Annotated in this window: 114 protein-coding genes and 2 tRNA genes; 36 read left to right on the top strand and 80 right to left on the bottom strand. The window is 35.0% G+C overall.

Going from position 1 to position 115,343, the window contains the following annotated elements; translation table 11 throughout:
• Window positions 1–28: 28 nt before the first annotated feature.
• Window positions 29–1,969, bottom strand: a complete 1,941-nt coding sequence (gene gyrB, locus BC962_RS13170) for a DNA topoisomerase (ATP-hydrolyzing) subunit B (protein ID WP_121346492.1) — start codon at window positions 1,967–1,969, stop codon at window positions 29–31.
• 143 nt (window positions 1,970–2,112) lie between these two features.
• Entirely contained in the window at window positions 2,113–3,723 is a 1,611-nt protein-coding gene (asnB, locus tag BC962_RS13165) for an asparagine synthase B (protein WP_121346491.1), read from the bottom strand.
• A 250-nt stretch (window positions 3,724–3,973) separates the two neighbouring features.
• Here asnB and BC962_RS13160 point away from each other — a divergent pair, with 250 nt between their 5' ends.
• Window positions 3,974–4,537, top strand: a complete 564-nt coding sequence (locus BC962_RS13160; RefSeq protein WP_121346490.1) for a DUF2911 domain-containing protein — start codon at window positions 3,974–3,976, stop codon at window positions 4,535–4,537.
• A gap of 62 nt (window positions 4,538–4,599) precedes the next feature.
• Here the strand turns inward: BC962_RS13160 and BC962_RS13155 are convergent, their stop codons facing one another.
• The 3 genes from BC962_RS13155 to BC962_RS13145 all read right to left on the bottom strand — a co-directional run bounded on the left by BC962_RS13155 (window position 4,600) and on the right by BC962_RS13145 (window position 9,975).
• A complete protein-coding gene (locus BC962_RS13155) occupies window positions 4,600–5,232 on the bottom strand; it encodes a 7-carboxy-7-deazaguanine synthase QueE (protein ID WP_121346489.1) in 633 nt (210 codons plus the stop codon).
• A 160-nt stretch (window positions 5,233–5,392) separates the two neighbouring features.
• On the bottom strand, window positions 5,393–6,781 hold the full coding sequence (locus BC962_RS13150; RefSeq protein WP_121346488.1) for a SusD/RagB family nutrient-binding outer membrane lipoprotein: 1,389 nt from the start codon (window positions 6,779–6,781) through the stop codon (window positions 5,393–5,395).
• A gap of 11 nt (window positions 6,782–6,792) precedes the next feature.
• Window positions 6,793–9,975, bottom strand: a complete 3,183-nt coding sequence (locus BC962_RS13145; protein ID WP_121346487.1) for a SusC/RagA family TonB-linked outer membrane protein — start codon at window positions 9,973–9,975, stop codon at window positions 6,793–6,795.
• 146 nt (window positions 9,976–10,121) lie between these two features.
• Between BC962_RS13145 and dacB the strand changes: the two genes are divergently transcribed.
• From dacB to BC962_RS13095, 10 genes are all read left to right on the top strand, one after another.
• The gene (gene dacB, locus BC962_RS13140; RefSeq protein WP_245984202.1) at window positions 10,122–11,450 is read left to right on the top strand and encodes a D-alanyl-D-alanine carboxypeptidase/D-alanyl-D-alanine endopeptidase; all 1,329 of its coding nucleotides are present in this window, start codon (window positions 10,122–10,124) and stop codon (window positions 11,448–11,450) included.
• A gap of 80 nt (window positions 11,451–11,530) precedes the next feature.
• On the top strand, window positions 11,531–12,592 hold the full coding sequence (locus tag BC962_RS13135; RefSeq protein WP_121346485.1) for a S66 peptidase family protein: 1,062 nt from the start codon (window positions 11,531–11,533) through the stop codon (window positions 12,590–12,592).
• Between the two features lie 61 nt (window positions 12,593–12,653).
• The gene (locus BC962_RS13130) at window positions 12,654–14,180 is read left to right on the top strand and encodes a helicase HerA-like domain-containing protein (protein WP_121346484.1); all 1,527 of its coding nucleotides are present in this window, start codon (window positions 12,654–12,656) and stop codon (window positions 14,178–14,180) included.
• A gap of 15 nt (window positions 14,181–14,195) precedes the next feature.
• Window positions 14,196–14,744 carry a helix-turn-helix domain-containing protein gene (locus BC962_RS13125; RefSeq protein WP_121346483.1) on the top strand — a complete coding sequence of 183 codons (549 nt, stop codon included), beginning with the start codon at window positions 14,196–14,198 and terminating at the stop codon, window positions 14,742–14,744.
• A gap of 145 nt (window positions 14,745–14,889) precedes the next feature.
• A complete protein-coding gene (locus BC962_RS13120) occupies window positions 14,890–15,099 on the top strand; it encodes a hypothetical protein (protein WP_121346482.1) in 210 nt (69 codons plus the stop codon).
• Between the two features lie 89 nt (window positions 15,100–15,188).
• The gene (gene rluF, locus BC962_RS13115; RefSeq protein WP_121346481.1) at window positions 15,189–16,040 is read left to right on the top strand and encodes a 23S rRNA pseudouridine(2604) synthase RluF; all 852 of its coding nucleotides are present in this window, start codon (window positions 15,189–15,191) and stop codon (window positions 16,038–16,040) included.
• Between the two features lie 62 nt (window positions 16,041–16,102).
• Window positions 16,103–16,348, top strand: a complete 246-nt coding sequence (locus BC962_RS13110) for a DUF7218 family protein (protein WP_121346480.1) — start codon at window positions 16,103–16,105, stop codon at window positions 16,346–16,348.
• A gap of 3 nt (window positions 16,349–16,351) precedes the next feature.
• Complete coding sequence (locus BC962_RS13105) at window positions 16,352–16,777, top strand: VOC family protein (protein WP_121346479.1); 426 nt, start codon at window positions 16,352–16,354, stop codon at window positions 16,775–16,777.
• Between the two features lie 9 nt (window positions 16,778–16,786).
• Window positions 16,787–17,806: an AI-2E family transporter gene (locus BC962_RS13100; RefSeq protein WP_121346478.1), complete on the top strand. Its 1,020-nt coding sequence runs from the start codon at window positions 16,787–16,789 to the stop codon at window positions 17,804–17,806.
• 8 nt (window positions 17,807–17,814) lie between these two features.
• Window positions 17,815–18,222: a YkvA family protein gene (locus tag BC962_RS13095; RefSeq protein WP_121346477.1), complete on the top strand. Its 408-nt coding sequence runs from the start codon at window positions 17,815–17,817 to the stop codon at window positions 18,220–18,222.
• A gap of 65 nt (window positions 18,223–18,287) precedes the next feature.
• Here the strand turns inward: BC962_RS13095 and BC962_RS13090 are convergent, their stop codons facing one another.
• The 3 genes from BC962_RS13090 to argS all read right to left on the bottom strand — a co-directional run bounded on the left by BC962_RS13090 (window position 18,288) and on the right by argS (window position 22,524).
• On the bottom strand, window positions 18,288–19,172 hold the full coding sequence (locus BC962_RS13090; protein WP_121346476.1) for a bifunctional 5,10-methylenetetrahydrofolate dehydrogenase/5,10-methenyltetrahydrofolate cyclohydrolase: 885 nt from the start codon (window positions 19,170–19,172) through the stop codon (window positions 18,288–18,290).
• Window positions 19,173–19,229: 57 nt separating this feature from the next.
• Window positions 19,230–20,558, bottom strand: a complete 1,329-nt coding sequence (gene ffh / locus BC962_RS13085) for a signal recognition particle protein (RefSeq protein WP_121346475.1) — start codon at window positions 20,556–20,558, stop codon at window positions 19,230–19,232.
• A gap of 184 nt (window positions 20,559–20,742) precedes the next feature.
• Window positions 20,743–22,524: an arginine--tRNA ligase gene (gene argS / locus BC962_RS13080; protein WP_121346474.1), complete on the bottom strand. Its 1,782-nt coding sequence runs from the start codon at window positions 22,522–22,524 to the stop codon at window positions 20,743–20,745.
• A 115-nt stretch (window positions 22,525–22,639) separates the two neighbouring features.
• On the opposite strand from argS, the gene BC962_RS13075 reads away from it, so the two are divergent.
• Together BC962_RS13075 and BC962_RS13070 are read left to right on the top strand one after the other, a co-directional pair.
• The gene (locus tag BC962_RS13075) at window positions 22,640–23,068 is read left to right on the top strand and encodes a hypothetical protein (RefSeq protein WP_121346649.1); all 429 of its coding nucleotides are present in this window, start codon (window positions 22,640–22,642) and stop codon (window positions 23,066–23,068) included.
• Between the two features lie 105 nt (window positions 23,069–23,173).
• On the top strand, window positions 23,174–23,803 hold the full coding sequence (locus BC962_RS13070) for a MarC family NAAT transporter (RefSeq protein ID WP_121346473.1): 630 nt from the start codon (window positions 23,174–23,176) through the stop codon (window positions 23,801–23,803).
• Between the two features lie 4 nt (window positions 23,804–23,807).
• Here BC962_RS13070 and BC962_RS13065 read toward each other — a convergent pair whose 3' ends face one another.
• Window positions 23,808–24,011 carry a hypothetical protein gene (locus tag BC962_RS13065; RefSeq protein WP_121346472.1) on the bottom strand — a complete coding sequence of 68 codons (204 nt, stop codon included), beginning with the start codon at window positions 24,009–24,011 and terminating at the stop codon, window positions 23,808–23,810.
• A 71-nt stretch (window positions 24,012–24,082) separates the two neighbouring features.
• Here BC962_RS13065 and BC962_RS13060 point away from each other — a divergent pair, with 71 nt between their 5' ends.
• Together BC962_RS13060 and BC962_RS13055 are read left to right on the top strand one after the other, a co-directional pair.
• A complete protein-coding gene (locus BC962_RS13060) occupies window positions 24,083–25,507 on the top strand; it encodes an SDR family oxidoreductase (protein ID WP_121346471.1) in 1,425 nt (474 codons plus the stop codon).
• Window positions 25,508–25,527: 20 nt separating this feature from the next.
• Window positions 25,528–27,018 carry a BCCT family transporter gene (locus BC962_RS13055; protein WP_121346470.1) on the top strand — a complete coding sequence of 497 codons (1,491 nt, stop codon included), beginning with the start codon at window positions 25,528–25,530 and terminating at the stop codon, window positions 27,016–27,018.
• Window positions 27,019–27,077: 59 nt separating this feature from the next.
• Here the strand turns inward: BC962_RS13055 and ctlX are convergent, their stop codons facing one another.
• From ctlX to rpsL, 38 genes are all read right to left on the bottom strand, one after another.
• Window positions 27,078–28,010, bottom strand: a complete 933-nt coding sequence (ctlX, locus tag BC962_RS13050; protein WP_121346469.1) for a citrulline utilization hydrolase CtlX — start codon at window positions 28,008–28,010, stop codon at window positions 27,078–27,080.
• Window positions 28,011–28,017: 7 nt separating this feature from the next.
• Window positions 28,018–28,932 (bottom strand): dimethylarginine dimethylaminohydrolase family protein, encoded by a 915-nt coding sequence (locus BC962_RS13045; RefSeq protein WP_121346468.1) that lies wholly within the window; start codon window positions 28,930–28,932, stop codon window positions 28,018–28,020.
• Between the two features lie 76 nt (window positions 28,933–29,008).
• On the bottom strand, window positions 29,009–30,292 hold the full coding sequence (locus tag BC962_RS13040) for a citrate synthase (protein WP_121346467.1): 1,284 nt from the start codon (window positions 30,290–30,292) through the stop codon (window positions 29,009–29,011).
• 188 nt (window positions 30,293–30,480) lie between these two features.
• Window positions 30,481–31,767, bottom strand: coding sequence for a phosphopyruvate hydratase (eno, locus tag BC962_RS13035; protein ID WP_121346466.1), 1,287 nt, complete (start codon window positions 31,765–31,767; stop codon window positions 30,481–30,483).
• A 139-nt stretch (window positions 31,768–31,906) separates the two neighbouring features.
• Window positions 31,907–33,130: a porin family protein gene (locus tag BC962_RS13030; RefSeq protein WP_121346465.1), complete on the bottom strand. Its 1,224-nt coding sequence runs from the start codon at window positions 33,128–33,130 to the stop codon at window positions 31,907–31,909.
• 115 nt (window positions 33,131–33,245) lie between these two features.
• Window positions 33,246–34,358 (bottom strand): glutamine-hydrolyzing carbamoyl-phosphate synthase small subunit, encoded by a 1,113-nt coding sequence (carA, locus tag BC962_RS13025; RefSeq protein ID WP_121346464.1) that lies wholly within the window; start codon window positions 34,356–34,358, stop codon window positions 33,246–33,248.
• Between the two features lie 157 nt (window positions 34,359–34,515).
• Window positions 34,516–35,019 (bottom strand): 50S ribosomal protein L17, encoded by a 504-nt coding sequence (gene rplQ / locus BC962_RS13020; RefSeq protein WP_121346463.1) that lies wholly within the window; start codon window positions 35,017–35,019, stop codon window positions 34,516–34,518.
• Window positions 35,020–35,061: 42 nt separating this feature from the next.
• A complete protein-coding gene (locus BC962_RS13015) occupies window positions 35,062–36,054 on the bottom strand; it encodes a DNA-directed RNA polymerase subunit alpha (RefSeq protein ID WP_121346462.1) in 993 nt (330 codons plus the stop codon).
• A 20-nt stretch (window positions 36,055–36,074) separates the two neighbouring features.
• Window positions 36,075–36,680, bottom strand: coding sequence for a 30S ribosomal protein S4 (gene rpsD, locus BC962_RS13010; RefSeq protein WP_121346461.1), 606 nt, complete (start codon window positions 36,678–36,680; stop codon window positions 36,075–36,077).
• A 91-nt stretch (window positions 36,681–36,771) separates the two neighbouring features.
• Window positions 36,772–37,164: a 30S ribosomal protein S11 gene (rpsK, locus tag BC962_RS13005; protein WP_034924409.1), complete on the bottom strand. Its 393-nt coding sequence runs from the start codon at window positions 37,162–37,164 to the stop codon at window positions 36,772–36,774.
• An 8-nt stretch (window positions 37,165–37,172) separates the two neighbouring features.
• The gene (gene rpsM, locus BC962_RS13000; protein WP_121346460.1) at window positions 37,173–37,547 is read right to left on the bottom strand and encodes a 30S ribosomal protein S13; all 375 of its coding nucleotides are present in this window, start codon (window positions 37,545–37,547) and stop codon (window positions 37,173–37,175) included.
• Between the two features lie 3 nt (window positions 37,548–37,550).
• The gene (gene ykgO / locus BC962_RS12995) at window positions 37,551–37,667 is read right to left on the bottom strand and encodes a type B 50S ribosomal protein L36 (RefSeq protein ID WP_009779203.1); all 117 of its coding nucleotides are present in this window, start codon (window positions 37,665–37,667) and stop codon (window positions 37,551–37,553) included.
• 5 nt (window positions 37,668–37,672) lie between these two features.
• Window positions 37,673–37,888, bottom strand: coding sequence for a translation initiation factor IF-1 (gene infA / locus BC962_RS12990; RefSeq protein WP_006988529.1), 216 nt, complete (start codon window positions 37,886–37,888; stop codon window positions 37,673–37,675).
• 2 nt (window positions 37,889–37,890) lie between these two features.
• Window positions 37,891–39,228, bottom strand: a complete 1,338-nt coding sequence (gene secY / locus BC962_RS12985; protein ID WP_121346459.1) for a preprotein translocase subunit SecY — start codon at window positions 39,226–39,228, stop codon at window positions 37,891–37,893.
• Between the two features lie 11 nt (window positions 39,229–39,239).
• A complete protein-coding gene (rplO, locus tag BC962_RS12980; protein WP_121346458.1) occupies window positions 39,240–39,692 on the bottom strand; it encodes a 50S ribosomal protein L15 in 453 nt (150 codons plus the stop codon).
• Between the two features lie 9 nt (window positions 39,693–39,701).
• Entirely contained in the window at window positions 39,702–39,884 is a 183-nt protein-coding gene (rpmD, locus tag BC962_RS12975; protein ID WP_026839624.1) for a 50S ribosomal protein L30, read from the bottom strand.
• 12 nt (window positions 39,885–39,896) lie between these two features.
• Window positions 39,897–40,421: a 30S ribosomal protein S5 gene (gene rpsE, locus BC962_RS12970; RefSeq protein WP_026839625.1), complete on the bottom strand. Its 525-nt coding sequence runs from the start codon at window positions 40,419–40,421 to the stop codon at window positions 39,897–39,899.
• 6 nt (window positions 40,422–40,427) lie between these two features.
• The gene (rplR, locus tag BC962_RS12965; protein WP_121346457.1) at window positions 40,428–40,784 is read right to left on the bottom strand and encodes a 50S ribosomal protein L18; all 357 of its coding nucleotides are present in this window, start codon (window positions 40,782–40,784) and stop codon (window positions 40,428–40,430) included.
• Between the two features lie 12 nt (window positions 40,785–40,796).
• Complete coding sequence (rplF, locus tag BC962_RS12960; protein WP_121346456.1) at window positions 40,797–41,339, bottom strand: 50S ribosomal protein L6; 543 nt, start codon at window positions 41,337–41,339, stop codon at window positions 40,797–40,799.
• Window positions 41,340–41,357: 18 nt separating this feature from the next.
• Entirely contained in the window at window positions 41,358–41,756 is a 399-nt protein-coding gene (gene rpsH / locus BC962_RS12955) for a 30S ribosomal protein S8 (RefSeq protein WP_026839628.1), read from the bottom strand.
• Between the two features lie 71 nt (window positions 41,757–41,827).
• On the bottom strand, window positions 41,828–42,097 hold the full coding sequence (gene rpsN, locus BC962_RS12950) for a 30S ribosomal protein S14 (RefSeq protein ID WP_121346455.1): 270 nt from the start codon (window positions 42,095–42,097) through the stop codon (window positions 41,828–41,830).
• Window positions 42,098–42,100: 3 nt separating this feature from the next.
• Window positions 42,101–42,652: a 50S ribosomal protein L5 gene (gene rplE, locus BC962_RS12945; RefSeq protein WP_121346454.1), complete on the bottom strand. Its 552-nt coding sequence runs from the start codon at window positions 42,650–42,652 to the stop codon at window positions 42,101–42,103.
• A gap of 2 nt (window positions 42,653–42,654) precedes the next feature.
• Window positions 42,655–42,966, bottom strand: coding sequence for a 50S ribosomal protein L24 (gene rplX, locus BC962_RS12940; protein WP_121346453.1), 312 nt, complete (start codon window positions 42,964–42,966; stop codon window positions 42,655–42,657).
• A 12-nt stretch (window positions 42,967–42,978) separates the two neighbouring features.
• The gene (gene rplN / locus BC962_RS12935) at window positions 42,979–43,347 is read right to left on the bottom strand and encodes a 50S ribosomal protein L14 (RefSeq protein WP_010230087.1); all 369 of its coding nucleotides are present in this window, start codon (window positions 43,345–43,347) and stop codon (window positions 42,979–42,981) included.
• 1 nt (window position 43,348) lies between these two features.
• Window positions 43,349–43,606 carry a 30S ribosomal protein S17 gene (rpsQ, locus tag BC962_RS12930; RefSeq protein ID WP_010230090.1) on the bottom strand — a complete coding sequence of 86 codons (258 nt, stop codon included), beginning with the start codon at window positions 43,604–43,606 and terminating at the stop codon, window positions 43,349–43,351.
• A gap of 18 nt (window positions 43,607–43,624) precedes the next feature.
• Window positions 43,625–43,819, bottom strand: coding sequence for a 50S ribosomal protein L29 (rpmC, locus tag BC962_RS12925; RefSeq protein WP_026839632.1), 195 nt, complete (start codon window positions 43,817–43,819; stop codon window positions 43,625–43,627).
• A gap of 12 nt (window positions 43,820–43,831) precedes the next feature.
• Window positions 43,832–44,251, bottom strand: coding sequence for a 50S ribosomal protein L16 (gene rplP / locus BC962_RS12920; RefSeq protein ID WP_026839633.1), 420 nt, complete (start codon window positions 44,249–44,251; stop codon window positions 43,832–43,834).
• Between the two features lie 18 nt (window positions 44,252–44,269).
• Entirely contained in the window at window positions 44,270–44,995 is a 726-nt protein-coding gene (rpsC, locus tag BC962_RS12915; protein WP_034924434.1) for a 30S ribosomal protein S3, read from the bottom strand.
• 4 nt (window positions 44,996–44,999) lie between these two features.
• A complete protein-coding gene (gene rplV / locus BC962_RS12910; RefSeq protein ID WP_026839635.1) occupies window positions 45,000–45,407 on the bottom strand; it encodes a 50S ribosomal protein L22 in 408 nt (135 codons plus the stop codon).
• An 8-nt stretch (window positions 45,408–45,415) separates the two neighbouring features.
• The gene (gene rpsS / locus BC962_RS12905; protein WP_026839636.1) at window positions 45,416–45,694 is read right to left on the bottom strand and encodes a 30S ribosomal protein S19; all 279 of its coding nucleotides are present in this window, start codon (window positions 45,692–45,694) and stop codon (window positions 45,416–45,418) included.
• 6 nt (window positions 45,695–45,700) lie between these two features.
• Complete coding sequence (gene rplB, locus BC962_RS12900) at window positions 45,701–46,528, bottom strand: 50S ribosomal protein L2 (RefSeq protein ID WP_121346452.1); 828 nt, start codon at window positions 46,526–46,528, stop codon at window positions 45,701–45,703.
• A gap of 9 nt (window positions 46,529–46,537) precedes the next feature.
• Window positions 46,538–46,828 (bottom strand): 50S ribosomal protein L23, encoded by a 291-nt coding sequence (gene rplW, locus BC962_RS12895; RefSeq protein ID WP_121346451.1) that lies wholly within the window; start codon window positions 46,826–46,828, stop codon window positions 46,538–46,540.
• A gap of 5 nt (window positions 46,829–46,833) precedes the next feature.
• Window positions 46,834–47,463 carry a 50S ribosomal protein L4 gene (rplD, locus tag BC962_RS12890; protein ID WP_121346450.1) on the bottom strand — a complete coding sequence of 210 codons (630 nt, stop codon included), beginning with the start codon at window positions 47,461–47,463 and terminating at the stop codon, window positions 46,834–46,836.
• Window positions 47,463–48,074: a 50S ribosomal protein L3 gene (gene rplC / locus BC962_RS12885; protein ID WP_121346449.1), complete on the bottom strand. Its 612-nt coding sequence runs from the start codon at window positions 48,072–48,074 to the stop codon at window positions 47,463–47,465. Before rplC ends, rplD begins: the two co-directional genes overlap by 1 nt.
• Window positions 48,075–48,235: 161 nt before the next feature.
• Window positions 48,236–48,541: a 30S ribosomal protein S10 gene (gene rpsJ / locus BC962_RS12880; RefSeq protein WP_010230113.1), complete on the bottom strand. Its 306-nt coding sequence runs from the start codon at window positions 48,539–48,541 to the stop codon at window positions 48,236–48,238.
• A 10-nt stretch (window positions 48,542–48,551) separates the two neighbouring features.
• Complete coding sequence (gene fusA, locus BC962_RS12875; protein ID WP_121346448.1) at window positions 48,552–50,660, bottom strand: elongation factor G; 2,109 nt, start codon at window positions 50,658–50,660, stop codon at window positions 48,552–48,554.
• A 4-nt stretch (window positions 50,661–50,664) separates the two neighbouring features.
• Window positions 50,665–51,141, bottom strand: coding sequence for a 30S ribosomal protein S7 (gene rpsG, locus BC962_RS12870; protein WP_010230118.1), 477 nt, complete (start codon window positions 51,139–51,141; stop codon window positions 50,665–50,667).
• Between the two features lie 23 nt (window positions 51,142–51,164).
• Window positions 51,165–51,539: a 30S ribosomal protein S12 gene (rpsL, locus tag BC962_RS12865; protein ID WP_010230128.1), complete on the bottom strand. Its 375-nt coding sequence runs from the start codon at window positions 51,537–51,539 to the stop codon at window positions 51,165–51,167.
• A 561-nt stretch (window positions 51,540–52,100) separates the two neighbouring features.
• Here rpsL and BC962_RS12860 point away from each other — a divergent pair.
• From BC962_RS12860 to rlmB, 3 genes are all read left to right on the top strand, one after another.
• The gene (locus BC962_RS12860; protein WP_121346447.1) at window positions 52,101–55,319 is read left to right on the top strand and encodes a SusC/RagA family TonB-linked outer membrane protein; all 3,219 of its coding nucleotides are present in this window, start codon (window positions 52,101–52,103) and stop codon (window positions 55,317–55,319) included.
• Between the two features lie 11 nt (window positions 55,320–55,330).
• On the top strand, window positions 55,331–56,785 hold the full coding sequence (locus tag BC962_RS12855) for a SusD/RagB family nutrient-binding outer membrane lipoprotein (protein ID WP_121346446.1): 1,455 nt from the start codon (window positions 55,331–55,333) through the stop codon (window positions 56,783–56,785).
• Between the two features lie 91 nt (window positions 56,786–56,876).
• Window positions 56,877–57,614, top strand: a complete 738-nt coding sequence (gene rlmB, locus BC962_RS12850) for a 23S rRNA (guanosine(2251)-2'-O)-methyltransferase RlmB (protein WP_121346445.1) — start codon at window positions 56,877–56,879, stop codon at window positions 57,612–57,614.
• A 2-nt stretch (window positions 57,615–57,616) separates the two neighbouring features.
• Here rlmB and BC962_RS12845 read toward each other — a convergent pair whose 3' ends face one another.
• Entirely contained in the window at window positions 57,617–58,348 is a 732-nt protein-coding gene (locus BC962_RS12845) for a rhomboid family intramembrane serine protease (protein WP_121346648.1), read from the bottom strand.
• A 151-nt stretch (window positions 58,349–58,499) separates the two neighbouring features.
• Between BC962_RS12845 and BC962_RS12840 the strand changes: the two genes are divergently transcribed.
• Complete coding sequence (locus BC962_RS12840; RefSeq protein ID WP_121346444.1) at window positions 58,500–59,774, top strand: replication-associated recombination protein A; 1,275 nt, start codon at window positions 58,500–58,502, stop codon at window positions 59,772–59,774.
• Here BC962_RS12840 and BC962_RS12835 read toward each other — a convergent pair.
• From BC962_RS12835 to BC962_RS12800, 8 genes are all read right to left on the bottom strand, one after another.
• Complete coding sequence (locus BC962_RS12835) at window positions 59,771–60,598, bottom strand: hypothetical protein (RefSeq protein ID WP_121346443.1); 828 nt, start codon at window positions 60,596–60,598, stop codon at window positions 59,771–59,773. The genes BC962_RS12840 and BC962_RS12835 overlap by 4 nt on opposite strands.
• Window positions 60,595–62,004, bottom strand: coding sequence for a DUF5723 family protein (locus tag BC962_RS12830; RefSeq protein WP_245984200.1), 1,410 nt, complete (start codon window positions 62,002–62,004; stop codon window positions 60,595–60,597). The genes BC962_RS12835 and BC962_RS12830 overlap by 4 nt, the downstream gene beginning before the upstream one ends.
• A gap of 3 nt (window positions 62,005–62,007) precedes the next feature.
• A complete protein-coding gene (locus BC962_RS12825) occupies window positions 62,008–62,559 on the bottom strand; it encodes a hypothetical protein (RefSeq protein ID WP_121346442.1) in 552 nt (183 codons plus the stop codon).
• 46 nt (window positions 62,560–62,605) lie between these two features.
• Complete coding sequence (locus BC962_RS12820) at window positions 62,606–63,295, bottom strand: YjjG family noncanonical pyrimidine nucleotidase (RefSeq protein WP_121346441.1); 690 nt, start codon at window positions 63,293–63,295, stop codon at window positions 62,606–62,608.
• Window positions 63,282–64,571 (bottom strand): polysaccharide deacetylase family protein, encoded by a 1,290-nt coding sequence (locus BC962_RS12815; RefSeq protein ID WP_121346440.1) that lies wholly within the window; start codon window positions 64,569–64,571, stop codon window positions 63,282–63,284. Before BC962_RS12815 ends, BC962_RS12820 begins: the two co-directional genes overlap by 14 nt.
• A gap of 12 nt (window positions 64,572–64,583) precedes the next feature.
• Window positions 64,584–65,282, bottom strand: a complete 699-nt coding sequence (gene radC / locus BC962_RS12810) for a RadC family protein (RefSeq protein WP_121346439.1) — start codon at window positions 65,280–65,282, stop codon at window positions 64,584–64,586.
• A 62-nt stretch (window positions 65,283–65,344) separates the two neighbouring features.
• Entirely contained in the window at window positions 65,345–66,700 is a 1,356-nt protein-coding gene (locus tag BC962_RS12805; protein WP_121346438.1) for a UDP-N-acetylmuramate--L-alanine ligase, read from the bottom strand.
• A gap of 61 nt (window positions 66,701–66,761) precedes the next feature.
• Window positions 66,762–67,643: a tetratricopeptide repeat protein gene (locus tag BC962_RS12800; RefSeq protein ID WP_121346437.1), complete on the bottom strand. Its 882-nt coding sequence runs from the start codon at window positions 67,641–67,643 to the stop codon at window positions 66,762–66,764.
• Window positions 67,644–67,853: 210 nt separating this feature from the next.
• Here BC962_RS12800 and BC962_RS12795 point away from each other — a divergent pair, with 210 nt between their 5' ends.
• The 3 genes from BC962_RS12795 to BC962_RS12785 are packed head-to-tail and all read left to right on the top strand — an operon-like array spanning window position 67,854 to window position 75,498.
• Window positions 67,854–72,899, top strand: a complete 5,046-nt coding sequence (locus tag BC962_RS12795) for a gliding motility-associated C-terminal domain-containing protein (protein ID WP_121346436.1) — start codon at window positions 67,854–67,856, stop codon at window positions 72,897–72,899.
• Between the two features lie 24 nt (window positions 72,900–72,923).
• Window positions 72,924–73,865, top strand: coding sequence for a PorP/SprF family type IX secretion system membrane protein (locus BC962_RS12790; protein WP_121346435.1), 942 nt, complete (start codon window positions 72,924–72,926; stop codon window positions 73,863–73,865).
• A gap of 13 nt (window positions 73,866–73,878) precedes the next feature.
• The gene (locus BC962_RS12785; protein WP_245984197.1) at window positions 73,879–75,498 is read left to right on the top strand and encodes an OmpA family protein; all 1,620 of its coding nucleotides are present in this window, start codon (window positions 73,879–73,881) and stop codon (window positions 75,496–75,498) included.
• 87 nt (window positions 75,499–75,585) lie between these two features.
• On the opposite strand, the gene BC962_RS12780 is transcribed toward BC962_RS12785, so the two are convergent.
• Genes BC962_RS12780 through BC962_RS12770 form a run of 3 tightly spaced genes read right to left on the bottom strand, consistent with a single transcriptional unit; the run spans window position 75,586 to window position 78,344 of the window.
• Window positions 75,586–76,110, bottom strand: coding sequence for a DUF4136 domain-containing protein (locus BC962_RS12780; RefSeq protein ID WP_121346433.1), 525 nt, complete (start codon window positions 76,108–76,110; stop codon window positions 75,586–75,588).
• Window positions 76,111–76,169: 59 nt separating this feature from the next.
• Window positions 76,170–77,177 carry a GTPase ObgE gene (gene obgE / locus BC962_RS12775; RefSeq protein ID WP_121346432.1) on the bottom strand — a complete coding sequence of 336 codons (1,008 nt, stop codon included), beginning with the start codon at window positions 77,175–77,177 and terminating at the stop codon, window positions 76,170–76,172.
• Window positions 77,178–77,237: 60 nt separating this feature from the next.
• Window positions 77,238–78,344, bottom strand: a complete 1,107-nt coding sequence (locus BC962_RS12770; RefSeq protein WP_121346431.1) for an adenylate kinase — start codon at window positions 78,342–78,344, stop codon at window positions 77,238–77,240.
• A gap of 133 nt (window positions 78,345–78,477) precedes the next feature.
• On the opposite strand from BC962_RS12770, the gene purK reads away from it, so the two are divergent.
• The 5 genes from purK to BC962_RS12745 all read left to right on the top strand — a co-directional run bounded on the left by purK (window position 78,478) and on the right by BC962_RS12745 (window position 83,324).
• A complete protein-coding gene (gene purK / locus BC962_RS12765; RefSeq protein WP_121346430.1) occupies window positions 78,478–79,638 on the top strand; it encodes a 5-(carboxyamino)imidazole ribonucleotide synthase in 1,161 nt (386 codons plus the stop codon).
• Window positions 79,639–79,674: 36 nt separating this feature from the next.
• Window positions 79,675–80,157 carry a 5-(carboxyamino)imidazole ribonucleotide mutase gene (purE, locus tag BC962_RS12760; RefSeq protein WP_121346429.1) on the top strand — a complete coding sequence of 161 codons (483 nt, stop codon included), beginning with the start codon at window positions 79,675–79,677 and terminating at the stop codon, window positions 80,155–80,157.
• Between the two features lie 231 nt (window positions 80,158–80,388).
• Entirely contained in the window at window positions 80,389–82,422 is a 2,034-nt protein-coding gene (locus BC962_RS12755) for a M3 family metallopeptidase (protein WP_121346428.1), read from the top strand.
• Between the two features lie 91 nt (window positions 82,423–82,513).
• On the top strand, window positions 82,514–83,065 hold the full coding sequence (locus BC962_RS12750) for a sigma-70 family RNA polymerase sigma factor (RefSeq protein ID WP_121346427.1): 552 nt from the start codon (window positions 82,514–82,516) through the stop codon (window positions 83,063–83,065).
• A 1-nt stretch (window position 83,066) separates the two neighbouring features.
• Entirely contained in the window at window positions 83,067–83,324 is a 258-nt protein-coding gene (locus BC962_RS12745; RefSeq protein WP_121346426.1) for a hypothetical protein, read from the top strand.
• Here BC962_RS12745 and BC962_RS12740 read toward each other — a convergent pair.
• On the bottom strand, window positions 83,311–84,129 hold the full coding sequence (locus tag BC962_RS12740; RefSeq protein WP_245984194.1) for a UbiA prenyltransferase family protein: 819 nt from the start codon (window positions 84,127–84,129) through the stop codon (window positions 83,311–83,313). The two genes, BC962_RS12745 and BC962_RS12740, sit on opposite strands and share 14 nt — an antisense overlap.
• Before the next feature lie 127 nt (window positions 84,130–84,256).
• Here BC962_RS12740 and gcvP point away from each other — a divergent pair, with 127 nt between their 5' ends.
• The 4 genes from gcvP (at window position 84,257) to BC962_RS12720 (ending at window position 89,787) form a co-directional block, all read left to right on the top strand.
• The gene (gene gcvP / locus BC962_RS12735; protein ID WP_121346424.1) at window positions 84,257–87,106 is read left to right on the top strand and encodes an aminomethyl-transferring glycine dehydrogenase; all 2,850 of its coding nucleotides are present in this window, start codon (window positions 84,257–84,259) and stop codon (window positions 87,104–87,106) included.
• Window positions 87,107–87,299: 193 nt separating this feature from the next.
• Window positions 87,300–88,358, top strand: coding sequence for a 3-oxoacyl-ACP synthase III family protein (locus BC962_RS12730; protein WP_121346423.1), 1,059 nt, complete (start codon window positions 87,300–87,302; stop codon window positions 88,356–88,358).
• Window position 88,359: 1 nt separating this feature from the next.
• Window positions 88,360–88,878: a methyltransferase domain-containing protein gene (locus BC962_RS12725; protein WP_121346422.1), complete on the top strand. Its 519-nt coding sequence runs from the start codon at window positions 88,360–88,362 to the stop codon at window positions 88,876–88,878.
• A 60-nt stretch (window positions 88,879–88,938) separates the two neighbouring features.
• Window positions 88,939–89,787, top strand: a complete 849-nt coding sequence (locus tag BC962_RS12720) for a glycosyltransferase (RefSeq protein WP_121346421.1) — start codon at window positions 88,939–88,941, stop codon at window positions 89,785–89,787.
• A 2-nt stretch (window positions 89,788–89,789) separates the two neighbouring features.
• Here BC962_RS12720 and pafA read toward each other — a convergent pair whose 3' ends face one another.
• On the bottom strand, window positions 89,790–91,442 hold the full coding sequence (gene pafA, locus BC962_RS12715) for an alkaline phosphatase PafA (protein ID WP_121346420.1): 1,653 nt from the start codon (window positions 91,440–91,442) through the stop codon (window positions 89,790–89,792).
• 121 nt (window positions 91,443–91,563) lie between these two features.
• Between pafA and BC962_RS12710 the strand changes: the two genes are divergently transcribed.
• A complete protein-coding gene (locus tag BC962_RS12710) occupies window positions 91,564–92,301 on the top strand; it encodes an MlaE family ABC transporter permease (protein ID WP_121346419.1) in 738 nt (245 codons plus the stop codon).
• A complete protein-coding gene (locus tag BC962_RS12705; protein WP_121346418.1) occupies window positions 92,301–93,068 on the top strand; it encodes an ABC transporter ATP-binding protein in 768 nt (255 codons plus the stop codon). Before BC962_RS12710 ends, BC962_RS12705 begins: the two co-directional genes overlap by 1 nt.
• On the opposite strand, the gene BC962_RS12700 is transcribed toward BC962_RS12705, so the two are convergent.
• From BC962_RS12700 to porV, 9 genes are all read right to left on the bottom strand, one after another.
• Entirely contained in the window at window positions 93,061–94,500 is a 1,440-nt protein-coding gene (locus tag BC962_RS12700) for a DUF389 domain-containing protein (RefSeq protein WP_121346417.1), read from the bottom strand. The genes BC962_RS12705 and BC962_RS12700 overlap by 8 nt on opposite strands.
• Before the next feature lie 2 nt (window positions 94,501–94,502).
• Window positions 94,503–95,591, bottom strand: coding sequence for a mannose-1-phosphate guanylyltransferase (locus tag BC962_RS12695; RefSeq protein ID WP_121346416.1), 1,089 nt, complete (start codon window positions 95,589–95,591; stop codon window positions 94,503–94,505).
• Window positions 95,592–95,608: 17 nt separating this feature from the next.
• Window positions 95,609–96,208 (bottom strand): SprT-like domain-containing protein, encoded by a 600-nt coding sequence (locus BC962_RS12690; RefSeq protein WP_121346415.1) that lies wholly within the window; start codon window positions 96,206–96,208, stop codon window positions 95,609–95,611.
• 10 nt (window positions 96,209–96,218) lie between these two features.
• Complete coding sequence (locus BC962_RS12685) at window positions 96,219–96,899, bottom strand: SDR family NAD(P)-dependent oxidoreductase (protein ID WP_121346414.1); 681 nt, start codon at window positions 96,897–96,899, stop codon at window positions 96,219–96,221.
• Window positions 96,896–97,897 (bottom strand): M20/M25/M40 family metallo-hydrolase, encoded by a 1,002-nt coding sequence (locus BC962_RS12680; protein WP_183075510.1) that lies wholly within the window; start codon window positions 97,895–97,897, stop codon window positions 96,896–96,898. The genes BC962_RS12685 and BC962_RS12680 overlap by 4 nt, the downstream gene beginning before the upstream one ends.
• Window positions 97,898–97,967: 70 nt before the next feature.
• The gene (locus BC962_RS12675) at window positions 97,968–99,635 is read right to left on the bottom strand and encodes a pyruvate dehydrogenase complex dihydrolipoamide acetyltransferase (RefSeq protein ID WP_121346412.1); all 1,668 of its coding nucleotides are present in this window, start codon (window positions 99,633–99,635) and stop codon (window positions 97,968–97,970) included.
• A gap of 3 nt (window positions 99,636–99,638) precedes the next feature.
• Window positions 99,639–100,640 carry a pyruvate dehydrogenase (acetyl-transferring) E1 component subunit alpha gene (gene pdhA / locus BC962_RS12670; RefSeq protein ID WP_121346411.1) on the bottom strand — a complete coding sequence of 334 codons (1,002 nt, stop codon included), beginning with the start codon at window positions 100,638–100,640 and terminating at the stop codon, window positions 99,639–99,641.
• Between the two features lie 106 nt (window positions 100,641–100,746).
• Window positions 100,747–101,229: a cytidine deaminase gene (cdd, locus tag BC962_RS12665; RefSeq protein ID WP_121346410.1), complete on the bottom strand. Its 483-nt coding sequence runs from the start codon at window positions 101,227–101,229 to the stop codon at window positions 100,747–100,749.
• A gap of 87 nt (window positions 101,230–101,316) precedes the next feature.
• Window positions 101,317–102,474 carry a type IX secretion system outer membrane channel protein PorV gene (porV, locus tag BC962_RS12660; protein ID WP_121346409.1) on the bottom strand — a complete coding sequence of 386 codons (1,158 nt, stop codon included), beginning with the start codon at window positions 102,472–102,474 and terminating at the stop codon, window positions 101,317–101,319.
• A gap of 353 nt (window positions 102,475–102,827) precedes the next feature.
• On the opposite strand from porV, the gene gldJ reads away from it, so the two are divergent.
• Both gldJ and BC962_RS12650 read left to right on the top strand, forming a co-directional pair.
• Window positions 102,828–104,495: a gliding motility lipoprotein GldJ gene (gene gldJ, locus BC962_RS12655; RefSeq protein WP_121346408.1), complete on the top strand. Its 1,668-nt coding sequence runs from the start codon at window positions 102,828–102,830 to the stop codon at window positions 104,493–104,495.
• A 137-nt stretch (window positions 104,496–104,632) separates the two neighbouring features.
• The gene (locus BC962_RS12650) at window positions 104,633–105,928 is read left to right on the top strand and encodes a UDP-N-acetylmuramoyl-tripeptide--D-alanyl-D-alanine ligase (RefSeq protein WP_121346407.1); all 1,296 of its coding nucleotides are present in this window, start codon (window positions 104,633–104,635) and stop codon (window positions 105,926–105,928) included.
• An 82-nt stretch (window positions 105,929–106,010) separates the two neighbouring features.
• Here the strand turns inward: BC962_RS12650 and BC962_RS12645 are convergent, their stop codons facing one another.
• From BC962_RS12645 to BC962_RS12600, 10 genes are all read right to left on the bottom strand, one after another.
• On the bottom strand, window positions 106,011–106,388 hold the full coding sequence (locus BC962_RS12645; RefSeq protein ID WP_121346406.1) for a DoxX family protein: 378 nt from the start codon (window positions 106,386–106,388) through the stop codon (window positions 106,011–106,013).
• Between the two features lie 132 nt (window positions 106,389–106,520).
• A tRNA-Val gene (locus tag BC962_RS12640) sits at window positions 106,521–106,595 on the bottom strand.
• 72 nt (window positions 106,596–106,667) lie between these two features.
• Window positions 106,668–106,742, bottom strand: a tRNA-Val gene (locus tag BC962_RS12635).
• Window positions 106,743–106,910: 168 nt separating this feature from the next.
• Window positions 106,911–107,729 carry a hypothetical protein gene (locus tag BC962_RS12630; RefSeq protein WP_121346405.1) on the bottom strand — a complete coding sequence of 273 codons (819 nt, stop codon included), beginning with the start codon at window positions 107,727–107,729 and terminating at the stop codon, window positions 106,911–106,913.
• A 228-nt stretch (window positions 107,730–107,957) separates the two neighbouring features.
• On the bottom strand, window positions 107,958–109,151 hold the full coding sequence (locus BC962_RS12625; RefSeq protein ID WP_121346646.1) for a bifunctional folylpolyglutamate synthase/dihydrofolate synthase: 1,194 nt from the start codon (window positions 109,149–109,151) through the stop codon (window positions 107,958–107,960).
• Between the two features lie 29 nt (window positions 109,152–109,180).
• Window positions 109,181–109,999, bottom strand: a complete 819-nt coding sequence (locus BC962_RS12620) for an energy transducer TonB (RefSeq protein WP_121346404.1) — start codon at window positions 109,997–109,999, stop codon at window positions 109,181–109,183.
• 13 nt (window positions 110,000–110,012) lie between these two features.
• The gene (locus BC962_RS12615; protein ID WP_121346403.1) at window positions 110,013–110,414 is read right to left on the bottom strand and encodes an ExbD/TolR family protein; all 402 of its coding nucleotides are present in this window, start codon (window positions 110,412–110,414) and stop codon (window positions 110,013–110,015) included.
• A gap of 1 nt (window position 110,415) precedes the next feature.
• Complete coding sequence (locus BC962_RS12610; protein ID WP_121346402.1) at window positions 110,416–111,117, bottom strand: MotA/TolQ/ExbB proton channel family protein; 702 nt, start codon at window positions 111,115–111,117, stop codon at window positions 110,416–110,418.
• A gap of 59 nt (window positions 111,118–111,176) precedes the next feature.
• Entirely contained in the window at window positions 111,177–112,403 is a 1,227-nt protein-coding gene (locus BC962_RS12605; RefSeq protein ID WP_121346401.1) for a Glu/Leu/Phe/Val dehydrogenase dimerization domain-containing protein, read from the bottom strand.
• 62 nt (window positions 112,404–112,465) lie between these two features.
• Complete coding sequence (locus BC962_RS12600; protein ID WP_121346400.1) at window positions 112,466–113,530, bottom strand: anhydro-N-acetylmuramic acid kinase; 1,065 nt, start codon at window positions 113,528–113,530, stop codon at window positions 112,466–112,468.
• 93 nt (window positions 113,531–113,623) lie between these two features.
• Here BC962_RS12600 and BC962_RS12595 point away from each other — a divergent pair, with 93 nt between their 5' ends.
• Window positions 113,624–114,766 carry an acyl-CoA dehydrogenase gene (locus BC962_RS12595; RefSeq protein WP_121346399.1) on the top strand — a complete coding sequence of 381 codons (1,143 nt, stop codon included), beginning with the start codon at window positions 113,624–113,626 and terminating at the stop codon, window positions 114,764–114,766.
• Window positions 114,767–115,343: the final 577 nt, after the last annotated feature.

Here is a 115,343-nt window from a genome sequence, read left to right as displayed (position 1 = left end):
CCACTATAATAAGTGGGCTTTAATAAATTTATATATCTACATTCGCATAGACGGCATTTTTTTCTATAAACTCTCGACGCGGCGGCACCTCATCTCCCATTAACATAGAGAAGATCCTATCTGCCTCACTACTGTTATCTATATTCACTTGACGAAGCGTTCTAAACTCAGGATTCATTGTAGTGTCCCATAATTGTTCTGCATTCATCTCTCCTAAACCTTTATATCGCTGTATCTGTACACTACCGTTATAGCTTTCAGCAATCGCATCTCGCTCCTTATCATTCCAAGCATATTGCTTTTTCTGACCCTTTTTTACTAAATATAGCGGTGGAGTTGCAATATAAATATGTCCATTTTCTATAAGTTCCTTCATATATCTGAAGAAAAAAGTAAGAATTAAGGTTTCAATATGACTACCATCTACATCGGCATCACACATGATCACTATTTTATGGTATCTAAGTTTTGCGAGATTTAAGGCCTTACTATCTTCTTCTGTACCAATAGTAACTCCTAAAGCAGTATAAATATTTTTTATTTCCTCATTATCAAAGACTCGATGTCTCATCGCTTTTTCCACATTAAGGATCTTCCCTCGAAGTGGTAAAATAGCTTGAAAAGCTCGATCTCTACCTTGTTTTGCAGTTCCACCTGCAGAATCTCCCTCTACTAGGTATACTTCGCATTTAGTAGGGTCTTGCTCAGAACAATCAGATAATTTTCCAGGCAATCCACCTATACTCATCACCGTTTTACGCTGCACCATCTCACGCGCTTTTTTAGCCGCATGACGCGCTTGGGCTGCCAAGATCACTTTCTCAACAATAGTTTTAGCATCACTAGGATTTTCTTCCAAGTAATTCTCCAACATTTCTGAAACCGCTTGAGAAACTGCAGAAGTAACCTCCCTGTTCCCTAATTTAGTTTTAGTTTGTCCTTCAAATTGTGGTTCTCCAACTTTTACAGAAATAATAGCAGTTAGACCCTCACGGAAATCATCTCCAGCGATTTCAAACTTTAACTTATCCAACATCCCAGAAGCATCTGCATACTTTTTAAGAGTTGTAGTTAAACCTCTTCTAAAACCAGCTAAGTGAGTTCCTCCTTCATGAGTATTAATGTTATTTACATAAGAATGTAAATTCTCATTAAATGAAGTATTATATATCATTGCAACCTCAACAGGAATATCATTCTTTTCTCCTTCCATAGAGATTACATGAGAAATAATAGGGTCTCTGTTTTGATCTAGAAATTTTATAAATTCCTTTAAACCTTCTTCAGAAAAGAAAGTTTCCGAAACAAAAGTTCCATCTTCATTTAACTGACGCTCGTCTGTTAAAACAATTTTAAGACCTTTATTCAAGAACGAAAGCTCGCGCATTCTACTTGCAAGTGTATCGTAATTATACTCTACAGTTTGCTGAAATATAGTTGGATCTGGAGTAAAAGTAACTACCGTTCCTCTAAGTTCAGTTTCACCGATAGATTTTACAGGATACATAGGTTTTCCACGCTCATATTCTTGACGCCAAACAACCCCTTCTCTGTAAACTGTAGCACTTAAATGAGTAGATAATGCATTCACACAACTAACTCCAACCCCGTGTAATCCACCAGAAACCTTATAAGAATCTTTATCAAATTTTCCTCCGGCTCCAATTTTAGTCATTACTACCTCTAAGGCAGAAACTCCTTCTTTTTTATGTAAATCTATTGGAATACCACGTCCATTATCCTCGGTAGTGATAGACCCTTCTTTTGTAATAGTTACTTTAATTGTATCACAATGGCCAGCCATTGCTTCATCTATAGAGTTATCCACAACTTCATACACCAGGTGATGCAATCCTCTTATACCGGTATCCCCAATATACATGGACGGACGCATACGCACATGCTCCATGCCTTCTAAAGCCTGAATACTATCTGCCGAATAACTGTTTTTCTTAACTTCTTCGCTCATTTATGATTCTGTTAAAATTTGTTTTTTATGCAACAGACAAATATAACAAAACCCTTGCTCCTATTAGCTTGAAGCGCACCTCAATACCTTTAAGTTATTAACAATTTATGTGAAAAACTCCCTATTTAAGCGTGAAATAAACATTAGCTTTTTGCAACCTCCACAAAACTAGTCTGTGCAATGTGCGTAGTACTTGCTCTTCCACTTGGATCTTTATCATCCTGCCATTTCGGAATCCATTTTTTTACTGATTTCGCAGCAGATTCCTGAGAAAAATATTCATGAAAGATCTCTCTATAATAATAAGCCTCTTTAGTTGTAGGCGTGTTCACTGGATATTTGGACGCTGCCATTTCCATTTCCAAGTCGCTTACTTGAGATTTTGTGAAAGCGATCAAGCTATCTATCCAGCTATACCCAACCCCATCACTAAACTGCTCTTTTTGTCTCCATAATACTTCATCTGGAAGAAAGGCTTGCTCTGGAGTATCAAAAGCTTTTCTTAGAATATACTTCTCCACTCCGCCATGAGTTTTTGGCATTTTATGTACTGGTGCAATTTCCATAGCAGTTTGCAGAAACGACTTGTCTAAAAATGGAACCCTGGCTTCTAATCCATGAGCCATTGTAGACTTATCTGCTCTTAAACAATCTGCTGTAGACAATCTTTTAACTCTGCTAATTGTTTCTTTCTGAAACTCTTCTGCTGAAGGTGCATTTTTAAAATATAAATATCCTCCAAAAATTTCGTCTGCCCCTTCTCCTGAAAGCACTACTTTAATACCTTTTTCTGTAATTGCTTTTGAAAGGAAATACATAGGAGTACTAGCACGTATAGAAGTTACATCGTAAGTCTCTAAATGCCAGATCAACTTTTTAATGATCCCTATTCCTTCTTCAACAGTAAAATGAATTTCATGATGATCTGTTCCAAGAAATTCGGCTACTTTTCGAGCAGCGATCAAATCTGGCGCATCTTCATTTAAACCTATAGAGAAAGAATGTAATTTTTTGCCCTTTTCTTTAAGTAACCTTGCAGCTATAGAAGAAGTTAAAGAAGAATCTAAGCCTCCGCTTAACAATACTCCTAATGGAACATCAGACATTAAACGTTTTTTAGTTGCTGCAATTAATGAATCTCTTAATCTTTTCAAGTCAGCTTCTTCTTGACATTCTTCTAAGGAATACCATTCTGGTTTGTAATATTGTACAAATCCTGTAGTTGGAGTATAGTAATATCCTGGAGGAAAAGCTTGAAATTCTACACATTGATCTGCCAATACTTTCATTTCACTTGCAAACCAAAGTGCGCCTTCAGCATCTTTACCGTAATAAAGTGGCTTTACTCCTATTGGGTCTCTTGCGGCAATAAAGTCTTTTCCATCTACTACAACGAAAGCGAAATCCCCGTCTAATTTGTTCAGAAAACCATATCCATATTTTTCATATAAATGCACGATCACTTCTGAGTCTCCTGTACTACGAAACGTATGATCTTTTAGTTCATTTTCCTTAAGTGCTTTGTAGTTATATATTTCGCCGTTATGTATCATCCATGCTGAAGAAGTTCCCTGTATTGGTTGCTTTCCAGTTGTTACATCCATGATAGATAATCTTTCATGACATAATATTGCACCAGACTCAGTAACATGTACGTCACTTTCATCTGGTCCACGATGACTCATTCTTTTAGAAAGCTTAGAAACTAATTCTTGATCTTCCTTCTTTCCTATTACAGCTAATATACCACACATAATTTTAAGTTTTAATTCTAAACAAATTTGAGGTATTAGTTTCCAATTAAAAACCTATAACACATAATTGCTTACATATAAAAATCAAAAATAAATAATAAGTATTTTTTTGAAACCAAATATTCTGTAATACATGTCAATATCTATCAAATTATAACAATGGGCTTTTAAAAAAATATAAGACTTCATTAACACCCCTAAGCTCATTGATATAGTACCTTTATTACTTATTAAATTAATATTAAAAACTATGAAAAGAATTTTCTTATTAGCGGCGATAGCAATCTTTACACTTCAAAGCAATCCTGTAAATGCTCAAGAAAAAACCAAAGAGGCTTTAAATTTTGCTAAAGTAGATGCAAGCCCTATGGATTTGGTAATTTATAAAAATCAAGACGAAGAAGTTATAGCGAGAGTTATCTATAGTAGACCTCAAAAAAGAGATAGAACGATTTTTGGGACTTTAGTTCCTTTTAACGAAGTATGGAGAACTGGAGCAAACGAAGCTACAGAGCTTACTTTATATAAAGATATGAAAGTAGCTGATGTAGTTGTAAAAGCTGGTACTTACACTATTTACACGATACCAAGTGAAAAAGAATGGACTGTAATATTAAACAATAGAACAAATACTTGGGGAGCTTATGAATATAGTGACCAAGAAGACATAGTTAGAATTAAAGTTCCTGTGCGTAATGCCCCTGCAACAATTGAATCTTTTTCTATAGCATTTGTAACTAAAACAGATGGAGCCGATCTTTTAATGGGATGGGATGACAAATATGTTGAAGTTCCTTTTAAAGCGGTTCAATAAGAATTTAGATAACATACTAAAACTAAAAAGGTTTCAATTTTAAAAAATTGAAACCTTTTTTATTAAGGAATGTTTAAATATTTATGCGTTTGCAATGAAACTTTCCATTTAGGATTTTTCATTACATAATCTACAATCATCGGCACTACTTTATCTCTTTTACTCCATTCTGGCTGAAGATAAAGAATGCAGTTTTCATTTACACGCGCAGCTTGCTCTTCAGCAAAAATAAGGTCATGAGCATTATACACGATCACCTTTAATTCATTAGCTACTGCACAAATTTCTTCGGTAGGTAATTTCATCTTTTTCGGAGATAAACATATCCAATCCCAAACCCCAGTTAACTTATATGCCCCAGAGGTTTCTATATGAACCTTGCAACCCTGAGTTTTTAAAGTCTCTGTAAGAATTGTCATATCCCAGGTTAAAGGCTCTCCTCCGGTGATCACAATAGTATCACTATAGGAAACTGCGTTTTCCACAATTTTCCCAATATGAGTTGGAGGATGCATCGTAGCATCCCAACTTTCCTTAACGTCACACCAATGACAGCCAACATCGCACCCACCTATTCTAATGAAATAAGCAGCAGTACCTTTATAAAATCCTTCTCCCTGTATGGTATAAAATTCCTCCATTAACGGAAGCATAATTCCCTTATCCACCAACACTTTTGTATCTTCTGTAATCATAGCCTGCAAAGATAAGCAATCTTGTACTTTTAATACTTCGTTTCTAAACGGATTATCTAAGGAGATATAAATATTTGATATGGAGGCAAGAAAGTAAATTTACGGTATAAAAAAAGCCGGTTAATACCGGCCCTTTTTTTATAATAGTGCACAGTATGGATTACAAATCCCACCATACTTTTCCGTAAATACTTTCTTGACCATTAAATTGCCTTTGCACTGCTGCTTCATAATTTACTTGATTATTAAAAGCTTCATTATCTGGATACGAAAGTCTATTAGGAACATCTGCCCCATTTGGCGAAACCAAATCATTAGGATAACCTGTTCTTCTCCATTCTGACCAAGCTTCATATCCAAACATATATAAATGTACCCAACGCTGATTTCCTATTTGCTCCATCGCTCTGTTTTCATCAAAAGCAATTTCTGGATTATTAAGAAATTCCTGAACCCCATCCGAACTTCCTGTCCATTGAACAATAGACTGCTCTATAGCCATATTATATAGCGGTTCTACATCTTCGGAGATCCAATTTCGTTCTGCAGCCTCTGCCATTGCAAATAAAACCTGTGCATAGGTAATTAAATATACTGGAGCATCTTGAGCAATAATATCCGATCCTAAAAGGGAGAATTCTTCAGTTCCAATATTTTCTTCTTCCCCAAATTTCAACCCAACATATTCCCCATTAGCTCTTGCAGGATCTGCATAAACGGGTAATCTAGGATCATTTACAGGCTTCATTTCTTCCACAAGCGTTTCAGTAATTGCCCACCATTCACGGTTTTGATCCACTACTTGCCCATACCAATAGTTCTGACTATTAGCATCGGCTAAATGTCTGAACACCAAATTATCACTATTAGAAGTAAATACTCCTGCCGCCAATGCATCATTAAATTCCTGCATAGCTACAGAGGAATCAACTTCAGATAATCTCAATGCCATAAGAAGTCTAATGGTATTCCCTAATTTTTTCCACTTACTCATGTCGCCACCATAGATAATATCATCAGAAATACTTCCAGCAACCATCATAGCATTTGCATCTTTCAACTCCTGGAAAAGATCATTATAAATAAATTCCTGAGTATCGTAGGCAGGTGTAAAATTCTCTGCTCCTTTTAAAGCTTCAGAATAAGGTACATCCCCCCATCTATCGGTGATGTTCCAATAAAAATATGCTCTTAAGATTTTTGCTACTGCAATTTGATTTGGAACTGGTCCTTGAGAGGCACTTAATCCATCTGAATCTATAACCGCCTGAAGATTTGCTAAAGGCCCTTGATATAAGCCATAAAAACTAGTGCTTTCTTCAGGATATAAGGATGCGCCAACATATTGAGTTTCTGCTAGGTATTGGGCCATAAATTCTCCTTTTGGAGAAGAAGCTAAACCTGGCAGGTATAAGGATGCATTAGCAATAAGCTGGGTCCCCGAAGCCTGACTTGGTAAATTGGGATTGGTATTTATATCGTCATCAAAATTGCTGCAACCTCCTATTATAAAGCTAAACAACAATACTATTATATAAGTCTGTTTCATAATTGTACTATTTAAAATGTGATATTTAGATTCAAACCATAAGATCTTACAGAAACTAATTGTCCAGATTCATACCAACTTATAGATTGGCTTCCTGTAGAAATAGCCGAAGGATCTATTCCCTCTGGAGCTTCTTGCCAAATCATGGCAGGGTTTCTCGCTATTAATGCAACCGCTACACTTTTGAAAGGAAGTTTCTGCATTATTTTTTCTCCAAATGTATAACCCAAACGAACTTCACTCAATTTTATATAGGAAGCGTCATAGAGCCATTCTTCGTAAATCCTTCTACCCAGAACATTTCGGTAATAAGATCTAGCATCGACATAAGCCGTTACGTCTTCTCCTGTTTCAGCAGAAACACCAGTAACTTTTACTCCTCCTCCATCTTCTAAAGGATCTCTTACATTCATACCATTATCGTTAGTTGCTACCGTTAAAGGATCTTGCCCAGTTCTAACAGCTAACATTTTAGATCTACTAAAAAACTGTCCTCCTCCTTGAAAATCTATCATGGCGGCAATATTGAAATTCCCTATACTGAAAGTGTTTTGTAAACCTCCATTAAAATCTGGAAGAACACTTCCGAAGTTATGGGTAGCATCTGTATACAGTGGCATATTATCTGAACCTAAAAGGATCTTTCCGGTAGCTTCATCTCTTTGATAGGCTTGTCCTACTAAACTTCCGAAGGCTTCACCCACATAAGAATTCAAATAACTATTAACACTGGAATAGGTTGTAGATCCATATGTATACACATCTATCCCTGGAGCAAGCTCTACAACTTCACTTTTATTTCTATTGATATTAAAATTTACATCCCATTTAAAATTATCCATTACTATAGGCTTAGCGGTAACAGCAATCTCATAACCTTTATTCTGAATAAGTCCCGCATTGATCGTACTAGAACTATAACCACTAGCTCCAGATACATCTAAACTTATAATTTGGTTTTTGTTCTTCTGAACATAATACGTGAAATCTATACCTAATCTGCTTTTGAAGAATCTTAAATCGATACCAGCTTCGTAAGAATGTGCAAATGATGGTTTGATGTTAGGATTATTAAGGTTATCTGGTACGAATAAAGTATTTGTACCATTATATACAGTTCCTACCCCAAATGGTAAGCTGGTTTGATATGCATCTAAATCTGATCCTGCCTGAGCATAACTAGCTCTTAATTTTCCGAAGGATAAAGTATCCCAATCTACCAACTCACTAAACACCATACTTCCTGAAATTGAAGGATACCAATAAGAGTTATTATCTTCTGGCAGAGCTGAAGAAACATCATTTCGTATTGATGCATCCACAAAATAAGTGTCTTTATAACCTAAGGAAAGCATTCCAAACATACTTCTAATTTGCTTTCTTAGTAAATAATTAGAAACATTTGGCCTATCTATAGAGGCATCTATATTATAAAATCCTGGCGATGAAAGTCCACCCACAGTTCCTTGATAAAGGGAAGAATATCTTCTATTAAAAATGTTTCCACCAAGCGTTCCATTTATAGAAAGGTCATCCCATTTCTTATTATAAAGTGCAAGGAATTCATAATTCATTTCTTTATTCTCGTATTTACCAATTGTAAAATCTGGAGTTCTTTTTCCTCCAAAAGCGGTTCTTGTCTCGATATTCTGAGTATAGATATCACCTCTAACGGCTGCGCTTAATTCTAATTCTGGCAATACTTTATAGGAGAGTCCTACATTCCCAAAAAATCGGTCTCTGCTATCTTTATTAGTATTCTCATAAGCATCAAAATAAGGGTTATCCCAATAAAGTGGACTTAAATTGTCTATCTCACCTGTATTAGAATCTGGTCTTCTTAAGTTCCAATGTAAATAGGTTCCATCTTCATATTCATAATCCTTCAATCTATTCATATCAATATTTCTTTGGAACCATTGGGTAAAATACCCTGTTCCATATTCCGATCCTTGCTTAGGTCGCTGCGCATCATTCCTTGCATAATTAATATTAGTAGAAACTGTAAGTTTTTTAGACAGATCTAAACTGGCATTCAAACCAAGATTGTTTCTATCTAAATAAGTATTTGGTTCTACACCTTCAATTCTTGTATCATTAAAACTAAGTCTATAAGTAGTATTCTCGTTCCCTCCAGAAACTGTAATCCCTTTATTAAAGTTATATCCAGTTTCATAATAATCTTTTATATTATCCGGGTGCGCTACAAAAGGAGTTAATTGTTGATATTCATCATCTTGAGGATAAAAACTAAAAACTTGTCTTACCGGCGTACCATCCATTTTTGGACCCCAACTTTCATCAACGCTTAGATCTACATAAGGGTCTCCATTTGCCAAAGTTCTAAACTGCTGGCTAGAACCTCCCCCATACATATTTTGAACAGGCATAAAATTTCCAGCTCTTTCAACAGTAAAAGATGAATTAACTTGAACCTGTACATCCTTTACTCCCTTTGAACCTTTTTTAGTTGTGATCATAATCACTCCATATTGCCCTCTAATCCCATATAAGGCAGATGCTGCTGGACCTTTAAGTACGTTTACAGATTCAATATCTGTAGGATTTATATCTTGTCCTAAATTCCCATAATCAGATTCATCACTACCTGCAAAATTAGCATTAGAGATTGGAGTACCATCTACCACGATAAGTGGTTGATCTCCCCCACCAATAGAATTCACACCTCTTATTTTTATTTTCTGAGTACCACCCATACTAGCCCCAGAAGCACCAGTAACCTGAACCCCTGCAACTCTACCAGATAACGAGCCTATTACATTTTGCTCGTTAGTAAGATTAAGATCTTCCCCCGCTACTTCTTGAGTAGCATAACCTAGGGATTTTTTATCCCTGGATATTCCAAGAGCTGTAATAACAACCTCATCTAAACCTTCTAGATTGGCAACCATTCCAATGTTAATGGTGGTTTGTGATCCAACCTTCATTTCTTTTGTTTCAAAACCTAATGAAGAAAATACCAAAATTTGATTTTCATCTACATTAATGGAATAAAATCCATCCATATCGGTAACGGTTCCCTGATTCGTCCCCTTTACAATCACGTTAACTCCCGGAAGAGTCATCCCGTCATTAATTTCGGTAACCTTACCCGTGACAGTCTTTTCCTGAGCAAACAAATTAGTAAACTGAAAAATGACCATAAAAGCCAAAAGTGTAATTTTGTTTTTCATATTTTACCGTGTTAAAATTATGTGAATTATAAATGAAGATAATTAATTACCTCAGACTATCATAATATTATTTGTAATAATCATCCAGTTAATTAATTTTTTTTATAATTATCATAACTTACGTCTCTCTTTTAAAAAACTAAATTTTGAAAAACTCAGGATCAATTTTAAATGGATTTATTAAGCCGCTTATATTAGTTGCTTTTATTTCCACTCTTGCGGCTTGCTCTTCTACAAAAAAATTCAACAAAAATCTAGGACGTGACTTCAGCAATTCTGCTGTTTTCAATCAGAGCTTTTCAGGTTTTGCCTTAATGGATCCTGTGAATAATGAAATGCTTAATGAGTATAATTCTCAAAAATACTTTACACCTGCCTCTAATGTAAAATTGCTAACATTTTACGCAGGCTTAAAAGTTTTAGGAGATTCATTACCGGCTCTTAGCTACGTTATTCAAAATGATTCCTTAATATTTAAAGGAACCGGAGATCCATCTTTTTTATATGCAGATGCGTATAGATCTAAAGTTTATGAATTTTTAAAAAACCGTGAAGAAAATCTATACTACCAACGTCCCGTATTTAACGAGGAATCTTTTGGTCCAGGATGGTCTTGGGATGATTATAATTATTATTACTCTGTAGAGCGAGCAGCATTTCCGATTTATGGGAATTATGTAGAATTTAATTCGGAAATAGGACAGGACAAACCATCTACTAATATCCAACAATTTGAGGATAGTCTAATAGCAAGTAAAAATGATCTTGACATAGAAAGAGATTTAGATAAGAATATATTTAGATATAACAATTCTAAACTTAAAGAAGGATCTTCTCGAATAGTTCCATTTAAATATTCTGAAGAACTATTTACCAAATTACTTGCTGATACTCTAAACAAGCCAGTTAAGCTTATTGATGAAAAATGGAAAATCACCACCTCATCTAAAATATTTTACAGCCTTCCCGCAGATAGCCTTTATAAGACAATGCTAAGAAACAGCGATAATTTTATTGCAGAGCAACTTTTAATAATGGTAGGAAATAATGTGTCTGATAGTTTGAGCACTAAAAATGCTATAAAATTTATGAAATCTAAGTATTTAAATGATCTTCCAGATGAGCTAATTTGGGTGGATGGTTCCGGACTTTCGCGTTATAATTTGGTAACTCCTAGAAGCATGGTGGTTCTATTAAAGAAAATTATGGAAGAAATTCCGCAGGAAAAACTTTTTGACTTCCTCCCCACAGGTGGACAAAATGGAACTTTAAAAAATTGGTATAAAGCTGAGGAGCCTTACATTTTTGCAAAAACAGGAACTCTAAGCAACAACCATAATTTAAGCGGTTATATTAAGACAAAGAGCGGAAGAATATTACTCTTTAGCTTTATGAACAACAACTATACGGTTAGCTCATCTATTATTAAGACAGAAATGCAACGAATTTTACGGAACATCTATCTAAATTATTAAGATTTTAGACCGGAGCAGACAAATAAAAATTAATTCATTTAAATTAGAGGCAATAATAAACTCTACAAATCTACACAGAAATGCAAAGAAGAAATTTTTTACGGAATATAGGAACGGGAAGTATCGCCTTATCATTATCAACTTTTATCACTCCTTTTCAATCTTCTTTTGCTACTGAATTAAAAGATAACTCATTTTTACTTCCTAAACATCTTGCTGAAGGAGACACCATCGGGATAATAAGTCCAGCATCTAATAAATTTGAGTCGGAACCCTATGAAATAGCAGTTGAAACTTTTCAAGCGATGGGTTTAAAAGTAAAACTAGGGAAACACATTAATTCTCATTACGGTCATTTAGCTGGAACAGATGAGGAACGAGCTGAAGATTTAAATAACATGTTTAAAGATCCCGAGGTGGATGCCATAATCGCATTAAGAGGAGGATCTGGTGCTGCAAGAATCTTAGACTTGATTGATTATGATGTTATAAAGAAGAACCCAAAAATATTTATCGGGTACAGCGATATCACTGCTCTGCATATGGCTATCTATTCTAAAACCGGATTAGTAACCTTTCATGGGCCAATGGGAATTTCTACTTGGAACAATTTCAGCTATAACATTTTTAAAGAAATCCTATTTAATAAAAACACCTTTACTTTTGAAAACACTGTCCAAATTGGAGATAATTTAGTGCAAGTTAAAAACCGAATTAGAACAATTACCCCAGGAAAAGCCGAAGGAATTTTACTCGGGGGAAATCTATCTGTGCTCACCGGAATTATGGGGTCGGATTATTTACCAAACTGGGAAAACACGATCTTATATCTAGAAGAAGTTGGAGAAAAGATCTATGCTATAGACAGAATGATGTCTCAACTTAAATTAGCCGGAGTTTTAGATAAGATCTCAGGATTTGTATTTGGAAAATGTACAGATTGTGATCCTGGAGGTAGTGGATATGGTTCTTTAACTTTAGAGGAAGTGATAGACCATTATATTAAACCTTTGGAAATTCCAGCATATTCTGGAGCAATGTTTGGTCATGTAGATGATAATTCTACGATCCCAAATGGAATAAATGCATCCATAGATGCAGATAAAGGAACTATTAGTATGTTATCACCTGCCGTTTTATAATAAATAAATACTCGCAATTTATTTAAACAGTTAGTGTTTAAATTCAAAATAATTTATAAGAATGAAAGATCCCAACAAATTTATAGAGCACATTCAGCAAGGTTATGCTCCAAAAGGAGAATTTATATATATGGGTGCTGCCATGTTGGACGGTAAAACTATTCCAGAAGCGCAAATTAAGATCCCTCTAAAAACCATGAATCGGCATGGATTAATTGCCGGAGCAACAGGTACTGGGAAAACAAAAACATTACAAATTATTGCAGAAAATCTTTCAGAAAAAGGAATTCCTGTTTTAATGATGGATATTAAGGGAGATCTTAGTGGTATTGCGATGCCATCCCCAGGACATGAAAAAATCGATTCACGGCACCAACTATTAAATTTTGAATTCACACCTCAAGCTTCACCTGTAGAAATATTAAGCCTTTCTGAACAACCTGGAGTAAGATTAAAGGCAACCGTTAGTGAATTTGGCCCAATTCTCTTATCTAGAATCTTAGATCTCACAGATACTCAAACTGGGATTTTAGCAATCGTTTTTAAATATTGTGACGACAATCATTTACCGCTACTAGATTTAAAGGATCTTAAAAAGATCATCCATTATGCAACAGATGATGGCAAGGAGGAATTTGAAAAAGATTATGGTAGAATGTCTAAATCTTCTACTGGCTCTATTCTAAGAAAGATCGTTGCTTTAGAACAACAGGATGCCGATCTGTTTTTTGGAGAACCTTCTTTTGAGGTTGAAGATCTAATGAGAACTAATATAGATGGTCGTGGAATGATCAATATTATTCGTTTAGATGACATTCAGGATAAACCGAAATTATTCTCAACCTTTATGTTGAGTTTACTGGCAGAAATTTATTCGACATTACCAGAAAAAGGGGATAGCGACAGGCCAGAATTGATCCTTTTTATAGATGAAGCACATTTAATTTTCAAAGAAGCTTCGGATGCTTTACTGGACCAAATAGAAAGTATTATAAAATTGATCCGATCTAAAGGAGTTGGCATCTATTTTGTAACCCAAAACCCAACAGATGTACCAAAAGAAATATTAAGTCAGTTAGGTTTAAAAATTCAACATTCCCTGCGCGCATTTACAGCGAACGATAGAAAAGCGATCAAATTAACTGCAGAAAATTATCCAATATCTGAATATTACGATACCAAGGAAGTATTAACCTCGTTAGGTATTGGAGAAGCATTAATTTCTTCATTAGACGAAAAAGGGAGACCTTCTCCTTTAGCCGCTACAATGATGAGAGCTCCAATGAGTAGGATGGATGTTTTAACCTCAGAAGAATTAAAGAATTTAATTGGCTCTTCTAAGTTGGTCTCTAAGTATAACAAAGAGATAGATAGGGAAAGTGCCTATGAATTATTGAATAAAAAGATCGCTAGCGCAGATCAAGAAGAAGCAAAAGAGAAGGCAAAAGAAGAACGAGAAAAAATTTCTCGAACTAGTTCAAGAACCTCAAAAAGTTCTAATAAAACTCAAAGCGCGGTAATTAAAGTTTTAACCAGCGCAACTTTTATTAGAGGAGTTATGAGTATTTTGAACAAGGCATTCAAATAGAAGTCAAAAAAAGATATGAGAAGATTAAGTTTATTAGCATGTATTACCATTAGTTTAATTTCATGCGGTCGGGACTCCGATCCATTTCTAATAGATACTACACGCGTAGGTTCACTTACCAAAGAAATAAAAATCAATCAATTAGATTCTGTTTTCAGTGAAGACTCCATCGTAAGAAAAAACTCTGGAAGTCAATTTTTTAATTCTACCAGTGAAATAGAAATATTCGACAAAGACGGCAAAGCATTGCTAATATTAGAACCAATTCAGCAATTTGATTCTACCAGTACAGTGGGTTACATCCAGATCATGGACCCGAGGTTTCAAACCGCAAAAGGACTTAACAACGCAAGCACTTTTGGGGATGTTGTTAAAAACTACCAGATCTCAAGAATTGAGAATACCTTGAATTCTGCTGTAGTTTTTATAGACGAATTAAATTTATATCTCACGATAGACAAAAAAGATCTTCCATCTAGCCTTCGATATGACACAGATTCCAGAATTTCTGCATCGCAAATTCCAGACGATGCTAAAATAAAATATTTAATGGTGAGTTGGTAAAATGGTAAATTAATAATTAAGATTAACCACCTTATTTTAAAGATAAATTTGTGACATTTTATGCTTAATATCTTTAGGATATGTTAATAATTCATCGTTTTTCAATTCTTTAATTACCTTTACTTCTTAACCAATATTTAATATTATGATCAAGATTATAGCAGTAATCATGTTAATTGGAGGCGCCATTTCTCTTGTAATGGGAGTTTTGGGGATTTTCGGAAGTCTAGCTTTAATGATGAGTCCATGGGCTCTGGCAATATTAGGCTTTGTTTTCTTTATTGCGGGTATCTCAATGTTGAAGTACAGAAAAGACACTGATGAAGTTGCTGTAGATAACAAAAAAGCTGAATAAATAATTTTAGGGTAGCACAGATTAATATTGAATTGAGCAAGTTAATAATTGCTGAATCTTTATCTTTGCTACCCTAATCCATTTTTAATATGCAACTCACCCGAATCAACAAATATTTAAGTGAAGCCGGGTATTGTTCCCGCAGAGAGGCCGATAAACTAATAGATCAAGGAAGAGTTACAGTAAACGGCGAGGTTCCTGAAATGGGAACTAAGGTCGCTCCTGGGGATATTGTTCGTGTTAACGGAAAGACGGTCGCCAATCTCAATGAAAAACCAGTTTACATTGCTTTTAATAAACCGGTAGGTATTGTTTGTACTACAGACTCTGGTGTGGAGAAAGACAATATTATAGATTATATAAATTACCCTAAACGTATTTTCCCAATAGGTAGACTTGATAAGGCCAGTGAGGGACTTATCTTTTTAACGAATGATGGGGATATTGTGAATAAAATATTACGCGCCAGTAATAATCATGAAAAAGAATATGTTGTTACAGTAAACAAACCCATCTCCTCTACCTTTATAGATAGAATGGGAATGGGAATTTCTATTTTAGATACAGTTACCAAGAAATGTGAGGTAGAACGTTTAGGGAACTATGATTTTAGAATTGTACTTACCCAAGGTTTAAATAGACAGATTAGAAGAATGTGTGAAGCATTAGACTATGAAGTTACAAGCCTTAAACGTGTTAGGATAATGAATGTTTTACTTGATATTCCAGTTGGAGAGTGGAGAGATATTACTGAAGAAGAATTAAGCACCATTAATGAAATGGTAACTAATTCTATCAAGACATATAAAGCACCAGAACCTAAGAAAAGGAATCCAAAATACGACGAGGAAAAGGCAGAGAAATTTAATTCTAAAGACTCAAAACCTAAGGAGACTCCAACTTTTTCTGGAAAATCAAAATCTCGCAGAAATAAATCTTAACACATTATTAGCGGAATTGAGACTGATTGTTTAAATAGAACTTTCTATTTTTAGATTAAAAAATGGGAACTTCAAACAGTCGAATTAAAAATGAGGCTCAATATGAAGCCTTATTAGATAAAGGATATAGTAAGGAGAAATCCGCAAGGATAGCGAACACTCCTGATGCTGGAGTAAAGGGCGGAAAAGCTGGGGATTATGAAGGTCGCACAAAATCCGATCTTTATACTCAGGCCAAGAAAGTTGGAATTGAAGGGAGATCTAAAATGAGCAAAGCTGAATTAATTAACGCATTGAGAAATAATTAAACTATGGATAAAATTCAACCTTTTCATTTAGCAATTCCAGTTACGAATCTAGAAGAAAACCGAGTTTTTTATAGGGAAATTTTAGGCTGTGAAGAAGGTAGAAGCAGTGAACATTGGGTAGATTTCAATTTCTTTGGACACCAATTAGTGCTACACGTACAAGAACCGCAACCTAAACCGATAGGAAAAGGAAATCCAGTGGATGGAAAAGATGTGCCGATTCCACATTTTGGAGTCGTTCTTGAATGGGACGTATTTAAGGATTTTTCTGAAAAATTGAAAAACAATAATATTCATTTTGTTATTGAGCCTTACATTCGATTTGAAGGGAAAACAGGAGAACAAGCCACTATGTTCTTTAAGGATCCCTCTGGAAACGCATTGGAATTCAAAGCTTTTAAAAATATAGATCAGCTTTTTGCTAAATAAAAATTATTTATGAAAAACTTAAATCCCTCGTTAGTAAGACAAGTTTTCGTTCTTATACTTATTGTATTCTTGGGGATTTTAATTTTTAAGGAAATTCTACCTTATTTATCTGGGGTGCTTGGTGCAGTTACTCTTTATGTTCTCATGCGTAAGTGGATGAAGAAATTAGTAGAACGTGGCTGGAAAAAATCTTATGCGGCAGCTTTATTAATGATTGGTTCCTTTATTGGGATACTAATACCAATTGCACTTATTGTTATTATGCTTACTGCTAAGATTGGGAAAGCTGTGGCAAATTCAGAAAAAGTAGTAATCGCCTTTAAGGAGCAGATAACTAAAGCTGAAGAATATATTGGTTATAACATAAGTAATAATATAGATAGTGATTCTATAACAACCTGGGTTTCTACCAATCTTCAAAGTTTTGCAGGCGGTACTTTTAACGCTTTTATAGCTATAGGGATTTTGTATTTTATGCTCTATTATATGTTAATTAGTAGAGAAAAAATGAATAACATATTAGAATCATATATTCCTCTAGCTTCAAATAATATTCATCTTATAGGAAAGGAAAGTGATCTTTCTGTAAGATCTAACGCATTAGGAATACCACTTGTAGCCCTTATTCAAGGGGTAATAGCATTGATTGGATTTTTAATATTTGGGGTTCCAGATCCGTTTTTCTGGTTTGTGATAACAGCAGTAGGATCTATGATTCCCTTTATAGGTACGGCAATTGGAATTATCCCTGTAACCATATTACTATTTTCTCAGGGAATGGAATGGCAAGCCATTGCTATTTTAATCTATGGGATCGTAGTTGTGGGATCTACAGATAATTTGGTGAGATTATATATACTAGAAAAATTATCCAGTGTCCATCCATTAATCACATTATTTGGAGTGGTTGTAGGAGTTCCACTCTTTGGATTTATAGGCCTGATTTTTGGACCTTTATTAATATCCTTGTTTTTACTAATACTAAAAATATACAAAACCGAATACGGTAATACTAACGACAATTTATAAAATTAATTATGAAAAATATATTTAGCAAAAAAATAGAAGAAATAGAAGAAGAATACATGAACGACGAGATCACTAAGATCAAAGAAGATGATGTAGAAGTGGTTATGGAAAAAGAGGAGGATATTTCTAAAAAGATCGCTAGCACCAATATGTTAGAGAAATATACTGAATTGGGAAAAGTCATGTTCGGAATGCTTAAAGACTATAGAAAAGGAATCTACACCAATGTGCCTTGGTTTACCATTGCGTCTATTGCTTTTGGATTTCTATATGTCTTAAATCCGCTAGATATTATTCCAGATTTCATTCCCGGACTTGGATATATAGATGATCTAGCCGTATTAAGTTTTGGTCTTCGTTTTATTGAAACAGACCTTCACAATTATTTAGATTGGAAATTAGAATCTCAAGAATAATTCAAGAAATTCTAAAAAAAAAGGCTGCCTTACTAAAGACAGCCTTTTTTTTATTTCTATATATACTATGAACTAATTCTATGATTTTCTCTTGCCAATAATGTGTTCTTAAGCAACATCGCAATAGTCATTGGACCAACTCCTCCCGGAACCGGAGTTATAAAAGATGCCTTTTTACTTACATTATCAAAATCTACATCCCCCGTAATTCTGTATCCTCTAGGAGCATCTTCATCTGGAACTCTAGTAATTCCCACATCTATAATCACTACATCATCTTTTACCATTTCTGCTTTCAAGAACCCTGGATTTCCTAGTGCCGTAATAATAATATCTGCCTGAGAAGTTATCTGGGTGATATTCTTAGTATAGCTATGTGTTACAGTAACCGTAGAATTACCCGGAAAGCCTTTTCTTCCCATTAAAATACTCATAGGTCTTCCCACAATATGGCTACGTCCAATAACCACGGTATGTTTCCCCTTAGTCTCTACCTTGTAACGCTCCAATAACTCTAAAATCCCGAACGGTGTGGCCGGAATAAAGCTACTCATATCTAAGGCCATTTTCCCAAAGTTGGTAGGATGAAAACCATCTACATCTTTATCTGGGTTAACCGTAAGTAATACCTTTTGAGTATCTATTTGATCTGGAAGTGGTAATTGAACGATAAATCCATCAATAGCTGGATCTTCATTCAACTCTTTAATTTTTTTTAAAAGTTCAGTTTCGCTAATAGTACTTGATAACTTCACTAATGTAGATTCAAAACCTACGCGCTCACAAGCTTTTACTTTACTATTCACATAGGTTAAACTCGCACCATCATTTCCTACAATAATTGCAGCCAAATGTGGAACTTTTTCTCCCCGATCCTTCATTTGCTGAACTTCTGCAGCAATTTCATCTTTTATTTCATTGCTTACTTTTTTACCGTCGAGAATAGTCATTTTTAAAATGTTGTATCAGTGAGTATTATTTATATATAATATTTAGAATTATGGGATTTATTTCATCCCCTTCATCATCTGCATCATTTTTTGACCTCCGCCACCTTGCATCATCTTCATCATTTTACCCATTTGGTTGAATTGCTTCAATAATTGGTTTACTTGCTGAACTGAAGTCCCAGACCCTCCTGCTATTCTTTTCTTTCTAACCGAATTAATAATAGTTGGAGTACTTCTTTCCGCAGGGGTCATAGAATATATTATTGCTTCTACATGTTTAAAAGCATCATCATCTATATCTATATCTTTTAACATTTTTCCAGCTCCCGGGATCATTCCCATTAAGTCCTTCATAGAACCCATTTTCTTGATCTGGTGCAATTGTTTTAAAAAGTCATCGAATCCAAATTGATTCTTAGCTATCTTTTTCTGAAGTTTTCTAGCCTCTTCCTCATCATATTGCTCTTGAGCTCTTTCCACCAAGGAAACAACATCTCCCATTCCCAAAATTCTATCGGCCATACGAGAAGGATAGAATACATCTATCGCATCCATCTTCTCCCCGGTACCAATAAATTTGATAGGTTTGTTTACTACAGATTTAATTGAAATTGCTGCACCACCGCGTGTATCACCATCTAATTTTGTAAGAATAACCCCATCAAAATTCAAACGATCATTAAAGGCTTTTGCAGTATTTACAGCATCCTGACCTGTCATGGAATCTACCACAAATAAGGTTTCCTGTGGTTTAACAGCAGCATGAATATTTGCGATTTCTGTCATCATCGCCTCATCTACAGCAAGACGACCAGCGGTATCTATAATAACAACATTAAATCCGTTTTGCTTAGCATGTGCAATAGCCGCCTGAGAAATAGCAACTGGATCTTGATTTCCCACATCACTAAAAACCTCAACTCCTATTTGCTCTCCTACAATTTGTAACTGATTGATCGCCGCAGGACGGTAAATATCACAAGCCACTAATAGTGGATTCTTATTCTTTTTTGTTTTTAAGAAATTAGCAAGTTTTCCAGAAAAAGTTGTTTTACCACTTCCCTGCAAACCAGACATTAAAATTACTGAAGGATTTCCAGAAAGATCTACCTCTTCTACTTCTCCCCCCATTAACTGGGTAAGTTCATCCTTAACCAATTTCACCATAAGTTGCCCTGGCTTCAATGCAGTTAATACATCTTGTCCTAAAGCTTTTTCTTTTACAGTGCTTGTAAATTCTTTCGCTATCTTATAGTTAACATCGGCTTCCACCAAGGCTCTACGCACTTCCTTTAAAGTCTCGGCAACGTTTACTTCTGTAATCTGCCCATGTCCTTTTAGGATGTGTAAGGCATTATCTAACTTATCGCTTAAATTATCAAACATAATTCTTCCTGTAATTTATTAATCTTGCGCTTATCAGCGGATTGCAAATTTAATGATTTGATGCTGAAGTGAAAAGTTTTATTTGGAAACAATATTTTACCTAAAGGCACTATTAATTTTCCCTAAACTTCCACTTTCAAAGTTGCTAATTGTTTATTGTTTATTGTTTACTGCTAATTGATGTCTACATTCTTTCTGGCACCTGAATTCCAAGTAAACCAAATGCCGATTTTATAATATCTCCTACCGATTTAGATAAATAAACTCTAAAATTCTTTTCTACCTCATCTGAAGTTCCTAAAATAGTCACATTCTGATAAAATGAATTGAATTCTTTAACCAGATCGTATGTGTAGTTTGCTATTAAAGCTGGACTATGATTTTCTGCGGCTAATTGTATAGTGTCTGGATAAGATTGCAATTGTTTGATCAACTCTTTTTCCTTTTCATGCAATTCGTATCCATTTGGCAATTCAAATTTATTTTTGCCCAGATCTGCTTTTCTCAAGATAGACTGAATTCTTGCATAAGTATACTGAATAAATGGCCCCGTATTTCCTTGAAAATCTACAGATTCTTCTGGATTAAATAAAATTCGTTTTCTAGGATCCACCTTCAAAATATAATATTTCAAAGCGCCTAGTCCGATCATTTTATAAAGTTCCTCTTTTTCTTCTGAAGAATATTCTCCTAGCTTTCCTAATTCTTCTGAAATATCTTTTGCAGTTTGAGTCATTTGAGATATTAGATCATCTGCATCTACAACTGTTCCCTCTCTACTCTTCATTTTTCCTGAAGGAAGGTCCACCATTCCATAACTTAAGTGAAATAGGTTATTTGCCCAGTCGTATCCTAATTTACTTAAGATTAAAAACAATACTTTAAAATGATAATCCTGTTCGTTCCCAACAGTGTAAACCATTCCATCTATATCAAAATCTTTTACTCTTTGTATAGCAGTTCCAATATCTTGGGTCATATACACCGCTGTCCCATCACTTCTTAAAACTATCTTTTCATCTAGACCATCTGCTGTAAGATCTATCCAAACACTCCCATCATCCTTTCTAAAGAAAACTCCTTTTTCCAAGCCCTCTGCAACAACATCTTTACCTAAAAGATAAGTATTGCTTTCATAGTAATTCTTATCGAAATCCACTCCTAAGGTGTCGTAGGTTTTTTCGAAACCATCATATACCCACTGATTCATTTTCTCCCAAAGCGCTTTCACCTCTTCATCTCCAGCTTCCCACTTTATAAGCATTTCTTGAGCTGCAATTAATACGGGAGCTTCTGCTTTAGCTTCCTCTTCAGTTTTACCTTCAGCAATTAGATCTGCGACTTCCTTTTTATATTCTTGATCGAATTTTACGTAGTAGTTTCCCACCAATTTATCGCCTTTAAGCCCAGTAGACTCTGGTGTTTCTCCATTTCCCCAACGTTCCCAAGCAAGCATGGACTTACAAATATGTATTCCACGATCGTTAATGATCTGAGTTTTATAAACTTGTTTCCCGCTTGCTTTTAAAATTTCAGCAACAGAGAATCCTAATAAATTATTTCTTACATGGCCTAAATGCAAAGGCTTATTTGTGTTAGGAGAAGAATATTCTACCATCACAGTATCCGAATCCTTTGCAACACTAAGCTTTCCGAAATGTGGATCATTTGCTATAGCTTCAAAAGAGCTTAAATAAAATTGGTTACTAAGCACAATATTCAAAAAACCTTGAACCACATTAAAACTCACTATTTCCTCGACATTTTCAACTAGATATTCTCCAATAGCATTCCCAAGCTGCACTGGATTAGTCTTAATTTGGCGCAGCATAGGAAAAGTTACCAATGTAATATCTCCCTCAAAATCTTTACGAGTTGGTTGAAATTCTACTTGTGTAAGATCTACTTGATGTAGATGCAAAACTGCCTCCTTAACTTTTTGCTCAATTTTATTCTGAATATTCATTATGGAACTATTTATGGTCTTTTTTATGCTAAATACAAGCGGCAAAGATAATAGAAAATAGCTGCAAGCTCTAGTGCTTTAAGTGCAAATCCCTATCTTTATGAAAAAGCTAAATATGCTACTGAATATAAGCTACAATAGACCAGAGATCAAAGAAAGGATCAACAAAGAAGTTGGTGCACCATTTACACTTCTTGAGCGTATAAAATTAAATGGTTCTGGCTCTCCTAAATTACACATCACTTCTACCAGTATAGAGATTCACAATTTATTGATACTAGATTCTAATACGAATATTTGCAATATAGAATTAAGACCTAACGGCATCATTGTTATGTTTAGGTCCTTATTAGAAACTTATGCATTAATAATTCCTTATTACAAGCTCAATCTGTACAAAGGAAAGTCTGAAGAATATTCTGTTTACAAGGACCAATATTTTATCAAGATAAAAGCAGACAGTCCCGCAATCCATAAATTTATGCTGAAGATATTAGGCTACAAGACAGATAATGCCCTCCCACATTTAGAAGATATTAGATAATATTTAAGTTACAATTCCGCAGGATTTCACCCCTTAATTTAATGCAAGCATTATTTAAGCATAACGCAGTACTTTAAGCTTTGAAGCAATTTTGCTTAAAAACAAATGGAATTATTTATTTATGTTTTTGCTGCTTTATTCTCTGTTATGAACCCGTTGGGAACTGTGCCTATCTTTGTAGGATTAACTCAAGAAGATTCTCCTGCCGAACGCTCTAAAACCTCCCTTCTTACCGCAATAAATATTCTGGTAATCCTTATAATTTCCTTTTTTACAGGGAAATATATTCTTCAATTCTTTGGAATAAGTATCGATTCTTTGAGAATTGCCGGCGGACTTATAATCGTAAGTTCTGGATTCGCGCTTTTAACAGGTTCCTTTTCTAAACACAAAGGAATGGACAAAAGGGTTAAAGATGATGCTTATCAAAGAGAAGGTGTTTCATTAACTCCCCTCGCAATTCCTATGCTTGCAGGACCAGGGACCATCTCTTTATTAATTGGAATGCACGAGGAATATCAATTTTTTAAGGAAAGAATTGTCACTGTAGCAGCAATTCTGGCAGTTTGTCTAGCAACTTTTGCTGTCTTAAAAAGCGCACATTATATCGTGAGAATTTTAGGCGCTTCAGGAATTAATGCCATTTCAAGGATCATTGGATTTATTGTGATCGCAATAGGAATAGAATATATAAGTTCTTCAGCAATAAATGTCCTAAGCCAAATATTCAATTAAATTATTATCTCTTATTAAAAGCGACTCCACCTATTAAGGACAAAATCCCCAAACCAATCATTGCATAAGACTGAGTATGATCTCCTTGCGCCTGCACTTTTATTGGACCAGCTTCAAAAGCAACTTCTGGGGTTATAAGAGTATATAAACCGTAACCAACTAAAACAACTCCAACAATCAATAGAACAATTTTAAGGGTGTTATTCATTTTATATTAATATTTGTTTAAACCGAAAGTAAACAATTATTTCCTAAATTATAACCTAATTAAATATTGAAATGAGGATCTTACTTACTGGCGCTAATGGATATATAGGGCTTAGATTATTACCGCAATTATTAGAGCTCGGCCACGAAGTGATTTGTGCTGTTAGAGATAAAAATAGATTCTCTCAAAACAAAGAGCTTTTAGATAAAATTGAAGTAGTAGAAATAGACTTTCTTCAACCTGCCAAAATTCCAGAAGAAATTAAAAACATAGATATTGCCTATTATTTAATCCATTCTATGTCTGCTTCCACCACAGATTTTGATAGTCAGGAAGCACAAGCAGCTTCGACCTTTAATGAGATCATGGCTGGCACAAGTGTAAAACAGGTGATCTACCTTAGTGGAATTATAAATACTGAAGAACTTTCCAAACATTTAAAATCCAGAAAGAAAGTTGAAGAAATTCTTTACAAAGGAAAATTCAATGTAACTGTATTAAGAGCTGCAATAATAGTAGGCTCCGGTAGTTCTTCTTTTGAAATTATTCGGGATCTCTGTGAGAAACTACCCTTAATGATCACACCTAGTTGGGTAAAAACAAAATGCCAACCTATTGCAGTAAGAGATGTGCTGCAATTTTTAACCGGAGTGATAGGTTTAGAAAAAGCATATAATGAATCCTTTGATATTGGTGGGCCAGACATTATTTCTTACAAACAAATGATGCAGCAATATGCACAGATACGAGGTCTTAATCTTTATATCATAGACGTCCCATTCCTGTCACCAAAAATTTCATCTTATTGGCTTTATTTTGTAACCTCCACCTCTTACAAACTAGCACAAAATCTTGTAGATAGTATGAAGGTAGAAGTGATAACGAATGATAAAAGACTACAGGAACTTTTAAACATAGAGCCTATTTCCTATAAGGAAGCTATAGAGTTAGCATTTTATAAAATAGAGCAAAATCAGGTCATCTCCAGCTGGAAAGATTCTATGAGTAGTGGTAGGTTTAGAAAAGATCTCAATAAATACATACAAGTCCCAACTTTTGGTTGTTTAAAAGATGCTCAATCTATAAATGTAGAAAACCCCGATGAAGTATTAGAACGTATTTGGGCCATCGGTGGTACCACTGGTTGGTATTATGGCAATTGGTTATGGAAATTTAGAGGATATTTCGATAAGCTTTTTGGAGGTGTTGGCTTAAGACGTGGGAGAACTCACTCTTCTGAAATAGCTTCAGGAGATTCCTTAGATTTTTGGCGGGTTTTACTTGCGGATAAGGAGCAAAGAAGATTGCTGTTATTTGCTGAAATGAAGGTGCCAGGAGAAGCTTGGTTGGAGTTCGAGATTGATGAAGATAATATTCTGCGACAAACCGCCACCTTTAGACCCCGTGGTTTATGGGGAAGACTGTACTGGTATACTATGTTACCATTTCATTATTTTATCTTTGAAGGAATGCTGAATAAAATAGCCAAGGGTTAATTGATATTTAAAGACAACTATTGAAATCACTTTCATCCTTTTTTAAAAAAAATGTACTTCTAAGTGTCTCTACTTTTATCTTACTTTTTGTTGCCGTTTATATTTTCCTGTTTACAGAAACATTTTATATACTAATAGAATATGGAAGTTTATGGGTTAGAGACTTGTTTGGCACTTTTTATCTATGGCTTGGGTTATTGAGCGTAGTTTTCTTATTAGGATTGGCCTTTACTAAAGCTGGTAAACTACGGTTAGGCAATTCTCCTCCCGAATTTAATAGATGGTCCTGGATCGCGATGTTGTATAGTGCGGGAATGGGAGCTGGAATTTTATTAAGAGGGGTGCAGGAGCCAGTTTATATGCTTCTTAACTCTCCTATTAAAACCGGTCAATCCAATGAAATAATTGCTTTAGAATATACTTTTTATCAATGGGGTTTCACAGCATGGGCATTTTATGCCATGTTCGCAATTCTTGTTGGTCATTCCTTATTTGTGAAAGACAGGAATATTAGATTAGGTACTAGTTTACATTATTTTAAACGAATTAAATTTCTTCCTTCTGGGATAGATCTTTTGACAATTCTAACTACAGTAGCTGGATTGGTTGCGGCTATTGGTTTAGGAACAACTCAAATAGAAGGCGGGATTGGTCACTTATTAAAGCACGAAGCTGGTAATCTATCACTTACTTTATTCCTTGTGTTTTTAATTTGTTCCATAGCATTTTTATCGGCTTGGGTGGGAATAGATAAAGGGATAAAGAGATTATCTAATTGGAACATTTATCTTACAATTATTTTACTGCTCTTTGTATTTATTCAAGGGGATATTTTGTTAATTCTAGATAACTTCCTAACAGGAACCTACCATTACATTAAAGACTTTGTACCTCTAAGTTTAGCTCTTGGAAATTACGATCCAGGAAAAGAATTTTTAACAGATTGGACCTATTATTATTGGGCTTTTTGGCTAGCTTGGGCACCATTTACCGGAATATTCATTGCGAGAATTTCTAAAGGCAGAACAATCCGAGAAATTATATTGGGAGTACTATTAATTCCATCTTTAGGAACTTTCCTATGGTTTAGTGTATTTGGAACCTCTGCTTTCAACTTAATAGAACAATGGGGTATTTATCAAGATGAATTTGGGAATGTATTTACCTCTCTATTTGTCTTCTTTTCTAATTACCCATTAGCCATATTCACGAATATCCTGACAGTAATATTGCTAATTAGCTTTTTAGTAACGTCGGTAGATTCTGCTATATACGTACTTAGCATGTTTACTTCTAAAGGAAGCGAAAATCCAAAAAGAAGATACAGATTGATCTGGGCTATCATCATCCTTATTTTTTCAGAAGCAATTATAGTATTAGGGAATATTAAACCAGATACTAATGTATTAATAGCAATGCAGAAATTCCTTATTATAGGCTCACTCCCATTTGCATTCTTCACAGTAATTGTAATGATCTTATTAACACATACTCTTTTTAAAAAGACATAAAAAAAGCAACATGAAGATCTATTGGATCTTTATGTTGCTTTTTTTTATACAAATTGAATTTAAGCTTTCGGCAAAAATACTTCCGCCATCATACAACGAGCGCTTCCACCTCCACAGGTTTCTATAGTATTTAGATCTGAACTTAATATCTCACAATATTTTTCTATGGTTCTAATTTGATGAGCTGTTAGACTTTTATGTGCAGTAGCGCTCATCACCAAATAAGTTTTATTTTCACCTCCTTTTACTTGCAACATATTTCCTGCAAACTGATGCATTTGAACTTCTGTAATGGTAATAATTTCTTTCCCATCTTGCTTTAAATGTTTCAAAACACTCTTGCGCTCTTTGGTATCATCTATGGCATCTGCGCAGATTACGGCAAACTCCTCAGCAACACACATCATAACATTGGTATGATATATTGGCAATCTTTTACCATCTACATCCTGAAAAGCGCTGAATATAACTGGTGAATACTCGAAATCTTCGCAGAACTCTATCAATAGTTCTTCATCTGCACGTACAGAAAGTGCGCAATATGCTTTTCTGTTTATTCTATCTAATATTAAAACTCCAGTGCCTTCTAAATAAACTTTTTCATCTTCAGCTTCAGTATAGTCTACAACATCTGAAATTTTAAAACCTTGAGCTTCTAAAACTTCAAAAAATTCCATCCTGCGTTCTCGTCTTCTGTTTTCAGCAAACATTGGATATACTGCAACTTTCCCGTCTTGATGAAAAGAAACCCAGTTATTTGGAAAAATAGAGTCTGGAGTATCCAGTTCCTTTTTATCTTCTACCACAACAACATTCACACCAACAGCTTTCAATTTGTCTACAAAAGTGTCAAATTCCTGCTGAGCTTTATTATTGATCTCTTCATTCTTTAACTGAAGTTCTTCCTGAAAATAGTTATTAACCGCAGTCTCTTCGTTCATCCTGAAATTTACCGGACGAACCATTAAAACGGTATTTGTTATTTGCTCCATGGTTTTCTTATTCTCTAATTAATGGTAATGTTGAACATCTTAAGAGTCCTTCCTGTTTGGATATTTCTGCATAGGGAACTTCTTCTACCGTAATTCCCTGTTCTCTTAACCATGTGTTTAATCTGGTAAAATTCTTTTCAGAGATCACAACCTCTTCAGAAATTGAGAAAATATTAGAGTTCATGTTATACATTTCATCACGAGTGATCTCGAAAATATTGTCTTTGCCAAAAAGATCGACTAACCAATTGTATTCTTCTTCAATCAAGAATCCTCCTTTATAAATAATTGCCTTATCCTTTCCAACAGGCTGGAAACAACAATCTAAGTGCAAAGCATTATCCCTTGCAACTGTATTAGATTTTTTTAAACTGAAGGAAACTACTTTTCTATTCGGGAAAAGTTCTTGAAGGGCATTCACTCCTTTCATATTAGTTCTTGCAGTTATAAAGTCTTTATAATCTTCACCCTTATAAGTTCCCACTAATATGTAATCCTTATAGGGCATCACATCTCCACCTTCAATATGCGCAGATTCCGGCATAGTCAAGATCTTATCTGGATCTATTTGACTTAACACATGGTTAATAGCCTCGATCTCCTCATCTCTATCTGGTAAAATATTTGCTTTTACAAATTTGTCGTCAATTACAAAAGCGATATCCCTGGTAAAGATCTGATTATAGTTCTTAATGATCTTTGGTCTAAATACCTTAACATCATATTTTTCAAAAACAGCAGCTACCGCATCCATCTCCTTTACCATATCTTCTTCTAGTGGATATGTACCAGCTTTAATATGCTCGGCAGACTTTGGATCGTATGCATCTTTATATTCGGGTGTTCCTCCGTTACTTGTTGCGGTGCCTAATACTACCGCTTTTAAAGGGGAAGTTTCACTCTTAATATTCAGTTTTAGCATTTTGGATAGTTTTGTGCAAATATAAAAAAAGCTTCATTGTTAAATGAAGCTTTTTAAAATTATGAATTTCAAAATATTATCTGTTATCAATTTCTTTGAAACCTCTTAAACCTTCACCAATATAAACTTGACGTGGTCTTCCAATTGGTTCTTTTCCTAATCTCATTTCTCTCCATTGAGCGATCCATCCTGGTAATCTTCCTACAGCAAACATTACTGTAAACATTTCTGTTGGAATTCCCATTGCACGGTAGATAATTCCTGAATAAAAATCTACGTTAGGATATAATTTACGCTCTACAAAATATTCATCTTCTAAAGCTGCTTTTTCAAGACTTTTAGCAATATCTAGAATAGGATCTTCAACTCCTAGTTCTGCCAATACTTCATCTGCTGCCTTTTTAATGATTTTTGCTCTTGGATCGAAGTTCTTATAAACTCTGTGACCAAAGCCCATTAGTCTAAAAGGGTCTTCTTTATCTTTTGCTTTCGCTATAAATTTTGAAGTGTCTCCACCATCAGCTTTAATCTCTTCTAACATTTCAATAACCGCTTGGTTAGCTCCTCCATGAAGTGGACCCCATAAAGCAGAAACTCCTGCTGAAATTGATGCAAATAATCCTGCTTGAGAAGAACCAACGATTCTTACTGTAGAAGTAGAACAGTTTTGCTCATGATCTGCATGCAAGATCAATAACCTGTCTAAAGCTGCAACCAATTTTTCATTAAGCTTATATTCCTCACCTGGTTTCTGGAACATCATTTTTAAGAAGCTCTCAACATAACCTAGGTTATTATCTCTGTTCTCTAATGGTTGATCGTTTCTTCTTCTTAAAGTCCATGCAGCAAGTGTTGGAAATTTAGCTAAGATCTTAACGATCGCCTTATACATATCTTCTTCAGAATCTACATTTACAGATTTTGGATTGAAAGCGATAAGAGCACTAGTTAAAGATGAAAGCATTCCCATTGGATGCGCAGTAGAAGGGAAACCTTTGATCACCTTTTTCATGTCAAGGTTCACTTCACTTTGAGCCTTGATATCATCCTTGAATTTACTTAACTCATCTTTATTTGGTAATTCTCCAAAAATCAATAAAAACACTACCTCCAAAAAGTCAGCTTTTTCTGCTAATTCTTCAATAGAATAGCCTCTGTATCTTAAGATCCCTTTTTCTCCATCTAGAAAAGTGATTGCACTTTCGCAACTCCCTGTATTCTTAAATCCTGGATCTAAAGTGATCACCCCAGAATCTCCTCTAAGATTCTTGATATCTATGGCTACTTCATTTTCTGTTCCTACTATTACTGGGAATTCGTATTTCTTTCCATCTATCTCTAACGTGGCTACTTTTGACATATATTTTAAAACTTTTTCTTATTATTTTTTTGGACTGCTAAAATACAAAATAAGCGTATAAAAGAATGCCTAATGCAAAGAGAATTTCTCATTAAAACTAGAACTTTGGCAGCTTTTTAAGAAAAATGAGTAATAAAAAAACCCTTTCCATAATAGAAAGGGTTTTTATTAATTATTATTTAAACAAATTAGATCTTAAAGGCATTCATTTGAGGGTAATAAGCCACACTTTCCAGCTCTTCCTCTATCCTAAGTAATTGATTGTATTTTGCCATTCTATCACTTCTTGAAGCCGATCCTGTTTTAATTTGACCTGTATTTAATGCCACTGCAAGATCTGCAATGGTATTATCTTCAGTTTCACCAGATCTATGTGACATCACGCAAGTATACCCTGCGTTTTTAGCCATATTTACTGTTGCAATAGTTTCAGTTAAAGTTCCAATTTGGTTCACTTTAATTAAAATAGAATTTGCAATTCCTTCTTTAATTCCTCTGGACAATCTCTCTACATTGGTAACGAAAAGATCATCTCCCACAAGTTGTACTTTATCTCCACATTTCTCTGTTAAAGATTTCCAACCTTCCCAGTCATTTTCATCCATTCCATCTTCAATAGAAATAATTGGATATTTTTCTGAAAGTTCAGTTAGATAAGTAGCTTGTTCTTCGCTAGTTCTAATCTTACCTTGCTCCCCTTCGAATTTTGTGTAATCGTATTTCCCATTTACATAGAACTCTGCTGCAGCACAATCTAAAGCGATCATTACATCATCTCCTCCTTTATAACCTGCATTTTTAATGGCAAGTAAAATAGTTTCTAAAGCATCTTCCGTTCCATCTAAAGTTGGCGCAAAACCACCTTCATCTCCTACAGCTGTGCTTAGTCCTCGATCATGTAATACCTTTTTTAAATGATGGAAGATCTCCGATCCCATTTGCATGGCATGAGTAAAGCTTTTTGCTTTTACAGGCATAACCATGAATTCCTGAAATGCAATTGGTGCATCACTGTGTGAACCACCATTAATAATATTCATCATAGGAACAGGAAGTGTATTTGCACTTACCCCTCCAATATATCTATATAAAGGTAAACCAAGTTCTTGTGCAGCTGCCTTTGCAACCGCTAAGGAAACACCTAAAATTGCATTAGCTCCTAATTTAGATTTATTTGGAGTACCATCTATCTCTATCATCACCTTGTCTATTAGGTTCTGATCGAAAATTGAAAAACCTAAAAGTTCTTCGGCTATAATTTTATTTACATTTTCTACTGCTTTGGAAACACCTTTTCCCATATATGCTTTTCCACCATCTCGAAGCTCCACAGCTTCATGCTCTCCAGTTGATGCTCCAGAAGGAACAGCGGCTCTACCAAGCATTCCATTTTCAGTTAATACATCTACTTCTACTGTTGGATTTCCACGTGAATCAAATATTTGACGAGCGTGAACATTTATTATTATACTCATAATATGGGTTGATTATTTATTATATGCAATATACAAATACAAGAAATATTTTTCTCCTATTTCCGTGAATTAAGACAATTATCTGCGATAACGTTTTCGGGGTTTATCGTGTAAAGCTTATAAATAGTTAGTGAAAATATTATAATAAACTATAAGTAAGAATGACCGAAGCTGTATTATAGCTAGACTCAAAATTTAAAGCATAGGTTTTGTCAACAAATTTAGAGCCATTTAATTCTCTAGATGAATTATAACGCAACTCCATAGCTAGCCTATTATAAATTTGCATACCAACCCCAATTCCGAAACTGGCACCAGACTTAAATTCGTCTAAGAAAGGATCTTCAACCATATTAGTATTCATAAAAGAAACTTCGGTTTTAAGAGGAAGATCCGAGCTCACCAGAACATTAATAAATAATTTTGTAGACGTATTCAAGAAAAGATAATGCCTTAACCCTAAAGCTAATTCTATAGATTGGTTACTTATAGAAAAATCTGCATTATAGCTTTTAGTGAGATTTCTTTCAGCTTTAAAACTTCTATATACCGGCTGAATAAATACAGACCACTTATTCCTATTAAAGGGCATAATATACTCCAGTTCTGCACCAGCACGAATAAAAAATTCATTGTTAAATGATTCTCCTCCCGCATTCAGCCCATTATCGATCTCCATTCCAGTAAAATCTGCTCCTAATAGTACCTTTAGGTTAAACTTCCCACTAGAGTTATTATCATAGTAAGAAGTGGACCAATTTTTACAGTTATTATATTTAGTGAAATATCTTTCCAGATCTATACGATTATAAGAAACATTGCTAATGTTAGAACTTGTATTATTTTCACAGTTGAGATCATTAAATAACTGTTGCTGATAATGATTATTAACAGCTATTTTTCCTCCCTGTAAAAATTTTTTGTAAACCAACTGTTTTGGGGAGTCTTCATCCAGTCTATAGAAATAACGAAGTACACTGTTATCTTGATATATAAATAAATCAGCCTTACCATCTTGGATATATTTAAGAAACACAACTTTTTGCGTGAATAGCGGTGCACGTTGAGATGTAAGTTCTCTTACACGATCCCGGGAAAGATCTATTTGCACTTTAAATTTTGTAAAGCGTATATTTTCCAGCCCAAATTCCAAAACACCATCGAACGTTTTCACTTGTATTTCAGAATCCATAGCAGCTTTAAAATTGAAACTTACAGGATTGTCGTTCCAATCATTATTCTCGATAAAACCGCTAATCTTATTACCAGAGTTATCAATATAATATCCTTCTTCATACTGAATTTGAGAAAATGCTATGGAGGATAAAAGCAGGCTTAAACAGGTAAAAATAATTTTATGCATCTATATATTTTAGAAATTGATAGACGAATATATTAAATAATCTTCAAAATATTGAATCAAAAAAGCCATGAAATTGAATTTATTTCATGGCTTTAAGTAAAATATAAATAATTTCTTATTTTTTTGAATCTTTTATTCTTTCGATAAACTCATCGAATAAATAACTCGCATCATGAGGGCCAGGACTAGCTTCCGGATGATATTGAACTGAAAAACAATTCTTATTCGTAATCTCCATTCCACCAATCGTATTATCATTAATACAAACGTGCGTGATTTTCACATTTGGATGGGCTTCAGTTTCTTCTCTATCTACCGAAAAACCGTGATTTTGAGAGGTGATCTCTCCTTTCCCGGTTTTCAAATTAAGCACAGGATGATTAATCCCTCTATGTCCATGGTGCATTTTGTAAGTAGAAATTCCATTTGCAATCGCTATTACTTGATGCCCCAGACAGATCCCAAATAATGGATGATCCCTCTCTAGAATTTTTTTAGTTAAATTAATTGCACCTGTTAGTGGCTGTGGATCCCCTGGTCCATTAGAAAGAAAATACCCATCAGGATTCCACGAACTAAGATCTTCATACGTGGCATTATAAGGAAACACTTTTATATATGCATCTCTTTCTGAAAGGCATCTTAGAATGTTCTTTTTGATTCCTATATCTAAAGCGGCAATTCTATATGTTGCTTTTTCATTTCCGAAGAAATAAGGTTCTTTAGTAGATACCTTAGAAGCTAACTCCAAACCATTCATATCTGGAACAGCTTTCAATTGCTCCTTAAGAGCATCTATATTATCTACATCTGTAGAAATAATTGCATTCATCGCTCCATTTTCGCGGATATAAGCCACCAAAGCTCTGGTATCCACATCAGAAATTGCAAAAAGGTCACTCTTATCTAAAAAGCTGGACAAAGATCCATCTGCAGCTGGCCGCGAATAATTATAGCTAAAGTTTTTACATATCAATCCTGAGATCTTAGCCCTATCAGATTCATTTTCCTCTTCCTTTACACCATAATTACCGATATGTGCATTGGTAGTAACCATTAGCTGGCCAAAATAGGAAGGATCTGTAAATATCTCCTGATACCCAGTCATTCCAGTATTAAAACACACCTCTCCAACAGCACTTCCATCTTTATCTCCTACTGATTTACCATGAAAGATGGTGCCGTCTGCTAAAAGTATGATCGCTTTTTTTCTTGTTTGATATTTCATAATAATATTGCAGGTACTATTTAGTTTTAACTTCGTGTGGCAAAATTAATTAAATGGTAACAACCAAAAATATAATTTCCACTTTTATGCTTAAAAAAAAGGGATAAACCATAATGGCTTATCCCTTTTTAAAATTTTGATTAGAAAAGAATCATTGTTATTCTTCTTTTTTATCGTCTTTTTTGTCAGCTTTCTTTTCAGATGTTTTTGCTTCAGCTTTCACTTCTGCATCTCCTTCTGTAGCTTTCTTTTTACCTCTACGAGTAGATTTCTTCTTCTCCGGCTTAGTTAGGTTGTAGATTTCGTTGTAATCAACTAATTCTATCATTGCCATATCCGCGTTATCACCAAGTCTATTACCTAATTTGATAATTCTTGTGTAACCACCTGGACGGTCACCTATCTTAGGAGCAACATCTCGAAATAATTCTGCTACGAAATCTTTCTGACGAAGTTTAGCAAAAACCAATCTTCTATTGTGAGTTGTGTCTTCCTTAGATTTTGTGATCAAAGGCTCAACAAACTGCTTTAAAGCTTTTGCTTTAGCAACAGTGGTGTTTATTCTTTTATGCTCAATTAGGGAACACGCCATGTTAGCCAACATAGACTTACGGTGTGCCGTTTTTCTTCCTAAATGATTTATTTTTTTTCCGTGTCTCATTACTATTCTCTTTTAGACTAAGATTTCCAATAAAGGATCGTACTAGTCTTTATCCAATTTATATTTTGAAAGATCCATTCCAAAGTTTAAACCTTTATTGTTCACAAGCTCTTCAAGCTCGGTCAAAGATTTTTTCCCGAAATTACGGAACTTCATCAAGTCGTTTTTGTTGTAAGATACTAAATCACCCAAGGTATCAACTTCAGCAGCTTTTAAACAGTTAAGAGCTCTAACAGAAAGATCCATATCTACCAATTTGGTTTTTAGCAACTGTCTCATGTGAAGGGATTCTTCATCATAAGTTTCAGTTTGTGCTATCTCATCTGCCTCAAGCGTAATACGCTCATCAGAGAACAACATGAAATGGTGAATCAAAGTTTTTGCAGCTTCTGTTAATGCATCCTTAGGATGAATAGAACCGTCCGAGATAATTTCAAAAACCAATTTTTCATAATCAGTCTTTTGCTCTACACGGAAGTTTTCAACACTATATTTTACGTTTTTGATTGGTGTGTAAACCGAATCAACGAAAATAGTACCTAATGGTGCATTTGCTTTTTTGTTTTCCTCTGCAGGAACGTACCCACGACCTTTTTCCACTGAAAGTTCCATATTGAAACTCACTTTTTTATCTAAGTTACAAATCACTAAATCTGGATTTAGGATCTGGAAACCTGAGATAAATTTTTGGAAATGACCAGCTGTAAGTTGCTCTTGTCCAGAAACAGAAATTGTAACGGCTTCATTGTCTATTTCATCAATTTGCCTTTTAAACCTTACTTGTTTTAGGTTTAATATAATTTCTGTAACATCTTCTACTACCCCAGGGATAGTAGAGAATTCATGATCAACTCCTTCAATGCGAACTGAAGTTATTGCAAATCCTTCTAAAGATGATAACAGTACTCTCCTTAAAGCGTTACCAACAGTTAATCCATATCCTGGTTCTAAAGGGCGAAACTCAAACTTCCCTTCGAATTCGGTGGAATCAATCATTATAACTTTATCGGGCTTCTGAAAATTTAGTATTGCCATATTACGACTTCTGTGAATTATTATTTCGAATATAATTCGACTATGAATTGTTCATTTATATTTTCTGGAATCTGTACTCTTGCAGGAACAGAAACAAAAGTTCCTTGCTTAGTCTCATTATTCCAGGTCATCCACTCATAAGTGGCACTTGAATTTGCTAGCGAATTTGTGATCGCTTCTAAAGATTTAGATTTCTCTCTTACCGCAATTACATCTCCTGGCTTCACTTGGTAAGATGGTACGTTTAGTACATCTCCATTTACAGTAATATGTCTGTGAGAAACTAATTGTCTCGCACCACTCCTAGAAGGAGAAACACCCATTCTGTAAACTACATTATCTAATCTAGATTCACATAATTGTAAAAGAACCTCTCCAGTAATACCGGTTGATCTGGTTGCTTTATCAAACATGTTTCTGAACTGACGCTCTAATACACCATAAGTGTACTTTGCTTTTTGCTTCTCCATTAACTGGATTGCATATTCAGATTTTTTACCTCTTCTACGGTTGTTACCATGTTGTCCCGGAGGGTAATTTCTTTTTTCGAAAGACTTATCATCTCCGAATATAGCCTCGCCAAATTTACGCGCTATTTTAGTCTTTGGACCAGTATATCTTGCCATTGAAAATTGTTTTTTGTGAGAATGCGATTATGAATTAAGGTCACTGTCCTTCGATAATCTTATTGCCTTCTCGTTTATACTTAATAATTAATTAAACTCTACGTCTTTTAGGAGGTCTACATCCATTGTGTGGCAAAGGAGTAACATCGATAATTTCGGTTACTTCAATTCCTGCATTGTGTATAGAACGCATAGCAGATTCTCTACCATTTCCTGGTCCTTTAACATATACTTTCACTTTTCTTAAACCAGCTTCATGTGCAACTTTCGAAGCATCTTCTGCAGCTAATTGAGCAGCGTAAGGAGTATTTTTCTTAGATCCTCTAAAGCCCATTTTACCGGCAGATGACCAAGAGATAAGATCTCCCTTTTTATTTGTTAAAGAAATAATGATGTTATTAAAAGAAGCAGTAATATGCGCTTCTCCATTAGACTCAACGATTACTTTACGTTTCTTTTGAGCAGTTTTTTGAGTTTTTGCCATCTTACTTATTATTTAGTTGCTTTCTTCTTATTAGCAACTGTTTTTCTTCTACCTTTTCTGGTTCTTGAATTGTTCTTAGTTCTTTGTCCTCTTAATGGAAGACCAGATCTATGACGCACACCACGGTAACATCCTATATCCATAAGACGTTTGATACTCATTTGTACTTCTGAACGTAATTCACCTTCAATTTTAAAAGTTCCAACAGCTTCACGAATTTTCCCAATCTGGTCATCGTCCCAATCTGAAACTTTAATACTCTCGTCTACGTTAGCATCTTTCAGGATTCTTTCAGCCCTACTTTTGCCAATTCCGAAGATATAGGTCAATGCTATAACTCCGCGTTTTTGTTTTGGTATATCAACACCTGCAATTCTAGCCATAACTTAACCTTGTCTTTGTTTAAATTTTGGATTCTTTTTGTTAATCACGTAAAGTCTACCTTTTCTGCGTACAATCTTGCAGTCGGCACTTCTTTTTTTAACTGATGCTCTTACTTTCATCTTAATTAGTATCTGTAAGTTATTCGAGCCTTAGATAAATCGTAAGGACTCATTTCTAATTTCACTTTATCTCCGGGTAATAATTTAATATAATGCATACGCATCTTTCCCGAAATATGAGCGGTCACCACGTGTCCGTTCTCAAGTTCCACACGAAACATAGCATTTGATAATGCTTCTATAATTGTTCCGTCTTGTTCTATTGCTGATTGCTTTGCCATAGTTACGCTACTGCTTTTCTATTTTTTCCGGTTTTCATCAAACCATCATAATGTCTATTCAACAAATAAGAATTCACTTGCTGCATAGTATCAATCGCAACCCCCACCATAATTAACAATGAGGTACCTCCAAAGAACAATGCCCATCCCTGTTGTACACCCAACAGTTGATACACTATAGCAGGGAACACTGCTATAAGAGCGAGGAAAATTGAACCCGGAAGGGTTATCTGAGACATGATTCTATCTAAGTACTCTGCAGTGTCTCCACCTGGACGAATTCCAGGAATAAATCCACCGCTTCTCTTAAGATCATCTGCCATTTTATTGGTAGGTACTGTAATTGCCGTATAGAAGTATGTAAATACTATAATTAACAAGGCAAATACTAAGTTATACCAAAAACCAAATATATCACTGAACGCAGCTGCAACACCTTGCGAGGTCTCTCCATCAGAAAGTCCCGCTACCGCAGCCGGTATAAACATAATTGCTTGAGCAAAGATAATAGGCATTACTCCAGAAGCGTTTAATTTAAGAGGAATATACTGTCTTGATCCAAATACATTCTTCTCATAACCTCCAGATGCCGTTCTTCGCGCATATTGCACTGCTATTTGTCTTACTGCCATCACTAACATGATAGACGCCATGATTATAGCAAACCAAATTACCAATTCTATAAGGATCATAACTAAACCACCATTAGACTCAAATACTCTGGAAGCAAATTCCTGAATAAAAGCCTGTGGTAATGTTGCTATAATACCAACCATAATTAATAAGGAAATACCATTCCCTATTCCTTTATCGGTAATTTTTTCACCCAACCACATTGCAAATATAGTCCCAGTAGTAAGAATTATTACTGAGGATGCAACAAAAGTTACAGTGTTACCTAATAAAAAGGCACTTTGAGGTAGGGTAGCAAACAAGTTATAGATATAACCAGGTCCTTGAACCAAGGTAATAGCTATAGTTAACCATCTTGTTATCTGGTTAATCCTTCTTCTTCCACTCTCTCCTTCTTTCTGAAGCTTTTGTAAATAAGGAACAGCAATACCCATTAACTGCACCACAATGGAAGCAGAAATATAGGGCATGATTCCTAATGCAAAAACGGAAGCGTTAGAAAAAGCACCACCTGTAAACGCATTAAGTAGACCCAAGAGTCCACTTTCAGTTTGACTAGCTAAATTAGATAACTGTGAAGCATCTATTCCAGGAAGTACAACCTGCGCACCAAAACGGTATACCAATAACAGACCAAGGGTCACTAAAATTCTATTTTTTAGTTCCTCGATTTTCCAGATATTCTTTATAGTATTGATAAATTTCATATGTATATCTATTATAAAGTAACTACTTCTCCTCCGGCAGCTTCGATAGCTTCCTTAGCTGAGGCAGTAAATTTATGAACAGATATTTTCAATGTTGCTTTTAATTCCCCTCTACCTAATATCTTTACTAATTCGTTTTTACGAGCCAGTCCGTTTTCAACCAAAACTTGCATATCTACGGTATCTTTAATTCTACCGTTGTCTACAAGTCCCTGAAGCGTATCAAGGTTAACACCTTGATAATCTTTACGGTTAATATTGGTAAAACCAAATTTAGGCACTCTTCGTTGAAGTGGCATTTGCCCACCTTCAAAACCTATCTTTCTAGAATAACCAGAACGAGATTTGGCACCCTTATGTCCACGGGTAGCCGTTCCTCCTTTTCCAGATCCTTCTCCTCTACCTACACGTTTACTGTTATTTTGAACTGAACCTTTTGCGGGTCTTAAGTTACTTAAATCCATGTGAGTTTATTATTTTGTTTCCGCTACAGAAACTAAGTGTTGAACTTTATTTACCATACCAAGGATGTTTGGTGTGTTCTCGTGCTCTACAACTTGGTTAAGTCTTCTTAAACCAAGTGCTTCTAAAGTACGTTTCTGGTTTGCAGTACGTTTAATTGCACTTTTAACCTGCTTTACATATATCTTTGCCATCTTGTCCTTGTATTATCCTTTAAAAACTTTGTCTAATGTAATACCACGTTGTTTAGCTACGGTTTGAGCACTACGCAATTGCAATAGGGCATCAAAAGTTGCTTTTACAACGTTATGCGGGTTTGAAGATCCTTGGTTTTTTGAAAGTACATCATGTACACCAACAGCCTCCAATACGGCACGAATTGCACCACCAGCTATTACTCCGGTACCAGTTGCAGCAGGGATCAATAAAACCCTTGCTCCACCATATTTACCTTTTTGCTCATGAGGAATAGATCCTTTATAAATAGGAATTCTTACCAAATTCTTTTTGGCATCCTCTATAGATTTTGCGATTGCACTAGCAACGTCTTTCGATTTTCCTAAACCTTGACCTACTACTCCATTCTCATCACCTACAACTACAATAGCAGAAAAACCAAATGCTCTACCACCTTTTGTAACCTTTGTAACACGTTGCACACCAACCAAACGATCTTTTAATTCAAGACCTGCTGGTTTTACAAGTTCTACATTTTTATAATCTTGATACATATCTTATTAGAATTTTAGTCCTCCTTCACGAGCACCATCTGCCAATGATTTAACTCTTCCGTGATATAAATAACCACCTCTATCAAAAGAGATCGAATCTATTCCGGCCTTTAACGCTTTTTCTGCAATAGCTTTACCAACTAAGGCAGCTTTATCTAATTTATTACTATCAGATGCACTTACGTCTTTATCTCTAGAAGAAGCGGCAACCAAAGTTTTACCTTGAACATCGTCTACTATTTGAGCATAAATTTCTTTATTGCTTCTAAATACAGCCAATCTTGGGCGACTTTGGGTTCCCGTAATATCTTTACGGATCCTCTTCTTAATCTTTGTTCTTCTTGCTTGTTTTGAAAATGCCATATCTACACTTTATTAAGCTGATTTACCAGCTTTTCTTCTTAATTGTTCTCCTACAAACTTAATTCCTTTTCCTTTATACGGCTCTGGAGCACGGAAGGAACGAATTTTAGCTGCTATTTGACCAACCAATTGTTTATCATGAGAAGACAATTTCACGATTGGGTTTTTCCCTTTATCTGAAACAGTCTCTACCTTCACCTCTGGTGCTAGTTCAAAAACAATATTATGAGAGAATCCTACAGCAAGCTCTAATTTTTGTCCTTGGTTGGAAGCACGATAACCTACTCCTACCAATTCCAATTCCTTAGTGAAACCTTTAGATACTCCTTCAATCATATTATTTACCAAAGAACGGTATAACCCGTGCTTTGCTTTTTGGTCCTTCTTATCTGAAGAGCGCTCAAAAGTAATCAAATCATCTTCAATTTTCACATCGATGTCTTTAATTTCTTGAGTTAATTCTCCCAATTTTCCTTTTACCGTCACAATCTTATCATTCAGGCTAACTGTAACGCCTTCTGGGATAGTGATTGGGTTTTTACCTATTCTTGACATTTCTTAAGTCTTTAAGTATTAGTAAACGTAGCATAAAACTTCACCACCAACTTTTTCAGCTTGGGCTTGTCTACCTGTCATTACTCCGTGAGAAGTAGAAACGATAGCAATACCAAGACCGTTTAAGATACGTGGCAATTCATTAGCTCCAGCGTATTTACGTAAACCGGGTTTACTTATTCGTTGAATGTTCTTAATTACCGGGTCTTTAGTAAGCTTGTCGTACTTAAGAGCTATCTTGATAGAACCTTGAGCGGTTGTATCTTCAAACTTGTAACTAAGAATATATCCTTGATCGAATAATATTTTAGTGATCTCCTTTTTAAGATTAGAAGCAGGAATCTCAACCACTCTGTGGTTAGCTGCTACTGCATTTCTAATTCTTGTTAAATAATCTGCAACTGGATCTGTAGTCATTTTTTCAATTTACGATAACGGTTTTCATACCACGAAAACTATCGGGTTGAACCTTTCATCAATTTATAATATTACCAACTAGCTTTTCTTACTCCTGGAATTAATCCTTGGTTAGCCATTTCTCTAAACATAACTCGAGAAAGACCAAATTGTCTCATGTATCCTTTAGGTCTTCCTGTTAATTTACAACGATTGTGTAAACGAACTGGAGAGGCATTCTTAGGAAGTTTTTGTAATCCTTCAAAATCACCAGCTTCTTTCAAAGCTTTGCGTTTATCAGCATATTTCTTCACAACTGCTTGTCTCTTCACCTCACGGGCTTTCATTGATTCTTTAGCCATATCTTAATTCTTTTTAAAAGGTAAACCTAGTTCCGTTAGCAATGATTTTGCTTCCTTATCTGTTGGTGCGGAAGTTACGAAAGTGATATCCATTCCTGAAATTTTATTCACTTTATCTATATCGATCTCCGGAAAGATGATTTGCTCAGTAATACCTAAGTTGTAATTTCCTCTTCCATCAAAACCAGTAGCTTTGATTCCGTTAAAATCACGAACCCTAGGAAGGGAAGAAGTGATAAAACGATCTAGAAATTCATACATTCTTTCTCCACGTAAAGTAACTTTTGCCCCAATTGGCATTCCCTTACGTAATTTAAAAGAAGCAACATCCTTTTTAGAAATGGTTGATACCGCTTTTTGACCAGTGATCATAGTTAATTCATCTACTGCATGGTCAATAAGTTTCTTATCTGCTACAGCTGCTCCAACTCCACGGCTCAAAACTATCTTTTCTAGTTTTGGAACTTGCATGATGTTTGAGTAACTGAATTCTTCTGTAAGAGCAGACATTACTCTGTCTTTATACTCTTGTTTAAGTCTTGGTACGTATGCCATAACTAAATTACTTCATTTGATTTTTTGGAAAATCTAACTTTCTTTCCATCTTCCATTCTGTAACCAACACGGGTAGAATCTCCCTTTTTGTCGATTAAAGACAAGTTAGATAAATGGATAGGTGCTTCCTTCTTAACTATACCTCCTTGTGGGTTAGATGCACTTGGCTTCTCATGTTTTGAGACCATATTTACACCTTCCACAATTGCTTTATTTTTATCACGAAGAATTGTCTTAACTTTTCCTTCTTGACCTTTATGGTCTCCGGCAATAAGTCTTACTGTATCTCCAGATTTTATTTTCAGCTTTGTCATTATTTCAATGTATTAAAGCACCTCTGGTGCTAATGATACAATCTTCATGAATTGTTTATCACGAAGTTCACGTGCTACTGGACCAAATACACGAGTACCGCGCATTTCGCCAGTTGGGTTTAGAAGAACACATGCGTTATCATCAAAACGGATATATGATCCATCTGGCCTACGCACTTCTTTCTTGGTACGAACAACAACTGCCGTTGAAACTGCACCCTTCTTAATGTTTCCATTAGGTGTAGCTTCTTTAACGCTGACAACTATTTTGTCTCCAACAGAAGCGTATCTTCTTTTTGTACCTCCTAATACTCTTATGGTCAAAACTTCTTTTGCCCCGGTATTATCTGCTACTCTTAATCTAGACTCTTGTTGTACCATTTTACTTAGCTCTTTCTATAATTTCTATTAATCTCCAACATTTAGATTTACTCAATGGACGAGTCTCCATTATTTTTACTGTATCTCCAATGTTGCAGTCATTTGTTTCGTCGTGAGCCACGTATTTTTTCGTTTTTAAAACGAATTTACCATACATGGGATGTTTTACCTTTTTAACTTCAGCAACCACAATGGATTTCTGCATTTTGTTACTGGTAACTACACCTATACGCTCTTTTCTTAAATTTCTTTTTTCCATCTTTCAGCAGAATAACACTTATTGTTGTTGTTCTCTTTTAGTTAACTCTGTAGCAATTCTCGCTATAGATTTTCTTACAACTCTTAGTTGTATTGGGTTCTCCAATGGCGAAACTGCGTGAGCCATTTTTAAATCTGAATATGCTTTTCTGGACTTACTAAGTTCTTCTTGCAAATCTACTACAGATGATTCTCTTACTTCTGATTGTTTCATAACTTCTCTTAATTAAGCTTGATAATCTCTAGCTACAATAAACTTAGTTTTCACAGGCAATTTCTGTGCTGCAAGACGCAATGCTTCTTTTGCAACGTCATAAGGTACTCCTCCTATTTCAAATAAGATTCTTCCTGGTTTTACAACTGCTGCCCAATATTCTACAGCACCTTTACCTTTACCCATACGTACTTCAAGAGGTTTCTTTGTAATAGGCTTGTCTGGAAAAATTTTAATCCATAACGAACCTTCTCTTTTCATAAAACGGGTAGCGGCGATACGAGCTGCTTCTATTTGACGTGCAGTAAGGAAACTTGAGTCCAATGATTTGATCCCGAATGTTCCGTTTGAAAGTCTATGCCCTCTTTGAGAGTTTCCTTTCATACGGCCCTTTTGCATCTTACGATATTTTGTTCTTTTAGGCTGTAACATTTTTGTTTCTTTAAAAAATTACTTTCTACGACGTGGTTTGTTGTTACCTCCTCGTGCTGGTCCGGATTTTCCTCCTGGCTTCTTGGTAGTCATACCAACAAGTGGGGAAAGTTCTCTTTTTCCGTAAACCTCACCTTTCATGATCCATACTTTAACACCGAGTCTACCATAAGTAGTGTGTGCCTCAACTAAAGCATAATCAATATCGGCTCTAAAAGTCGACAAAGGAATTCGTCCATCTTTATAATGTTCTGAACGAGCCATCTCTGCCCCATTCAAACGACCTGAAATTTGTATTTTAATACCTTCAGCATTCATTCTCATAGCGGCTGCAATAGCCATTTTGATAGCACGACGGTAAGAAATACGATTCTCAATTTGTCTAGCAACACTAGAACCTACTAAATGAGCATCTAATTCTGGTCTCTTAATTTCAAAGATGTTAATTTGAACTTCTTTGTCAGTAATTTTCTTAAGCTCTTCTTTCAACTTGTCTACCTCTTGTCCACCTTTCCCAATAATGATACCAGGTCTAGCAGTAGTGATAGTAACGGTTACAAGTTTAAGAGTACGCTCGATAATTACTCTTGATACACTCGCTTTGGATAAACGAGCATGGATATACTTTCTAATCTTATCGTCTTCGGCTAATTTATCGCCGTAGTCATTTCCTCCGTACCAGTTGGATTCCCATCCTCTTATGATACCAAGGCGATTCCCGATTGGATTTGTTTTCTGTCCCATACTCTTAGCTTTGTGTATTTTTATTGTCACCAATCACAATTGTAACGTGGTTGGAACGTTTTCTAATTCTATGTGCGCGACCTTGTGGTGCAGGACGAAGTCTCTTCAACATACTCCCACCGTCTACGCGTATCTCTTTTACAAATAAATCTGCCTCCTCAATGTTAGCATCTTCATTTTTTGCTTGCCAGTTAGCAATAGCAGAAAGAAGTAATTTCTCCAATCTACGTGATGCTTCCTTAGAGCTAAATCTCAACACATGAAGCGCTCTTTCTACTTTTTCACCTCGAACTAAATCTGCAACTAATCGCATTTTTCTTGGCGAAGTAGGGCAGTTATTCAGTTTTGCAAAAGCTACTAGCTTTTTAGCTTCTTTTGTCTGATCTGCTTTTTCTCTTTTACGAACTCCCATAGCTTCAGTTATCTTTTACCTTTATTTTTCGCACCTACGTGACCTCTAAAAGATCTAGTTGGTGAAAATTCTCCTAATTTGTGTCCTACCATATTCTCTGTTACATAAACAGGAACAAATTGTTTCCCATTATGCACAGCGATAGTTTGCCCAACGAAATCTGGAGTTATCATAGAGGCTCTAGACCAAGTCTTGATTACCGTCTTTTTCCCAGCTTCTACGTTTGTAGCAACTTTCTTTTCTAACTTATAGTGAACGTAAGGTCCTTTTTTTAATGAACGTGCCATATCTTATTATTTCTTTCTACGTTCTACAATATACTTATTACTCGCTTTCGTCTTAGATCGGGTTCTATAACCTTTAGCAGGTATACCTTTTCTAGAACGTGGGTGACCTCCAGAAGATTTTCCTTCACCACCACCCATTGGGTGATCCACAGGATTCATCACTACTGGTCTTGTTCTTGGTCTTCTACCCAACCATCTACTTCTACCTGCTTTACCAGATACAATTAATTGATGATCACTGTTCGAAATAGCTCCGATAGTAGACATACAAGTAACTAACACCCTTCTAATTTCTCCTGAAGGAAGTTTGATAGTTGCATATTTACCTTCTTTCGCTACTAATTGAGCAAAAGCTCCAGCACTACGAGCCATAACAGCTCCTTGTCCAGGACGTAATTCTATACAAGAAATAATAGTTCCTAATGGTACTGCAGAAAGCGGCATTGCGTTTCCAATTTCTGGAGCAGCACCCTCAGCGTCAGAAACAATGTTCTGATCTACCTGAAGACCGTTTTGAGCAACTATATACCTTTTCTCACCATCTTGATAATTCAATAGAGCGATAAAAGCCGTTCTGTTAGGATCATATTCTATAGACGCAACTGTAGCAGGAACTCCATGCTTGTCACGTTTAAAATCGATAATTCTGTAACGTCTTTTGTGACCACCACCTTTATAGCGCATGGTCATTTTTCCTTGACTGTTTCTACCACCTGACTTTTTAATCGGAGCTATTAAACTCTTCTCCGGCTTATCAGTAGTAATGGCGTCAAAACCATTAACTACTCTAAAACGCTGACCAGGGGTGATTGGTTTTAATTTTCTAACTGACATTCTTTAATCTTAAAGATTACTGTATAAATCAATAGTTTCACCTTCCGCCACCTGTACTAATGCTTTCTTAAAAGCACTTGTTTTACCAGTGATCACTCCCGTTTTTGTAAAACGAGATTTACGATCTGGACGGACATTAATTGTGCGAACTTTAGTAACTGAAACTCCATAAGCAGACTCAATAGCGCCTTTAATTTCAATCTTGTTCGCCTTATTATTAACAACGAACGAATAACGGTTGTTCAACTCGCTATCTGCTGTCGCTTTTTCTGTAATAATAGGTTTTATTAAGATACTCATATCGTTTATTTACTTAAATTCAACTCAATTCCTTCTAAAGACCCTTCAACAAACACAAGGTTATTTGCGTTTAGTATTTTGTAAGTACTTAACTCTGAACTACTTACAACTTCGGTGCCTTTTAAATTGCGTGACGACAAATATACATTTTTATTCGAGTCACCCAACACTATAAGAGATTTTTTATTCTCAACACCCAAGCCTCTTAAAACCTCTATGAAGTTTTTAGTTTTTGGAGTATCGAATTGGAAATCTTCTACTATGATAATTGCTTTATCATTTGCCTTAATAGAAAGAGCAGATTTTCTTGCTAATCTCTTTAAGTTCTTGTTCAATTTAAAACCGTAGTTTCTTGGACGTGGTCCGAACATACGTCCACCACCTCTAAAAATACCAGATTTTATACTACCAGCACGAGCTGTACCAGTACCTTTTTGTTTTTTAATCTTACGTGTACTTCCTGTAATTTCCGCACGCTCCTTAGATTTGTGCGTTCCTTGACGTTGGTTAGCCAAGTATTGTTTTACATCAAGATATACAGCATGATTGTTAGGCTCTATTCCGAAAACAGAATCTGAAAGGTTAACCTTTCTTCCTGTTTCTTTTCCTTTAATATCTACAACTGCTATTTCCATTACTTCTGAATGATTACATATGAGTTATTGTGTCCAGGAACACATCCTTTAACAACAAGTAGATTTTTATCTGCAACTACTTTTAAAACTCTTAAGTTTTCTAATTTTACTGTGTCACCACCCATACGGCCAGCCATACGCATTCCCTTAAATACTCTTGCAGGATATGACGCAGCACCAATCGATCCAGGGGCTCTTAAACGGTTATGTTGACCGTGAGTAGCTTGTCCTACCCCGGCAAATCCGTGTCTCTTTACTACACCTTGAAAACCTTTACCTTTACTAGTTCCTGAAACGTCCACGAACTCTCCTTCAGTAAAATGTTCTACAGTGATGCTATCACCTAATTTGTGATCCCCATCAAAACCTTTGAATTCAACGACTTTACGCATTGCTGCAGAACCGGCTTTTTTAGCATGCCCAGTGGCAGCTTTGTTAGCGGTCTTTTTGTCATCGAAACCTAATTGAAGAGCTTCATACCCGTCAATTTCCATGGTTCTGACTTGGGTAATTACACATGGACCAGCTTGAATAACGGTACAAGGAATGTTCTTTCCATTCTCGTCAAAAATACTAGTCATGCCTATTTTTTTTCCTATTAACCCAGACATAATTAATTATTGATTAAATTAAATTTATTTATTTAAAAATATTCAGGATTGAAAATACTTCCAATCCTGAATGTATTTTTCCGTTTTTCCCTCGACAACCGCTCGGGACATGTTAGTTAATTCTTACTTGAATTCAATTTATATTTGAATTCAAAATCAAATTATACTTTGATCTCTACTTCAACTCCACTTGGCAATTCCAATTTCATTAAAGCATCAATAGTTTTAGATGAAGAACTATATATGTCCAACAATCTTTTGTAAGAGCTTAATTGAAATTGTTCACGCGCTTTCTTATTAACGTGCGGAGAACGTAATACGGTAAAGATTTTTTTATGTGTTGGTAATGGGATTGGTCCCGTTACTACAGCACCCGTAGTTTTTACGGTCTTTACAATCTTCTCTGCAGACTTATCTACTAAGTTATGATCGTAAGATTTAAGTTTTATTCTGATTTTTTGACTCATATCCCTATTATTAATCGTTTGTACCTTTAGCTGCCTTAATCACTTCTTCCGAAATATTCGATGGAGTTTCAGCATAATGAGCAAATTCCATTGTAGAGGTTGCTCTACCAGATGATAATGTTCTTAATGTTGTAACGTAACCAAACATTTCAGAAAGAGGTACTTCAGCTTTAATAACCTTTGCACCAGATCTGTCTGACATATCGTTTACCTGACCTCTTCTTCTGTTAAGATCCCCTACAATATCTCCCATGTTTTCTTCTGGAGTTACAACTTCAACCTTCATGATTGGTTCAAGAATTTTAGCACCAGCTTTCTTAGCAGCTACCTTATAACCCATTCTTGCAGCCAATTCAAAAGATAGTTGATCGGAATCCACAGGGTGGAAAGATCCATCTTTTAATTCTACTTTAAGAGTATCCATTTTAAATCCTGCTAAAGGACCAGTTTTCATAGCTTCTCTAAATCCTTTTTCCACAGATGGAATAAATTCTTTAGGGATACGTCCACCTTTTACAGAGTCGATAAATTGTAGACCTGGACCTTTAAAGTCCTCATCTGCAGGAGACATCTCAAATACGATATCACCAAATTTACCACGTCCACCAGATTGCTTCTTATAAGTTTCCCTATGATCTGCGCTTCTAGTAATGGTTTCCTTATACTCAACCTGAGGCTGACCTTCATTAACCTCTACTTTGAATTCTCTCTTCAAACGATCTACTAAAATCTCTAAGTGCAATTCTCCCATTCCTGAGATAATTGTTTGTCCTGAAACTTCATCTGTCTTAACCTGGAAAGTTGGATCTTCTTCAGCTAGCTTAGCCAAAGCCATACCCATCTTATCCACATCTGCCTTAGTTTTAGGCTCCACTGCAATACCAATTACTGGTGCAGGGAAAGACATAGATTCTAAAGTAATAGGATTCTTCTCATCTGTAAGAGTATCTCCAGTTTTAATATCTTTAAAACCAACAGCAGCACCAATATCTCCAGCTTCAATTCTGTCTATAGGCTCTTGCTTGTTAGCGTGCATTTGGTAGATACGTGAAATACGTTCTTTTTTACCAGAACGGTTATTCAACACATAAGAACCAGCATCTAAAGCACCTGAGTATACTCTAAAGAAAGCTAAACGTCCTACGAAAGGATCGGTAGCAATTTTAAAAGCTAAAGCAGAAAATGGTGAATCTACGTTAGGTTTACGAGATTCTTCTTCGTCTGTATCTGGATTTACTCCAATAATAGCATCAATATCTACAGGAGATGGTAAATAACGCATTACCGCATCTAACATCATTTGTACACCTTTGTTTTTAAAGGCAGATCCACACATCATAGGTATGATAGACATATCTATAGTAGCAGCTCTTAATGCAGCGATAATTTCGTCTTCAGTAATAGAATTTTCATCTTCGAAGAATTTCTCCATCAAAGCTTCATCGTAGTCAGCAACCGCCTCAACCAATAAAGTTCTATACTTATTAACATCTTCCATTAATTCCTCTGGAATAGCAATGGTCTCGTAAGTCATTCCAAAATCCTCTTCATTCCAAACGATAGCTGTTTTAGATATTAAATCTACAACACCTTTAAAATCGTTCTCTTCACCAATTGGAATTTGCAAAGGCACTGGGTTTCCACCTAGCATCTCTCTAACTTGGTCACACACTTTGAAAAAGTCTGATCCCTGACGGTCCATTTTATTAACGAATCCTAAACGAGGAACTTTATACTTATCTGCTTGTCTCCATACAGTTTCAGATTGAGGCTCAACACCATCAACCGCACTGAACAAAGCAACCATACCATCCAATACACGTAAAGAACGCTCTACCTCTACGGTAAAATCTACGTGACCTGGGGTATCAATGATATTTACTGTGAATTCTTGATCGCGATACATCCACTTACAGTGAGTAGCAGCAGAAGTAATTGTAATACCTCTTTCTTGCTCCTGCTCCATCCAGTCCATAGTAGCAGCACCATCATGAACTTCTCCAATCTTGTGACTTACACCCGTATAAAACAGGACACGCTCTGTAGTTGTGGTTTTACCAGCATCAATATGCGCAGCAATACCAATATTTCTTGTAAATTTTAAATCTCTTTGTGCCATTTTTTTAGAATCTAAAGTGAGAGAATGCTTTGTTAGCTTCAGCCATCTTATGGGTATCTACTCTTTTCTTAACAGCAGCACCTTCTTCCTTAGCAGCAGCAATTACTTCTGCAGCTAATCTCTGAGCCATAGATTTCTCATTACGCTTTCTAGAGTAAGAGATCAACCATTTCATTGCAGTTGAAACTTTACGATCTGGTCTAATTTGCATAGGGATCTGAAAAGTTGCACCTCCAACACGTCTACTTCTTACCTCTACGTGTGGCATTACATTAGAAAGAGCATCTTTCCAAACCTCAAGGCCTGTCTTCTCTTCATCTTGTTTTTTCTCTTCTACAATCGCAATAGCGTCATAGAATACTTTGAAAGAAACTGATTTTTTACCATCCCACATCATCATGTTAACAAAACGAGTTACTAACTGATCATTAAATTTTGGATCTGGTAAAAGAGGCCTCTTTTTTGCCTGTCTTTTTCTCATGTCTTTACATTAAAAGTTTTTAATTACTTCTTAGGGCGTTTTGCACCGTACTTAGATCTTCTTTGCGTTCTACCTTCAACACCTGCGGTATCTAAGGCACCACGAACAATGTGATATCTAACTCCTGGCAAATCTTTTACCCTTCCACCTCTAACCAATACTATCGAGTGCTCTTGTAGATTGTGTCCTTCACCAGGGATGTATGCGTTCACTTCTTTTCCATTAGTTAACCTTACCCTTGCAACTTTACGCATTGCAGAGTTAGGTTTCTTAGGAGTAGTTGTGTAAACACGCGTACACACACCTCGTCTTTGAGGGCACGAATCTAAAGCAGCCGATTTACTCTTCTTGGTTATTTTGGCTCTTCCTTTTCGTACTAATTGTGAAATTGTTGGCATAATTTCTTTTACACTTATTATTGTTATAAAATTACCTTCCCTATTTTTTAGGGTCTGCAAAGGTAGAAATAAAATCGAATTATTCAAATGTTAATTGATTAATTTTCAAGTATTATGCTGATAATAATGTTTTTCTCATCAAAAAGGTAAGAACCAAAAAATACATAGCTTTAATTACGATAATCATTTCTCCATTATATTTAAAGTTGAAGTAATATAATAGACAAAGAAATTTTACCACCCACACTAATTTTGTGAGCGATTTTTAAACTTCCAAAAATTGTAATAATATCTATATAAAAGAAGAAATTTAGATGATCAACCTCATTATTGACCCAATATGATACCATTTAGTTAATATTTTCAATCATCTATTAAATAATTATAATTTTTTGAAATATTATTATACTTGATACGGAAATTTAAAGTCCTGTTTAATAAGGATTTACTAGTAGCTAGAATATTTATAATTACCGTTTTAAATTAATTTATGAGTAATCATTTGGTGATTTAACGTTTTCTTATCATTTTTGGCGTTGGCTAATTCAAATTAATTAAACAATGAAAACAAAATTTAGTAGTATTTTAACGCTATTGCTAGCGTTCGTTGTGCAAATAACGTTTGCACAACAACAGTCCGTAACGGGTACCGTTACCGACGAAGATGGTTTGCCTATACCAGGGGTGAACATATTAGTAAAGGGATCCAATACCGGGACCCAATCAGATTTTGATGGAAACTATGCAATTCAAGCCTCTCAAGGTGATGTTTTGGTGTTTTCATTTATAGGTCTTGTTAAAACTGAACAAACAGTTGGAACCTCTAACACGATAAGTGTTGTAATGAAAGGTGACGCTGCGCAACTGGATGAAGTTGTAGTAACTGCCTTAGGTATTAAAAGGGAGAAGAAATCTTTAGGTTATGCTACTCAAGAAGTAGATGGTTCTGCAGTTTCTGATGTTCCAACCTCTAACTTCATGAATTCACTTTCAGGAAAAGTAGCAGGTTTAAACATTAAAACTTCTGGAACAATTGGAGGTTCTTCTAACGTTGTTATTAGAGGTAGTTCTTCTATTACAGGAAATAACCAAGCGTTATTTATTGTAGATGGAACTCCTATTAGTAATGCTAACACCAATGGTTCTAACCAGCAAGCTGGTAGAGGTGGATATGACTACGGTAATGCCGCAGCAGATATCAACCCTAACAACATTGCGTCTATTAACGTATTAAAAGGTGCTGCGGCAACTGCTTTATACGGTTCTAGAGCTGCAAATGGTGTGGTTATTATTGAAACTAAAAAAGGAAATAAAGGTAAAGGGATCGGGGTTTCTGTAAGCTCTTCTCTTATGATTTCTGACATAGATAGCGAAACTTTACCAGTTTATCAAGATCAATATGGTGCTGGTTACGGTGCTTACTATGAGTCTGAAGACGGATATTTCAACTTGTTTGATGTAGATGGTGATGGTAACTTAGATGAGACTACTCCTTTTACTGAAGATGCTTCTTTTGGAGCAGCATTCGATCCAAACAGAATGATTTACCAATGGAACTCTATTTTCCCATCATTAACGGATACTTATTTACAAGCAACTCCATGGGTAGCAGCTAAAAACACTCCTAATGATATTTGGGAAACTGGATATACTGCAATAAACTCTGTGGCTTTAGATGGAGGTTCAGATACTGGATCATTCAGATTATCTGCTAACAATTTACTTCAAGAAGGAAATCTTCCTAACAGTGAGATCAAAAGAAACACTATTACTTTTAGTGCAACTCAAGATTTAACTGAAAAATTCACTGCTTCTACAAATGTTACTTTCACAAAAACAGATGGTAAAGGTAGATACGGGACAGGATATTCTTCTGGAAACCCAATGCAACAATTCAGACAATGGTTCCAAACAAACGTTGACATTTATGAGCAAAGAGATGCTTATTTTGCAACAGGAGAAAACATTACTTGGAATCCAAATGGACCTGATAACTTATCTCCAATTTATTCTGATAACCCATATTGGACTAGATACGAGAATTATGAAACAGATACAAGAAGCCGTTATTTCGGAAACTTGAATCTTAACTATGCAATCAATGACATTTTTAGTGTTGTTGGTAGATTCTCTTTTGATACATACGATGAATTACAAGAAGAGCGTATAAATGTTGGAAGTGCAGATGTTGCAAGTTACTCTAGATTTAACAACAGAGTTGCTGAATATAACTACGACTTAATATTAAACTTCAACAAAGACATTACAGATGATTTAAATCTTGATGGAAATATTGGAGGGAACTTAAGAAGAAACCAACGTAATTACATTCAAGCTGCTACAAATGGTGGATTGAATAAAGCTGGTTTCTACGCTTTAACTAACACTGCTAACCCAATGTTAGCTCCAACAGAAGTAGATTATACTACTATGGTAGATGGTGTTTACGCACGTGCTGGATTAGGGTTTAAGAATACTTATTATCTAGAAGGTACAATTAGAAGAGATAGATCATCTACTCTACCAATTGCAAATAACACTTTCTATTACCCTTCTGTATCTACAAGTATTATATTATCTAACTTATTTGACGCTAGCTGGTTGAATTTTGCGAAATTTAGAGCTAACTACGCAGAAGTTGGAAATGACACAAATCCTTACAATGTATTTAACACGTATATCGTTAACCCAGGTTTTGGTGGTGAAGGTAGCGCAAGTAACACTGCAAGTTTAAAGAACTTAGATCTTACTGCTGAGACTTCAAAATCTTATGAAGTTGGTTTAGAGGCTAATTTCTTAGACAAAAGAATTGGATTAGATCTATCTTACTATAGAACTAGAACTTTCGATCAAATTACAGCAGTACCGGTATCAAATGCAACTGGACGTGATTCTAAATTGTTAAATGCAGGAACTGTACAAAACAAAGGTTTAGAAGTACTTTTAAACTTAAACCCAATTAGAACTGAAAACTTTAACTGGAACATGACCATTAACTGGGCAAAGAATGAAAGTGAAGTTATCGAGTTAACAGATGGTATTGACAACTTAGAATTGGCATCTTTACAAGGTGGTATATCTATAAATGCAGCTCCAGGACAACCTTATGGTGCAATTAGAGGAACAGATTACGTGTATGATGACAATGGAAACAAAATTGTTGGTTCAACTGGTTATTATTTAAAAACTGGAACTAGTAATGAAATTATTGGAAATATCCAACCAGATTGGACAGGTGGTGTTTCTAACACTTTCAGATACAAGAATCTTAGTTTGAATTTCTTAATAGACGTTCAAGAAGGTGGAGATATTTTCTCTTTAGATACTTGGTATGGTTTCGCAACTGGAATGTATGACCGTAGTGTTGGTACAAACGACCTAGGAAACCCAATTAGAAATACTATCGCTAATGGTGGTGGTGTTATTCTTCCTGGTGTAACTGCAGATGGACAACCAAATACAGTAAGAGCTAGAACTGACTACTATGCAAACCCATTTGGTTATGCTAGAGATGCTAACAAAGGTCACGTTTATGACGCATCTTTTGTGAAGTTAAGAGAAGCAGGACTTACTTACAATTTTGGAGAAAAAGTTCTTGATGCTTTACCATTTACAAATGCATCTATCTCTTTAACAGGTAGAAACCTATGGATTATCCACAAAAACATTCCTTACTCAGATCCTGAAGCAGGACTTAGTTCTGGAAATGTTCAAGGATACCAATCTGGAGCTTATCCAACAGCAAGAGAAATTGGAGCTAGTGTGAAATTTAACTTTTAATAAAAGAAAAAATGAAAAAATACATTTTAACAATTATTGCTCTCGCATCACTATGGTCCTGCCAGACAGACGAGCAATATGAAGATTATAACCTGGACCCTAAAAACCCAGCAGAGGTATCAGCAGATTTCTTATTTACTGCCGCTACTGTTAGTTTAGGTGACCAAATGGCAAGCGCCAACGTTAACAGAAACATCTTTAGATTCGTTTCTCAATATTGGACATCTACAACTTATTTAGATGAACCTAATTACGATTTAAATAATCGTGGAATCACAGACAGTCAATGGAATGAACTTTACAGAGATGTTCTTTTTGATCTTGAAGATTCAAGACGTTTAGTTGAAGCTGATGTTGAATTAACTGAAGGTGAAAGAACGGCTAGATTAGCGCAAATTGAAGTTTTAGAAGTTTATACTTGGCAAGTTTTAGTGGATACATTTGGAGATATTCCTTATACTGAAGCTTTAAATGCTGATGAGTTCCCTCAGCCTAAATATGATGACGCAGCTACAATTTACTCTGACTTAATCTCTAGATTAACTGCTGTTAATCCTGATTTCCAAGCTGGATCTGGATTTAGCGATGTTATTTATGGTGGAGATATGACAAATTGGGCAAAATTCTCTAACTCTCTTCTTTTAAGAATTGGAATGAGATTGTCTGATGTGAATGAAGGTTTAGCAACATCTGCAACTACAACTGCAGTAGCAAATGGAGTATTCATGTCTAACGACGATAATGCTACTATTGTTTACCAAAGCACAAACCCGAATACAAATCCTTTATGGACGGACCTTGTTGAAAGTGGAAGATCTGATTATGTTCCTGCTAACACGTTGGTAGATGTAATGAACGATCTTAACGATCCAAGAAGATCTGCATACTTCGATGATAATTTAGCTGAATATGTTGGTGGAGTTTATGGAGGAAGTAATTCTTACCCTTCTTACTCTCATGTTGGTGAAGTATTTTTAGACGCAACTTTCCCTGGTCTTCTTTTAGATTATTCTGAAGTTGAATTTCATTTAGCAGAAGCTGCACAAAGAGGTTTTGGTGTTACTGGAACTGCTGAAGATCATTATAATGCTGCTGTTACTGCTTCTATTAATTACTGGGGTGGATCTGATGCTGATGCTACTGCTTATTTAGCACAAGCTGATGTAGCTTATGATGCTGCTAACTGGAGAGAAAGTATTGGAAATCAATTCTGGATAGCTATGTATGATAACTCTATCATGGGTTGGAATGTTTGGAGAAAGTTTGATACTCCAGTATTCAATTTACCTGAAGATAGCGGTAGTTTCGTACCATTAAGATATACTTATCCAATTGGAGAGCAAAACTTGAACTTAACTAACTATGAAGCAGCTTCTGCAGCTATAGGTGGTGATGATCAACAAACTCCAATTTTTTGGGATACTACTACTCCAGACCAGTCAACATACCCTGGAGGAGGTGAATAAGAATTCTTAAATATTTTATTTTATTTAAAAGCTGCCCAATTGGGCAGCTTTTTTTATTTCCAAGATTTAAGAAAAACCTATATTTGCTGCTATGGAAGACACTACTACAATTTTTGGAATAAGAACAGTTATTGAAGCAATACAAAGCGAAAAGAATATAGATAAGATCTATATTCAAAAAGGACTGAATAATACACTTTTTCAAGAATTGCTGTCATTAATAGGCAAAAAAGGATTTAATATCTCTTATGTTCCTGTAGAAAAATTGCAAAAACTCACCCAAGGAAATCACCAAGGGGTTGTAGCAAAGATCTCACCCATAGAATTTCCAGATATGGAGGAAGTTGTGCAACGAGTGTTAGAAGACAGCAACACGACTCCCCTATTTCTGCTTTTGGACCAAATAACTGACGCTAGAAATTTTGGAGCAATAATTAGAACTGCAGAATGTTGTGGAGTTCATGCTATCATTATTCAAGATAAGGGAGGTGCACCTGTAAATGCAGATACTGTAAAAACTTCAGCTGGAGCTGTTTTTAACATTCCTATTTGTAAAGTAAACCATATTAAGGACGCTATATACTATTTACAAGGTTCTGGAGTAAATGTTGTAGCCGCAACAGAGAAGAGCGACCAATCTATCTATGATACAGAATTAAACAAACCTACAGCCTTAGTGATGGGTAGTGAAGGTAGAGGAATCAACCCTTCTGTTTTAAAGATCGTAAATGACAAGGCTAAACTACCTATGTTTGGAAGTATTGGCTCTTTAAACGTATCTGTTGCCTGTGGTGCATTTTTATATGAGATAGTTAGACAGCGCTCCTAAGCTCAAACTTCCTTATTCTCCTTAAATATATAATTGTACGCATTATCATCTAGTTCGTCTGAGACTTCTTCACTTTTTTCAATGAAATTGCCATTTTCATCAAAATGGCTCATAAAAAGATCGTTTTGAGGATCATAATCTTCCTTCTCCCAGTCATATTTCGGGATGATAATAATTTCTTGCTTGAAAATAAAAGCTAATAGTAATCCTACAATTAGCCCGGACAAATGCCCTTCCCATGAAATTTTTGGGTCTACAGGCACGATAAACCATAGCAACCCACCATACAGAAAAACTACTACTAAGGATAGCGCTATCAACCTATAATATTTTGAAAATATACCTTTGAAAAATAAAAATGAGGCCAATAGATAAATAACCCCGCTCGCCCCAATATGGTTTGCAGGTCTCCCTATAACCCATGTAAGCAATCCGGTTAATAGCAATCCTACCAATAAAACTTTCCAACTAATTGTTCTATAGAAAAAAAATAACGCAGTAGATAAAATGAAGAGAGGAATAGTATTATGAAATAGGTGTTTTATATCTGAATGAATAAATGGCGAAAAGACAATTCCTCTTAACCCTTTTAAGGTTCTAGGCTGAATACCTAAATAATTAAAGTCGAAACCAAACCGAATTTCAAACCAAAACACTACCCATAAAATTAGAACAAACAAAATTGGATAGGCAATGACCCCTGTAGAAAAAGTAAATGATTGTCTTTGTTTCAACATAGGACTAATTTATAATTTAATCGCGAATAAGCTAAGCTTCGAGATGCTAATCAATAGCAAAAGCTATGCGCAATTATCTCTAGTGTCATTTTGTCAACAGTATCTTAATTAATAATAACAGTCTTTTACGATTTCCTACCTTTGTGAAATGAATGAACCTCTTGCAGAACGATTAAGACCCAAAAAACTGAGCGATTATTTAAGTCAGCAACATTTAATTGGTAAAAATGGTGCACTTACACAGCAACTCAAACAAGGAATGATTCCTTCTCTAATATTATGGGGTCCTCCGGGAGTTGGTAAAACTACCTTAGCAAATATTATTGCTACAGAAAGCAATAGACCATTTTACACTTTAAGCGCCATAAATAGCGGTGTTAAGGATATAAGAGATGTTATAGAACGCGCTAAAAAAGGCGAAGGTCTTTTCACCACTAAAAATCCTATCTTATTTATAGATGAGATACATAGATTTAGTAAATCGCAGCAAGATTCTTTACTGGGAGCAGTAGAAAAAGGATGGGTTACCTTAATTGGTGCCACCACAGAAAACCCGAGCTTCGAGGTGATCTCTGCACTACTTTCAAGATGCCAGGTTTATATTTTAAAAGCTTTTGAAAAAGAAGATCTTATTGCATTACTCCATAGAGCGATTACAGAAGATTCTGAAATAAAAAAGAAAGACATTAAACTAACTGAAACTGAAGCTTTATTAAGGTTAAGCGGTGGTGATGCACGAAAGTTATTGAACATTTTTGAATTGTTAGTGAACTCTGTTGAAGGATCAATAGAGATCACTAACGCCTTGGTCTTAGAAAAGGTGCAACAAAATACTGTGCTTTATGATAAGACCGGAGAACAACATTACGATATCGTTTCGGCATTCATAAAATCTATACGAGGGAGTGATCCTAATGGCGCAGTATATTGGCTGGCCAGAATGATAGAAGGTGGTGAGGACGTAAAATTCATAGCTAGACGTTTGCTTATAGCAGCTAGTGAAGACATTGGAAATGCAAATCCAACTGCATTGATCATGGCAAATAACACTTTTCAAGCAGTTACTACTATTGGGTTCCCAGAATCACGAATCATATTAAGCCAATGCGCTATTTATTTGGCAACTTCTCCAAAAAGCAATGCTGCTTATACTGCAATTAACGCTGCCCAAAGTATCGTGAAAGAGACCGGAAACTTATCGGTTCCTTTACCCATAAGAAATGCTCCAACCAAATTGATGAAAGACTTAGGATATGGAGACAATTATAAATACGCACATAATTATGAAAACAATTTTGCGGAAGCAGAATTTCTACCCGAAGAAATCAAAGATACCATGTTCTACCAACCTGGAAATAATCAAAGAGAACAAGTACAGAGAGAGTTCTTAAAAAAACGTTGGAAAAATAAGTATGATTACTAATTCTTGACCTTGTAGACTTTTTTTGAAGTAGAATTATCCTGTGGATTTAAAATTTCTACTACCAAATTTCCATTAGAATCAAAATACGCTATTCCCTGACTTTGCATCGTGGTATAAATAAAATAACCCTCACTTTCAGTTTTTACCATTTTTGCAAATGGTTCCTCGATCTGTTTCAAAAATAACTGATAACCAAATTCAGTGCTTCGAATATAAAATTCCGCATCTTCTGAAATATAGATTTTTTCTGACTTTTTAATTTGTTCCAAATCCTTATTTACTGATGCTGTCCTGGCAGGAGATTGAGGAACTGCTGAAACTATTACTTCTTGGGTCTGGATTTTTTCCTTAACTGGTTTTGTAGCAATCTTAGGTTCTTCTTTAACCCAATTTTGTTCATATTTGTAATTAATCGCTTCAAATGAAGTAAACGCATCCCGAAGCGCTTCTTGATATGCTTTTTTATATTCCTTTTCCTTGCTAATACCTACTTCAGAAATAAAAATTTCTTCATTCGCACAATTCAACAAAACCACTTGAAGCTTCGTTTGAAAAAGACCGCTATCTTCCACTACATCTGCTTTTAAAAAGTTACATGGATTTATGGAAAGATCGTCTGGATTTAATTCATTAGCCATGAATGCCTTAAATCCATATTTTTCAAAAAGGAACTTGGTAAGCTCATTTACTTGATATTGATTAGCCTCTTTTAAAAAATCAAACCTTTCTGGTACAGAGACGTATTTATAGGTGTTTAAATCTTGCCCTACTCCTGTAAAACATAAACCAACCAATAGCGTAAAAATCAAATAGGTATTTCTCATTGTTTTTTAAATATAAACTGCATTCCTAATTGAAGGGAAGCACTCTGTGATTTTGCAAGATTAAAATATCCAGCCAAATTATCTGCTGCAATATAAAAATTAAACTTCTTAATTTTTGTTGAAACTAGTAAACCTACATTATAATAGGAAAAGTCATCTACTGTATAAGAAATCTTAGCTCTAAAATTATTAGTGAACTTTCTATCATAATATGTGGTTAAGGCATAATTCATTGTTCTTGGTCTCTTTACTCCAAAAAGATGAACTCCTATAAGATTATAATTTCTTCGTTTATAGGTTCTCCTATAATCACAAACTTCGAACATTTCTTCAAAGCCAAATTCTATTGCTGCATTAAATTTAACTGGTCTCCAGGTAATATAATTTTCATTTAAAGTCTCATCCTTCAAATTTTCATCTACTTCATCTTCAAAAATATCCCAATATGGGATTGTGCTACCATTAGGAACTACATCTGGAAACAAAGGTTCAATTCCATCCGTTTCATAATCTCCATAATACAAATAGTTTTCTACATCATGTTGCTGATACATAACTCCAATATCCAATACAGATCCAGTGATCCTAAAATTATCGGCTAAATTATAGGTGGCTCCAAGATCTATCCCTGCCCCAATATTACCGCCAAAAAATGAACGTTTTAATAGATCTCGAGTAGATTCTTGAACGGTCATTCCAGAATTATTTAAAGAAGCATATCCAGAAGTATTTACACGAATATCTATATTTTCAGCGAAATGTCTATAAAAATTCGGGGAATTGGGATCGTCTCTAGTGATAAATTTTCCTGAATTATTTGTACTAGCAACATTAAATATTCCTGAATACAATTTACCCCGAGCACCTATGGTTAATTTATTATTTATCCTTTTATTAATCCCTAAATGATAAACGGTCATGATCTCTCCCGTAAAGGAAACATCAGAAAAATCGAACGGCACATTTAAATATGCATTATTTCCCTCATTAACCAATAAAGCAGGATCTTTAGGGAAATACGCAAACATATCCATCTCTTGATAGACTCCTGCAGAAAGGTATTGCCCGTTACCTAATCTCCAACCAAAAGAGAGGATTTCTAATTGTTGGTGGAGTGTGAAATAATCATTTCGGGTTAATCTTCTAATTGCAGCACTAACCCTTTTATTAACATCCGAGTTTGAATCATCAAAAATATCGAATAGATTAACACCTGAAGAACCTGTAGATATATGAAATTTAGAAAATAGCGGTACTCCAATATGCCCATCGAAATTCACATTTGCTCCAGGATTATTAAGTAAAGATTGCGGCAAGCCATTTACATTATATAACAATTGCTTATTTTGACCATGACAAAATATAATCCCAAGAAGTAAACTTAAGCAAGAAAGATAGAGTCTCATGCGCTAAAATTCAAATGAAAATAGTCCCTTGGATTCGAATTTTAGTTCTCCCTCAAAAGCATCCTCATTAGGTAATACTTCGATCTCCACGACCATTTTAATGGACTTCTTAATAACATCTATACGCTCGTTTTCTATAAATTCTATCCACTCAGTTACTGCTGGGTTATCTTTTTCTCCCTTGTTAATTTCAAACTCTAGTGAATGCTGCACTCTGTCATTTTCAGAAAGAAAGGAAATTTTATTTCTAAATGGTTGCGGAAAGGAATTTGTATATCTAAAACTAAATTCTACATTATTAAGATCATCTTGAATATAGCTATCATCTAAGAATTCTAAACGCACTGTATCTCTAATTACTGCCGTAAATTCTCCGGTGTCTTTATCTATAAAATCAGTATTGGTAACGTCAAAAACTAACAAGCTTACTTGAAGATCTGGAGTAAGTGCAATTTCTTCTGTTTGATCCAAGTCCACCCCTTTTACACAAGAGAATATCACCACGCTAAAAAGCAATAGCAAAATGGGGGTTTTAAGTGGTTTAACAAAAGACATTAGGGGATCATTCTTTAAGTGAAACGAAGATATAAATTCTTTATTGCTATAAATACATCCGTAGATCTTTTAACTTTTGAATTTGAGGCACTTGCATGATTTCCTTTTTGTCATAATAATCAAAAAATACGGCTTGTAAACCAGCGTTTTTGGCACCTTCGATATCAGCTTCATAACTATCCCCTATCATTATAGAATTTTCAGGAGTTGCATTCGCTTTTAGAAGTGCAATATTAAATATCTGCAAATGAGGTTTTTTCACACCAGCCTCTTCAGAAGTAGTGATCGTATCAAAATACTCTGAGATCTGGGAATTTTGCATTTTGTTATGCTGAATTTCCTCGAATCCATTAGTAATAATATGCAGTTTATAATTAGGCCTAAGATATTTCAATGTCTCTTTTGTATCTTGAAGCAAGTGATTAAAACTGGGTAAAACACTTATGTATCTATTGGATAAGTTATCTATAACTTCATCTGAAACCTGAATTTTCAATGCCTTGAAACTATCCCGGAGCCTACCTACTCGCAGCGATTCTTTGGAAACAAGATTGTTCCGGTATTTAGCCCAATACTCCATATTAATAGGGATATATGTATTTAAAAAATCCTGCGTTTCCAGACCTATATTTTCCTCTTTAAAGATAACCTCAAAAGTTAAAGCTGAATTTTTATCGAAATCCCATAAGGTATGGTCCAAATCGAAATAAACATGTTTTATATTATTGAATTTCATGTATTTGCTTTAATAAAGAATAGTGATACTCATGGTTATAGTATTCTGAAAAATCCCGATTTTTAAATATGGTAAGCATATTCCCTTCTACTATTTTAAGATCTTTCATGATCTTAAGAACAACCTCCTGAAGCTGAATAGGATCATAAGTATGTGTTGCTTGAGAATGAAAAACATATGGATGAACCCTTAAAGGTGTAGTTATCTCCAAATTAAGATCATAGAACAAAAAAGGCAAACTGGTTCCTGCTCTAAATCCAATAGTTTCTGGATACCCCATGGAATAATCATTAGGAATCTCCAACTCATTCAAAAACCCATAATGTTCAGGCAACAATAAATTATATTTGGTATTAATTACGTTCTGTAAAGGCCCGTGAATAATATTTTCAAATCTTTTCTTTTCAATTTTTAATGCCTCCACATCAGAGATCGCAAAATATCCAAGTCGTAAACCTACTATAGAATAATCTGCCACATATTTAATGATCTCACGATAATTGAGTCTGTTGTGATTTATATTTCTATCATACGCATTAAAATTGCTTAGCTGAAACATAAAGTTTAAATTGATCTTATGTTTTTTTACTAATAAAATAAGATCATCAAAAACGTTATAGGGATCTTTTTTAAGCCTAAGTTGCACCCTCAATCTGTCAGAAATTCTTGAAAATTTCAACTGGCCAAGATCCAAAAGTATTCCAGTAATACTCCTTAAAAAACCTTTATTCTTAAAATTAAAAACATGGCTTACAGAAATTACAGAGGTAGATTTATACTTCCGATTTTTAAGAGATATTTCCAGAAATCGAGAAGCTAACAAATTTTTGAACTTTTGAATCCAAATATCAATAACAGGAGTATTTAAAAAGTTCTCCTGATATGCTACACTTTCTAATGCTGGAAATCTTCCAAAATCATCTTTAACATGTGGTAAATATTCCTCATATCTGGAAAGTAAATAAAAGGTAGCGGCAAAAATATCAAAAGGAAGATCGCTGTTTTCTGATACCGAAAAGAAGCATTTAGTATTTTCCCAATCTTGCACTTTAATTTCTACATCACTAAAACCTTGTTCTAACAAAAGATCTACATTCTGAAAAAACATTTCGTTCCCAAGTCTTTTTTTACCATAAGAGAACTTCATACTCTCATAGGCAATAAACTCTTCGATTTTTGATGTGAATTTAATATCTACACCCAAAACTCGAGTACAAATGTGCTTAAAAGCGTATGTTATTCTGGGAGTTACTTTTTGAGTATAAATTAAAAGCATTGTAAATTGGAGTTACATCAATCCTTCGTCGGCAAAGCTAAAATAGGACTTTTCAGTAACAATAAGGTGATCTAGAATTTTAATATCCATACTTTCCGCAGCCATTTTAAGCTTTTGAGTTATTTGTTTATCTGCCTCACTTGGATTTAAATTTCCCGATGGATGATTATGCGCAAGGATTAAAGACACAGCGCCCAACTCCAGGGCCTTACGTAAAGTAATACGAACATCTACTAAAGTCCCGGTTATACCCCCCTTACTTATCTGGAATTTTTCAATAATCTTATTAGCGTTATTAAGATATAGAATCCAAAATTCCTCATGCGCTAAGTCTCCAAGTATTGGCTGTAATAATTCATAAACGGAATTACTAGAAGATATTTTTACATTTTCCAAAGCTTCTTCAGAACGTCTTCTTCTTCCTAATTCCATCGCTGCAATAATGGAAATAGCTTTTGCTTCCCCAATACCCTTAAATTGCATTAGTTGAGCCACGGATTGTTTCCCTAATAAGTTTAGATTGTTTAGATTTTTTGAGAGAATTTTTTTTGAAAGTTCAACGGCACTTTCGTTTCTACTGCCAGAACCAATTAGTATTGCAATTAACTCTGCATCGGTTAGGGAAAATTTTCCTTTCTGAAGTAATTTTTCACGCGGTCTATCGTCCAGTGCCCAATTTTTAATTGTAAAAGGAATTTTGTCTACGCTCATGCAGATTGTTTATATAAATATAAACAAATCAAGCAATTATAATTAATTTGAAGAATTAAAAACTAGGAAATCCAGTTTTTAATTTCATTAAAATCCAATCCGCCATAATTCCCACTACTCATAAGTAAAAGTACTTTATTTGAATAGTCCATGTTTTTTAAATGAAGTTTAAAATCTTCAGAATTCGTAAAAACTTGTAGATCTGAGTTTCCAAATGCTTCAAATATCTGAGCTTCACTTATTGGAGGCAATTTCTTAATTTGAAGTGCTTCTGGAGAGAAAAAAACAATTGCCTCGTTTGCACTATTTAAACTGGCCTTGTATTGTTTCAAAAATTCAGGAGTTAAACTACTGTAAGTATGTAGTTCTAAACAAGCAACAAGTGTTTTATCTGGATATTGATCTTTTACCGCATTTGTAGTTGCCGTAACTTTAGATGGACTATGAGCAAAGTCTTTAAACACCAAGGTATCATTGGAATCTACTATTTTCTCTAATCTTTTAGATGCCCCTTTAAAAGTTGAGATAGCTTCATAAAAATCATCTTCATCTACCCCCATATGTTGACAAATCCACTTTGCTCCGGCGAGATTATTAAGATTGTGAGCCCCAAACAATTCAATTGGCAAATCCCCTTCTGGAGTATTTAAAACAGTAATTCCATTTTCTATTGAGAATTCTGGAGTTTTATATCCATGTTTTCGAATTTGATTCGTAGTATTCTCTACTATCCTAACAAGTTCTGGGTCTTCCTCATTATATACTATAATGCCCCCACTAACAATAGAATCAACAAAAATCTCAAATTGCTCTACATAATTCTCATATGTGGGAAATACATTAATATGGTCCCAAGCAACTCCACTTAGTAACGCAATATTAGGTTTATAGAGATGAAATTTAGGACGTCTATCTATGGGAGAAGATAAATACTCATCCCCTTCTAATAAAATAAAATCATTTTCTTCAGTTAGATGAACCATATTAGTAAAACCGTCCAATTGGGCGCCAACCATAAAATCTATTTCCTTATCATTATAATGCAAAACATGAAGAATCATGGAAGTGATTGTGGTTTTACCGTGGGACCCACCAATAACTACTCTAGTTTTATTTTTAGACTGCTCAAACAAAAATTCTGGATAAGAATATATTTTAATTCCTAACTCCGTCGCTTTGATTAATTCTGGGTTGTCAATTTTAGCATGCATACCCAAAATCACAGCATCCAACTCATCTGAAATTTTCTCAGGGAACCAACCGAATTCAGAAGGTAGTAGACCATCTTTCTCTAATTTAGATTTTGAGGGTTCAAAAATAGCATCGTCGCTTCCGCTAATTTTATAACCTTTATGATGTAATGCCAGTGCTAAGTTGTGCATTGCACTTCCGCCAATAGCAATAAAATGAAGATTCATATAATAAAATTTGCAGCAAATATATACATAACTACTTTCTTAGAAGAAGTAAAAGTCTTAATTAAAGGTCCATAATTCTGCGTTTTTCAGCCAAGGCTGCCTTAAAATCACCCTTAAGCGTTAGGGCTTTATCAATGTATGCTAAAGCAGCCTTTTTATTCCTCATATTCGCTAGGATTTGGGCTTTCCGAAAGTAAACCCATTCCATTGAGCATATGTCCTTATAACTATAATTAGCAGCGTAATTGTCAAGCAATTGGATACCGTACTGAGGTTCTAATTTAAGTTCTACAGCTACCTTTCCAAGTTCATAATTAAGAGAATTAGATTTAAGCTTAGTACTAGTGTTTCTATATTTATTAAACGCATTTTTATAATAAACTAATGCTTCCTCGATACTTTGATTCTCTTTGGTAATAAATCCTTTTGCTAGATATGCATTTACCGGGCTTAAATTTGTTAATTCCTCTGCATAAGTTTCTGCTTTTTCCTCACTACCGCCTAATACCCCAGGAAGTTTAATGTATAATTCCACCAAGGCTCGTCTGGATTCAATTTGAGATCTATCCTGTTCAGCAGCTATCGTCAAGTACTTTTTAATATCCGACACATATACCACAGCTTGAAAACGGGAAACACTTAAAGCTTTCATCCCCAATGCACCACCATACTTAAGATTAAAACTTGCCTTTTCAGGTTTGCTTAATATCAATTTTTCATAATAACAAATAGCCTTGTCCCATTCTTTTTCAAAACTTGCAATATCCCCTAAGAGTTCGAAAACTATCAGGTCTTTATTATTTTTGTTAACTTGTTCATTGAGAAGCATTTTGGCAGCGGTTACATTACCCATATCCAAATAAGAAATTGCTTTATCTGCAACAGACTGTGAATAACAAGAAGGTGATAATAATAAAATATATAAAATAATAATGTTTTTCATAAAAACCAATATAAGTAATTTTTAGTACACATGATCCTTACCACACATCAACCTGAGTATCAGATTAACATAAGATTAACAACAAAATTTCACAATGTTAAATTAAAGCCTAAATACACCAATATTGTTGAAAAAATTTACAATATTTGCGTTGCCTCTTATGGCCATTTATTAACTAAAATATTTAATGTTAAACTTAACACCTAGCCTATGCAAAATTTTACATTAGGGAAGAAAGGATATACTATGCTCCTTTTTGCCCTTGTTTTATTAATTGGAAGTTCGCCCTCGTTTGGACAGACTTGCCCTGAGCCAGGAGATTTTCCTGCTTCTCAAACGTTTTGCTATCTGCAAACGATAAATGATCTAGATACAGATGGTTTTCCGGTTTTTCAAACATCGGATACTGAAGGTGATACTCAACCCATCCCTGGAACTGAACTACTTACAGCTGGAGCAGTTTATTTTGTTAACAGTTCAACTGGAGATTGTAGATCTCCCATATCTGTAACGGTAAATAATGCTCCGCGACCTTCAAATAGAATAACCAACAGTGTTGTTAGTGGTTTTGAGTTTACAACTTGTACACCAGCCAGTTTTAACTCTACTAATTTAGCAGATTTATTCGTAGCCCAAACTAACTACCGGATTGAGGTTTATGATTCTGAAGAATCAACCACTCCATTAGTAGGTGCAACACTTAGTACTGGAGATAGCTATTTTGTTGGTCAAGTTCCAACAGTAGATGCAGCGGCTGGCTCCTGTCCGTCATTTAGAGTAGCTGTTGGTTTTAATCCTAATCAAATTATAGCTCCAGATGCAGAAACAACACAGACATTTTGTGAAAATGCCACTGTTGCAGATCTTGTTGCTCAGGGGACATATGATGACACTCAAGCTATAAGATGGTACAGATCTCAAACTGCAAATTCTCCATTAGCTTCTAATACTCAACTTATCAATGGGCAAACATATTTCGCTGCCCAAGTAGTAAACGCTAGAGGAAGCATTACACCTCCTTGTGAAACTTCTGCCGGTGATAGAGCTCCTGTTCTTGTGGAATTAAACGATCCTATTATAATAAACACTCCTGCTCCAGGAATTGTTTGCGAAACAGATGTAGATGCAATGTTTCCTAGTGAAGATGCTATTCGAAATTTCTACCTAAATCTATTAGAGGCTGGAGTGCCAAGAAATGGTACTTTTAGTCCAAATGCGGGTCAAATAGCTCAAATGTATCAAAATGATGCAGATGGTCTTGGTGACTTTACAACTACCTACACTGTTGGTGAAGGAAGCTGTGAATCTTCTGTAGAACTTACTATTAGTGTAGTTCCTACTGAAGATGCAGAAGCAGGAAATATTGAAGACATTACTCTTCCTTGCGGAAGTACAGATGTTGTTGTTCTTGATGACGATTTATTAAGTGACAACGCTACAACTGGTGGAACTTTCTCTGGAACTGGTGTAAATGCTGATGGAAACTTTGATCCAACAACAGTTAGCGCTGGAACATATACAATCACTTATTCTGTAGATGATTCTGCAATTTGCGTTACTCCTGGAACTTCATCTTCAACTACTTTTGATATTATCGTAGGTGATGGAACTGGAACTCCAATAGACCCAATCATAGGAACAGTTTGCGAAGATGATGTACAAACTCTTTTCCCAAGTAATGATGAGGTTAGAAAATATTTAAGAGCATTATTAGGTTCAAACGCAGCTGGTTCTTTCAGTCCGACAGTGGCTCAATTAGTTGACATGTATCAAGCAGATGCTGATGGTCTTGGTGACTTTACAACGGTATTTACTCCAACTAATGGAACTTGTAATTCAGCAGTAGAACTTACTATTAGTGTAGTGCCTGTTGAAGATGCTAATGCTGGAACTATAGAAAATATAACTCTTCCTTGTGGAAGTACAGATATTGTTGTTTTAGATGACTCTATTTTAAGTGATGAGGCTACAACTGGAGGAACTTTCTCTGGAACAGGTGTTAACACTGACGGAAATTTTGATCCAGCTGTAGGTCCTGGTACTTATACCATCACCTATTCTGTAGATGATTCTGCAAATTGTGTTACTACTGGAACTAATGATGATACTCAATTCGATATTATTGTTGGAGATGGAACTGGTGAGAATGGTGGATCATTCACTGGTGTAGTTTGCGAAGATGATGTACAAACGCTTTTTCCAAGTAATGATGAGGTTAGAAAATATCTAAGAGCATTATTAGGTTCAAACGCAGCTGGTTCTTTCAGTCCGACAGTGGCTCAATTAGTTGACATGTATCAAGCAGATGCTGATGGTCTTGGTGACTTTACAACGGTATTTACTCCAACTAATGGAACTTGTAATTCAGCAGTAGAACTTACTATTAGTGTAGTGCCTGTTGAAGATGCTAATGCTGGAACTATCGAAAATATAACTCTTCCTTGTGGAAGTACAGATATTGTTGTTTTAGATGACTCTATTTTAAGTGATGAGGCTACAACTGGAGGAACTTTCTCTGGAACAGGTGTTAACGCTGACGGAAATTTTGATCCAGCTGTAGGTCCTGGTACTTATACCATCACCTATTCCGTAGATGATTCTGCAAATTGTGTTACTACTGGAACTAATGATGATACTACTTTTACAATTACCATTGCAGAGGGAACAGATCTAGGAGCTCCTATTGTATTGGAAAGATGTATTACCGAAATAGAAGGCTTCTTAACAAACCCTGCTGCTGCAATCGCATTATATAATGATGCCTTAGCAGAAAGAGGAATTACAGATTTAAGTGGAACGTTTAGTCCAAGTCTACAAATAGTAGGAGGTCAAATTTTGACATTCTTACAAAACCCAACTGATTCAGCTACTTTTGTTACTGCTTATAGCACTACATCTGCATGTGGAGATAGTTCACTTCCTATAACATTAACTATTAACAATACTACCACTGCAGACGCAGGAAGTATTGATGATGCTATAGCATGCACTGCACAAGCTGATCTTAGCTTATTTAGCTTGCTGAATTCAACTAACCCAGCAGGAGGAACTTTCACCTCTGAAAATGGAACTATAACTAATGGAATATTAGACGTTTCTACTGCAGGAACTTATAATATTACCTATACCGTAAGTGAAAGTGACCTTGAATCTTGTCTTAGTGGTTCAGATTCTACAGATTTTAATGTTTCTGTTTCAGAGGGATCAACTATTCCTTCACCAGAACCAGCTATCGTTTGTGAATCCGATGTTCAAACAACTTTTTCAAGTATAGATGAAATAAGAAAATTCTATAGAACACTATTACCTACTGAGTTACAGGGAACAACTGGAACTTTTAACCCTACTCCTACTCAACTTGCTCAAATGTATCAAGATGACGAGGATGGTATAGGTAGTTTTTCTACAATTTACGTTGCTGGAAATGGCACATGTAATCAGATTGAACTTACTGTAACTATTGTTTCTTCCCAAATTGCAGTTACTGGTACAATTGAAGATACAACTGTTTGTACAGCTCAAGGCACTTTAGATCTTTTCAGCTTACTTTCAGACACAAATATTTCTGGAGGAACATTCTCTAACGAAAGTGGAGTAATAGCAAATGGTCTTTTAGATATTTCTAATAGTGGAGATTACAGTATTACTTACACTATTACTGAAAGTGACCCAAGCACATGCTTAACTGGTACAGATTCTACAGATTTCACAGTAAGTGTGTCTGAAGGGGATGCAAATGCAGGAGCAGATAATAGCATTGAAGTTTGTCAGGCGCAAGTAGATAGTTTCAGCTCTGCTGAGGTAAGAAGTTTCTATTTAGATTTATTAGAGGAAGGTATTGATACTAATGGAACATTTAATCCAACGATAAATCAAATTATTGCACAATATCAGCAAAATAAGATAGCAGATTTTACCACAGTTTATACTGTTGGAAATGGAGCTTGTACAGATTCTGCAACACTTACTATCACTGTAAATGAATCTACTGTAGCTAATGCTGGAGAAGATGTGAATCTTACCTTCTGTTCTAACGAGGACAGTTTAAATCTTGCTGACTATCTATCTGAGAATGCTATAGTAACTGGAGCATTTGAAGGTTTTGAAGATGGGATTTTTAATCCTGCTAATAACATTGGAACTACAACATTCTCGTATACCGTAGATTATTCTAACGATGAAGATGAGTGCACAACAGGAAATGATGTTGCTACATTTACAATTACAGTAAATGAACCACAGGATGCAAATGCTGGAGGAAATGTAAGTGCAACCTATTGTGTAGGACAAGATGAAAATGTTGATCTAATCTCCCTTTTAGGTGATGATGCTTTAAACACTGGTACATTTAGTGCCCCTTATCAAAATGGGTTATTTAACCTTTTAGATGCTGAAGTTGGTGTTTATACTATTACTTACACTGTAGATGGTGCAGCAAATTGTGCAATAGGTACAGATACAGCGACGATTACTATTACAATAAATAATGGTCCTGATGCCCCTACTGCTGAAGCAAACCAAGCTTTCTGTCTTATCGATAACCCAACAGTTGGAGATATTACAGTTACAGGAGACAATGTGGTTTTCTATACAGATGCTGAATTGACAGTTGTTGCAGATGTTACAACTACATTAATAAGTGGAATGAGTTACTATGCTACTTCTACAACTGAGGATGCAGCTTGCTCATCTGAAGCGGTTGAAATAACAGTGACTATTACAGATCCTGCAGCTCCAGCACTTTCTTTAGAAGGTGATGAATTCTGTAGAAGTGACAATCCAACTATTCAGGATTTAATTAACAACTTTACAGGTTCAGGAGTACTTATTTATACTTCATCAACTGGCGGAACAGCTCTTACAGCTAGTACTGCTCTTCAAAATGGAGTTACTTATTATGGTGCATCTATAGATGGAACTACAGGTTGTGAAAGTTCAGAAAGACTTGCAGTTGTTGCTAAAGTTGAATTCTGTGGAATTCCAGAAGGTTTCTCTCCAAATGGGGATGGAATCAATGATAGATTTGTAATTCCAGATATCGCTGAAAACTTCCCTAATTACTCTATTGAAGTATTTAATAGATGGGGTAATGTAGTATTCAAAGGAAACGCGAGTACAGGAGATTGGGATGGTATTTCAAATCAGTCAGGAACATTAGGAAATGATGTTTTACCAGTAGGTGTATACTTCTATATCCTGAATTACAACGACGGACAAACATCTCCGGTACAAGGAAAATTATACTTAAGTATATAACTAAAGGATAAACATTAGAAAGAAATGAAAAATAATATAACAAAATTCTTAATTTTCACAGGCATTATCCTTATCTCTTTTCAAGGAATGTCTCAGCAAGACCCCTTATACACTCAATACATGTATAACATGAGTGTATTAAACCCTGCTTACGCTACCGATGATCCGGGAATGTTAAAATTGGGTGGTATATATAGATCTCAATGGGTAGGAATTGACGGTGCACCAAGCACCGCCAGTTTCTTTGCTCACACTCCTGTGAGTGAACGAGTAGAACTTGGAATCTCTATAGTTCACGATGAAGTGGGTGACTGGGTAAAGGAAAATAACATTACTGCAGATTTTGCATATGTATTACCTTTAAATGAATCAAATAAATTATCATTAGGTATAAAAGGAGGATTAACAACTTTTGATGCTAACATTTCAGGTTTAACTTTAAACCAGTTAAATGACCCGGCTTTCAATGATAATTTGAATGAGATTTTTCCAGTTGTTGGAGTTGGAGCTTACTTTTTTGGAGACAAATACTACGTAGGTCTTTCGGCACCAAACCTTTTAACTTCTAAGCATTTAGAAAACAATCAAGGGATTAGAGATCTTGGAGAAGAGAATATCCACTATTTTGTAACAGGTGGATATGTTTTTGACATCAACGAAGACTTTAAACTAAAGCCTGCGTTCATGGCTAGAGGTGTACAAGGTGCTCCGTTATCTGTAGATATTACTGCTAACGTTTTAATGTTTAATAGATTAGAGGCTGGGATAGGTTACAGATTTGGCGATGCTGTCACTGGACTTGTTAATTTCGCAGTTACTCCACAAATAAGAGTTGGATATGCATATGACAGAACAACATCTAATCTTGGAGATTACAACGACGGAACCCACGAATTTCTTTTATTATTCGATCTAGACCTATTCGGATTGTCTAAAGGATATGATAAATCACCTAGATTCTTCTAAAACCAGAAACAACATGAAAAAATTATACAGTTTTATATTAATAGCGGTTATTAGTTTCTCAGGATTTTCCCAAAGTTCTGAGATCAAAAAGGCCGATAGATTTTTTGCACAGCGAGCATTTATGGATGCTAGTGATGCATATGAAAACGTAAATAACAAAGGCCAAGAAGTTCTTCAAAATCTTGGAGATTCTTACTTCTATACTAACCAAATGCAAAATGCGTCAGAGGTATATAAGAACTTGTTCCTAAAGTTTGGCGAAGCGGTTGCTCCTGAATATAAATTCAGATATGCACATGCTTCTATGGCTGTAGGTAACTATAAAGAGGCAGATAAGTATTTTTCTGAATTCTCTGGAACTCAAACTGACTTTGAGAAATTTAGAAGAGAACTAGACACTACAGTTTCTCATGTTTTTACTTCTAATCAAGTAATGAACAATGCTGCATCAGCAGATTTTGGAATCTCTTTTTATGGAGATGATAAAGTAACTTTTGCATCTACAAGAAACGCGGAACGTCCTTTATACCCTTGGAACAAAAAACCAACATTAGATTTGTACACGGCTACAACAGATGATGAAGGTCAATTATCCGAGATCGTTCTTTTCCCAGGAGATATCAATACAGACTCTCATGAAAGCTCTGCTACTTTTAGCAAAGACGGAATGACTATGTATTTTGATAGAACAAATGAAAAACGAGTAAAAGTAGAAGACGACAAAATAGCTCATATTAGCCTTTATAGAGCTAAAATGGTAGATGGTTCTTGGACTAACATTGAAAAACTTCCTTTCTCTAGCGATTCTTATTCTGTAGAACACCCAAGCTTAAGTGCAGACGGTTCTAAATTATATTTTGCTAGTGATATGCCAGGAACAAATGGTTCTTTTGACATCTATGTTGTAGACGTAAATGAGGATGGATCTTTTGGAACTCCTCAAAATTTAGGTGCTGGAGTAAACACTGCTCACAGAGAACAATTTCCTTTTATTAGCGAGGAAGGAATTCTTTACTTTTCTTCAGATGGACATCAAGGTTTTGGAAACTTAGATATCTACAAATCTGAAGGTGATTTTTCTGAAACTAAGAATTTAGGAGCTACAATTAATAGTGGATTCGATGATTTTGCATATGTTGTAAAAGAAGGAGAAGATACTGGATGGTATGCATCTAACAGAAGAGGTACAGATAACCTTTACAATTTCTTAAGAGAAGATTACACGCCTCCTGTTGTGGAAATTGATGAAAGAGAAACAAATACTGAAACTGGAAGACAACAGTTAAAAGATGTTGGAAACATATACTTCGACTTTGATAAAGCTACCATCAAGAAAGAATCTGAGGTTACTTTAGATAAAGTTGTAACTATCATGAAAAAATACCCAACATTAAATATTGAAGTAGGATCTCATGCAGATGCTAGAGGAACAGACAGCTACAACATGGCTCTTTCTGAAAGACGTGCTGCTTCTACTTTAGAATACTTAGTAAGTCATGGTATTGAAAGAGATCGTTTAACCTCTAAAGGTTATGGTGAATCTATGCCATTGAATGATTGTACTAAACCAACTGGGTGTACTAATGAGCAATATGCTAAGAACAGACGTAGTGAGTTTACTATAATGAACTAATGCTTATAATTAACAATTAAGAAAAAGCCCCAAGAAATTGGGGCTTTTTTATTTTAAATATTTATCTAATTTCTTTGTATCATGAAATTATTTCTCATTTGGAGGATATCCTTTCAATGCCTTTTGAACCATTACTCTTAATTGATTTTCACGTTCCATTGGAGAACCATTTCTATTAAATGGAGATTCCACGATCGCTTGCCAAATTAGAGCATCTGTTTTAACATTTATAAAATCGAAAGTTACTCTTAAATAGGTATTCGAACCACCTAAGGGAATTCCACCAGACACTCCTACTCCAACATTTCTACCAGATCCACCCACTCCAATTCCAATATTATTTCTACTAGGCTCTTCATAAGAAGTTGAATAAAAATTCAAATAGATATCGGTAGATTCTGAAGCAGTAAGACCAACTTTATTCATTTCTGAATCTAAAATTCCCAACATTCGTTGTTCGTCCAACTGACTCAAATTAGATCTTAGGTCTGGATAAATTTTATAGGAGGTGATGGAATTAAATTCCATATTTTGATCATAGTCATAAGTTGCTCTAGGAGCATTACAAGCGGTAACTATGAGTAGTAAAAGAAGATATTTTAAATTTTCCATGAGATGTTTTTACTTAAAGTTAAGCAAAAATCATCCCATGAAATATTTCAATTTTAAATTTAGGCTGTTTCGGTATTCAACATTTCCCAAAGTTTATCTTTGAGCTCCATTAAACCTTGTTGTGCTACCGACGAAATAAATAGATATGGTGCTTTAAGACCTTTATCTAAAATAACTTTCAATTCGGCCTTCAACTCCTCATCTAACATATCACTTTTTGAAATAGCTATTAGACGATCCTTGTCCAACATTTCTGGATTATATCTTCTAAGCTCATCCAAAAGGATTTCATATTGTTTTATAATATCTGGCGCATCTGCCGGAACTAAAAATAACAAAGTAGAATTACGCTCAATATGGCGTAAAAACCTATGTCCAATTCCTTTACCTTCTGCAGCACCTTCGATGATCCCAGGGATATCTGCAACCACAAAAGTTTTAAATTCTCGATATTCAACAATACCAAGATTAGGCTTTAGAGTAGTAAATTCATAATCTGCAATCTTAGGCTTAGCAGCAGTAATTACTGACAGTAAAGTAGATTTTCCTGCATTAGGAAAACCAACCAATCCTACATCTGCTAAGATTTTCAATTCTAAAGTTACATCTACTTCTTGCCCATCTATTCCTGGCTGTGCGTATCTTGGAGTTTGATTTGTAGAGGATTTAAAGTTCCAGTTACCTAGACCTCCTTTACCACCTTGGGCTACAATACGCTCTTCACCATCATCCGTGATCTCGAATAAGATCTCTTCTGTCTCTGTATCTCTAACAACAGTACCTAATGGAACTTCGATATATTGATCTGCACCATCTGCACCAGAGCTTCGTTGCTTAGATCCGTGGGATCCATGCTCTGCTCTTGCATGTCTTTTAAATTTAAGATGAAAAAGTGTCCAAAGATTCTTATTACCTTTTAAGATAATATGACCTCCACGACCACCATCACCACCATCTGGCCCACCTTTAGTTATATATTTTTCCCGACGCAAATGCGCAGATCCTTGCCCTCCTTTTCCGGAAGCAACATGGATCTTTACGTAATCTACAAAATTCCCTTCTGTCATTAACTTCTATTTTTTTTGCGATCTTACAATCGATCTAATATTTCTAAACGTTTATTTTATTTATAAAGAATCAATTACTTTACTAATTCTTTCTGTAATATCAGAAATAGATCCTACCCCATCTACACCAAAATATTTATCTTCTTTAAGATAAAACTGTTTAAGTATTGCAGTTTCTTCATAATAAATATGAATTCTGTTTCTAATAATAGCTTCATCTGCATCATCCTTTCGTCCAGAAGTCTTCCCTCTTTCTAAAAGACGCTGCACTAACACCTCATCATCTACTTCTAGTGCAATCATTGCAGAAACTTCTGTATTCTTCTGTTTCATTAAATCTGCAAGTGCCTCTGCTTGAGCAACGGTTCTGGGAAAGCCATCAAATATAAATCCCTTTGCTTCTGCATTTTTATCTACCTCTGCTTCCAACATTTTAATAGTAACATCATCTGGCACTAACTGCCCTTTATCCATAAAGGATTTGGCATGAAGTCCAAGTTCAGTTTCATTTTTAATGTTATATCTAAATACATCTCCGGTGGAAATATGCACCAATTTATATTTTTCCTTTAAAAAGTTTGCTTGGGTTCCTTTTCCTGCACCCGGAGGTCCGAATAACACCAAATTTGTCATGTTCTCTTTTTTAAGTTTATAAACTTGAGTTAGATTTCGGCCTAAACCATCATAATCTAATCCATATCCCACAATAAAATCATTGGGGATTTCCATTCCTATATAATCTATTCTGAAATTTTTCTGATATGCTTCTGGCTTAAAAAATAAAGTTGCAATGCGAATATCTGCAACATTTTCCTTTTCCATTATTTTATAAATGGCTGCCAAGGTGATCCCTGTATCCACGATATCTTCAATAATGATAACGTGTCTATTTTCCAAAGAGAGATTTAATCCAACTAAAGTTTCAACTTTTCCCGTTGTTTCAGTTCCACTATAAGACTCAAGTTTTACAAACGCCACTTCACAATCACCCTCAAAACGCTTAATGATTTCTGAAGCCACCATAAAAGCGCCATTCAAAACAGCCAAAAACACAGGAGTTTTCCCTTTAAAATCTTGGTTGATCTTTGCGGCCATCGCATCTATTGCAGTGGTAATTTTTCCTTCAGATATAAAAGGCTCGAACTTTAGATCGTGTAACTGAATCACTATTATCAAATTTAAAGCAGCAAAGATAGGGATTCTTATTATCCTAACACCTTAATAAATAAATGCATTTGTGTTACAATCTTTGGACTATTCCATCTTAAAAAATTATTTTTGCGTAAATATCAGAATCGCTATGATAAATTATTTTTCTTCAGATTTTAAGTTGGGTATTTTAGGCGGAGGACAGCTTGGAAAAATGCTTCTCTATGAGACTAGAAAATTTGATATCCATACCATTGTAATGGATCCAAGTGAAGAGGCTCCTTGCAAAATTTCAGCGAACACTTTTATTAAGGGTGATCTTATGGATTATGATACGGTTCTTGATTTTGGAAGAAAAGTAGACCTTGTTACTTTCGAGATCGAATCTGTAAATGTGCAGGCATTAAAGCAATTGGAAAAAGAAGGTATTAAAGTTTTTCCTTCTTCTAGCACTTTAGAAAAGATTAGCGATAAGGTTATTCAGAAGCAATTCTATTTAGACAATAAAATTTCAACTGCTCCTTTTTCTGCTTTTAATTCCAGATCTGAATTACTGAAAGCATTTTCCGAGGATCAATTATCATTACCTTTTGTATGGAAAAGCGCTACTGGAGGTTATGACGGAAGAGGAGTAATGATCGTGAAATCTCAAGAAGATCTGGAGCAGATTCCTCAAGGAAAATGTTTAGCTGAAAAATTGATCCCTTTTAAAAATGAATTGGCTGTAATTGTGGCTCGTAATCCTTCTGGCCAAGTAATATCGTATCCTGTTGTAGAAATGGAATTTCATCCAGTTGCCAATCAGGTAGAATACGTTATTTGCCCAGCGAGAATAGAAGAATCTACTTCAGTAAAAGCTAGGCAATTAGCAGAAAAAGTATCTGATGCATTTGAACATGTTGGATTACTAGCTGTTGAAATGTTCTTAACCCAAGATGATGAATTAGTAGTGAATGAAGTTGCACCAAGACCACATAATAGCGGTCATTATAGTATTGAAGCTAGTTACACGAATCAATTTGAGCAACACATAAGAGCAATTTTGGATTTGCCATTAGGAGACACAGAAAGTAAAGTTGCGGGAATTATGGTAAATTTATCTGGGGAAGAAAGTTATAATGGACCTCCTGTTTATAAAAATATGGAACAAATTCTAAAAATGCCAGGGGTAACTCCACATATTTATGGTAAAAAAGAAACTAGACCATTTAGAAAAATGGGGCATGTTACCATTGTAAATAAAGATATTCTAAAAGCAAGATCTATTGCAGAAGAGGTTAAAAACACCTTGAAAGTAATTAGCGAAAACTAAAATTCAAAATAGATTTACACTATAAAAGCATAACTAATGAGTAAAGTAGCTGTAATCATGGGTAGTACTAGTGACATGCCTGTAATGAAAGAAGCCATAGATATATTAAAAGGCTTCGACATTGAGGTAGAAGTAGATATAGTTTCTGCACATCGTACCCCAGAGAAATTATTCGAATTCAGCAAATCTGCACATACCCGCGGAATAAAAGTGATTATTGCCGGTGCTGGTGGGGCAGCCCATTTACCCGGAATGGTAGCATCATTATCTCCACTTCCAGTAATTGGAGTTCCGGTGAAATCGAGTAATTCTATAGATGGCTGGGATTCGGTTTTATCTATACTACAAATGCCAGGAGGAGTTCCAGTGGCAACAGTAGCATTAAATGGCGCGAAAAATGCGGGAATTCTAGCTGCTCAAATTCTGGGAAGCTCAGATAAATGTATGTTAGATAAGATATTGGTATACAAGGAAGGTTTAAAACAAAAAGTGATTGAAGGAGCAAAAACGATTAAATAGCAAGAAAGCCACATAAAATGTGGCTTTCTCTGTAGTACTTCTTCGTTAAAATCATCATTTATTAACCATTCTAAATATATTATTCTAAACTATAAAGACTACTTACTATATAAACTTAATACATAATTTTACAAGCTTGTAAGTTACATGTTTTTTTTAAATATAATCAAATACGTTACAAATTAATTGTTATAGTATAATCTTCAACAATTTACCTAAAGAATTTATATAATGATCACTTATAATCCGCTTCTTCAAGACTTCGATTTCGCCCCTTTTTCTGAAATAAAGACAGAGCATTTTAAACCAGCTATCTTAAAAGCTATAGAATTAGCGAAAACTGAGATAACAGAAATTTCAGATTCTACCTCTTCCCCTACTTTTAAAAATACTGTTGAGGCATTGGAGTTTTCGGGAAAAAAACTAGACAGGATCACAAGTATCTTTTTTAATCTAAATTCAGCGGAAACTAACGAAGAGATCCAGAAGATCGCTCAGGAAATATCTCCTATTCTTTCAGAATTTCAAAATGATATTATACTTAATGAGAAACTTTTTGAACGTGTAAAAGCAGTTTATAATATAAAAGAAAGCTTAGAATTAAATGGAGAGCAAATGATGTTGCTTGATAAAAAATACAAAGCTTTTTCTAGAAATGGAGCAAATTTAAGTTTAGAAGATAAAACTAAATTAAGAGAAATTGATAAGAAGCTATCTTCTCTTAGCCTTAAATTCGGGGAGAATGTATTAGCCGAAGCGAATAATTTTGAGCTATTAATAACAGATGAGAATGATCTTGATGGGCTTCCAGATCATGTTAAAGAGACGGCTAGTGAAGTTGCGAGCTCCAAAAATAAGGAAGGCTGGATTTTCACATTGGAATATCCAAGCTATATCCCTTTTATGAAATATGCCAAAAACAGGGAACTTAGAAAAACAATGGCACTTGCTTTTGGTGCTAAGGGGTTTCAAAATGACGCATTAGATAACCAAGATAATGTGCTACAAATTGTGAAATTAAGATTTGATCGTGCAAAATTATTAGGATATCAATCTCATGCTAACTTTGTTTTAGAGGAACGAATGGCAAAGAATCCAGAAACTGTAAATACTTTTTTACAAGATCTACTAGAAAAAGCCAAACCTGCAGCAAAAAAGGAGTTTAGTGAACTTGAAAGTTACGCTAAAGATCTTGATGGAATAGATCAGCTTCAGAAATGGGATGCTTCTTATTATGCTGAAAAGTTAAAACAGAAATTATTCGATCTGGATGACGAATTATTAAAGCCATATTTTCAGCTTAATAATGTAATAAATGGAGTATTTACAGTCGCAAAGAAACTTTATGATTTATCTTTTACGGAAGTTAAAAATATAGATGTCTATCACCCAGACGTAAAAACTTATCAAGTCACCAATGACGAAGGAAAAGAGATAGCTCTATTCTATGCAGACTTTCATCCAAGAGCTGGAAAAAGAGATGGAGCATGGATGACCGTTTATAAGTCTCAGGAAATATTAAACGATAAAAATATAAGACCACATATTTCTATAGTTTGCAACTTTACCAAACCAACTAAAAACACTCCTTCCTTACTAACCTTTAATGAAGTGACCACACTATTCCATGAATTTGGACATGCATTACATGGAATGTTGGCTAATACCACCTACCCAAGTCTTTCAGGGACTAGTGTTTACTGGGATTTTGTTGAACTACCTAGCCAAGTATTAGAAAATTGGTGTTACGAGCCAGAAGCGCTTCAGCTTTTTGCTAAACATTACGAAACTGGTGAGATCATTCCGCAGGAATTAATTGATAAGATCAAAAAAGCATCCAATTTTCACGAAGGAATGGCCACTTTAAGACAGATAAGCTTTGGAATGTTAGACATGGGCTATCACGCGGTGGATCCTTCATCTTTAACTAATATCAAGAAATATGAAGATGAAGCCTTTGCGCCTACAAAGCTTTATCCAGATGTGAAAGAGAATTGTATGAGCACCTCATTTTCTCATATCTTTCAAGGTGGATATTCCTCTGGATATTATTCTTATAAATGGGCAGAAGTACTAGACGCCGATGCTTTTGAATATTTTAAAGAAAAAGGGATCTTTAATGCTGAAGTTGCGAAAAAGTTTCAGGAAACAGTGCTTTCTTTAGGAGGAACAGAAGAACCTATGACCTTATACAAGCGATTTAGAGGAAAAGAACCTCAGCCAGATGCCTTGCTTAAAAGAGCTGGTTTATTAGAGAAGTCTTAAAACATAAATTGTCTTAGAGATATCTTATCTTTCAATTAATAGTTTGATATCGAACTTTTCCTTTATTTTGAATAAATAATGCTATTTGCCTATGTCCACAAATAAAATAGATCCAAATAAATGGGTAGATAGATATTCCGATTATCTCTTCAATTATACGATTGTAAGAGTAAATGATCGGGAAGTGGCTAATGACCTTATTTCTGAAACATTTCTGGCAGGCCTAAAATCTATGAAAAATTTTAAAGGTGAGGCTACAGAACGAACTTGGTTGATCTCCATTTTAAAAAGAAAGATCATAGACCATTACAGAAAGAGCAATTCTAAAAAAGGAAAAGCAGAAATTAAAATTCAATACAACGACGATTCCAGTGAGGGAGATTGGTTAGAAGAAAATGCTCCTGATAGATTTGATAAGACTGCTGAAGATGTGATGGAAAATGAAGAATTGGGAGTTGCTATCTTAGAATGTATGGGGCAATTAAACGAAAAGCAGGCAAAGATATTTAAAATGAAAACTATAGATGGCTTTGACACTGAGGCTATCTGTAATGAGTTTAATATTACACCGTCTAATCTTTGGGTTATAATACACAGAGCACGAACAATTTTGGCTCAATGTTTAGAAAAAAACTGGTATTAATATGAATAACAAAAAAACATTTTTAGTTGATTGTTCTGAAGCAGCCAAGTGCTGTGATAAAAGTCAATATAAGGAATCCTCAATAGCCGAAAAAGTAAAGATGTTGTTGCATCTTGTTTTTTGTAAAAACTGCAGAAAGTATTCTTCTAACAATACCCGCCTAACCAAGTTGATTGAAAAATCAAATATTCAAACCTGTACAGAAGAACAGAAAAAGGCATGGCGAGAAAAAATAAAAAAAGAATTTACCGATATATAAACTGCATTACTAAAAGCAAACAACACCATAATACGGGAATTCCCTCCACCCAAAATGAAGAATAATATTTAGTCTGTCTTATTCTAGAATTAATAAGTAAAATACTTAGCAAGACACAAATACAGATCAAAGAAATAACACTTTCAAAATTAGAATTCATTTTCAGAAATTCTAATAAGATTACCGCAAACAGGCATAAAATTCCAAGAATCTTAGTCTTGGTCACGCCAAATATCTGTGCTACCGTTTTCAAATTAGCCATATCGAACTTAAGATCCCTAATTTCAAAAGGAAGGGTTAAGACGAGCACAAACAGAAACCTTTGTATGAACTCGAGAAGTACATCCCATTGCAGCAGCTCAGTTTTACCAATTAAGGGCAATAAAACTGTTACTCCACTCCACACAAATGCAATAACGTAGATCTTTACTCCAGCCAATGCTCTTAAATTTCTTCCACCTCCAAAAAAAGGAAGGATATAGAGCAAAGTACATAGTCCCATAACTGCGGAAAAAATTACCACATTCCATGTTAACTGAAACAATATATACAGCAGAATAAGAAAAATTAAAAATGAAAAAACTTGAATAAGCCGAAGGTTTTTAGTTAGACTTAAATGATGTAGTCCCGCAATGCCAGCATACTTAACAATATTGTAGCCTGTTATGGTACCCAAGAATATAAACAAAATCACATTGATATCTATGGAGATCTCAAAATTCTGCATAGTGATAATAGCCAAACTTACAACCGTTAAAGCCACATGAATACTACTATTAATATAAAAATTGAGTATAGATTTCAAGTTCATTTATCAACTGCTTTTCACTTCAAAATTAGGTTATAAAATCTTAACAAGTCTAAGTGGCTAAATTGTAAAAATTTACGTTTAAAATATGTAATTTCGCAGCACAAAACACAACTTAATTTTGATGAGAACAGATTCTTTTGCACTTAGACATATCGGTCCCAAGGAAAGTGAGCTTTCAGAAATGCTTTCCACCGTTGGCGCCACCACTTTAGACCAGCTTATCTACGAAACCATTCCGGATGATATTCGTTTAAAATCTCCTTTAAATCTTGAGACCGCTTTAAGCGAAAACGAGTATGCAGAGCATATTGGAGAACTAGCTGCAAAAAACAAAGTTTTTAAATCTTACATAGGATTAGGATATCACCAAGCAATCATGCCAGCTGTGATACAACGTAATGTTTTGGAAAATCCAGGATGGTATACGGCTTATACTCCCTATCAAGCAGAAATTGCTCAAGGTAGGTTAGAAGCTTTATTGAATTTCCAGACTATGATCTCAGATCTTACAGGAATGGAATTAGCTAACGCTTCCCTTTTAGATGAATCTACAGCGGCAGCAGAAGCAATGGCATTATTATTTGCGGTAAGAGAAAAAGATCAGAAAAAAAATGAAGTTATAAAATTCTTCGTTTCAGAAGAAGTATTGCCTCAAACCATTTCTTTATTAAAAACCAGAGCTATTCCTCTAGGAATTGAATTGGTTATTGGAGATCATACTAAATTTGACTTCTCCTCCGGCTTCTTTGGAGCAATGCTACAATACCCTGGAAAATCAGGACAAGTATTTGATTATTCTAGCTATGTTACTAAATGTAAAAACGCAGGAATTAAAGTAGTTGTTGCTGCAGATATTTTGAGTCTTGTAAAATTAGAATCACCAGGACATTTTGGAGTAGATGTAGTTGTTGGAACAACGCAACGTTTTGGAATCCCATTAGGTTATGGTGGGCCACATGCTGCATATTTTGCAACCAGAGAAGAGTATAAAAGAAGTATCCCTGGAAGAATTATTGGTGTAACTAAAGATCTCAATGGGAATCGTGCTTTAAGAATGGCATTGCAAACCAGAGAACAACATATAAAGCGTGATAAAGCGACTTCTAATATTTGTACTGCGCAAGTATTATTAGCTGTAATGGCAGGAATGTATGCAGTATATCATGGCCCAAAAGGCTTAGAATATATAGCTAACACTGTTCATGCCTCTGCATATACATTGCATAAAAAATTAGAAACATTAGGCTTTAAGCAGCTTAATGATTCTTATTTTGACACGCTTCAAATTAAAGCCGATGCAAAAGCTATTAAAACTTTAGCTGAAAATAATAAGATCAATTTTTATTATCCAGATGCCGAGACGGTAGTGATCGCACTAAACGAAACAACTACAGTAAAGGATATCAATAAGATCGTTTCCATTTTTGCGGAAGTTGCAAATAAAGAATATAATAAGATCGAAGAGTTAATTGAAGGAACCTCGATCACTTCAGAAGTAAAAAGAAAAACAGATTTTTTAACGAATGAAGTTTTTAGCTCTTATCATTCTGAAACAGAATTGATGCGTTATATCAAAAAATTAGAGCGAAAAGATCTTTCACTTAATCATTCCATGATTCCTTTAGGCTCTTGTACTATGAAGTTGAATGCGGCTTCAGAAATGCTTCCTTTAAGCAATCCTCAATGGGGAAATATACATCCATTCGCACCAGTGGATCAGGCTGAAGGATATCAGATAGTTTTAAAAAGGCTAGAAGACCAATTAACCGAAATCACAGGATTTGCAGGAACTTCTCTGCAGCCTAACTCTGGAGCTCAAGGAGAATATGCAGGATTAATGGTTATTCGAGCTTATCACGAATCTCGTGGAGATTCACAACGAAATATTTGCTTAATTCCATCATCTGCGCATGGTACCAACCCAGCTTCTGCAGTAATGGCCGGGATGAAGGTTGTTGTAACCAAGTCTACTAAGGAAGGAAATATAGATTTAGAAGATCTTAAAGAGAAGGCATTAAAACATAAGGATAATTTAGCTGCTTTAATGGTAACCTATCCATCTACTCACGGTGTATTTGAATCGGCAATAAAGGAGATAACTCAATTGATTCACGATAACGGAGGTCAGGTTTACATGGACGGTGCCAATATGAATGCACAGGTAGGATTAACCAACCCAGGTGCAATTGGTGCAGATGTATGCCATTTGAACCTTCATAAAACCTTTGCAATTCCACATGGTGGTGGTGGACCAGGAGTTGGGCCAATATGTGTTGCAAAACAATTACTTCCATTTTTACCAGGGAATCCCGTTATAAAAACAGGTGGAGAACAAGCAATTACAGCTATTTCTTCTGCACCTTGGGGATCTGCATTGGTATGTTTAATTTCTTATGGCTATATTAAAATGCTGGGGGTTAAAGGTCTTCAGAAGTCTACAGAATACGCTATTTTAAATGCTAATTATATAAAAGCTCGCTTAAAAGACCATTACCAAACTTTATATTCTGGAGAAAGAGGAAGAGCAGCTCATGAGATGATCGTGGATTGCAGACCTTTTAAAAACAATGGAATTGAGGTAGTAGATATTGCTAAGAGATTAATAGATTATGGTTTCCATGCACCAACAGTTTCCTTTCCAGTTGCGGGGACTTTAATGATTGAACCTACAGAAAGTGAAAGTAAAGCAGAATTAGATAGATTTTGTGATGCATTGATTTCTATACGTAAGGAAATAAGTGATTCCTCTACTAAGGATGAAGTTAATATATTAAAAAATGCACCTCATACTTTGGCAATGCTCACTGCAGATACATGGGATTACCCATATTCTAGACAGCAAGCAGCATTTCCTTTGGAGTATGTAGCAGATAATAAATTTTGGCCTTCTGTTCGTAGAGTAGATGATGCATATGGAGATAGAAATCTTATCTGCACATGTGCTCCTATTGAAGAATATATGGAAGCATAAACATTTTTAAGCCCAAAGTTTAAATTTAGATTTTGGGCTATTTATATTTTAATGAGTTTTAATTATCGATTTAATAATTAAAGTAGCAAAATTTACTAAAACCATAAAATGCAGCAAATTATGTAAATCCTTTCGGATTTCTTAGATTGCTTTTAGTATTTTAGATGTTATAATTAAAAAACCCTCGGTTTCAATGAGCATAAAGATGACAGGTTTAGGGAGTTTTATTCCGAACTTAAAGAGAAAGAATTCAGACTTTTTGAAACATGAATTTTTAAATTTAGATGGATCAGGTTTTCCTCATGCTAATGAGATTACTATTGAAAAATTTAAGGCGATCACAGGTATTGAAGAAAGAAGATATCTAGAAGAAGATCTAAGCACTTCAGATATGGCAACTGTAGCTGGGCAAAAAGCTATAGAAAATTCTGGTATAGACCCAGAAACTCTAGATTATATAATAGTTGCTCATAATTATGGGGATGTTAAATTTGGAAGTGTTCAAAGTGATACCGTACCTAGTATTGCCACTAGAGTAAAACACAATCTTAGAATTAAAAATCCTAAATGCGTTGGTTACGATGTGCTTTTTGGTTGCCCTGGATGGATAGAAGCTGTAATTCAAGCTCAAGCCTTCATTAAAAGTGGGATGGCTAAGAAATGTTTAGTAATTGGAGCTGAAGCGCTTTCTAGAGTTGTAGATAAATACGATAGAGATTCTATGATCTTTTCTGATGGAGCTGGAGCTACAGTTATAGAAGCTTCAGAAGAACCAGGAGGAATTCTTGCCCATAATTCTGCTACCTATGCATATCAAGATGCTCATCATATTTACTTCGGGAAATCTAATAGAAGTGAAGAGGCAGATGATACCAGATACATTAAAATGAATGGTAGAAAGATCTACGAATTTGCTTTAACACATGTGCCTGAAGCTATGAAATCCTGTTTAGAAGAAAGTGGGAAATCTATTGAAGATGTTAAAAAAGTGTTTATACATCAGGCTAATGAAAAAATGGATGAAGCTATTATTGCTCGTTTTTACAAGCAATATAAAATGAAAGCTCCAGAGAATGTAATGCCAATGAGTATTCACGAACTTGGAAATAGCAGTGTCGCGACCGTCCCTACTCTTTTAGATCTAGTAATTACTGGAAATATTCCAAATCAAGACCTAAATAAAGGAGACGTTATAATCCTTGCGAGTGTTGGAGCCGGAATGAATATTAATGCACTTGTCTACCAATACTAGAATGTACGAAAATACATTTCCGAATAAACGATTTAAAAAAACATTAGAATTTCTTGAAAATGCCGTTCCAGCACCTGCAAAGGTTTTAGATCTTGGTGTGGAAAATCCATTTTCAGAAATTATGAAGTCGCATAATTACAAGGTAACAAATACTTCTGGTGAAGATCTAGATCTTTATCCTCTCGTGGATGAAACTACTGAATTTGATGTTGTAACTGCTTTTGAAATTTTCGAGCATTTATTGGCTCCATTTAACGTATTAAAAGATCTTAAAACCAATAAACTTGTGGCTACAGTTCCATTAAAATTATGGTTTGCCGATGCCTACAGAAGCAAGACCGATATGCGGGATCGTCATTATCATGAATTTGAAGATTGGCAATTCGACTGGCTATTAGAAAAGGCAGGATGGAATATTAAGAAAAGGGCTAAATGGACAAATCCAGTACAAAAGCTTGGGTTTCGTCCGCTACTTAGAACTATTACTCCTAGATATTACGCAGTTTATGCCGAGCGATAAATTATTTTTTTAGAAAATTCATCCTCAACTTCAATTTTATTAAATTCACACTCCTATAATTTGAAGATCTACATAGTTATACCTGCGCATAATGAAGCTGAATTTATTGGCTCGACTTTACAATCTTTAGTAGATCAGACTTATTTACCAGCAAAAATTGTAGTTGTAGATGATCAATCCAACGACAACACACCAAATATAGTTTCGAGATTTGGTGATAAATATCCTTTTATCTCATTGATCTCTATCACATCTACTGAAGCTCATCTTCCAGGAAGCAAAGTGATAAATGCATTCAATCAAGGCATGAACACGCTAGATAGCGATTACGATGTCTTATGTAAATTTGATGCAGATCTTATCTTTCCACAGAACTATCTAGAGACATTAGTTCAAATATTTAATATTTCCCAAGAAGTTGGAATGGCTGGTGGATTTTGCAGCATACAACAAAATGAAAAATGGATTTTAGAAAACCTCACTAATAAAGATCATATTAGAGGTGCGCTTAAAGCTTATCGTAAAGACTGCTTTAGAGACATCGAAGGACTAAGACCAACTATGGGATGGGACACTGTAGACGAGCTCCTAGCCCAGTACCACGGATGGGAAATAAAGACAGATCAAAGTCTTTTGGTAAAACACCTTAAGCCTACAGGAAGCACATATAATAAAGCTTCAAAATATAAACAAGGCGAAGCTTTTTACAAGCTGCGCTATGGGTTTATAATCACTTTAATTGCATCTGCTAAGCTTGCCTTCAGAAAAAAAGATTTCAGACTTTTTCAAGACTATATTGCAGGCTACTTTAAAGCCTCAGAAGAAAAACAGACTTTTCTCTTAACTCATGACCAAGGTCGCTTTGCAAGAAAACTTAGATGGAAAAAAATGCTTGAAAAAGTATTTTAATTCTATTTCTCCAATACCACATTTAGAGGTATACCAGTTGCCGAGTTAGGAAATGCGATTCCCAATAATACCGAGATCGTTGGTGCAATATCCACTATTTCAGACCTTACAGCTGTACTTCCTTGCTTTATGCCTTTTCCGAAGAAAATTAAGGGCGCATGCGTATCGTAAGAAAATCCACTACCATGAGTAGAACCAGTTGTGGTAGTATAAGAGATAACAGCGGGATCTAAGACAAAAATAACATCTCCGCTGCGCTTCTGATTAAATCCTCTTTGTACCAATCCGGAAATACCTTCAGTATAGTTTCCGCTTTCTAATTGGCTACGAGTAAACACATTACTCACTTTTGGATATTGTAAAATAAAATGTGCAATTTCTTTTTCAAAAGTAGTTCGATCTATTTCTGCTTCAGCCAAAGTCCTGTAATTGAAGAATACCTGATAGTTAGAAACCGATTCAACTAAATCCTCTTTTTTATATTTCTCAAAAATAAACTCTTTTAATTTGGTGTCGAATTCTGGATCATCAAAATATCCAGATGGAATTTTAACTGACGTTAAATATGTAGGTACATCTCCACCACCGTGATCTGCAGTTAGAAACAAAGTATAATTCCCTTCTCCTACCTGGTCATCTAAACTAGAAAGCAATCTGGCTAGATCTAAATCTAATCTTAAATAAGCATCTTCGATTTCTTTAGAATTAACCCCGAAATTATGTCCTACGTAATCTGTACTGGAGAAACTTACAGTTAGAAAATCTGTGAATTCATCTTTACCTAATTCCTCACCTTTAATTGCAGCAATTGCAAAATCTGTTGTTAAGGAATTTCCATAAGGCGTAGCTTTTAAAAGATCGTAATTACCGTTATCTTTTCCTAAAGCTTGTAAATCGTATGGAAAACTAGCTGTTTTCTTACCATTAAATCCAGTTTCAAATAAATTTTCATCTACTCCGCTTTCTGAATAAGAATCTAATTTCTGTACAGCATCCCAAGGTTTCATATAAGAAAGTGCCGTTCCAGAAATATTGAATTCCTTAACCCACTTTGGAAGTTCCTCCATATAAAAAGTACTGCTTATCCATTTTCCTTCTTCTTGTCCGTGAAACCAATAGGCAGCATTAGCTGTATGACCCGCTGGCAAAATTGCTCCTCTATCCTTTAAAGCGATCCCAATAGTTTTTCCTCGCATTTGAGTAAACAATCTGTTCTCATCTGCAATGGTTGTTGCAGATAATCTATTAGGAGACATTTGTCCTGCCGATGCATTTGTACCTAGTGGCTGTACATTCTCGTCTGTGACACAATAAATATATCTTTCTTCAAATTTGTTATACCAGCTATTGCTAATTATTCCATGATTTTGTGGAGTAGTTCCTGTGTATACTGAAGCATGTCCAGGGGCTGTATAAGTTGGTATGTAATTAAAATGATTGTTTTTGAAATTATAACCCTCTGTCACTAACCTTTTAAATCCTTCATTCCCATATTTTTTCCAAAAGCGAGTTAAATAATCGTACCTCATCTGGTCTACAACAACCCCAACCACCAATTTCGGTTTGTCTGGATTAATAGACTTATCTATTTTAACTTGGGCAAAAGAACCAAAGGATAGAATAATAACTAAAAGAACTGTGATAGAATATTTCATAAATAAGAGAAACTGGTTGTAATTATTTCAAAAATACTAAAGAAATAGCCTTTAAACTTTAATTCTACGTTAAATAGTTTCCTGCTAAAATTTAGTATTTTAGCTTTACAAAAATTCCTTGATGAGCTACATCCATTCTATTGGTGAATACTTTTTAATGATTAAAGGCGTGTTTGGCAGAATGACCAAGCGATCTGTCTTAAGAGAATTAATTTTTAAAGAGATAAATGAGCTTATCATTGGTTCTTTAGGAATAGTTGCTTTTATTTCATTTTTCATCGGAGGAGTTGTTGCCATACAAACAGCTTTAAACCTCAACAATCCATTAATTCCAAAAACCCTGATAGCTTTTGCTGCAAGACAATCTATAATTCTGGAATTTGCACCAACATTCATCTCCATTATCATGGCAGGTAAAGTTGGCTCATTTATAACATCGAGTATTGGATCTATGAGGGTAACAGAGCAAATTGATGCTCTTGAAGTTATGGGTATAAATTCGCTGAATTATCTCATATTTCCGAAGATAATCGCTATGCTTACATATCCTTTTGTAATCGCGATCTCAATGTTTTTAGGGATTGTAGGTGCTTATGCAGCTGCTGTACTAGGAGGTTTTGTTGGGAGCGATCTATTCTTAACCGGACTTCAAGATGGTTTTGAAGGTTTTCATATTGTGTACGCATTTATTAAAACCTTTGTTTTTGCAATGATCCTTGCTACAATTCCGGCTTATCATGGCTATTATATGAAAGGTGGAGCTCTGGAAGTAGGTCATGCCAGTACAACTTCTTTTGTATGGACGAGTGTGGTAATTATTATAACAAATTACGTGATAACCCAATTATTACTTAGCTAATGATAGAAGTAAAAAATCTCCATAAAAGTTTTAGTGGCGAAGAAATTCTAAAAGGAATTGACTTCGTTTTTGAAGCAGGTAAAACTAATCTTATTATAGGACAATCGGGTTCTGGGAAAAGTGTGCTATTAAAATGTATGCTAGGCCTATTTAAGCCCGAAAATGGAAGTATAGAATATGATGGAAAAGCATACTCTTCTTTTACAGATGAAGAACAACGTGAACTTCGAAAAGAGGTAGGAATGTTATTTCAAGGCGGTGCTTTATTTGATTCTATGACCGTAGAAGAAAACGTAATGTTTCCCTTACGAATGTTTACAAAACAGCGAAAGCGCGAATTAAAAGCCAGAGTAGCTGAAGTATTAAAACGTGTAAATCTTGATGGTAGTGAAAATAAATATCCCGCGGAAATAAGTGGAGGAATGCAAAAGCGAGTGGCAATTGCACGTGCTATTGTAAACAAACCTAAATACTTGTTTTGCGATGAACCTAATTCTGGATTAGACCCAACAACGGCTACTGTTATTGACAATCTAATACAAGAGCTTACAAGAGAAAATAATATTACTACTGTAATTATCACTCACGATATGAACTCGGTATTAGAAATAGGAGAAAATATAGCGTTTTTAAAAGATGGTGTTCTAGCTTGGAAGGGTGATAAATCTCAAATCTTTAAAACCGATGATAAAACAGTAACAGATTTTGTATATTCTTCAGATCTATTTAAAAAGGTAAGAGATGCACAAATTAAAGAAATTAATTAAGCGATCTTACTAAAAGGGTATCCAATTTTAATCTCAAAGCCAACCACTTTTCAATTTTTCTAACCTCAGTAATCTTATCTGCTTTTCTAATTCTACTATCCCAAGTCACATTAAAAGTAGGAATCGTATCTATTTTTTTGAAATTAGTGGAAATGGTATTGGCATATGTCAAATTTTCCACGTCCTGATAATTGATCTTCAATTCTCTGCTTATTTCCTCAAAAGAAAAATCCCCCTGTTTATATTTTAATAACTCTTTTTCTAAGAAACTGATTTGCGCATCTTTATTTTCGATCACCTCCTGATTCTTAAGATAAAGATCCTCTAAAATCCCGCTTTTTACCTGAGAGGACAATAGATTAATATCTCCACCAGATTCATTGGTTCCTTGATGAATAATTAACTTACTTCCTTTTAAGGCTTCAAAATCACTCAAAGCTTCTCGCCAGGTTTGAATAGTTATATCTGGAACCACATTTCCAATTAGATAGACTTCAATCTCTCTTTTCTTAAAATCTTCTTCATATTTAATCGTTTCTGTTCCTTGATATTTAATCACCTTAGCTAAATACTCCTCTGCGGTAGAAATAAAAACTTGTTTTCTAAGTAGATTAACAAATAAGATTACACTTGGAATCATTATAACTATTGCTATTGCTGTTGCAATTTGGGCAATCCGTCTTCTTCTTTGTTGGTTTGCGTATTTAACTAATGGAAATCCAAGTAATTTGGAAACTAGGAAAGTAGATAATGCTATAAAAACTGCATTTATAGAAAAAAGGTATAAAGCACCGCTAGCAAATGGCATATTCCCGGTTGCCAAGCCGTAACCTACGGTACAAAGTGGCGGCATTAATGCCGTAGCTATAGCAACTCCAAATATCACACTCGCTATAGTTCCTTTCTTTGTTTTTGCAACTATTAAAGCAAGTCCTCCAAAAATAGCAACCAATACATCCAAAATAGTGGGATAAGTGCGGGCAATAATTTCTGGGGAAGGAATTTTAATTGGTGATATAAAGAAATAAAAAGTGGCCGTAAGCACACTTAGAAATACCATAACACCAAGATTAATAAAGGAGCGTTTCAACATCCTAACATCATTGATCGCTACAGATAGACCAATACCTACAATTGGCCCCATTAGAGGAGAAATAAGCATAGCTCCAATTACAACTGCAGCACTCCCAACATTCAGTCCTATAGAGGCAACAAAAATTGAAAAAATAAGGATCCAAGCATTATGGCCTTTAAAGGAAATATCTTTCTTAATGGCTTCTACCGTAGATTCCCTATCGGTATCTGCACGAATATCTAATAATTCAGAAATAAAAACTCTAATATTCTCCCATAGACCTCTGGCCTTGGTTAAATCCATATCGAAATTTTCTTTCTCGGGAGGGTTACTACCTAGGTTATCATTATTCTCCATTATTATCCTAAATTCTCATCAAATTTTTTCATAACCTTGTTTCTAATCTCCTTGATATCTTGTTCCTTTTCTTTTGGTACGATCATCAATACATCCTTGTCATCTACTATTATAAAGTCTTTTAACCCATCTATGAAAACGACTTTTGGATTATGCGTGTAGATAATATTCCCTTTTGCATCTTGATGCATTAGCTGAGCATTTACCACCGCATTATCGCTTTCATCTTTTGGCAGCTCCTCATGTAACGAGCCCCAAGTACCAAGATCGCTCCATTTAAAAGAAGCAGGAATTACATATACTGAATCGGATTTTTCCATGATCGCATAATCTATAGAAATATTCTGCGCTTCGGGATAAGTATCTTTAACAAACTTTTCTTCTTTAGAAGTATTTAAATATTCTTTTCCAACATCAAAAAGATTGAACATTTCTGGAAGCAAGGTTTTAAAGGAATCTGCGATAAAAGATGCTTTCCATATAAAGATGCCGGCATTCCATACGTAATTCCCATCTTCTAAATACTTTTTAGCATTTCTTAATGTTGGCTTTTCCGTAAAAATCTCCACTTTCTGAAGGTTCATCCCCTCCTCTTTTCCATACTTTATATAACCGTAACCTGTATTTGGAAAAGTGGGTTTTATTCCCAATGTTACTAGGATATTTTCTTTATATGCAGCCTTAAAAGCCAAATTGATATCTGCCGCAAAGGCATCTTCATCATTAATAAAATGATCGCTAGGCGCTACGACCATTACAGCATTCGGATTTTTTTTATTAATCTTCATTGCAGCCAACAAGATGCAAGGAGCTGTGTTTCGCATTGCTGGCTCTAGAATAATTTGCTCCTGAGTAATTTTTGGTAATTGTTCCTTGATAATATCGTTGTAAACTTCGTTACTAAGAATAAGAATATTCTCGTAAGGAACTACTTTAGTAAGTCTATTAAAGGTACTCTGCAATAAAGTTTCCCCCAAGCCTAACATATCATGAAACTGCTTTGGATATTTTGCTGTACTTAAAGGCCAAAATCTGGAGCCTACACCACCAGCCATAATTACTGCGTAATAATCTTGATTATAAATTATCATTCTCTTTTTGTTTAATTCTAGCCCGCTATTAACTCCACTTCGGCATTAGGTTGAAATAAATAAATCCTTCCAGTATCCATTTCTACACATTCATATCGCTTCCTCCTCTTTTCACCTTTTTTGAAGACTTTACCATTATAAATTCTAAAAACTCCACCTAATGGAAGCTCAAAAATATAATTTTTATCATTTTCGGGATCAAAACTTTTTAGAGCTACAGATAATTGCGCATCGGTATCACTGCTAGCTTTAGGATTTTTGAAATGTTTTGCTATTAAAGGTAATAATTGTATTGGATATATCTCAGGCCTTATAAATGGTAACATCATTTGCTGAAAAGTGAATTTCCACTCTCTTCCATGTGGTTTAATAGACCTACCAAATCTTTCGAAAGCAATTAAATGGGCAATTTCATGAACTAAGGTCATCAAAAATCGATACTTATTTAAATTCGCATTGATGGTAATTTGATGACCGCCATTTTCTTTTCTTCTATAATCCCCATGACGTGTTACCCTTTCGTTTACAATCTTTAGATGAATATCATTATCTTCTATAAGTTTGAAAATAGGAGATACAGCATGACTAGGTAAATATTTCTCCAGAACTTCACTCATTTCTTCCTTTTTAAGGGGTACTATTAGAAACCTGTAAAAGTTTGCCGTTATAATACTTATGACCGTTAAGACTAAAATCAACAATATACTTAGCCATTTCTAGTGCAGAAACCGGTGCCTGATAACCTGGAAATGCTTCTGCCAACATTTCGGTTTGAACAGCACCTAAAGCCAATACATTAAATGAGGGGCCATTCTCTTTATATTCTTCAGCTAACATTTCTGTAAGAGTTATTAACGCCCCTTTACTAGAACTATATGCAGATAAGCCTGGGAACTTCATACTACCCTGAACTCCTCCCATACTACTTATATTTATTACGTGAGAATTTGAATCTAAAAAAGGAAGTAATTGCTTAATTAATCCTGCTACACCAAAAACATTCGTATTATAAATAGCTTTAAATTCAGAAAGAGTTGCTTCAGCAAAAGATTTGTTTAAAATTGCACCCGCATTGTTTATTAATATATCTACCTTTTTCCAAGTCCCTTCAATATGATCTCCAATTTTTTGAAGTTCTTCTTCCTTAGTTATATCACAAGCAAATACTTGTACATTCTTCAAACCCAATGCCTGAAGTGATTCCGGTTTTCTAGAAAGTGCTATTACATCATGGCCAGCTTCAGAAAACAGCTTTACCATTTCAAACCCCATTCCTCTACTCGTTCCTGTTATTACAACATGCTTCATTCTTTATTCAATTTTATTTCTTTTGTTGGTGTATTCGCCATCTTATAAATTCCAGGAATAATAGATTCAATTAGATCTGCCATAAACGGAATATCCATCTTGTCTGCCTCATCTTGAACCTGATGATAATAATTATAATTAGTAAAATCGAATGAGCTGATGGTTTGTGCTGGCACATTAAATTCTTTGTAAAAAGAATAATTATCGCTCCTCATAAAAAGATTAAATTCTTTCGCTTTCGGAAGAAACCCTAAAACTTTTTCTTCAGAATATTCATTAAATTTTTCAGCTAGATTAGATTCTTCAAAACCAGTTAAATATGCTTTATGATCTTTTTCTACCATAGGAACACCGATCATTTCAATATTAAAGTTTACATAAAGGTCCAATTTTTCATCTTTTAATCGTTTGGCCAAATGCTTAGAACCCAAAAGCCCTTTTTCTTCCGCCGAAAGAAAAACAAAGAGAATACTTCTTTTATTTTTTGATGCAGCACCAAAATATTTTGCCAATTCCAATACTGCTACAGAACCTGCAGCATTATCATTAGCACCATTTGCTATGGAATCATTTGCAATTGGAGAAACTAATCCTATATGATCATAATGAGCACTAATTATTAAAAACTCCTTTTTTAATACTGGATCTGTTCCTTCAACAAAACCAATTATGTTATAACCAGTGGATCCTTTTACATCAAAGGAATCTCTATATGTTTCGAAATATGGCTTAACCTTATTCTTCTTGAGAATTCCCTCGATATAAGCAGCTGCTTTCTCTATCCCCTCAGAACCTGTATTTCGACCTTTCAAGTCGTTCGAAGTTAGAAAATCCAATTCCTCCTTCAACACATCCTCACTAATATTAGCTTTGGTAATCCCTGCATTTACAGTAGGCGCAATTATTTGTTTTTCTTTAGTAGAATTTTGTGTGAGGTTACACGCGGAAAATAGAAACAGCAGTCCTAAACTAGCTGTTCTTATAAATATTTTTATCATAGTTATAAAGATAAAAAAATCCCGCAATAGCGCGGGATTTTCAAATATTATATTCTATTAAGTCTTTAGATTATGCCAACATAGTTACCGGGTTCTCCAAATACACTTTTAATGTTTGTAAGAAAGCCGCTCCCGTAGCACCATCTACAGTTCTATGATCGCAAGCCAGGGTAACTTTCATCGTATTACCTACTACAATTTGCCCATTTTTCACAACCGGTTTTTCTACAATTGCTCCTACAGATAGGATTGCCGAATTAGGTTGATTTATAATACTAGTGAATTCTGTGATCCCAAACATTCCAAGATTAGAAACCGTAAAAGTACTTCCTTCCATTTCTGATGGTTGCAGCTTTTTATTTCTAGATTTCCCAGCAAGATCTTTTACTTTAGCGCCAATTTGAGTCATTGAAAGTTGATCTGCAAATTTCACAACAGGTACTACCAATCCATCTTCTACTGCAACCGCAACTCCCATATGAATATGTTTTGCAATTTTAGTATTGTCTCCAGTCCATTGAGAATTAACTCTAGGATGTTTTCTCAATGCCATAGCAGAAGCCTTGATCACCATATCATTGAATGAAACCTTAACATCTGGAATTTCGTTTATCTGTTTTCTAGATGCCATAGCAGTTTCCATATTCACTTCTATTGTTAAATAGTAGTGAGGAGCAGTAAACTTAGATTCTCCTAGACGTTTAGCTATAGTTTTACGCATCTGGGAATTTTTGATCTCCTCAAAAGATTCTTCCCCCGCTGGCATATATGTTTGAACCGTTTTTTCTGAAGAAGCTGCAGGACTCTCAACTTTTTCAGCGGCTGGTTTGGCTGAAACTTGGAAAGATTCTACATCTTTCTTTACAATTCGCCCATTTTCACCAGAACCTTTTACATCGGCAAGATCCACACCTTTATCTTCAGCGATCTTTTTCGCTAATGGTGAAGCAAAAATTCTACTTCCATCCTTGGCTTCGGTAGTATTTACCTCCGACTTCTCTTCTGAAGCTTCATTAGAAGAATCTTCGTCCTGAGAATTATTTTCTTCCTTACTATTAGTAGATTTTGCCTCAGATTTCCCTGATCCAATTCCAGAAACATCGGTTCCTTTAGGCCCAATAATAGCAAGTAAAGTGTCAACTTTTACAGTTTCTCCTTCTTGAACTCCAATTTTCAATAAAGTTCCACTATAAAAAGACTCAAATTCCATAGTAGCTTTATCGGTTTCGATTTCAGCTAAAATATCTCCCTCTTCTACGGTGTCGCCTTCTTTTTTAAGCCAAGACGCCACTGTTCCTTCTTCCATGGTATCACTAAGTCTAGGCATATTAATTACCTCTACTCCCTCTGGGATCTCACTTGTAGATTCAGATTGCTCTTCTTTTTTATCTTTAGAATCTGCAACTGGAGCTTCTTTTGAAGCATCTTTAGACTCAGTTTTGGTTTTTTCCTTATTTGAAGATTTACTATCCCCTTTCAATAATCCAGAAATATCTTCTCCTTTTTCACCAATAATGGCAAGTAAATTATCGACCGGTGCAGTTTCACCTTCTTCAACTCCTATATGCAATAAAGTCCCTTCATGAAAAGACTCAAATTCCATAGTAGCTTTATCTGTTTCGATTTCAGCTAAAATATCTCCTTCTTCAACCTTATCTCCAACTTTCTTCAACCATTTAGCAACAACACCTTCTTCCATGGTGTCACTTAAACGAGGCATATTAATTACTTCAGCCATAATTTATTTTACTTTATGTGATAAAAACGGATAGTCTTCCTGTTCGTAAACAGCATCAAACATCAAGCTTGCATCCGGATAATCTGAATCTTCTGCGAATTTCTCACATTCAAGAACCAAATTCTTAACACGCTTATCAATTTCCTTAATTTCTTTATCTGTTGCGTACTTTTTATCTTTAATTACATCTAAAACCTGAGTTATAGGATCTATTTTTTGATATTCTGCAACTTCATCCTTGGTTCTATATTTCTGAGCATCACTCATAGAGTGACCTCTATATCTATATGTTTTTAGCTCTAGGAAAGTAGGACCTTTTCCATCTCTAGCTCTTTTAATAGCTTCATCCATAGCTTCGGCTACCTTAATAGGGTTCATAGCATCTACTGGACCACATGGCATATCATACGCCAATCCCATTTTCCAGATCTCTGTATTCTTGGAAGTTCTAGCTACAGAAGTTCCCATAGCATACCCATTATTTTCTACACAAAAAACTACAGGTAAATTCCAATTTACAGCCATGGTAAGAGTTTCATGAAGAGAACCTTGACGCATTGCGCCATCTCCCATGAATGTTAATGTAACGGCATCTCTTTTAAAATACTTATCTGCAAATGCCAATCCAGCACCTAAAGGTATTTGTCCACCCACTATTCCATGTCCTCCATAAAACCTGTGTTCTTTGGAAAAAATATGCATTGAACCACCAAGACCTTGAGAAGTCCCAGTTTTCTTACCATATAATTCCGCCATTACTTTTCTAGGATCCACACCCATACCAATTGGTTGAACGTGGTTTCTATAAGCAGTGATCATTTTATCTTTGGTAAGATCCATTGCATGCAACGATCCGGCTAAAATTGCTTCTTGACCATTATATAGGTGCAAAAAACCTCTAACTTTTTGTTGAATATATACTTGAGCTAATTTATCCTCAAACTTTCTCCAAAAAAGCATATCCTCGTACCACTTCAAATACGTGGCTTTGGTAATTTTCTTCATTTACAAATATATTTAGACCGGACACTGGTTTTTGCCTAGCGGATAACAAAAATACTATTTTCAGTAAGAATGAAAAACAGTTTTAATATTAAAAACAACGAAATCGTTATAGATTGGACTTATCGAATGCAAAAGGCAATAGATCCTTCAAAGAATTAGATTTTGCCACTTCCCCTGTTTCCCCCATAAAATAGATCTCTATAGGTTCATTTTGCTTGATCTCGTACTCTGCAATAGCCTGTCTACATGCACCGCAAGGTGGAATTGGAGAAGTAACCGCATGATTTAATGAGGTAGCAGAAATCGCTATTCTCTTAATAATTGCTTCAGGATACTTGGCTCCTGCATAATAAATGGCAGTTCTTTCAGCACATAATCCGCTTGGATAAGATGCATTTTCTTGATTACTTCCAGGAATAACTTCATTATTATCTAAAAGTATAGCTGCACCAACGTGAAATTTGGAATATGGCGCATATGCTTTTTCTCGTGCTTCAACAGCTGTATTCATTAATTGTATCACTTCTTTTGGAAGTTCATCTATAGAATCATATATCTCTATTGATGTAGAAACTGTAATTAATTTCATTTAAATGTATTGATTTTAGTTCGCATTCGGGTAGAAGCCACTAAATGTAGTAAACTGTGTTACGAACTTCTGGAAATAAGTAAATTATTAATTATCGTTGAATTTTTCACCAAAGTTAAAAACCAATCCAAATCGAAGAGTTCCTTCTAATGGACTTACTACGTTAGAGGTGGAAAATAAATAAGAGACATCTATTACTACAGGAGCATATTTAAATCCGGCACCAATTGCTACAAATTTCCTTGAACCTTTAGTATCGCTTTCATTAAAATATCCTGTTCTTAAAGTAAACTGATCTTGATATACATATTCTGCACCTACAGCCCAAGTAACTTCTCTCAATTCTTCACCAAATCCATCTGGTGCATCACCAAAAGATTTAAAAATTCCTTCTATAGATCCAATATTATTATATTCATCTTCATCTGCAGCATCAATTTGCCCATCTCCATTAAAGTCTTTTGGCGTTGGAACTAAAAGTTTATTAAATTCTAAATAGGTACCTAATCTATTTGAAGGGTCAAATATAAAATCGAAACCACCCCCAACTTTTAGATTGGTAGGAATAAAATTTTCCTGACCTACTTCATCATATTTAATTTTCGGGCCTATGTTGGAAAGATTAGCACCTGCTCTAATTTTTCCATCGAAATTTGAAAAAACAATATTCTGACTCTGATAAAAAGCTGCAACATCTACCCCAAATGTAGAGGCTGCGGTGGCATCTTCACTGTTTATTGCCAATTTAAGGTCTGATCTTAAATAACGACCTGCAACAGCCATAGAAAAATTATCTGCCAATCTTAAAGCATAGGACACATCCAATGTGAATTCGTTTGGGCTAAGCAATAATGCTTCATCCCCAAAATTTTCCTGAGTTTCAATAGATCCCAAACTAAAATATCTCAAACTAGCAGCGACAGCACTTCTGTCATCTAGTCTATTAAAATAGGTGAGGTTTCCTAAAAATATATCATTTACTATACTGCTTAAATAAGGTGTATAAGAGACCCCAATACCCTGCTCACTATTTATAAATGCAAATTTAGCAGGATTCCATTGCTGAGAAAAAGCGTCGGCAGAGGTCGCGACTCCTTGGTCACCCATCCCGGCAGCCCTAGCATCCGCAGCAATTAATAAAAATGGGATCGCAGTTGTTATAACCCTATCCCGTTCCTCTTGAGAGAATACGACAGAATTTGATAAAAGGGTAAAACCAAGAAAAAGTATAGTAATTTTTTTCATCACATTATTTAGTCTTTAACAAATATATATTTTTATTCTTGTTAAGAGAAGCTCCTCTCATCAATTTTGCAATGCTTTTTAATAGATTCCATAAAAACTCAAGGATTCTATTAAAACTACAATTTCCAATATTTATTGTCTCTAGCCACATGTTTTCATATGCTTAACTAAAAATATTTTAAACCTAAACTATTAGTATTACTTTTGCGACAATAATAAATATGTCTAAAAAGTTCCAAGCATCAAGATTATTAACTGTTTAGCACATTTTGAATAAGATAAAATAAACTTGTACTTTTCCCGTTAATTACTATATTGCAAGGCCTAAATTACTACATAAATAGAATAAAAATATGAGGACTACTGTTGCCTTTAAAACACTATTTGCTATCGCTATAGGCGCTAGCTTATTTAGTTGTAACAATTCTAGAGATTACAAGAATAACTCACGAGCTACTGGATGGGATATTAATTCTAAAGACGGTGGTTTTCAATACAAAACAGATTACAAGGAGCAGGAAACTGGTCCCGGACTTGTTTTTGTTGAAGGAGGAACATTTACCATGGGTAGAGTTCAAGATGACGTAATGCACGACTGGAATAACACTCCTACTCAACAGCACGTTCAATCGTTTTATATGGACGAAACTGAAGTTACCAACATCATGTATATGGAATACTTGGATTGGTTAAAGAATGTTTTCCCTCCAAGTGAACCAAATTACAAGAATATATATTCTGGAGCAGTTCCAGATACTTTAGTGTGGAGAAATAGATTAGGTTTTAATGAGACCATGGTAAATAATTACCTACGTCACCCAGCCTATTCAAATTACCCCGTGGTAGGAGTTAACTGGATGCAGGCAACTGAATTTAGCAAATGGAGAACCAATAGAGTAAATGAGCTTAAACTAGAAAAAGAAGGATATTCTAAAGAAGGAGCTCGTTATACAGATGTTTCTGCGGGCACTACTTTTGATACTGAAACTTATTTAAATGCTCCTACAAAAACTTATGGAGGAAACGATAGTATTACACGTGGTGGTAAAAATGCTGACAAATTAGGTACTGCTAAAGATACTAGTAATGCCAAAAATATTTACATACAACGTAAAGATGGTGTGTTATTACCTGAATACAGACTACCTACTGAAGCAGAATGGGAATATGCAGCTTTAGGATTAGTGGGTATTAGAGATTACAATGTATATCGTGGAAGAAAAAAATATCCGTGGGATGGGCAATATACTCGTTCTGGAGATGCTAAAAGACAAGGAGATCAACTAGCCAATTTTAAGCAAGGTGAAGGAGATTATGGAGGAATCGCAGGTTGGAGTGATGATGGTGCGGATATCACTGCAGAAGTAAAATCTTATCAAGCTAACGATTATGGTCTTTATGATATGGCTGGTAACGTGGCAGAATGGGTAGCCGATGTTTACAGACCTATAGTAGATGATGAATTCAATGATTTTAATTACTACAGAGGAAATGTTTATACCAAAAACGCTATTAACGATGATGGTACTGTACAAATTGTAACACCAGAAGGAGTAGTATATGATACTTTAAGTAGTGGTAGAATTATGGCCCGAGCTCTTCCAGGAGAGATCGCGCAAGTTCCAATTAATGAAAAAGACACTTATCTTAGAACCAACTTTAACGAAAGTGACAATAGAAACTTCCGTGATGGAGATAAAAGTTCAACAAGATATTATGAGCCTTTCAATGAGATCTCAAATCCTTCCAAGAGAATGTATAATTCTCCTCAATTCAGCACCGATACAGATAGTACAGGAAATGTAAAACCTAACTACGATGAGACTAGTAGAACCACAATGGTAAGTGATGAAGTTCGTGTGTATAAAGGTGGATCTTGGAGAGACAGAGCATATTGGTTAGATCCTTCTCAAAGAAGATATTTCCCTCAAGATATGGCAACAGATTATATTGGATTTAGAAACGCAATGTCTAGAGTTGGATCTAAATCTAAAGACAAAAACAAAACGGCAAGAAATTAATCTTCCCGATTTTGAATAAAACGGTTTAAAAAGTTTATTTTTCGATTATAATAATATTAGATACTTAGGTCTCTAATTTTATTATAAGATTAGAAAAACTACTTTTTAAACCGTTTGCTATTTAATATATTTTGGTAATGAATATTGAAACATTACATAAGCTTTTTCTTAAAAGCAAAGGAGTGGCTACAGATACTCGCGCAATTAAATCTGAACATTTATTTTTCGCACTAAAAGGAGATAATTTTAACGGCAATTTATTTGCTGAAAAAGCACTTTCCAAGGGCGCTAGTTATGCAATTATAGATGAAGATATATTACCTAATAACGACCGATGTATTTTGGTTGAGAATGTATTGGATACACTACAACAATTAAGCAGCTATCACCGTACTTTCCTTAACATTCCAATTCTTGCAATAACTGGAAGCAACGGAAAAACCACCAGCAAAGAATTAATCTATGCGGTATTAAAGAAAAAGTTTGAAACTATAGCTACGATAGGAAATCTAAACAATCATATTGGTGTTCCTCTTACCCTACTATCCATGAATTCGAAGACAGAATTTGGAATAGTAGAAATGGGCGCCAATCATCCAAAAGAGATCGAAAAATTATGCGAAATAGCTAAACCTAATTATGGGTATATCACTAATTTCGGAAAAGCACATTTGGAAGGTTTCGGAAGTATTGAAGGTGTTATTTTAGCAAAAAGCGAATTATATAATTACCTCAAATTAAACCGCGGTAAGATATTTTTAAATATAGATGATCCTATTCAGCAGAAGCAAAGCAGTTATAACGATGTCTTTACTTTTGGCGAATCAACCGAAGCAGATATTATTATAAAATACGATAATTCCAATACTTTGGCTGAAGTAGAATATCAGAACAGCATTATTAAAAGTCAGTTAACAGGCACTTATAATGCTATAAATATTGCTGCATCGGTTAGCATTGGCTTATACTTTAAGATATCACTAGAAAGCATTCAAAAAGCAGTATATAATTATATCCCCAAAAATAATCGCTCTCAGATCCTAAAATGTGGTAGCAACTCATTACTAATGGATGCCTACAATGCAAATCCAACAAGCATGATTGCAGCATTAGAAAGCTTTAAAGATAATCCAGCTAAAAATAAAATAGTGATCTTAGGAGACATGTTTGAGCTTGGAACCTCTTCCGAAGAAGAACATCAAATAATCGTAAACTATATAGAAACACTAGAACTTTCCAAAGCATTTATCGTAGGAAAGAATTTCTATAGAACAAAATCCAAAAACGAACATATTAAGAAGTTCGAAAATTTCTCCGATCTTCAAATAGCTCTCGAATCCAATAAAATCCAGAATTCCTATATTCTCATAAAAGGCTCCAGAGGAATGGCCTTAGAGAGAGTTGTGGATATATTAAAATCTACCACTAGATAAGTTACTCCAAGTTAATTAAATCCCTAATCACTTTAAAGGCTCCTATTAATCATAGATTGAATAAGGTAATATTTACTGTTCTTTAGTCAATAAGTGAATAGTATTTCTCACGATTCTCAATGATCACCCAAATATTAATAACAAAGAGAATTACGGCTAAAATAAGCCCTGATGGCTCATTCACTATGTGAGTTAATAGAATTCCTACCATAATTGGCAATATAATAATAGCTCCGAGCGCTCGAGTTTTTTTAGGAATAATTAAAAACCCTCCAATAATTTCTATAAACCCTATCAAAGGTAACAACCAGCCGATCTCGCTAAAAGCGGCCATTAGATTAATCATACTCTCAGGCAGATCTTCTGGCATTGGCATATAATTAAAGAATTTGTTTAATCCAGCGTTAATGAACATCAATCCGAACAAAAGACAAATAACAAATAGAATTTTATTTTTCATTTTACCACAGTTAAATATGAATACCACATTGAAAGTTAAATAATATCATTCTAAAGAGAAATTTATTAATTGGATTTTTAAAATCTAAAACATAAAAAAAGCCCTCCATAAATGGAAGGCTTTTTTTTATAGTGGGCAATGAGGGATTCGAACCCCCGACCCCCTCGGTGTAAACGAGGTGCTCTGAACCAACTGAGCTAATTGCCCTATTTAAAACACAATAGGATCTAACAATAAAATTACATTAAAAAAGCTTCCTTTTTAATGGAAGCTCTTAAGTGGGCAATGAGGGATTCGAACCCCCGACCCCCTCGGTGTAAACGAGGTGCTCTGAACCAACTGAGCTAATTGCCCGCAAACGCTTGAATGCGGATGCAAATATAGACTACATTTTGAATATGACAAACTAATATTTAAAAAAAATAAAATTATTTTCGGCTTAAATATAAATTGGAATATCAAAATATCATTAAATAAAAAAAACTCTGAATCAAAAGATTCAGAGTCAAATAAATACCAGTTCTATTTCATTAATCCAGGAACACTTCTATAAATATAATCCCCATGACTTCCTGTAAATAATTTATTTTTATTCTTAATAAATTCCTTTCGCTTAGCTTCATCTGGCCAGGCCTTATTTTCTAGAGCTATGGTTTCATCAAAGGATTTTTCTATATCTGCAAAATTATTATAAAAGTAGGCTTCAGAAAATTGCCTGCTATTGGAACCCCAAAGATGTCTATGTGTATAATACCCCTTTAAAGCCGATAGCTTTTTAGTTACCTTTTCAAAATATTCTTTAAATAATTCTGGGTTTCCTTCCCCATTCATAGCCATTTCTAAATTTCTTAAATATACAACTTGTGGCTTATCTGAGTTTCCAGTAGACTCTATTGTATAGGGTAAAGAAATATAAATTTCATCACTATGATCTGGGGAATAATACTTCTGTTGTTTATCAAAAAACGCAGATCTAGCTTCATCATCTGGCCAAGCTGCTTTCGCTAATTCAGCACTCTTTACATCAGCCTTTTCAAGATCTTCCCAGTTTTTGTAGACATTCACCAATATCAATTCAGAATTATCTGGAGTGAAATAGTGAGTATAAAAGCCAGAACTTAAAATAAGGTCATTTTTCATGGTGACCTTATCAAAATATTCTTTCTCAGTCTGCTTCCAGTCATCAAAATTAACGTTTGGATCTGGGTTCCAATGCACTGTGGTCATTGTAATATAAACAGGTTCAGATTCTGTAGCGGTAGAATCCTGTGCAAATCCACAATAAACCGTTACTAGAAACAATACAATGGTACTTTTCAAAAATTTGTTTAATGATTTCATAGTAAAAAAGATTAGTTAATAAAAAATATAATAAACAAGGCAAGCCATGTCTGGAATTATTCTTTTTAAGAATACTATGAGGTATAAAAGGGAGGGAAATAAGTTAATAAAATGGTAGACAGTTTAAATGGAGGAGACCTCTACCAATTGCATAGCAACAATTTAATAAAAATTATTATAAATTCGCACTGAAGTTAATTATAGTCGACAAAACCTAAGGGTTTTGGGTTAAGGAGTAAGAATCTCTGCAACCACAAATGTGCTACCACCAATAAAAATGAGATCTTTATTAATTGCTCTAGATAAGGCAGCTTGATAAGCGTGCTTCACACTTTTAAATTTTTCACCCCTTAAACCAACAGCCGAAGCCTCTTTATGAAGGACGTCTTCATCTAAGCCTCTAGGAATATCAGGTTTACAAAAATAATAATCTGCATCTATAGGAAACAAACTTAAAATATCCTCTAATTTTTTATCGCTTACAAAACCTAATACTATATGTAATTTTTTATAAGATTCTCTTTCTAACTGAGTAATTACATAATTTAAACCTTCCTTATTGTGAGCGGTATCACATATAACTTTAGGTGAATCCATTATTTGTTGCCATCTACCTTGAAGTCCTGTGTTGAATACAACTGAAAGCAAACCTTGTGTTACATTTTTAGAAGAAATAGTAAACCCTAGTAATTTAAGTTCTTTCGCTGCTGTGTAAGCGGTCTTAGAATTTTTATTCTGATAATCCCCTTTAAGATCTGTTTTCAATACAATATCTTGCGAAGAAGCTAAAAGGATCTTTGCTGAATGACTTTCTGCAGTCCTTTTAAAAACTGGAAACGTCTCTTCTTGAAATTCCCCAATTACAACCGGGGTGTTAGACTTAATAATTCCAGCTTTCTCTGCCGCTATTTCTGCTAAAGTATTTCCTAGCATGTTTGTGTGGTCCAGCCCAATATTGGTGATAACCGAGAGCAGGGGACGAATAATATTAGTAGAATCTAATCTCCCACCTAAACCTACTTCTATAACAGCTATATCTACTTTTTCGTTACTGAAATAACTAAAAGCCATTCCCACCGTCATTTCAAAAAAAGAAAGATTATTCTTTTCTAAATACTCCTTATTTGCATGTATAAAAGTTACGACTTCATCCTCAGGAATCTCATTTCCGTTAATCTTTATACGTTCTCTAAAATCTATAAGGTGAGGCGACGTATATAAACCAACTTTATATCCTGCTTCTTGAAGAATTGAAGCAAGCATATGACTTGTAGAGCCTTTTCCATTTGTTCCAGCAACATGTACAGTTTTAAAATTCTCGTGCGGATTCTCTAAATGTTCCGATAATTTAATAATATTAAAAAGATCCTTTTTAAAGGCATCTACGCCTACGCGCTGGTACATTGGCAACTGCTGAAACATCCAATCAACAGTTTGAGAATAAGTAAACACTATTCAGATAATTTAAAATTGTAGGTAATGTATCCCGTCTGCACAGAAGGCGCATTAGAATCACTATTAAATCTTGTGGCTAAAGCAGCTCTTCTTGCGGGCTCTGTCAAACAGGTTGCAGTATTTGTAGTTCCTCTCTGTCCAGGACTTGCACTAATAACTTGGCCGTTTTGATTCACCGTGATCTTAACCACCACAAGTCCGGCCTCATTACAATCCTGCGGAATCTTCTCCTTATTTAAAGCCTTTCTCCCACCCAATCTATAGTTTCCATCACCATCTAAACCAGAACCATTCCCATAATAAGAACTAGCATTTGGGTCGCCATCCCTACTTCCTTTATCTCCGGCAACTCTATCATTACCTTCACCACCGGTTGCAGTCCCATCGCTTTTTGGTCCATTTAAGATACTACTCATAGCATCTGTAGTAGATTTATCTGGAGTTGGATCCGGCTTTTTAGCAGGTGGTAATTTCTTAGGCTCCACCTTTTTTTCTTGAATAACTGGTTTTTTCTCCGCTTTTTTCTGAATGACCGGAGCTTCTTCAGATTCCTGAGTTACTACTTCTTCAACTTGCGTTTTAGGTTGAGCAACTACAGGTGGAGCAGATTTTTGCGGGGCAGACTTAATAGCTTCTGTGGGTTGCTTATCCCCTGAGCCTTCTTCTGAAGTACCAAAATTAATTGCTATTCCATTTTCTGGCGGAGGATCTAGATATTGTAATCCTACAAATAATAATATAAGTATGAGCAACACATGTATTACTACCGTGATGGTAAAAGATTTTTTTTCGTGTTTTGTATCTAAAAAGCTCACAGAGTTCTTATTATTAATTTACTTTTTCAGGTTTAACGGCAAGCACAATCTTATACTTATTTCTGTTTGCAATGTCCATTACGTTCACCGCTTTTTCTATTGGTACTCCTTCTTCAGCTCTTAAAATAATCGTAGGATCTTCTACCCCTGCCAACCTACTAATAAGTGTGCTTTCTAAGGCGCTATTACTTATTCTATCATTATCTATATAAACCTGGAGATCTTTTGTAATACTTACTGAAAGATTAGATTTATTAGTGGTCTTTCCCTTCGCTTTTGGCAAAATTAAGTCCAAAGCTTCTGGAGTAATTGTTGGAGATGTTAACATAAAAAATATCAATAACAGAAACACAATGTCTGTCATAGAACTCATGCTAAAGTCTGCGCTTACTTTATTTCGACTTCTTAAATTCATATTAAGCCGGCTCGTTTAAAAGGTCAAGGAAATCTACCGCTGTAGCTTCCATTTGGTGTACTACTTTGTCTGTTTTCACAACCAAATGGTTGTAACCAATATATGCAATAATACCTACTATTAAACCAGCCACTGTAGTTGTCATTGCAGTATAGATCCCCTCTGCAAGGGTTCCCATTTCTGCTTGCCCACTACTAGTTGCTAGTGTATGAAAAGCCAAAACCATACCAATAACAGTTCCTAAGAAACCAATCATTGGAGCTGCTCCAGCTATAGTAGCAAGAATACTCACATTCTTTTCTAATTTGTAAACTTCTAATCGTCCTGCATTCTCAATAGCTGTATTGATGTCTTCTAAAGGGCTGCCTATTCTTGAAATACCTTTTTCTGTAAGTCTGGCAACAGGAGAATTATTTTGAGCACATCTAATTTTTGCCGATTCTATATTTCCATTCAATACACTATCTTTTATTTGAAGCATAAAATTTGGATCTACTTGTGTGGCGGCTTTAATTGCAAATAATCTTTCGAAATAAATATATACAGCTACAAAAAGCAGTATAAATAAAATTCCGATAATGATCTGGCCACCCAAACCACCACTCATCATTAAATCAAATAACGAAAGAGTTTTCTCTTCTACGACAGGCTCAACCTCTAGGGCTGCTTGAGCAGCGTCGGCATCTTGGAAAAAGTTTAACATAGATAAAATTAGGTTTGTTAGTGTAACGTGAGATTGTAATTTTAATTGTTGTATTTAAACTATACTAGCTGTTTTAATGCTATTTCAAAAGCAATACTGCTAATTCCTGTTTTAGAATTGCTGTTATTATATGTTTTCTGAATTGCATTTTTAATAGTGTTAGAGGTATCGCTAAAGATTGCCTCATCGGTCATCTGTACTCGTCTTTCCATGAAATAAGCAAATACTCGTGCCATTCCGCAATTTGCAATGAAATCTGGCACTACGCTTAATTTTTCATCTGCATACTCCATAATTGGGCCAAAAAATATTTCTTTATCTGCAAATGGCACATTAGCTCCACTAGAGATCATTTCCAATCCACTTCTAATCAATCTCTCAACTTGATCTTTGGTAACTAATCTGGAAGCTGCACAAGGAGCAAATATATCGGCCTGTAAATCCCAGATCTTATCGTTAATCTCTTCAAAAGGGATCAAATTTGGATGTTTCAACGTATTTCCATCCTTGTTTAGGAATAATTCTTTTATTTCTTCAAAAGAAAAACCATCTTCATTAATTAATCCTCCAACACGATCTATAATTCCAATTACTTTAACTCCCATTTGAGATAAGTAATAAGCCGCTGCAGATCCAACATTTCCAAATCCCTGAACGATCGCTTTCTTACCTTTTACATCACCTCCATAAATTGAATAATAATGCTTAACAGCTTCAGCAACCCCATAACCAGTGATCATATCGGCAACCGTATATTTTCTAGAAACATCTGGAGAATAAGTAGAATTCTCAAGAACTTTTATCACACCTTGACGTAACTGCCCTATTCTATTGATCTTATCTGCTTCTGTAGGTTGAAAATGCCCATTAAAAACACCTTCTTGTGGATGCCAAACCCCACAATTCTCTGTGATGGGAATTACTTCATGAATTTCATCTACATTTAAATCCCCACCAGTTCCATAGTAACTTTTCAATAAGGGAGAGACCGCTTTATACCATCTTTCCAATACACCCTTTTTTCTTGGGTCACTTGGATCAAAATTAATACCCGACTTTGCTCCTCCAATTGCTGGTCCAGAAACAGTGAACTTTACCTCCATCGTTTTAGCGAGAGATAACACCTCATTCTTATCAAGTCCTTTTCTCATTCTAGTTCCACCACCTGCAGCACCACCTCTAAGAGAGTTTATTACTGTCCAACCTTCCGCATCGGTTTCAGCATCTTTCCAATTAAAAACAATTTCTGGTTCTTTATTTTCGTATAAATCGAGTAAGTCTTTCATATAAATCAGTTTGAACGCAAATATAAAAAACAATTCGCCCCTATGGGGAAAATTATAAAATATTAGGGTTCATAAACTATGCCTGCACAATGGTCATTTTCTGCCCCAGTGACAGAGCTCAATACATTAATTTCTTCCCTTAATTTTAGCACTCCCAAGAACCCAAAGATCACAGCCTCCTTAAAATTTATTATTTCTGAAGAAGGAATTGTAAGCTTAGCAGTGGTTTTGTGTTGAAGAAGTTCCATTAAAAAAGTATTAAAAACCCCTCCACCAGTAAATAATACTTCTACTTCGGGATAATCTTTAATGTTCTTAGCTATTTCTGAAGCTATATGTTGGCAATAAGTATTTAATAATGCTGGAATATCTTCTTCAAAATCTTTCAAAATTGGCAAAACAGAATTATTTACCCATTCTATACCCAAAGATTTAGGGGAATTCAATTTATAAAAGGGAAGCCCCTCTAATAATTTATATAGCTCCGGATTAAATTTTCCAGATCTCGCAATAGTGCCTCCATCATCATATTCTTTCCCAAGCTTTTCTGAATAATAATTAAGTACCGTATTCACGGCACAAATATCATAGGCAATTCTTACACCTTCCTTATTAGTAGAGATATTAGCGAATCCACCTAAATTTACGCAATAAGTATAGGCTGCAAATAATAGTTCATCGCCTATAGGAACTAAGGGTGCACCTTGGCCACCTAGACCAACATCCTGCACCCGGAAATCACAGATCACTAATTCATCTACAAGTTCTGCCAAATGAGGTAGGTTTCCAATTTGCAGAGTTAACCCATTTTCCGGTTCATGTTTAATAGTATGTCCATGACTACAAATTGCATCTAATTCCTCAATTCTATTATTTCTAACGAATTTTGAAATTATGTCCCCTAAGTAATTTGTATACTCATCATCCAATTCCATTAATTCAATTGGTGATAAATTTAAAGCAGTGCCCAATTTTTCCTTCCAGGAATTATCATATCCAATGGTTTCCGCTTTTAATATTTTGAAGTCCCAATCTGTGGATTTCGTAAAATGAACCAATGCGATATCTACTCCATCTAATGAAGTGCCAGACATCACGCCTAAAACCTTATATTCTTTTATTTCCATATTCGTAAAAATAATTATTCTTAATTGAATATTAGGGGTCAAAAAGGTATCTTTGCGCACAAAAAAAATTGAATTTTTAAAATAAATTGCCTAATGGATTTTAAACTTACAGAAGAGCACATAATGATTCGTGATGCTGCCAGAGATTTCGCTAATAGTGAACTTTTACCGGGAGTAATTGAAAGAGATGATAAACAAGAGTTTCCCACCGAGCAAATCAAGAAAATGGGAGAACTTGGTTTTCTAGGAATGATGGCATCTCCAGAATATGGCGGCGGCGGAATGGACACCGTTTCTTATGTATTGGCAATGGAAGAGATTTCTAAAATTGATGCTTCTGCGTCTGTAGTAATGTCTGTTAATAATTCTTTAGTTTGTTGGGGTCTAGATACTTTTGGAAATGAGGAGCAAAAAGAGAAATATCTTACTAAATTAACTACTGGAGAATCTATAGGTGCTTTTTGCCTTTCAGAACCAGAAGCAGGAAGTGATGCTACATCTCAAAAAACAACTGCAATAGATCATGGAGACCATTATATTTTAAATGGAACCAAAAATTGGATCACCAACGGAAGTACGGCGGATTTCTATTTGGTAATTGCACAAACCGATCGTGAGAAGAAACATAAAGGTATCAATGCCTTTATTGTTGAAAAAACTTGGGAAGGTTTTGAAATTGGACCTAAAGAAAATAAGTTAGGGATTAGAGGAAGTGACACACATTCTTTAATTTTTAACGATGTAAAAGTGCCTAAAGAAAATAGAATTGGTGAAGATGGCTTCGGATTTAAATTCGCTATGAAAACTTTAGCGGGTGGAAGAATAGGAATAGCGGCTCAAGCTTTAGGAATTGCTGGAGGTGCTTATGAATTGGCTTTAAAATATTCTAAGGAACGTAAGGCTTTTGGTACTGAAATTTGCAATCATCAAGCAATCGCTTTTAAATTGGCAGATATGCATGTTGCTATAGAAGCTGCGAGACTATTAGTAATGAAAGCGGCTGTAGATAAAGACAATAAAGAAAATTACGACCTTTCTGGCGCCATGGCTAAATTATATGCCTCTCAAGTGGCAATGGAGGTATCTGTTGAAGCTGTACAAGTACACGGTGGAAATGGGTTTGTGAAAGATTATCACGTAGAACGTATGATGCGTGACGCAAAGATCACACAGATCTACGAAGGAACTTCAGAAATTCAAAAAATTGTTATTTCGAGAAGTATTATCAACGGATAATATAATTTCTTAATTATACAAAGAGCAACCTAATAAGGTTGCTCTTTTTTTTGGTTAAAATGGAAGTTTAGGCCTTTTTAAGAGACTAAAACTTTTTTTTAAGCTATCTCACAGATTTATTAATATTCCTCTTCAATCAAGGTAATAAGCCTAGTCTTATCTAATATATTACTTCCCACAAGTTCTTATTATTCGTTAAATAAATTTCTCTATAGTTATTAGGTTTAATCTAATATTCTCTCGCATCCCCATATCAAATTTTTTTTTGCGTCCCCCTACGGCTAAGGCCTTGTGCCGGGCTTTCCGCGCTACAAGGTAGCTTGCTCCAATCCCTGGCCGGGTTCAATAAAGATTCAGCATCTGTAGATTAAGAACACATTTCTTAGGATCTCTCAGCAGCAATCTCCATTTTAATACCAAACTACCAAACACAAAAAACCCCTCCATGGTTAGATGAAGGGGTATTAGTTGAGATTATTATAAACAAAAAAAGCACCTATCTCACGATAAGTGCTTTTCAAAAAAAAGGCGACGACATACTCTCCCACAATACAGCAGTACCATCTGCGCTAACGGG

Origin of the sequence: Gillisia mitskevichiae, assembly GCF_003634585.1 — a bacterium.
GTDB classification, from domain to species: domain Bacteria; phylum Bacteroidota; class Bacteroidia; order Flavobacteriales; family Flavobacteriaceae; genus Gillisia; species Gillisia mitskevichiae.
Note: the sequence above shows the minus strand (reverse complement) of the source record. Positions and strands in the feature narration are given on the sequence as shown.

Bases quoted from the DNA above. Each gene is read 5' to 3' on its own strand.
- BC962_RS13070 (WP_121346473.1), top strand. From the start codon at position 23,174: ATGGAATTATTTATTTATGTTTTTGCTGCTTTATTCTCTGTTATGAAC.
- rpsQ (WP_010230090.1), bottom strand. From the start codon at position 43,606: ATGGAAAAAAGAAATTTAAGAAAAGAGCGTATAGGTGTAGTTACCAGT.
- BC962_RS12650 (WP_121346407.1), top strand. From the start codon at position 104,633: ATGAATATTGAAACATTACATAAGCTTTTTCTTAAAAGCAAAGGAGTG.
- BC962_RS12780 (WP_121346433.1), bottom strand. From the start codon at position 76,110: ATGGAAAATTTAAAATATCTTCTTTTACTACTCATAGTTACCGCTTGT.
- BC962_RS13160 (WP_121346490.1), top strand. From the start codon at position 3,974: ATGAAAAGAATTTTCTTATTAGCGGCGATAGCAATCTTTACACTTCAA.
- BC962_RS12840 (WP_121346444.1), top strand. From the start codon at position 58,500: ATGAATGAACCTCTTGCAGAACGATTAAGACCCAAAAAACTGAGCGAT.
- BC962_RS12820 (WP_121346441.1), bottom strand. From the start codon at position 63,295: ATGAAATTCAATAATATAAAACATGTTTATTTCGATTTGGACCATACC.
- BC962_RS12645 (WP_121346406.1), bottom strand. From the start codon at position 106,388: ATGAAAAATAAAATTCTATTTGTTATTTGTCTTTTGTTCGGATTGATG.
- BC962_RS12830 (WP_245984200.1), bottom strand. From the start codon at position 62,004: ATGAGACTCTATCTTTCTTGCTTAAGTTTACTTCTTGGGATTATATTT.
- porV (WP_121346409.1), bottom strand. From the start codon at position 102,474: ATGAAAAAAATTACTATACTTTTTCTTGGTTTTACCCTTTTATCAAAT.
- infA (WP_006988529.1), bottom strand. From the start codon at position 37,888: ATGGCAAAGCAATCAGCAATAGAACAAGACGGAACAATTATAGAAGCA.
- rpsS (WP_026839636.1), bottom strand. From the start codon at position 45,694: ATGGCACGTTCATTAAAAAAAGGACCTTACGTTCACTATAAGTTAGAA.
- rplF (WP_121346456.1), bottom strand. From the start codon at position 41,339: ATGTCAAGAATAGGTAAAAACCCAATCACTATCCCAGAAGGCGTTACA.
- BC962_RS13155 (WP_121346489.1), bottom strand. From the start codon at position 5,232: ATGATTACAGAAGATACAAAAGTGTTGGTGGATAAGGGAATTATGCTT.
- BC962_RS12860 (WP_121346447.1), top strand. From the start codon at position 52,101: ATGAAAACAAAATTTAGTAGTATTTTAACGCTATTGCTAGCGTTCGTT.
- rpsM (WP_121346460.1), bottom strand. From the start codon at position 37,547: ATGGCTAGAATTGCAGGTGTTGATATACCAAAACAAAAACGCGGAGTT.
- carA (WP_121346464.1), bottom strand. From the start codon at position 34,358: ATGAAATATCAAACAAGAAAAAAAGCGATCATACTTTTAGCAGACGGC.
- BC962_RS12610 (WP_121346402.1), bottom strand. From the start codon at position 111,117: ATGTTAAACTTTTTCCAAGATGCCGACGCTGCTCAAGCAGCCCTAGAG.
- rplR (WP_121346457.1), bottom strand. From the start codon at position 40,784: ATGGCATTTTCAAAACAAGCAAGAAGAACAAAGATTAAGAAGAGGATC.
- rplW (WP_121346451.1), bottom strand. From the start codon at position 46,828: ATGAGTATCTTAATAAAACCTATTATTACAGAAAAAGCGACAGCAGAT.
- BC962_RS12705 (WP_121346418.1), top strand. From the start codon at position 92,301: ATGATAGAAGTAAAAAATCTCCATAAAAGTTTTAGTGGCGAAGAAATT.
- secY (WP_121346459.1), bottom strand. From the start codon at position 39,228: ATGAAATTTATCAATACTATAAAGAATATCTGGAAAATCGAGGAACTA.
- BC962_RS12685 (WP_121346414.1), bottom strand. From the start codon at position 96,899: ATGAAGCATGTTGTAATAACAGGAACGAGTAGAGGAATGGGGTTTGAA.
- radC (WP_121346439.1), bottom strand. From the start codon at position 65,282: ATGAGCGTAGACAAAATTCCTTTTACAATTAAAAATTGGGCACTGGAC.
- argS (WP_121346474.1), bottom strand. From the start codon at position 22,524: ATGAATATTCAGAATAAAATTGAGCAAAAAGTTAAGGAGGCAGTTTTG.
- gyrB (WP_121346492.1), bottom strand. From the start codon at position 1,969: ATGAGCGAAGAAGTTAAGAAAAACAGTTATTCGGCAGATAGTATTCAG.
- purE (WP_121346429.1), top strand. From the start codon at position 79,675: ATGAGTAAAGTAGCTGTAATCATGGGTAGTACTAGTGACATGCCTGTA.
- rplB (WP_121346452.1), bottom strand. From the start codon at position 46,528: ATGTCAGTTAGAAAATTAAAACCAATCACCCCTGGTCAGCGTTTTAGA.
- rpmD (WP_026839624.1), bottom strand. From the start codon at position 39,884: ATGGCAAAGATATATGTAAAGCAGGTTAAAAGTGCAATTAAACGTACT.
- BC962_RS12695 (WP_121346416.1), bottom strand. From the start codon at position 95,591: ATGATAATTTATAATCAAGATTATTACGCAGTAATTATGGCTGGTGGT.
- rplO (WP_121346458.1), bottom strand. From the start codon at position 39,692: ATGGATTTAAGTAACTTAAGACCCGCAAAAGGTTCAGTTCAAAATAAC.
- BC962_RS12680 (WP_183075510.1), bottom strand. From the start codon at position 97,897: ATGATAAAAATATTTATAAGAACAGCTAGTTTAGGACTGCTGTTTCTA.
- asnB (WP_121346491.1), bottom strand. From the start codon at position 3,723: ATGTGTGGTATATTAGCTGTAATAGGAAAGAAGGAAGATCAAGAATTA.
- BC962_RS13045 (WP_121346468.1), bottom strand. From the start codon at position 28,932: ATGCTAAAACTGAATATTAAGAGTGAAACTTCCCCTTTAAAAGCGGTA.
- BC962_RS12750 (WP_121346427.1), top strand. From the start codon at position 82,514: ATGTCCACAAATAAAATAGATCCAAATAAATGGGTAGATAGATATTCC.
- ctlX (WP_121346469.1), bottom strand. From the start codon at position 28,010: ATGGAGCAAATAACAAATACCGTTTTAATGGTTCGTCCGGTAAATTTC.
- rplP (WP_026839633.1), bottom strand. From the start codon at position 44,251: ATGTTACAGCCTAAAAGAACAAAATATCGTAAGATGCAAAAGGGCCGT.
- rluF (WP_121346481.1), top strand. From the start codon at position 15,189: ATGCAACTCACCCGAATCAACAAATATTTAAGTGAAGCCGGGTATTGT.
- fusA (WP_121346448.1), bottom strand. From the start codon at position 50,660: ATGGCACAAAGAGATTTAAAATTTACAAGAAATATTGGTATTGCTGCG.
- rplN (WP_010230087.1), bottom strand. From the start codon at position 43,347: ATGGTACAACAAGAGTCTAGATTAAGAGTAGCAGATAATACCGGGGCA.
- BC962_RS12630 (WP_121346405.1), bottom strand. From the start codon at position 107,729: ATGAAATCATTAAACAAATTTTTGAAAAGTACCATTGTATTGTTTCTA.
- BC962_RS13120 (WP_121346482.1), top strand. From the start codon at position 14,890: ATGATCAAGATTATAGCAGTAATCATGTTAATTGGAGGCGCCATTTCT.
- BC962_RS12790 (WP_121346435.1), top strand. From the start codon at position 72,924: ATGAAAAATAATATAACAAAATTCTTAATTTTCACAGGCATTATCCTT.
- BC962_RS12795 (WP_121346436.1), top strand. From the start codon at position 67,854: ATGCAAAATTTTACATTAGGGAAGAAAGGATATACTATGCTCCTTTTT.
- BC962_RS12710 (WP_121346419.1), top strand. From the start codon at position 91,564: ATGAGCTACATCCATTCTATTGGTGAATACTTTTTAATGATTAAAGGC.
- BC962_RS12615 (WP_121346403.1), bottom strand. From the start codon at position 110,414: ATGAATTTAAGAAGTCGAAATAAAGTAAGCGCAGACTTTAGCATGAGT.
- rlmB (WP_121346445.1), top strand. From the start codon at position 56,877: ATGGAAGACACTACTACAATTTTTGGAATAAGAACAGTTATTGAAGCA.
- obgE (WP_121346432.1), bottom strand. From the start codon at position 77,177: ATGACAGAAGGGAATTTTGTAGATTACGTAAAGATCCATGTTGCTTCC.
- rplX (WP_121346453.1), bottom strand. From the start codon at position 42,966: ATGACAAAGCTGAAAATAAAATCTGGAGATACAGTAAGACTTATTGCC.
- purK (WP_121346430.1), top strand. From the start codon at position 78,478: ATGATAAATTATTTTTCTTCAGATTTTAAGTTGGGTATTTTAGGCGGA.
- rpmC (WP_026839632.1), bottom strand. From the start codon at position 43,819: ATGAAACAATCAGAAGTAAGAGAATCATCTGTAGTAGATTTGCAAGAA.
- BC962_RS13105 (WP_121346479.1), top strand. From the start codon at position 16,352: ATGGATAAAATTCAACCTTTTCATTTAGCAATTCCAGTTACGAATCTA.
- BC962_RS13030 (WP_121346465.1), bottom strand. From the start codon at position 33,130: ATGCATAAAATTATTTTTACCTGTTTAAGCCTGCTTTTATCCTCCATA.
- pafA (WP_121346420.1), bottom strand. From the start codon at position 91,442: ATGAAATATTCTATCACAGTTCTTTTAGTTATTATTCTATCCTTTGGT.
- ffh (WP_121346475.1), bottom strand. From the start codon at position 20,558: ATGTTTGATAATTTAAGCGATAAGTTAGATAATGCCTTACACATCCTA.
- BC962_RS12745 (WP_121346426.1), top strand. From the start codon at position 83,067: ATGAATAACAAAAAAACATTTTTAGTTGATTGTTCTGAAGCAGCCAAG.
- BC962_RS12725 (WP_121346422.1), top strand. From the start codon at position 88,360: ATGTACGAAAATACATTTCCGAATAAACGATTTAAAAAAACATTAGAA.
- BC962_RS12625 (WP_121346646.1), bottom strand. From the start codon at position 109,151: ATGTTTCAGCAGTTGCCAATGTACCAGCGCGTAGGCGTAGATGCCTTT.
- BC962_RS12730 (WP_121346423.1), top strand. From the start codon at position 87,300: ATGAGCATAAAGATGACAGGTTTAGGGAGTTTTATTCCGAACTTAAAG.
- rplQ (WP_121346463.1), bottom strand. From the start codon at position 35,019: ATGAGACACGGAAAAAAAATAAATCATTTAGGAAGAAAAACGGCACAC.
- BC962_RS12690 (WP_121346415.1), bottom strand. From the start codon at position 96,208: ATGAGTGAAGTTCTGGAGAAATATTTACCTAGTCATGCTGTATCTCCT.
- BC962_RS13090 (WP_121346476.1), bottom strand. From the start codon at position 19,172: ATGACTATTCTCGACGGTAAAAAAGTAAGCAATGAAATAAAAGATGAA.
- rpsE (WP_026839625.1), bottom strand. From the start codon at position 40,421: ATGTATCAAGATTATAAAAATGTAGAACTTGTAAAACCAGCAGGTCTT.
- BC962_RS12600 (WP_121346400.1), bottom strand. From the start codon at position 113,530: ATGGAAATAAAAGAATATAAGGTTTTAGGCGTGATGTCTGGCACTTCA.
- rpsK (WP_034924409.1), bottom strand. From the start codon at position 37,164: ATGGCAAAAACTCAAAAAACTGCTCAAAAGAAACGTAAAGTAATCGTT.
- BC962_RS13110 (WP_121346480.1), top strand. From the start codon at position 16,103: ATGGGAACTTCAAACAGTCGAATTAAAAATGAGGCTCAATATGAAGCC.
- rplC (WP_121346449.1), bottom strand. From the start codon at position 48,074: ATGTCTGGGTTAATAGGAAAAAAAATAGGCATGACTAGTATTTTTGAC.
- BC962_RS12855 (WP_121346446.1), top strand. From the start codon at position 55,331: ATGAAAAAATACATTTTAACAATTATTGCTCTCGCATCACTATGGTCC.
- BC962_RS13015 (WP_121346462.1), bottom strand. From the start codon at position 36,054: ATGGCAATACTAAATTTTCAGAAGCCCGATAAAGTTATAATGATTGAT.
- BC962_RS13040 (WP_121346467.1), bottom strand. From the start codon at position 30,292: ATGTCAAAAGTAGCCACGTTAGAGATAGATGGAAAGAAATACGAATTC.
- rpsD (WP_121346461.1), bottom strand. From the start codon at position 36,680: ATGGCAAGATATACTGGTCCAAAGACTAAAATAGCGCGTAAATTTGGC.
- rpsC (WP_034924434.1), bottom strand. From the start codon at position 44,995: ATGGGACAGAAAACAAATCCAATCGGGAATCGCCTTGGTATCATAAGA.
- rpsH (WP_026839628.1), bottom strand. From the start codon at position 41,756: ATGACTACAGATCCAGTTGCAGATTATTTAACAAGAATTAGAAATGCA.
- BC962_RS13150 (WP_121346488.1), bottom strand. From the start codon at position 6,781: ATGAAACAGACTTATATAATAGTATTGTTGTTTAGCTTTATAATAGGA.
- BC962_RS13095 (WP_121346477.1), top strand. From the start codon at position 17,815: ATGAAAAATATATTTAGCAAAAAAATAGAAGAAATAGAAGAAGAATAC.
- rpsJ (WP_010230113.1), bottom strand. From the start codon at position 48,541: ATGAGTCAAAAAATCAGAATAAAACTTAAATCTTACGATCATAACTTA.
- BC962_RS12605 (WP_121346401.1), bottom strand. From the start codon at position 112,403: ATGAAAGACTTACTCGATTTATACGAAAATAAAGAACCAGAAATTGTT.
- gcvP (WP_121346424.1), top strand. From the start codon at position 84,257: ATGAGAACAGATTCTTTTGCACTTAGACATATCGGTCCCAAGGAAAGT.
- BC962_RS13145 (WP_121346487.1), bottom strand. From the start codon at position 9,975: ATGAAAAACAAAATTACACTTTTGGCTTTTATGGTCATTTTTCAGTTT.
- BC962_RS12700 (WP_121346417.1), bottom strand. From the start codon at position 94,500: ATGGAGAATAATGATAACCTAGGTAGTAACCCTCCCGAGAAAGAAAAT.
- rplE (WP_121346454.1), bottom strand. From the start codon at position 42,652: ATGGCATACGTACCAAGACTTAAACAAGAGTATAAAGACAGAGTAATG.
- rplD (WP_121346450.1), bottom strand. From the start codon at position 47,463: ATGGAAATAGCAGTTGTAGATATTAAAGGAAAAGAAACAGGAAGAAAG.
- cdd (WP_121346410.1), bottom strand. From the start codon at position 101,229: ATGAAATTAATTACAGTTTCTACATCAATAGAGATATATGATTCTATA.
- BC962_RS13125 (WP_121346483.1), top strand. From the start codon at position 14,196: ATGAGAAGATTAAGTTTATTAGCATGTATTACCATTAGTTTAATTTCA.
- BC962_RS12805 (WP_121346438.1), bottom strand. From the start codon at position 66,700: ATGAATCTTCATTTTATTGCTATTGGCGGAAGTGCAATGCACAACTTA.
- BC962_RS12835 (WP_121346443.1), bottom strand. From the start codon at position 60,598: ATGAGAAATACCTATTTGATTTTTACGCTATTGGTTGGTTTATGTTTT.
- BC962_RS12815 (WP_121346440.1), bottom strand. From the start codon at position 64,571: ATGCTTTTAATTTATACTCAAAAAGTAACTCCCAGAATAACATACGCT.
- BC962_RS12675 (WP_121346412.1), bottom strand. From the start codon at position 99,635: ATGGCTGAAGTAATTAATATGCCTCGTTTAAGTGACACCATGGAAGAA.
- BC962_RS12595 (WP_121346399.1), top strand. From the start codon at position 113,624: ATGGATTTTAAACTTACAGAAGAGCACATAATGATTCGTGATGCTGCC.
- eno (WP_121346466.1), bottom strand. From the start codon at position 31,767: ATGAGTATAATAATAAATGTTCACGCTCGTCAAATATTTGATTCACGT.
- gldJ (WP_121346408.1), top strand. From the start codon at position 102,828: ATGAGGACTACTGTTGCCTTTAAAACACTATTTGCTATCGCTATAGGC.
- rpsN (WP_121346455.1), bottom strand. From the start codon at position 42,097: ATGGCTAAAGAATCAATGAAAGCCCGTGAGGTGAAGAGACAAGCAGTT.
- ykgO (WP_009779203.1), bottom strand. From the start codon at position 37,667: ATGAAAGTAAGAGCATCAGTTAAAAAAAGAAGTGCCGACTGCAAGATT.
- BC962_RS12755 (WP_121346428.1), top strand. From the start codon at position 80,389: ATGATCACTTATAATCCGCTTCTTCAAGACTTCGATTTCGCCCCTTTT.
- rpsL (WP_010230128.1), bottom strand. From the start codon at position 51,539: ATGCCAACAATTTCACAATTAGTACGAAAAGGAAGAGCCAAAATAACC.
- BC962_RS13100 (WP_121346478.1), top strand. From the start codon at position 16,787: ATGAAAAACTTAAATCCCTCGTTAGTAAGACAAGTTTTCGTTCTTATA.
- BC962_RS12785 (WP_245984197.1), top strand. From the start codon at position 73,879: ATGAAAAAATTATACAGTTTTATATTAATAGCGGTTATTAGTTTCTCA.
- rplV (WP_026839635.1), bottom strand. From the start codon at position 45,407: ATGGGAGTTCGTAAAAGAGAAAAAGCAGATCAGACAAAAGAAGCTAAA.
- BC962_RS13060 (WP_121346471.1), top strand. From the start codon at position 24,083: ATGAGGATCTTACTTACTGGCGCTAATGGATATATAGGGCTTAGATTA.
- BC962_RS13135 (WP_121346485.1), top strand. From the start codon at position 11,531: ATGCAAAGAAGAAATTTTTTACGGAATATAGGAACGGGAAGTATCGCC.
- pdhA (WP_121346411.1), bottom strand. From the start codon at position 100,640: ATGAAGAAAATTACCAAAGCCACGTATTTGAAGTGGTACGAGGATATG.
- BC962_RS13075 (WP_121346649.1), top strand. From the start codon at position 22,640: ATGCTACTGAATATAAGCTACAATAGACCAGAGATCAAAGAAAGGATC.
- BC962_RS12825 (WP_121346442.1), bottom strand. From the start codon at position 62,559: ATGTCTTTTGTTAAACCACTTAAAACCCCCATTTTGCTATTGCTTTTT.
- BC962_RS13065 (WP_121346472.1), bottom strand. From the start codon at position 24,011: ATGAATAACACCCTTAAAATTGTTCTATTGATTGTTGGAGTTGTTTTA.
- BC962_RS13130 (WP_121346484.1), top strand. From the start codon at position 12,654: ATGAAAGATCCCAACAAATTTATAGAGCACATTCAGCAAGGTTATGCT.
- rpsG (WP_010230118.1), bottom strand. From the start codon at position 51,141: ATGAGAAAAAGACAGGCAAAAAAGAGGCCTCTTTTACCAGATCCAAAA.
- BC962_RS12800 (WP_121346437.1), bottom strand. From the start codon at position 67,643: ATGAAAAACATTATTATTTTATATATTTTATTATTATCACCTTCTTGT.